Source organism: Novosphingobium sp. PP1Y (genome assembly GCF_000253255.1).
GTDB lineage: Bacteria > Pseudomonadota > Alphaproteobacteria > Sphingomonadales > Sphingomonadaceae > Novosphingobium.
In genome coordinates this window covers 490,898-602,425 of the sequence record NC_015580.1, presented here as the reverse complement: position 1 = coordinate 602,425, position 111,528 = coordinate 490,898, and the positions used below count along the sequence as shown (strand labels likewise).

The 111,528-nt window shown below is 65.8% G+C and carries 119 protein-coding genes (2 of these 119 only partly in view); 51 read left to right on the top strand and 68 right to left on the bottom strand.

Translation table 11 applies throughout. From position 1 onward, the window contains the following. From PP1Y_RS09085 to adh, 3 genes are all read right to left on the bottom strand, one after another. Positions 1-287 carry the start of an FIST N-terminal domain-containing protein gene (locus PP1Y_RS09085; RefSeq protein WP_013831969.1) on the bottom strand. It extends 859 nt beyond the left edge of the window, so the window shows 287 of its 1,146 coding nt (coding positions 1-287); it begins with the start codon at positions 285-287; its stop codon lies off the left edge, out of view. Positions 288-405: 118 nt separating this feature from the next. After that, positions 406-825: a DUF779 domain-containing protein gene (locus tag PP1Y_RS09080; RefSeq protein ID WP_013831968.1), complete on the bottom strand. Its 420-nt coding sequence runs from the start codon at positions 823-825 to the stop codon at positions 406-408. Between the two features lie 124 nt (positions 826-949). Beyond that, entirely contained in the window at positions 950-2,470 is a 1,521-nt protein-coding gene (gene adh / locus PP1Y_RS09075) for an aldehyde dehydrogenase (RefSeq protein WP_013831967.1), read from the bottom strand. A 198-nt stretch (positions 2,471-2,668) separates the two neighbouring features. On the opposite strand from adh, the gene PP1Y_RS09070 reads away from it, so the two are divergent. From PP1Y_RS09070 to PP1Y_RS09035, 8 genes are all read left to right on the top strand, one after another. Then, positions 2,669-4,138 (top strand): ATP-binding protein, encoded by a 1,470-nt coding sequence (locus PP1Y_RS09070; protein ID WP_041559215.1) that lies wholly within the window; start codon positions 2,669-2,671, stop codon positions 4,136-4,138. Positions 4,139-4,150: 12 nt separating this feature from the next. Then, positions 4,151-4,354, top strand: a complete 204-nt coding sequence (locus PP1Y_RS09065; protein WP_041558709.1) for a DUF4169 family protein — start codon at positions 4,151-4,153, stop codon at positions 4,352-4,354. Beyond that, positions 4,354-4,557, top strand: coding sequence for a hypothetical protein (locus PP1Y_RS09060; protein WP_007013133.1), 204 nt, complete (start codon positions 4,354-4,356; stop codon positions 4,555-4,557). Before PP1Y_RS09065 ends, PP1Y_RS09060 begins: the two co-directional genes overlap by 1 nt. Positions 4,558-4,821: 264 nt before the next feature. After that, positions 4,822-5,985, top strand: coding sequence for an 8-amino-7-oxononanoate synthase (locus PP1Y_RS09055; protein ID WP_013831965.1), 1,164 nt, complete (start codon positions 4,822-4,824; stop codon positions 5,983-5,985). Further along, on the top strand, positions 5,982-6,602 hold the full coding sequence (locus PP1Y_RS09050) for an alpha/beta fold hydrolase (protein ID WP_041558708.1): 621 nt from the start codon (positions 5,982-5,984) through the stop codon (positions 6,600-6,602). Before PP1Y_RS09055 ends, PP1Y_RS09050 begins: the two co-directional genes overlap by 4 nt. Continuing rightward, positions 6,599-7,354: a methyltransferase domain-containing protein gene (locus PP1Y_RS09045; protein WP_041558707.1), complete on the top strand. Its 756-nt coding sequence runs from the start codon at positions 6,599-6,601 to the stop codon at positions 7,352-7,354. Before PP1Y_RS09050 ends, PP1Y_RS09045 begins: the two co-directional genes overlap by 4 nt. A gap of 7 nt (positions 7,355-7,361) precedes the next feature. Continuing rightward, positions 7,362-7,997, top strand: a complete 636-nt coding sequence (gene bioD, locus PP1Y_RS09040; protein WP_041558706.1) for a dethiobiotin synthase — start codon at positions 7,362-7,364, stop codon at positions 7,995-7,997. Further along, positions 7,994-9,247: an adenosylmethionine--8-amino-7-oxononanoate transaminase gene (locus PP1Y_RS09035; RefSeq protein ID WP_041558705.1), complete on the top strand. Its 1,254-nt coding sequence runs from the start codon at positions 7,994-7,996 to the stop codon at positions 9,245-9,247. The genes bioD and PP1Y_RS09035 overlap by 4 nt, the downstream gene beginning before the upstream one ends. Before the next feature lie 9 nt (positions 9,248-9,256). Here PP1Y_RS09035 and PP1Y_RS09030 read toward each other — a convergent pair whose 3' ends face one another. The 3 genes from PP1Y_RS09030 to PP1Y_RS09020 form a co-directional block, all read right to left on the bottom strand. Continuing rightward, complete coding sequence (locus PP1Y_RS09030) at positions 9,257-10,105, bottom strand: glycosyl hydrolase (RefSeq protein WP_013831963.1); 849 nt, start codon at positions 10,103-10,105, stop codon at positions 9,257-9,259. Between the two features lie 70 nt (positions 10,106-10,175). Then, on the bottom strand, positions 10,176-11,006 hold the full coding sequence (gene map, locus PP1Y_RS09025) for a type I methionyl aminopeptidase (protein WP_007013125.1): 831 nt from the start codon (positions 11,004-11,006) through the stop codon (positions 10,176-10,178). A gap of 55 nt (positions 11,007-11,061) precedes the next feature. Beyond that, entirely contained in the window at positions 11,062-11,910 is an 849-nt protein-coding gene (locus tag PP1Y_RS09020; RefSeq protein ID WP_232512713.1) for a DUF4163 domain-containing protein, read from the bottom strand. Between the two features lie 66 nt (positions 11,911-11,976). On the opposite strand from PP1Y_RS09020, the gene PP1Y_RS09015 reads away from it, so the two are divergent. From PP1Y_RS09015 to PP1Y_RS08980, 8 genes are all read left to right on the top strand, one after another. After that, on the top strand, positions 11,977-13,362 hold the full coding sequence (locus tag PP1Y_RS09015) for a M17 family metallopeptidase (protein WP_013831961.1): 1,386 nt from the start codon (positions 11,977-11,979) through the stop codon (positions 13,360-13,362). A gap of 64 nt (positions 13,363-13,426) precedes the next feature. After that, positions 13,427-13,792, top strand: coding sequence for an SH3 domain-containing protein (locus PP1Y_RS09010; RefSeq protein WP_007013122.1), 366 nt, complete (start codon positions 13,427-13,429; stop codon positions 13,790-13,792). Then, on the top strand, positions 13,789-14,712 hold the full coding sequence (gene argC / locus PP1Y_RS09005) for an N-acetyl-gamma-glutamyl-phosphate reductase (RefSeq protein WP_013831959.1): 924 nt from the start codon (positions 13,789-13,791) through the stop codon (positions 14,710-14,712). The genes PP1Y_RS09010 and argC overlap by 4 nt, the downstream gene beginning before the upstream one ends. Before the next feature lie 415 nt (positions 14,713-15,127). After that, entirely contained in the window at positions 15,128-15,466 is a 339-nt protein-coding gene (locus tag PP1Y_RS09000; RefSeq protein WP_007013120.1) for a P-II family nitrogen regulator, read from the top strand. Between the two features lie 139 nt (positions 15,467-15,605). Next, positions 15,606-17,015 (top strand): type I glutamate--ammonia ligase, encoded by a 1,410-nt coding sequence (glnA, locus tag PP1Y_RS08995; protein WP_007013119.1) that lies wholly within the window; start codon positions 15,606-15,608, stop codon positions 17,013-17,015. A 238-nt stretch (positions 17,016-17,253) separates the two neighbouring features. Next, on the top strand, positions 17,254-18,405 hold the full coding sequence (locus PP1Y_RS08990; protein ID WP_232512586.1) for a hypothetical protein: 1,152 nt from the start codon (positions 17,254-17,256) through the stop codon (positions 18,403-18,405). 17 nt (positions 18,406-18,422) lie between these two features. Continuing rightward, positions 18,423-18,989, top strand: a complete 567-nt coding sequence (locus tag PP1Y_RS08985; protein ID WP_013831957.1) for a fasciclin domain-containing protein — start codon at positions 18,423-18,425, stop codon at positions 18,987-18,989. 144 nt (positions 18,990-19,133) lie between these two features. After that, positions 19,134-19,718 carry a lysozyme gene (locus tag PP1Y_RS08980; protein ID WP_013831956.1) on the top strand — a complete coding sequence of 195 codons (585 nt, stop codon included), beginning with the start codon at positions 19,134-19,136 and terminating at the stop codon, positions 19,716-19,718. A gap of 24 nt (positions 19,719-19,742) precedes the next feature. Here the strand turns inward: PP1Y_RS08980 and PP1Y_RS08975 are convergent, their stop codons facing one another. The 3 genes from PP1Y_RS08975 to PP1Y_RS08965 form a co-directional block, all read right to left on the bottom strand. After that, positions 19,743-20,582, bottom strand: coding sequence for an arginyltransferase (locus PP1Y_RS08975; protein ID WP_013831955.1), 840 nt, complete (start codon positions 20,580-20,582; stop codon positions 19,743-19,745). Positions 20,583-20,797: 215 nt separating this feature from the next. Further along, the gene (locus tag PP1Y_RS08970; protein WP_013831954.1) at positions 20,798-21,583 is read right to left on the bottom strand and encodes an SDR family NAD(P)-dependent oxidoreductase; all 786 of its coding nucleotides are present in this window, start codon (positions 21,581-21,583) and stop codon (positions 20,798-20,800) included. A 96-nt stretch (positions 21,584-21,679) separates the two neighbouring features. After that, complete coding sequence (locus PP1Y_RS08965; protein WP_007013113.1) at positions 21,680-22,933, bottom strand: threonine ammonia-lyase; 1,254 nt, start codon at positions 22,931-22,933, stop codon at positions 21,680-21,682. Positions 22,934-23,032: 99 nt separating this feature from the next. Between PP1Y_RS08965 and PP1Y_RS08960 the strand changes: the two genes are divergently transcribed. Both PP1Y_RS08960 and PP1Y_RS08955 read left to right on the top strand, forming a co-directional pair. Next, a complete protein-coding gene (locus PP1Y_RS08960) occupies positions 23,033-23,929 on the top strand; it encodes an NAD(P)-dependent oxidoreductase (protein WP_007013112.1) in 897 nt (298 codons plus the stop codon). After that, a complete protein-coding gene (locus PP1Y_RS08955; protein WP_013831953.1) occupies positions 23,926-25,632 on the top strand; it encodes an amidohydrolase in 1,707 nt (568 codons plus the stop codon). Before PP1Y_RS08960 ends, PP1Y_RS08955 begins: the two co-directional genes overlap by 4 nt. A 93-nt stretch (positions 25,633-25,725) precedes the next feature. On the opposite strand, the gene tatC is transcribed toward PP1Y_RS08955, so the two are convergent. From tatC to argS, 8 genes are all read right to left on the bottom strand, one after another. Then, positions 25,726-26,547 carry a twin-arginine translocase subunit TatC gene (tatC, locus tag PP1Y_RS08950; RefSeq protein WP_013831952.1) on the bottom strand — a complete coding sequence of 274 codons (822 nt, stop codon included), beginning with the start codon at positions 26,545-26,547 and terminating at the stop codon, positions 25,726-25,728. Positions 26,548-26,558: 11 nt separating this feature from the next. Then, positions 26,559-27,008, bottom strand: coding sequence for a Sec-independent protein translocase protein TatB (tatB, locus tag PP1Y_RS08945; RefSeq protein WP_013831951.1), 450 nt, complete (start codon positions 27,006-27,008; stop codon positions 26,559-26,561). A gap of 25 nt (positions 27,009-27,033) precedes the next feature. Next, on the bottom strand, positions 27,034-27,273 hold the full coding sequence (locus PP1Y_RS08940; RefSeq protein ID WP_013831950.1) for a twin-arginine translocase TatA/TatE family subunit: 240 nt from the start codon (positions 27,271-27,273) through the stop codon (positions 27,034-27,036). A gap of 97 nt (positions 27,274-27,370) precedes the next feature. Beyond that, complete coding sequence (scpB, locus tag PP1Y_RS08935) at positions 27,371-28,048, bottom strand: SMC-Scp complex subunit ScpB (RefSeq protein WP_013831949.1); 678 nt, start codon at positions 28,046-28,048, stop codon at positions 27,371-27,373. An 11-nt stretch (positions 28,049-28,059) separates the two neighbouring features. Then, on the bottom strand, positions 28,060-28,875 hold the full coding sequence (locus PP1Y_RS08930) for a ScpA family protein (protein ID WP_007013106.1): 816 nt from the start codon (positions 28,873-28,875) through the stop codon (positions 28,060-28,062). Positions 28,876-28,878: 3 nt separating this feature from the next. Further along, complete coding sequence (gene nagZ, locus PP1Y_RS08925) at positions 28,879-29,892, bottom strand: beta-N-acetylhexosaminidase (RefSeq protein WP_013831948.1); 1,014 nt, start codon at positions 29,890-29,892, stop codon at positions 28,879-28,881. Between the two features lie 96 nt (positions 29,893-29,988). After that, a complete protein-coding gene (locus PP1Y_RS08920) occupies positions 29,989-30,795 on the bottom strand; it encodes an SPOR domain-containing protein (RefSeq protein WP_013831947.1) in 807 nt (268 codons plus the stop codon). 2 nt (positions 30,796-30,797) lie between these two features. After that, positions 30,798-32,555, bottom strand: a complete 1,758-nt coding sequence (gene argS, locus PP1Y_RS08915) for an arginine--tRNA ligase (protein ID WP_013831946.1) — start codon at positions 32,553-32,555, stop codon at positions 30,798-30,800. 657 nt (positions 32,556-33,212) lie between these two features. On the opposite strand from argS, the gene PP1Y_RS08910 reads away from it, so the two are divergent. Both PP1Y_RS08910 and PP1Y_RS08905 read left to right on the top strand, forming a co-directional pair. Further along, positions 33,213-36,032 (top strand): TonB-dependent receptor, encoded by a 2,820-nt coding sequence (locus PP1Y_RS08910; RefSeq protein ID WP_013831945.1) that lies wholly within the window; start codon positions 33,213-33,215, stop codon positions 36,030-36,032. Between the two features lie 55 nt (positions 36,033-36,087). Beyond that, the gene (locus PP1Y_RS08905; protein ID WP_013831944.1) at positions 36,088-37,032 is read left to right on the top strand and encodes an isocitrate lyase/phosphoenolpyruvate mutase family protein; all 945 of its coding nucleotides are present in this window, start codon (positions 36,088-36,090) and stop codon (positions 37,030-37,032) included. A 350-nt stretch (positions 37,033-37,382) separates the two neighbouring features. Here PP1Y_RS08905 and PP1Y_RS08900 read toward each other — a convergent pair whose 3' ends face one another. The 6 genes from PP1Y_RS08900 to PP1Y_RS08875 all read right to left on the bottom strand — a co-directional run bounded on the left by PP1Y_RS08900 (position 37,383) and on the right by PP1Y_RS08875 (position 42,796). Beyond that, positions 37,383-38,756 carry an MFS transporter gene (locus tag PP1Y_RS08900; RefSeq protein ID WP_013831943.1) on the bottom strand — a complete coding sequence of 458 codons (1,374 nt, stop codon included), beginning with the start codon at positions 38,754-38,756 and terminating at the stop codon, positions 37,383-37,385. Positions 38,757-38,857: 101 nt separating this feature from the next. Beyond that, complete coding sequence (locus PP1Y_RS08895) at positions 38,858-39,379, bottom strand: gluconokinase (RefSeq protein WP_013831942.1); 522 nt, start codon at positions 39,377-39,379, stop codon at positions 38,858-38,860. After that, positions 39,376-40,257: an NAD(P)-dependent oxidoreductase gene (locus PP1Y_RS08890; RefSeq protein WP_013831941.1), complete on the bottom strand. Its 882-nt coding sequence runs from the start codon at positions 40,255-40,257 to the stop codon at positions 39,376-39,378. The genes PP1Y_RS08895 and PP1Y_RS08890 overlap by 4 nt, the downstream gene beginning before the upstream one ends. Before the next feature lies 1 nt (position 40,258). Then, a complete protein-coding gene (locus PP1Y_RS08885; RefSeq protein ID WP_013831940.1) occupies positions 40,259-41,365 on the bottom strand; it encodes a LacI family DNA-binding transcriptional regulator in 1,107 nt (368 codons plus the stop codon). 37 nt (positions 41,366-41,402) lie between these two features. Then, positions 41,403-41,753, bottom strand: a complete 351-nt coding sequence (locus PP1Y_RS08880; protein WP_013831939.1) for a hypothetical protein — start codon at positions 41,751-41,753, stop codon at positions 41,403-41,405. Then, positions 41,750-42,796, bottom strand: a complete 1,047-nt coding sequence (locus PP1Y_RS08875) for an L-idonate 5-dehydrogenase (protein WP_013831938.1) — start codon at positions 42,794-42,796, stop codon at positions 41,750-41,752. The genes PP1Y_RS08880 and PP1Y_RS08875 overlap by 4 nt, the downstream gene beginning before the upstream one ends. A gap of 189 nt (positions 42,797-42,985) precedes the next feature. Between PP1Y_RS08875 and PP1Y_RS08870 the strand changes: the two genes are divergently transcribed. Genes PP1Y_RS08870 through PP1Y_RS08855 form a run of 4 tightly spaced genes read left to right on the top strand, consistent with a single transcriptional unit; the run spans position 42,986 to position 46,617 of the window. Next, positions 42,986-43,747 (top strand): SDR family oxidoreductase, encoded by a 762-nt coding sequence (locus PP1Y_RS08870; protein ID WP_013831937.1) that lies wholly within the window; start codon positions 42,986-42,988, stop codon positions 43,745-43,747. Between the two features lie 17 nt (positions 43,748-43,764). Then, positions 43,765-44,721, top strand: coding sequence for a 2-hydroxyacid dehydrogenase (locus tag PP1Y_RS08865; RefSeq protein WP_013831936.1), 957 nt, complete (start codon positions 43,765-43,767; stop codon positions 44,719-44,721). Continuing rightward, entirely contained in the window at positions 44,718-45,458 is a 741-nt protein-coding gene (locus tag PP1Y_RS08860; RefSeq protein ID WP_013831935.1) for an SDR family oxidoreductase, read from the top strand. Before PP1Y_RS08865 ends, PP1Y_RS08860 begins: the two co-directional genes overlap by 4 nt. 43 nt (positions 45,459-45,501) lie before the next feature. Further along, positions 45,502-46,617, top strand: a complete 1,116-nt coding sequence (locus tag PP1Y_RS08855) for an NAD(P)-dependent alcohol dehydrogenase (protein ID WP_013831934.1) — start codon at positions 45,502-45,504, stop codon at positions 46,615-46,617. Between the two features lie 185 nt (positions 46,618-46,802). Here PP1Y_RS08855 and PP1Y_RS08850 read toward each other — a convergent pair whose 3' ends face one another. Then, a complete protein-coding gene (locus tag PP1Y_RS08850; RefSeq protein ID WP_013831933.1) occupies positions 46,803-47,255 on the bottom strand; it encodes a tRNA (cytidine(34)-2'-O)-methyltransferase in 453 nt (150 codons plus the stop codon). 190 nt (positions 47,256-47,445) lie between these two features. Here PP1Y_RS08850 and miaB point away from each other — a divergent pair, with 190 nt between their 5' ends. Further along, positions 47,446-48,780, top strand: coding sequence for a tRNA (N6-isopentenyl adenosine(37)-C2)-methylthiotransferase MiaB (gene miaB, locus PP1Y_RS08845; RefSeq protein ID WP_013831932.1), 1,335 nt, complete (start codon positions 47,446-47,448; stop codon positions 48,778-48,780). Beyond that, on the top strand, positions 48,777-49,490 hold the full coding sequence (locus PP1Y_RS08840; protein ID WP_041558703.1) for an alpha/beta fold hydrolase: 714 nt from the start codon (positions 48,777-48,779) through the stop codon (positions 49,488-49,490). The genes miaB and PP1Y_RS08840 overlap by 4 nt, the downstream gene beginning before the upstream one ends. Before the next feature lie 36 nt (positions 49,491-49,526). On the opposite strand, the gene PP1Y_RS08835 is transcribed toward PP1Y_RS08840, so the two are convergent. Next, on the bottom strand, positions 49,527-50,108 hold the full coding sequence (locus tag PP1Y_RS08835) for a hypothetical protein (RefSeq protein WP_013831930.1): 582 nt from the start codon (positions 50,106-50,108) through the stop codon (positions 49,527-49,529). Between the two features lie 206 nt (positions 50,109-50,314). Here PP1Y_RS08835 and PP1Y_RS08830 point away from each other — a divergent pair, with 206 nt between their 5' ends. The 4 genes from PP1Y_RS08830 (at position 50,315) to PP1Y_RS08815 (ending at position 53,951) form a co-directional block, all read left to right on the top strand. Next, positions 50,315-51,352 (top strand): PhoH family protein, encoded by a 1,038-nt coding sequence (locus PP1Y_RS08830; RefSeq protein WP_007013097.1) that lies wholly within the window; start codon positions 50,315-50,317, stop codon positions 51,350-51,352. Between the two features lie 225 nt (positions 51,353-51,577). Beyond that, positions 51,578-52,063 carry an rRNA maturation RNase YbeY gene (gene ybeY / locus PP1Y_RS08825; RefSeq protein WP_013831929.1) on the top strand — a complete coding sequence of 162 codons (486 nt, stop codon included), beginning with the start codon at positions 51,578-51,580 and terminating at the stop codon, positions 52,061-52,063. A gap of 28 nt (positions 52,064-52,091) precedes the next feature. Further along, positions 52,092-53,015, top strand: a complete 924-nt coding sequence (locus PP1Y_RS08820) for a hemolysin family protein (RefSeq protein WP_007013095.1) — start codon at positions 52,092-52,094, stop codon at positions 53,013-53,015. 51 nt (positions 53,016-53,066) lie between these two features. Then, positions 53,067-53,951, top strand: a complete 885-nt coding sequence (locus PP1Y_RS08815) for a LysR substrate-binding domain-containing protein (RefSeq protein ID WP_013831928.1) — start codon at positions 53,067-53,069, stop codon at positions 53,949-53,951. A gap of 129 nt (positions 53,952-54,080) precedes the next feature. Here the strand turns inward: PP1Y_RS08815 and PP1Y_RS08810 are convergent, their stop codons facing one another. Next, positions 54,081-54,548, bottom strand: a complete 468-nt coding sequence (locus PP1Y_RS08810; protein WP_007013093.1) for a peptidylprolyl isomerase — start codon at positions 54,546-54,548, stop codon at positions 54,081-54,083. A 169-nt stretch (positions 54,549-54,717) separates the two neighbouring features. Here PP1Y_RS08810 and mgtE point away from each other — a divergent pair, with 169 nt between their 5' ends. Both mgtE and PP1Y_RS08800 read left to right on the top strand, forming a co-directional pair. Further along, entirely contained in the window at positions 54,718-56,163 is a 1,446-nt protein-coding gene (gene mgtE / locus PP1Y_RS08805; RefSeq protein ID WP_013831927.1) for a magnesium transporter, read from the top strand. 28 nt (positions 56,164-56,191) lie between these two features. Continuing rightward, on the top strand, positions 56,192-56,593 hold the full coding sequence (locus PP1Y_RS08800) for a DUF1489 family protein (protein ID WP_007013091.1): 402 nt from the start codon (positions 56,192-56,194) through the stop codon (positions 56,591-56,593). Positions 56,594-56,644: 51 nt separating this feature from the next. Here the strand turns inward: PP1Y_RS08800 and nudC are convergent, their stop codons facing one another. Genes nudC through PP1Y_RS08785 form a run of 3 tightly spaced genes read right to left on the bottom strand, consistent with a single transcriptional unit; the run spans position 56,645 to position 59,917 of the window. Further along, positions 56,645-57,580, bottom strand: coding sequence for an NAD(+) diphosphatase (gene nudC, locus PP1Y_RS08795; RefSeq protein ID WP_013831926.1), 936 nt, complete (start codon positions 57,578-57,580; stop codon positions 56,645-56,647). Next, the gene (locus tag PP1Y_RS08790) at positions 57,552-58,862 is read right to left on the bottom strand and encodes a serine hydrolase (protein ID WP_041558701.1); all 1,311 of its coding nucleotides are present in this window, start codon (positions 58,860-58,862) and stop codon (positions 57,552-57,554) included. Before PP1Y_RS08790 ends, nudC begins: the two co-directional genes overlap by 29 nt. Further along, positions 58,859-59,917, bottom strand: coding sequence for an A/G-specific adenine glycosylase (locus PP1Y_RS08785; RefSeq protein ID WP_013831924.1), 1,059 nt, complete (start codon positions 59,915-59,917; stop codon positions 58,859-58,861). Before PP1Y_RS08785 ends, PP1Y_RS08790 begins: the two co-directional genes overlap by 4 nt. A gap of 29 nt (positions 59,918-59,946) precedes the next feature. On the opposite strand from PP1Y_RS08785, the gene PP1Y_RS08780 reads away from it, so the two are divergent. The 4 genes from PP1Y_RS08780 (at position 59,947) to smc (ending at position 65,639) form a co-directional block, all read left to right on the top strand. Further along, positions 59,947-60,501, top strand: a complete 555-nt coding sequence (locus PP1Y_RS08780) for a DUF721 domain-containing protein (protein ID WP_013831923.1) — start codon at positions 59,947-59,949, stop codon at positions 60,499-60,501. Then, positions 60,501-61,283, top strand: a complete 783-nt coding sequence (locus PP1Y_RS08775) for a thioredoxin domain-containing protein (protein ID WP_013831922.1) — start codon at positions 60,501-60,503, stop codon at positions 61,281-61,283. The genes PP1Y_RS08780 and PP1Y_RS08775 overlap by 1 nt, the downstream gene beginning before the upstream one ends. Positions 61,284-61,412: 129 nt before the next feature. Further along, on the top strand, positions 61,413-62,171 hold the full coding sequence (locus PP1Y_RS08770) for a thioredoxin domain-containing protein (protein ID WP_013831921.1): 759 nt from the start codon (positions 61,413-61,415) through the stop codon (positions 62,169-62,171). Positions 62,172-62,204: 33 nt separating this feature from the next. Continuing rightward, the gene (gene smc / locus PP1Y_RS08765; protein WP_013831920.1) at positions 62,205-65,639 is read left to right on the top strand and encodes a chromosome segregation protein SMC; all 3,435 of its coding nucleotides are present in this window, start codon (positions 62,205-62,207) and stop codon (positions 65,637-65,639) included. Here the strand turns inward: smc and soxR are convergent, their stop codons facing one another. Next, complete coding sequence (soxR, locus tag PP1Y_RS08760) at positions 65,640-66,092, bottom strand: redox-sensitive transcriptional activator SoxR (RefSeq protein WP_013831919.1); 453 nt, start codon at positions 66,090-66,092, stop codon at positions 65,640-65,642. 110 nt (positions 66,093-66,202) lie between these two features. Between soxR and PP1Y_RS08755 the strand changes: the two genes are divergently transcribed. Next, positions 66,203-66,574 carry a VOC family protein gene (locus tag PP1Y_RS08755; protein WP_013831918.1) on the top strand — a complete coding sequence of 124 codons (372 nt, stop codon included), beginning with the start codon at positions 66,203-66,205 and terminating at the stop codon, positions 66,572-66,574. Positions 66,575-66,582: 8 nt separating this feature from the next. On the opposite strand, the gene PP1Y_RS08750 is transcribed toward PP1Y_RS08755, so the two are convergent. Together PP1Y_RS08750 and ubiA are read right to left on the bottom strand one after the other, a co-directional pair. After that, positions 66,583-67,227: an SOS response-associated peptidase gene (locus PP1Y_RS08750; protein WP_013831917.1), complete on the bottom strand. Its 645-nt coding sequence runs from the start codon at positions 67,225-67,227 to the stop codon at positions 66,583-66,585. 11 nt (positions 67,228-67,238) lie between these two features. Beyond that, complete coding sequence (gene ubiA / locus PP1Y_RS08745; protein WP_013831916.1) at positions 67,239-68,189, bottom strand: 4-hydroxybenzoate octaprenyltransferase; 951 nt, start codon at positions 68,187-68,189, stop codon at positions 67,239-67,241. A 109-nt stretch (positions 68,190-68,298) separates the two neighbouring features. Here ubiA and PP1Y_RS08740 point away from each other — a divergent pair, with 109 nt between their 5' ends. Both PP1Y_RS08740 and PP1Y_RS08735 read left to right on the top strand, forming a co-directional pair. Beyond that, complete coding sequence (locus tag PP1Y_RS08740; RefSeq protein ID WP_013831915.1) at positions 68,299-69,057, top strand: 16S rRNA (uracil(1498)-N(3))-methyltransferase; 759 nt, start codon at positions 68,299-68,301, stop codon at positions 69,055-69,057. A gap of 58 nt (positions 69,058-69,115) precedes the next feature. Beyond that, complete coding sequence (locus tag PP1Y_RS08735; RefSeq protein ID WP_013831914.1) at positions 69,116-70,504, top strand: glutamate--cysteine ligase; 1,389 nt, start codon at positions 69,116-69,118, stop codon at positions 70,502-70,504. A gap of 118 nt (positions 70,505-70,622) precedes the next feature. On the opposite strand, the gene PP1Y_RS08730 is transcribed toward PP1Y_RS08735, so the two are convergent. The 5 genes from PP1Y_RS08730 to PP1Y_RS08710 form a co-directional block, all read right to left on the bottom strand. Continuing rightward, entirely contained in the window at positions 70,623-71,975 is a 1,353-nt protein-coding gene (locus PP1Y_RS08730; protein ID WP_013831913.1) for an isoprenylcysteine carboxylmethyltransferase family protein, read from the bottom strand. Positions 71,976-72,057: 82 nt separating this feature from the next. Continuing rightward, entirely contained in the window at positions 72,058-73,419 is a 1,362-nt protein-coding gene (locus tag PP1Y_RS08725; protein WP_013831912.1) for a PQQ-binding-like beta-propeller repeat protein, read from the bottom strand. 23 nt (positions 73,420-73,442) lie between these two features. Continuing rightward, a complete protein-coding gene (locus PP1Y_RS08720; protein WP_013831911.1) occupies positions 73,443-74,267 on the bottom strand; it encodes a tetratricopeptide repeat protein in 825 nt (274 codons plus the stop codon). Between the two features lie 122 nt (positions 74,268-74,389). Beyond that, entirely contained in the window at positions 74,390-75,535 is a 1,146-nt protein-coding gene (locus PP1Y_RS08715) for a glycosyltransferase family 4 protein (protein ID WP_013831910.1), read from the bottom strand. Between the two features lie 14 nt (positions 75,536-75,549). Further along, positions 75,550-76,422 (bottom strand): alpha/beta fold hydrolase, encoded by an 873-nt coding sequence (locus PP1Y_RS08710; protein WP_013831909.1) that lies wholly within the window; start codon positions 76,420-76,422, stop codon positions 75,550-75,552. Between the two features lie 66 nt (positions 76,423-76,488). Here PP1Y_RS08710 and PP1Y_RS08705 point away from each other — a divergent pair, with 66 nt between their 5' ends. Continuing rightward, complete coding sequence (locus tag PP1Y_RS08705) at positions 76,489-77,895, top strand: protein adenylyltransferase SelO family protein (RefSeq protein ID WP_013831908.1); 1,407 nt, start codon at positions 76,489-76,491, stop codon at positions 77,893-77,895. 87 nt (positions 77,896-77,982) lie between these two features. Then, positions 77,983-79,452, top strand: coding sequence for a succinylglutamate-semialdehyde dehydrogenase (locus PP1Y_RS08700; protein WP_007013071.1), 1,470 nt, complete (start codon positions 77,983-77,985; stop codon positions 79,450-79,452). Between the two features lie 24 nt (positions 79,453-79,476). Here PP1Y_RS08700 and PP1Y_RS08695 read toward each other — a convergent pair whose 3' ends face one another. Next, positions 79,477-80,190: a hypothetical protein gene (locus PP1Y_RS08695; RefSeq protein ID WP_038575875.1), complete on the bottom strand. Its 714-nt coding sequence runs from the start codon at positions 80,188-80,190 to the stop codon at positions 79,477-79,479. A 306-nt stretch (positions 80,191-80,496) separates the two neighbouring features. Next, positions 80,497-80,934, bottom strand: a complete 438-nt coding sequence (locus PP1Y_RS08690; RefSeq protein ID WP_007013069.1) for a glycine zipper 2TM domain-containing protein — start codon at positions 80,932-80,934, stop codon at positions 80,497-80,499. A gap of 209 nt (positions 80,935-81,143) precedes the next feature. Here PP1Y_RS08690 and rarD point away from each other — a divergent pair, with 209 nt between their 5' ends. Further along, complete coding sequence (rarD, locus tag PP1Y_RS08685; RefSeq protein WP_013831905.1) at positions 81,144-82,043, top strand: EamA family transporter RarD; 900 nt, start codon at positions 81,144-81,146, stop codon at positions 82,041-82,043. A 27-nt stretch (positions 82,044-82,070) separates the two neighbouring features. Here the strand turns inward: rarD and PP1Y_RS08680 are convergent, their stop codons facing one another. The 4 genes from PP1Y_RS08680 to PP1Y_RS08665 form a co-directional block, all read right to left on the bottom strand. Then, on the bottom strand, positions 82,071-83,396 hold the full coding sequence (locus PP1Y_RS08680; protein ID WP_007013067.1) for a dihydroorotase: 1,326 nt from the start codon (positions 83,394-83,396) through the stop codon (positions 82,071-82,073). Positions 83,397-83,521: 125 nt separating this feature from the next. Next, entirely contained in the window at positions 83,522-84,202 is a 681-nt protein-coding gene (locus PP1Y_RS08675; RefSeq protein ID WP_041558699.1) for an HPP family protein, read from the bottom strand. Positions 84,203-84,420: 218 nt separating this feature from the next. Beyond that, entirely contained in the window at positions 84,421-84,999 is a 579-nt protein-coding gene (locus PP1Y_RS08670) for a nitroreductase family protein (RefSeq protein WP_013831902.1), read from the bottom strand. Positions 85,000-85,042: 43 nt separating this feature from the next. After that, complete coding sequence (locus PP1Y_RS08665; protein ID WP_013831901.1) at positions 85,043-85,741, bottom strand: pirin family protein; 699 nt, start codon at positions 85,739-85,741, stop codon at positions 85,043-85,045. Positions 85,742-85,890: 149 nt separating this feature from the next. Here PP1Y_RS08665 and PP1Y_RS08660 point away from each other — a divergent pair, with 149 nt between their 5' ends. Further along, positions 85,891-86,796, top strand: a complete 906-nt coding sequence (locus PP1Y_RS08660) for a LysR family transcriptional regulator (protein ID WP_013831900.1) — start codon at positions 85,891-85,893, stop codon at positions 86,794-86,796. Between the two features lie 51 nt (positions 86,797-86,847). Then, on the top strand, positions 86,848-87,594 hold the full coding sequence (locus PP1Y_RS08655; RefSeq protein WP_013831899.1) for a folate-binding protein YgfZ: 747 nt from the start codon (positions 86,848-86,850) through the stop codon (positions 87,592-87,594). Positions 87,595-87,635: 41 nt separating this feature from the next. Here PP1Y_RS08655 and PP1Y_RS08650 read toward each other — a convergent pair whose 3' ends face one another. The 4 genes from PP1Y_RS08650 to rplU all read right to left on the bottom strand — a co-directional run bounded on the left by PP1Y_RS08650 (position 87,636) and on the right by rplU (position 89,851). Continuing rightward, complete coding sequence (locus PP1Y_RS08650; RefSeq protein WP_013831898.1) at positions 87,636-88,187, bottom strand: GNAT family N-acetyltransferase; 552 nt, start codon at positions 88,185-88,187, stop codon at positions 87,636-87,638. Positions 88,188-88,424: 237 nt separating this feature from the next. After that, positions 88,425-89,000 (bottom strand): GNAT family N-acetyltransferase, encoded by a 576-nt coding sequence (locus tag PP1Y_RS08645; RefSeq protein ID WP_013831897.1) that lies wholly within the window; start codon positions 88,998-89,000, stop codon positions 88,425-88,427. Positions 89,001-89,258: 258 nt separating this feature from the next. Further along, a complete protein-coding gene (gene rpmA, locus PP1Y_RS08640; RefSeq protein ID WP_013831895.1) occupies positions 89,259-89,528 on the bottom strand; it encodes a 50S ribosomal protein L27 in 270 nt (89 codons plus the stop codon). Between the two features lie 26 nt (positions 89,529-89,554). Further along, the gene (rplU, locus tag PP1Y_RS08635) at positions 89,555-89,851 is read right to left on the bottom strand and encodes a 50S ribosomal protein L21 (protein WP_007013058.1); all 297 of its coding nucleotides are present in this window, start codon (positions 89,849-89,851) and stop codon (positions 89,555-89,557) included. Positions 89,852-90,113: 262 nt separating this feature from the next. On the opposite strand from rplU, the gene PP1Y_RS08630 reads away from it, so the two are divergent. Further along, positions 90,114-90,650 carry a hypothetical protein gene (locus PP1Y_RS08630; RefSeq protein WP_013831894.1) on the top strand — a complete coding sequence of 179 codons (537 nt, stop codon included), beginning with the start codon at positions 90,114-90,116 and terminating at the stop codon, positions 90,648-90,650. Positions 90,651-90,741: 91 nt separating this feature from the next. Here the strand turns inward: PP1Y_RS08630 and PP1Y_RS08625 are convergent, their stop codons facing one another. The 16 genes from PP1Y_RS08625 to coxB form a co-directional block, all read right to left on the bottom strand. Then, positions 90,742-91,161 (bottom strand): hypothetical protein, encoded by a 420-nt coding sequence (locus tag PP1Y_RS08625; protein WP_013831893.1) that lies wholly within the window; start codon positions 91,159-91,161, stop codon positions 90,742-90,744. 125 nt (positions 91,162-91,286) lie between these two features. Continuing rightward, positions 91,287-91,745, bottom strand: a complete 459-nt coding sequence (locus PP1Y_RS08620) for a molybdenum cofactor biosynthesis protein MoaE (protein ID WP_041558698.1) — start codon at positions 91,743-91,745, stop codon at positions 91,287-91,289. A gap of 4 nt (positions 91,746-91,749) precedes the next feature. Beyond that, complete coding sequence (locus tag PP1Y_RS08615; protein ID WP_041558697.1) at positions 91,750-91,992, bottom strand: MoaD/ThiS family protein; 243 nt, start codon at positions 91,990-91,992, stop codon at positions 91,750-91,752. A gap of 5 nt (positions 91,993-91,997) precedes the next feature. Then, positions 91,998-93,002 carry a GTP 3',8-cyclase MoaA gene (gene moaA, locus PP1Y_RS08610; RefSeq protein ID WP_013831891.1) on the bottom strand — a complete coding sequence of 335 codons (1,005 nt, stop codon included), beginning with the start codon at positions 93,000-93,002 and terminating at the stop codon, positions 91,998-92,000. 9 nt (positions 93,003-93,011) lie between these two features. After that, positions 93,012-93,347 carry a Rossmann fold domain-containing protein gene (locus tag PP1Y_RS08605; protein WP_013831890.1) on the bottom strand — a complete coding sequence of 112 codons (336 nt, stop codon included), beginning with the start codon at positions 93,345-93,347 and terminating at the stop codon, positions 93,012-93,014. A gap of 1 nt (position 93,348) precedes the next feature. Then, positions 93,349-93,720, bottom strand: a complete 372-nt coding sequence (locus PP1Y_RS08600; RefSeq protein WP_013831889.1) for a dihydroneopterin aldolase — start codon at positions 93,718-93,720, stop codon at positions 93,349-93,351. A gap of 8 nt (positions 93,721-93,728) precedes the next feature. After that, positions 93,729-94,619: a class I SAM-dependent methyltransferase gene (locus PP1Y_RS08595; RefSeq protein ID WP_013831888.1), complete on the bottom strand. Its 891-nt coding sequence runs from the start codon at positions 94,617-94,619 to the stop codon at positions 93,729-93,731. Then, the gene (thrC, locus tag PP1Y_RS08590; protein WP_013831887.1) at positions 94,619-96,022 is read right to left on the bottom strand and encodes a threonine synthase; all 1,404 of its coding nucleotides are present in this window, start codon (positions 96,020-96,022) and stop codon (positions 94,619-94,621) included. Before thrC ends, PP1Y_RS08595 begins: the two co-directional genes overlap by 1 nt. A 111-nt stretch (positions 96,023-96,133) precedes the next feature. Continuing rightward, the gene (locus PP1Y_RS08585; RefSeq protein ID WP_013831886.1) at positions 96,134-96,700 is read right to left on the bottom strand and encodes an SURF1 family protein; all 567 of its coding nucleotides are present in this window, start codon (positions 96,698-96,700) and stop codon (positions 96,134-96,136) included. Positions 96,701-96,711: 11 nt separating this feature from the next. Beyond that, on the bottom strand, positions 96,712-97,101 hold the full coding sequence (locus tag PP1Y_RS08580; protein ID WP_013831885.1) for a DUF983 domain-containing protein: 390 nt from the start codon (positions 97,099-97,101) through the stop codon (positions 96,712-96,714). Between the two features lie 2 nt (positions 97,102-97,103). Beyond that, a complete protein-coding gene (locus tag PP1Y_RS08575) occupies positions 97,104-97,925 on the bottom strand; it encodes a cytochrome c oxidase subunit 3 (protein ID WP_013831884.1) in 822 nt (273 codons plus the stop codon). Between the two features lie 79 nt (positions 97,926-98,004). Next, complete coding sequence (locus PP1Y_RS08570) at positions 98,005-98,595, bottom strand: cytochrome c oxidase assembly protein (RefSeq protein ID WP_013831883.1); 591 nt, start codon at positions 98,593-98,595, stop codon at positions 98,005-98,007. Between the two features lie 5 nt (positions 98,596-98,600). Next, positions 98,601-98,729, bottom strand: coding sequence for a hypothetical protein (locus tag PP1Y_RS26490; protein ID WP_255327360.1), 129 nt, complete (start codon positions 98,727-98,729; stop codon positions 98,601-98,603). A gap of 12 nt (positions 98,730-98,741) precedes the next feature. Further along, complete coding sequence (locus tag PP1Y_RS08565; RefSeq protein WP_013831882.1) at positions 98,742-99,656, bottom strand: heme o synthase; 915 nt, start codon at positions 99,654-99,656, stop codon at positions 98,742-98,744. 129 nt (positions 99,657-99,785) lie between these two features. Further along, on the bottom strand, positions 99,786-101,471 hold the full coding sequence (gene ctaD / locus PP1Y_RS08560) for a cytochrome c oxidase subunit I (protein WP_013831881.1): 1,686 nt from the start codon (positions 101,469-101,471) through the stop codon (positions 99,786-99,788). 30 nt (positions 101,472-101,501) lie between these two features. Further along, complete coding sequence (gene coxB, locus PP1Y_RS08555; RefSeq protein WP_041558696.1) at positions 101,502-102,566, bottom strand: cytochrome c oxidase subunit II; 1,065 nt, start codon at positions 102,564-102,566, stop codon at positions 101,502-101,504. A gap of 206 nt (positions 102,567-102,772) precedes the next feature. On the opposite strand from coxB, the gene pyrE reads away from it, so the two are divergent. The 6 genes from pyrE (at position 102,773) to ruvX (ending at position 107,245) form a co-directional block, all read left to right on the top strand. Continuing rightward, the gene (gene pyrE / locus PP1Y_RS08550; protein WP_013831879.1) at positions 102,773-103,357 is read left to right on the top strand and encodes an orotate phosphoribosyltransferase; all 585 of its coding nucleotides are present in this window, start codon (positions 102,773-102,775) and stop codon (positions 103,355-103,357) included. A 35-nt stretch (positions 103,358-103,392) separates the two neighbouring features. Further along, a complete protein-coding gene (locus PP1Y_RS08545) occupies positions 103,393-104,133 on the top strand; it encodes a pyridoxine 5'-phosphate synthase (protein ID WP_013831878.1) in 741 nt (246 codons plus the stop codon). Positions 104,134-104,205: 72 nt separating this feature from the next. Then, positions 104,206-104,634, top strand: a complete 429-nt coding sequence (acpS, locus tag PP1Y_RS08540; protein ID WP_007013037.1) for a holo-ACP synthase — start codon at positions 104,206-104,208, stop codon at positions 104,632-104,634. Between the two features lie 24 nt (positions 104,635-104,658). Next, a complete protein-coding gene (gene lepB / locus PP1Y_RS08535; protein WP_013831877.1) occupies positions 104,659-105,627 on the top strand; it encodes a signal peptidase I in 969 nt (322 codons plus the stop codon). Beyond that, positions 105,627-106,784, top strand: a complete 1,158-nt coding sequence (locus PP1Y_RS08530) for a DUF3089 domain-containing protein (protein ID WP_013831876.1) — start codon at positions 105,627-105,629, stop codon at positions 106,782-106,784. The genes lepB and PP1Y_RS08530 overlap by 1 nt, the downstream gene beginning before the upstream one ends. Beyond that, the gene (gene ruvX / locus PP1Y_RS08525) at positions 106,763-107,245 is read left to right on the top strand and encodes a Holliday junction resolvase RuvX (protein ID WP_007013034.1); all 483 of its coding nucleotides are present in this window, start codon (positions 106,763-106,765) and stop codon (positions 107,243-107,245) included. Before PP1Y_RS08530 ends, ruvX begins: the two co-directional genes overlap by 22 nt. Before the next feature lie 57 nt (positions 107,246-107,302). On the opposite strand, the gene PP1Y_RS08520 is transcribed toward ruvX, so the two are convergent. From PP1Y_RS08520 to lysA, 5 genes are all read right to left on the bottom strand, one after another. Next, a complete protein-coding gene (locus PP1Y_RS08520; protein WP_065762407.1) occupies positions 107,303-108,214 on the bottom strand; it encodes a transposase in 912 nt (303 codons plus the stop codon). Then, positions 108,202-109,179, bottom strand: coding sequence for a hypothetical protein (locus PP1Y_RS08515; RefSeq protein WP_013831874.1), 978 nt, complete (start codon positions 109,177-109,179; stop codon positions 108,202-108,204). The genes PP1Y_RS08520 and PP1Y_RS08515 overlap by 13 nt, the downstream gene beginning before the upstream one ends. Before the next feature lie 11 nt (positions 109,180-109,190). Then, entirely contained in the window at positions 109,191-109,364 is a 174-nt protein-coding gene (locus tag PP1Y_RS25980) for a hypothetical protein (RefSeq protein WP_158511841.1), read from the bottom strand. Positions 109,365-109,574: 210 nt separating this feature from the next. Continuing rightward, positions 109,575-110,372 (bottom strand): bifunctional precorrin-2 dehydrogenase/sirohydrochlorin ferrochelatase, encoded by a 798-nt coding sequence (locus PP1Y_RS08510; protein ID WP_013831873.1) that lies wholly within the window; start codon positions 110,370-110,372, stop codon positions 109,575-109,577. A 20-nt stretch (positions 110,373-110,392) separates the two neighbouring features. After that, positions 110,393-111,528, bottom strand: partial view of a diaminopimelate decarboxylase gene (gene lysA / locus PP1Y_RS08505; RefSeq protein WP_013831872.1) — the 3' portion only. It continues 130 nt past the right edge of the window; the window shows 1,136 of its 1,266 coding nt (coding positions 131-1,266); its start codon lies beyond the right edge, outside the window; its stop codon occupies positions 110,393-110,395.

Sequence of the window (111,528 nt, the reverse complement as noted above, 5' to 3'; positions counted from 1 at the left end):
ATCGAAAAGCTGGAGGCCGGAAAGCCGATCAGCAGAAGGCTGTCGGTATCGTAACCGCGATCGGTCAGTTCCCCGGCGCTGGTGCAGCCGACCAGTGGCACCCCCGGCAAAGAGCGGCCCAGTTCGCGGGCCAGGTCGTCACGCGGATAGCGGTGCGAACAGAACAGCAGGCCGCCGGCCAACTCGCAGCCGTCCAGCCCTTCGACAAGTTCGGCCACGGCAGCCACCGGGTCCTGCGCGCGCGAGGTGCTGGCCACCAGCCGGTCCTTGCCATGCTGCACTTCCATGTCCATTCGCCTGTCTCCCGCCGGCCTCGCTTCTGTCTTGCGAGCGAGTGCCGGTCTCCCGGATTCCTAGGGCCATGCCAGCCGGCCGCCAAGGAAATTCGGGCCAATTCTTTCGGTCCTATCGGCTCTCGTTTCCCGGGGGCGCATCCCCGCGTCGAGGCTCTCCGGCCGCCGCCAGCGCCTCGGCCTCGGCATCGCTGAACACGCGCGACCGGATGATGAAACGCACGCCCTCGGGAGCCTCGAGGCTCATGCCCGATCCGCGGCCCGGCACGACGTCTATGGTGACCTGGGTGTGGCGCCAGTATTCGAATTGCGCCGCGCCAATCCAGACCTGCGTATCGCCCGTTAGTGTGCCCAGCAGTACATCCTGACCGCCGACGCGAAACTCGCCCGCGCAAAAGCACATCGGCGCAGATCCGTCGCAGCAACCGCCGGACTGGTGAAACATGAGATCGCCGTGCTTCGCCCGCAAGCGCTCGATCCACGCCTCGGCCTCGGGCGTGGCAAGGATGCGGGCGGGCACGGCAAGGCTCATGGCGCGAAAGGGCGACGCGTGGCCCGGGGGCCACCCGTCGGCGCAAGGGTTCCGGTGCCGGTCATGGGCTGGTGGAGAGAAGGGACCGACACCGGTAAGCCTGCAAAGGCCCGAACCGAGGACATCAGAAGAAACCGAGTGCCTTCGGACTGTAGCTGACCAGCAGGTTCTTGGTCTGCTGGTAATGGTCGAGCATCATCTTGTGGGTTTCGCGCCCGATGCCCGACTGCTTGTAGCCGCCGAAGGCCGCATGGGCCGGGTAGGCATGGTAGCAGTTGGTCCACACGCGGCCCGCCTGGATACCGCGACCGAAGCGGTAGGCACGGGTGCCGTCGCGGCTCCAGACGCCGGCGCCCAGACCGTAGAGCGTGTCGTTGGCGATCTCGAGCGCCTCTTCATCGCTGGAAAACTTCGTCACGGAAAGAACCGGACCGAAGATCTCCTCCTGGAAGATGCGCATCTTGTTGTGCCCTTCGAAGACGGTCGGGCGCATGTAGTATCCCTGGGCCAGCTCGCCTTCCTGCACGAAGCGTTCGCCGCCGGTGAGGACCCTGGCGCCCTCGCCCTTGCCGATGTCGATGTAGGACAGGATCTTCTCGAGCTGGTCGTTCGATGCCTGCGCGCCGATCATCGTCGAAGGATCGAGCGGGCTGCCCAGCTTGATCGCCTCGACCCGGGCAATCGCCTTTTCCATGAAGCGGTCGTAGATCGATTCGTGGACGAGCGCCCGGCTCGGGCAGGTGCAGACCTCGCCCTGGTTGAGCGCGAACATGGCGAAGCCTTCGAGCGCCTTGTCGAGAAAGTCGTCGTCCTCGGCCATCACGTCGGCGAAGAAGATGTTGGGGCTCTTGCCACCCAGTTCCAGCGTGCACGGGATCAGGTTTTCCGACGCATACTGCATGATCAGGCGGCCGGTCGTCGTCTCGCCGGTGAAGGCGATCTTGGCGATGCGCTTGTTGGTGGCAAGCGGCTTGCCGGCCTCGATGCCGAAGCCGTTGACGATGTTGAGCACCCCGGCAGGCAGGATGTCGGCGATCATCTCGGCCAGCACCATGATCGCCATCGGCGTCTGCTCGGCAGGCTTGAGCACCACGCAGTTACCCGCGGCGAGAGCCGGGGCGAGCTTCCAGGCCGCCATCAGGATCGGGAAGTTCCACGGGATGATCTGGCCAACCACGCCGAGCGGTTCGTGGAAGTGATAGGCCACGGTGTCGTGATCGATCTCTGCCAGCGAACCTTCCTGCGCGCGAACGCAGGCGGCGAAGTAACGGAAGTGATCGATCGCAAGCGGGATGTCGGCAGCCGTCGTCTCGCGGATCGGCTTGCCGTTGTCGATCGTCTCGACAAGCGCGAGCTTGTCGAGATTGGCTTCCATTCGGTCGGCAATCTTCAGCAGGGTGTTGGAACGCTCGATGGTCGAGGCGCGGCCCCATGCCTCGCGGGCGGCATGGGCAGCATCGAGCGCAAGTTCGATGTCCTCCGCCGTGCCGCGCGCGACCTGGCAGACGACCTGGCCGGTGACGGGCGAGATATTGTCGAAATACTCGCCCCGGACCGGGGCCACCCACTTGCCGCCGATGAAGTTGTCGAAGCGTTCGCGGATCAGCGAATCGCCGGTGAATTTGCTCATGGCCTGTTCCAGCATCCCAATCTCCATTCATGTTCTGGCATGAAGTTTCGATGGGCATTGTGCGCCTGTCGGGATGGCCCGCCAATTGTACCTTGGACCGATAGAGCCCCGCCGGCGGCGAACCGCGCCGCAGGCCGCTGGGTGGCCCCAAGCTATGGATAAAAGCGCCTCGCACCTTTGATTCCCCTGGTCCGCCTGCTTAATGCAGGACCGGTGAGTGCAGAAATCGTCATCGGCCAGACCCCCAGCGGGGAGGCGATCAGGATAGACATCAAGGAGCTTCTCGCGACCCGCCTGCTGGTGCAGGGCAATTCCGGGTCCGGCAAGTCGCACCTGCTGCGCCGCCTGCTCGAAGAGAGTGCCTCCATCGTCCAGCAGGTAGTGATCGACCCCGAAGGCGATTTCGTCAGCCTCGCCGAGGAATTCGGCCATGTCGTGATCGACGGAGCGGCCTATGGCGAGGCCGAGATCGTCCGGCTCGGCGCGCGCATCCGCCAGCACCGCGCCTCGGTTGTCCTTGCGCTCGACGAGCTGGAAATCGACCAGCAGATGAAGTGCGCCGCGCAGTTCCTCAATGCCATGTTCGATGCCCCGCGCGAACAGTGGTACCCGGCGCTGGTTGTGGTCGACGAGGCGCAGATGTTCGCGCCTGCCGCCGCCGGCGAAGTTTCCGAGGAAGCCCGCCGCATATCGCTGGGCGCGATGACCAACCTGATGTGCCGCGGGCGCAAGCGCGGCCTCGCCGGGGTGATCGCCACCCAGCGCCTTGCCAAGCTGGCCAAGAACGTCGCGGCCGAAGCATCCAACTTCCTGATGGGCCGCACCTTCCTCGACATCGACATGGTGCGCGCGGCCGACCTGCTGGGCATGGAACGCCGCCAGGCCGAACAGATCCGCGATCTTGCGCGCGGCCAGTTCCTCGGTCTCGGCCCGGCCATCGCGCGCCGCCCGGTCGCGGTGAACATCGGTTCGGTCCGGACCGGCGCGAAGTCGGTGACGCCCGGCCTCGCCCCGCTGCCGACCGCCAGCACCGAGGACATGCGCGAACTGCTCCACGCCGACCTGCACGTCGAGCCCGAGCGCCCCGAATTCCCGCGCCCGGCGCCGCGACCGCGCCTCGATGTCGAGGAGCTGTCGGCCAGCATCGCGACGTCCGACAGCGTCGCCGATCCCGCCCCGCGCCCCGAACGGCCCGAGCCCGAGCCGGAAGAAAACCGCGCGGCGATGGTCGAGATCCTCAACGCCATGGCGCAGGAGGAGGACTGCACGTTCCAGTCCTCGACCACGCTGTTCCAGGATTTCACGATCCGCTGCCGGATGAAGGGCATTTCGATCCGCGGCCTCGACGCCACGATGTTCCGCCGCGGATTTGCCGCCGCCCTTGCGGGGATCGAGGATCCGGAGGACGAACGCTGGCTCGACCTGCTCAACCTAGCCAAGCACGTGCCCGACGACGCGCTGGCGACGTTCTACGTCATCGCCCGCGCAGCTATGGACGGAAAACCGTGCCCGGACGACATGGAACTGGCGCGCATCTACGGCACCAGCAGCCCGCGCCGGGTCCAGCGCCTGCTCGATTATCTGGAAAAGGACGGCCTGATCGTCGTGCGCACCGACTTTTCGGGCAAGCGATCGGTCGGCCTGCCCGATCTGGGCGTGACGACAACCCCCGTCGAGGCGTAAGACAGGCCGGACATGGCCGAAATCATCAACCTTCGCCTGGCCCGCAAGGCCAAGGCCCGCGCCGCCGACAAGGCGCAGGCGGACAGCAATCGCGCCCGGCACGGACGCACCGCGGCAGAGCGCAAGGCAACCGAGGCCGAAGCGGAGCGGCTTGCCCGTACGGTCGACGGTGCACGACGCGAAAAGGACTCCGACAGCAACGGGGGCCCGGACTGATGCGCACGACTTACGAGAGCGCGACAGTGCGCCTCTATCACCTCGATGCCGGTCCCGAAGGCGGCGCGGCACATACCCTGTTCTACGGCCCCCTGTCCGAAGCCATGCGAATCGCGGCGCAGCAACCCGAAGACGTGCAGGACGGGCTGTTCATCGCCACCGACAACGACGTGGTGGCCTACCTCGACCTGTTCGAAAGCTGATCCCTCGCATTGCACCTGTGCGGCCAGGGGAAAAATGCCCGGTGCAGGATCGCGGAGAGAGAATGGAAGAGAAGCGATCCGGCACCGGGCCAATCAACGCCCGCGTCCGACTTCGGGCGTCAGGGAAGCAACTATGCTATCGATTGTATAGCCCGTAAACTCTTAAAAAATCCAACACGCCCTATCGTTGAAAGACCGTGCCCCTGGCGCCGATTTCCCTAGCGCCATTGTACAAAGGCTCCGCTTGCCATACCGGCACCTGCGATGAGCAGGCTCGATTCCCTTCTCAAGTCCGCGCTGGCGCGGATCGAGAGCGCCGGACAGCGCCGCACCTTGCGCGCGGCTGCCCTTGCCGGCGGCGGCCGCGTGATCCGCGAGGGCCGCGAACTCGTCGACTTTTCCAGCAACGACTATCTCGGACTTGCCCGTCATCCCCTGCTGATCGAGCGTTCGCGCGAATGGACCGCACGATTAGGCACCGGCTCCGGCGCATCGCGGCTGGTCACGGGCACGAGCGATGCGCATCTCGCGCTCGAAGCGCGCATCGCGCAGTTCAAGGGGACCCAAGCCGCATTGATCTTTGCCAGCGGCTGGCAGGCCAATGCCGCGGTCATCCCCGCCCTGCTCGCAGCCGTACCGGGCGCCGCCATTTTCACCGACCGGTTGATCCACGCCAGCATGCACGCAGGCATCGCCATGGCCGGCGTGCGCCAGCACCGCTTCAGGCACAACGACCTCGACCACCTCGAGACGTTGCTTGCCGACAAGGGACGCGATGCCCCGGCCCGGGTGATCCTGACCGAAAGCGTGTTCAGCATGGACGGCGACCGCGCCGACATGGCACGCCTTGCCGCCATCGCCGAAGCGCACGATGCCGTGCTCTTCATCGACGAGGCCCATGCCACCGGCGTCCTCGGCCCCGGCGGCGCGGGTCTTTCGGCCGAAATTCCGGGCCGGGTCGACCTGATCATGGGCACCTTCAGCAAGGCGCTCGGCGGATTCGGGGCCTATGTCGCGGGCTCGCAGGCGCTGATCGACTACCTCGTCAACACCGCCAGCGGCTTCATCTTCACGACCGCGCCGCCCCCTGCGGTGCTGGGCGCTATCGACGCCGCGCTCGACCTCGTGCCCGGCATGGACGCCGAGCGCGCCCACCTCGCGGCGCTGGGCGACCGCCTGCGCGCGGGCCTGTCGCGGCTCGGCCTCGACCATGGCGCCTCGAGCACCCAGATCGTGCCTGCCGTGATTGGCGCAGAAGCCGATGCCATGGCGCTTTCAGCCCGGCTGGAAACGGCAGGCTTGCTTGCCTCCGCGATCCGCCCGCCCACGGTTCCGCCCGGCACCAGCCGCCTGCGCATCGCCCTGCGCGCCAGCCAGAGCGAGGCCGACGTCGATGCCCTGCTGACAGCCATAGAGGCGCACCGTTGAAGCTGCTGTTCTGTCACGGCTGGGGATTCGACCGGCACTTCTGGGACACGCTGGCCCCGCTCCTGCCCGAATGGGAGCAGCTGCGCGACGACCGTGGCTATTTCGGCGACGCGCTGGCCCCGGCAGTCGAAGGTCCCTGCCTGGCGGTAACCCATTCCTTCGGCACCATGCGGCTCCTCGCCGATCCGCCGCCGGGACTGGCCGGTCTCGTCGCCATCAACGGGTTCGAGCGCTTCACTGCCACGCCCGACTGTCCGGGCGTGCCGACCCGCGTCGTCGAGCTGATGCTGCGCCAGTTCGGCCGCGATCCGCGAACGGTCCTTGAAGACTTCCGCCGGCGCGTCGGATGCGACGCGGCTTTCGCGCGGATCGATCCCGCTCCCCTGCGCGATGACCTGCTGAGCCTGCGCGATGCGCATCCCCCCCTGCCGGAAGTTCCCGTTCTGGTCGTGCAGGGCGCCAGGGATCCGCTGCTTCCGCAAGCCATGCGCCAAGGCTGCTTTGCCGGTATCGCGGCACGGCACCTGAGCCACGAAGGCGGCGGCCATCTGCTCCCCCTCGAAGACCCGGCGTTTTGCGCGCAGGCGGTCCGCGACATGGCTGGGTCCCTCGCATGAGCGGGCAACGCGAACGCATCATCCGGGCCTTCGCCAAGGCGCCGGACTACGAGGACCATGCCCGCGTCCAGCGCAGCGTCGCCGAAGCCCTTGCCGCGCGCATTGCCGCACTTGCGCTGCCGCAAAGCCCGCGCGTGCTGGAAATCGGCTGCGGCACCGGCTTCCTGACGCGTGCGCTGCTCGCGGCCGATGTCGGCGGAGACTGGACGATTACCGACATCGCACCCGAAATGGTCGAGCGTTGCCGCGCCAGCCTCGGCGATGCGCCCTCGCGCCGATTCGCTGCGATGGACGGGGAATTCGGCACCCCGGAAGGCGGCCCTTTCGATCTCATCTGCTCCAGCCTGGCCCTGCAGTGGTTCACCGACGCCCCGGCCGCGCTGGCCCGCATGGCCGACTGGCTCGCGCCGGGCGGTCACTGCCTCGTGACCACTCTCGGCCCCGGCAGTTTCGCCGAATGGCGCGAAGCCCACGCGGCCGAGGGGCTGGTCGCCGGAACCCCGGAATTCCAGCCCATCGAAGACTTCGCCCGACTCGCCCCGGCCGCGCTCGACGTCGAGGCGCACGTGGAATGCCATGCCGATGCCCGCGCGTTCCTGCGCTCGCTCAAGGCCATCGGCGCCGGCACGTCTTCGCCCCGCCATCGCCCGCTGCCGCCCGCCGCCCTGCGCAGGGTCATGGCGCGTTTCGAGGCTTCCGGAAGCGCTGTCACGTACGAGGTCGTGACCTGCCACCTTCATCGCGCTAGGTGAGCCCGCGATGCCAAACACCCCCATCATCGTCACCGGCACCGACACCGAAATCGGCAAGACCGTCTTTGCCGCCGCCCTGACCGGCGCGCTCGGCGCTTGCTACTGGAAGCCCGTGCAGGCCGGACTGGAGGCCGACGGCGGCGACCGCGACCGTGTGGCCCGTCTCGCCGGGATCGCGCCCGAGCGTGTGCTGCCCGACGCCTATCGGCTCTCGACACCCTGCTCACCCCACCTCGCTGCCGAGATCGACGGGGTCGTCATCGACCCGGATCGGCTCGCCCTTCCGCAAGTGGACGGCCCGCTGGTGATCGAAGGAGCCGGCGGCGCTCTGGTGCCCCTGACCCGCCAGATGACTTACGCCGACCAGTTCGCGCACTGGCGATGCCCGGTCGTCCTCGTCGCGCGCACCGTGCTGGGCACGATCAACCATTCGCTGCTGTCGATCGAGGCGCTGCGCGCGCGCGGCATCGACATTCTCGGCGTCGCCTTCGTCGGCGATGCAGTGGAAGACAGCGAGGCGACGATCTGCGAGATGGGCAAGGTCCGCCGTCTGGGCCGCCTGCCGCGGCTCGATCCGCTGACGCCCGAAACCCTGCGCACGGCCTTTGCCGAACATTTTCGACTGGAGGATTTCACCCGGTGACGTCATCTGTCTGGCACCCCTTCACGCAGCACGGCCTGCGCGAACCGATCCCGCTGGTCGAACGCGCCGAGGGCGCCGTGCTCCACACCGCGGACGGCAAATCCTACATCGATGCGATCTCCTCGTGGTGGGTAACGACGCACGGGCACTGCAATCCGAAGATCATGGCCGCCATCGCCGAACAGGCTGGCAAGCTCGACCAGATGATCTTCGCGGGCTGGACCCACGAACCCGCAGAAGCCGTCGCCGCGGGCCTGCGCGAAATCATGCCGCAGAACCTGACTCGGGTGTTCTTCTCCGATTCGGGATCGACCGCCGTCGAAGTCGCGCTGAAGATGGCGCTGGGCTACTGGCATGCGCGCGGCGAGGCGCGGCACCGCATCGTCGTGATGGAGCACAGCTACCACGGCGATACGATCGGCGCGATGTCGGTCGGTGCGCGCGGCGTGTTCAACCAGGCCTATGAGCCGCTGCTGTTCGACGTCGCAACCGTGCCCTTCCCCGCCGCGGGGGCGGAACAGGCCGCGCTCGATGCGCTGGAGGCGATCTGCCGCAAGGGCGATGCGGCGGCATTCATCGTCGAGCCGCTGGTGCTCGGCGCAGGCGGGATGCTGTTCTACGCGCCGGAAACGCTGGCGCGGATGCAGGAGATCTGCACGCAGCACGACGTCCTGTTCATTGCCGACGAAGTGATGACCGGCTGGGGCCGCACCGGCACCCTGCTCGCGTGCGAGCAGGCCGGCGTTTCGCCCGACATCCTGTGCCTCTCCAAGGGACTGACCGGCGGCGCGGTGCCGCTTGCGGTCACGATGGCGAACGAGGCGATCTTCGAGGCGCACTGGTCGACCGACCGCGCGAAGATGTTCTTCCACTCGTCCAGCTACACCGCCAACCCGCTCGCCTGCGCGGCAGCCCGCGCGAACCTCGAGATCTGGCGCGAGGAGCCGGTGCGCGAGCGTATCGCCGCTCTCGCCAAGCGACAGGCGCAGTGGCTCGATAAGCTCGGCAGTTTCTGCCACTTCGACAATGCCCGCCAATGCGGAACGATTGCTGCGCTCGACCTCAAGACGTCGGGAGAAGGCGGCTATCTCGACACTTTGGCGCCCGACCTCATGGCCTTCTTCCGCGAGCGCGGCATCCTGCTGCGTCCCCTGGGCAACACGGTCTATGTCATGCCGCCCTACTGCATCGGCGAGGATCAGCTGGCCGATGTGTGGAATGCCATCGGCGAAGCCGTGATCAGCTTCTGAGCGGCAGGGCTATTCCGGCTCGACCGGCGCCTGGTCACATGTGGCAAGATCGACGAAGGCCTTGCCCACTTCGGTAAGCCTGCCCCCTGCGACCAGCCCGGAATGCAGCTTCCAGCCGTCGAGCCCTTCGTAGAGACCGAACCATGCGTGCCGCTCGACATAGGGCAAGTCATCGAGCATCGCCGAGGCGCGGCGGAAGAACGCTGCCTGCTCGGCAAAGGAAAAGCGGTCTGGCCGCGACCAGTCCGCCAGCGCCCATTCGGTGACCCAGACGGGACGGCCGTAAGCCTCGTGGACCCGCTCGAGGTAGCCGCGGAAAGCGTCGATGTCCGGCGACTGCGTGTAATAATGGACGGCGATGAAATCGACGCGGTAGCCGCGCTCCGCTGCCCCTGCCATGAAGCGCCCAAGCCAAGTGCTTGGGCCCACTTCGTTGCCCGTACGCGTCGCCGGTGAACCGAGGCGTTTTCCGGTCGCCATCAGCGTCGGCCAGTAGGCCAGCGCCAGTTCGACGCTCATGTTCGCCTGCTTCGCTTCGTCCGGTTCATTGAAAGTCAGCAGGACCGGCGAAGGCGCGGCGAAGACTTGCGGCAGATCGCTGCCAGACCGCATCATCGGCACGAAGCCGGGATCGCGAAGATCCGTCCGGGCCTGCCAGGTATGGAACCACCCCCCGTGGAGCCGCTCCAGATCTGCTTCCAGTGTGCTATCGCCCTCGAGGGGCCAAGCGCCGATCCCGAGTTTCCCGGCATGGTCGACCGGGCATCGCCCCGCATGGGCCGCGCCCGGAACAGACAGGCTGAGGGCCACCGCGAGTAAGGGCAACAGGCGAATTGCGGGGATAGCGGCGCGGGCCATGGCAAGGGCTTCAACGCGCGGGGGAGGTGCGCGGTTGCGGCGGGGCCTTGCGTCCCCGCCATCGCTGCGATCAGGCGTAAGGCGGCTTGTGCTGGCCTGCCGGGCTGAGCGTGAAGATCTCGCAGCCGTCCTCGGTAATGCCGATCGAGTGTTCGAACTGGGCCGAAAGCGACTTGTCACGCGTGACCGCGGTCCAGCCGTCGTTGAGAAGCTTCACCGGCGGCTTGCCGAGGTTGATCATCGGCTCGATGGTCATGAACATGCCCGGCTTCAGCATCGGCCCCGTGCCGGCGCGACCGGCGTGGACCACTTCGGGCGCATCGTGGAACAGGCGGCCGAGGCCATGGCCGCAGAATTCGCGCACGACGCCGTAGCGATGCGCTTCGGCATGGGCCTGGATGGCCGCGCCGATGTCACCCACGCGGTTGCCCGGCTTGGCCTGCTCGATGCCGATCATCAGGCACTCGTAAGTCACCTCCACCAGCTTGCGCGCCTTCAGCGAGGGCTCGCCCGCGAAATACATGCGGCTGGAATCGCCATGCCAGCCGTCGAGCAGCGGGGTCACGTCGATGTTGAGGATATCGCCTTCCTTCAGCGTCTTTTCAGAAGGAATGCCGTGGCACACGACATGGTTGATCGAGATGCAGCACGAATGCGCATAGCCGCGATAGCCCAGCGTTGCCGGAACGGCGCCGCCATCGAGCGTCAGTTCGCGAACCTTGTCGTCGATTTCAGCCGTGGTGACGCCCGGCTCCACCATCGAGGCCACTTCATCGAGGATCGCTGCGGCAAGGCGTCCGGCCTTGCGCATGCCCTCGAAAGCCTCGGGTCCGTGCAGCTTGATGGTGCCGTCGCGCAGGACGGTTTCACTTCCGGGTTCGACAATCTGGTATTCGCTCATGGCCCCCACATAGCGATCTTGCTCGCCAAATGCGAGATGCTCGCAAGCGCGAAGATCAGCCGCCGCTCGAGAAGCTGTCCTTGTAGGCGGGCTTCACCGTGTCGAGCACGGCCGGAGTGACCGGCAGGGTGATCTCGTATGTGCCTTCGGCATAGGGCCCGGCCGCGTAGGGACCGACGAGGATTCCGAGGCGATCGAAAGTCTTGCCGTTCGACGAGCCGAGAATGACCGTACTTTCGAGCGGATCGATACAATCGCTGAACATGTCGTCGCTGCCGCGGCGTACCGGCACCCCACGCCGCTTCTCACGCTCCTTGTCGAGCGCATTGCAGAAAGGCCTGCGGATTGCCGAGCGCAGCGCCGATTCGCTGGTGAACAGGGCCTCGGGCTTGCGGGCCGCGTCAGCCTGCTTGTCCCACAGCAGCGAATCGAAACCGCTCATGCCATGGGCACCGCCGGAAAAGACGTAGAACTCGGAGGACAGCGACAGCCAGCCCGGCAAGTCGGTCACCACCTTCCACGAGGTCTGGCTGCTATGCGCGTGATAGGGAAAGTCGTTCTTCTTCGCCTCGCGCCGGTCATCGCGCGATTCGGAGATGAGCGCCTTGCGGGTTTCGTCCAGCTTGGCATCGAGCCTTGCGCGCAGCCCGGGGATTGCGCCGGCCTGGTCCGGGTACTCGTAGGCGAATTCGTAAAGATCGTTCGAGGCTTCTTCCTTGCGGCCCATGGGCGCGGCAGCTTGCGCAACCTGCGAAGCCCCGTCGCTGGCCGCCCCTTGCGAGGCCATGCCCGCTCCCGCAGGACCGGCACTGGCCTCGCTCGAGGCTGAAAGCGAAGGCTGATCCTCGGGGGCATCGGCCTGCTTGCCCGAACAGCCGCCTGCCAGGAGAACGCTTGCCAACACCAATCCGCCAATTCGCATAATTTTCCTCTCGCACTCAGGCCTGAGCCAACGCTAGAGAAACTCTATATGAGCGACAAGAACCCATTGATTCAGCCGGACCGGGGCCAGAAGGCCGTGGCGATCCACCTCGTCGACAAGGACGGACTGGACGCCTTCCTCAAGGAACGCACCGCTGCCCAGCGCGCTGCGCTCGAAGCGCACAAGTTCTCCGCCGATGCAGGCGAACACGCGATCGTCCCCGATGGCGACGGCTGGATCGTGGTGGCAGGCGTTGCCCGGACCGGGGAACTGTCGAGCTGGTGCCTGGCCAAGCTCGCCGATGCCCTGCCCGCCGGCACCTATCGCTGCCATGGCGCCGAACCGGGGCGCGCCATGTTCGGCTGGATCACCGGGCAGTACAGCTTCGACCGTTATCGCTCCGATCCTTCCGAAGAAGGCCCCCGCGTACTGCTGACCGCCGAGGCGGGCAAGATCGACGCGATCACCGCCGAGGCCGAGGCCGTCGAACTGGTCCGCGACCTCGTCAATACCCCGGCCGAGGACATGGGCCCCGGCCAGCTCGAGGCAGAGGCCGAGAGCCTTGCCAAGGCCTATCGCGCCGAGATCCACGTGACCCGCACCGACATGCTCGAGCGCGAGTTCCCGATGGTCCATGCCGTGGGCCGCGCCGCCGGGCGCAGCCACGCCCCGCGCATGATCGAGCTGGAATGGGGCGATCCCAGGCATCCGAGGATCGCCATCGTCGGCAAGGGCGTCTGCTTCGATTCGGGCGGGCTCGACATCAAGCCGTCCTCGGGCATGCTGCTGATGAAGAAGGACATGGGCGGCGCGGCACATGCCCTGGCACTGGCGCGGCTGATCATGGACGCGAAGCTGCCGGTGCGCCTGCACCTGCTGGTCCCCGCCGTCGAAAACGCGGTTTCAGCCAACTCCTTCCGCCCGGGCGACGTCCTGCGCAGCCGCGCAGGCATCTCGGTGGAGATCGGCAATACCGATGCCGAAGGCCGCCTGATCCTCGGCGATGCCCTTGCCCGGGCCGGCGAGAAGGAGCCGGAGCTGATCATCGACTTCGCAACTCTCACCGGCGCGGCGCGGGTCGCGCTCGGCCCCGACCTGCCCGCACTCTTTGCGCGCGAGGATGCAACCGCGCAGGCCCTGCTCGACGGCGGCCTTGCCAGCGACGATCCGTGCTGGCGCCTGCCGCTGCACGAAGGCTACCGCGAAATGCTCAAGTCCGACGTGGCCGACATCAACAATGCAGGCACCGGCGGCTTTGCCGGCGCCTGCACCGCGGCGCTGTTCCTCGACCGTTTCGTGCCCAAGGGCGTCGACTGGGCCCACTTGGACACTTTCGCCTGGCGCCCCTCGGCCAAGCCGGGTCGTCCGAAAGGGGGAGACGCTTTGGGTCTGCGGGCGAGCTGGAATATGCTAAGACAGCGCTACGGCAAATGACTCGCCGAAACCTTGCTTCTTGGCCATGCCCCAGCTAAGCGCGCCCATCTTTGACTTTGGAGACATGACCGCGTTGGCCATCCAGGATTCCCATACCCGTCCCCCCCGGATCGACGGCATTCTTGCCATGACCGGGCCGAGCGTGACCGCGGATCCCGGCTGTCTTCCGGTTCGCGGAGACCTGGCGCACATCAAGCTCGCCGGTCTCTACTTCGTGCCGCACTACTCGGTGCCGATGCCGCACAAGGTGCTTCCGGGCGCCGTCCTGCGCAGCGCCGGGCGCGAGGACGCGGACGCGATCCGCGAACTGCCCGCGGGCGAAACCTTCAACGTGCTGGATATCGCCGGCAACTGGGCCTGGGGCCAGCTCGGCGAGGAAGGCCAGGTCGGCTACGTCGCGCTTTCCGGGATTGAGGTGATCGGGCAGTGAGCGCGACGGTCTTCATCGACGGCGCCGCCGGCACCACCGGGCTTGAAATTGCAGAGCGGCTCGGCAGCCGCAGCGAGTTCGACCTCATCGTTCTCGACGACGAACGCCGCAAGGACGCCTCGGCGCGCGCCGAAGCGCTGAACGACGCGGATTTCGTCGTGCTGTGCCTGCCCGACGACGCCGCCCGCGAAGCCGTGGGAATGATCCGCAACGACCGGACCCGGGTGATCGACGCATCGACCGCCTACCGCACCGCCGATGGCTGGACTTACGGCTTCCCCGAGCTGGTCGGCCGCGATGCGATTGCATCGGCCATGCGCGTCAGCAATCCGGGCTGCTATCCCACCGGCTTCCTCGCCCTCGTCGCGCCGCTCGTGGCCGCGGGACTGCTGCCGGTCGACTGGCCCTATGTGTGCCACGCCGTTTCCGGTTACTCGGGCGGCGGCAAGGCGCTGATCGGCCGATTCGAGGAAGACCGCGACATCGCATTTCGCGCCTATGGCCTGACCATGGGCCACAAGCACGTGCCCGAAATGACAGTTCATGCTGGCCTTTCGATCCCGCCGATCTTCGCGCCCGCCGTCATCGCTGCGCATCGCGGCATGGTCGTCGAAGTGCCGCTGCACCTCGGCGCCATGAAGAACGCCGGCTCGCCCGAGGCCCTGCGCGGAAAGTTAAGCGAGACTTATACAGGCAGCCCGATCGTCTCGGTCGTCGACGACGAACCGGGTGAACTGCTGCTGCGCGCCTCGATGCAGCCGGTCGACACGCTGACCCTGCGCGTCTTCGGCTCTGCCGACGGCAGCCAGGCCCGCCTCGTCGCCATGCTCGACAATCTGGGCAAGGGCGCCAGCGGCGCCGCGGTCCAGAACCTCAACATCATGGCCGGCCTGCCGGAAACAGCAGGACTGCGTCTCTGACGAGCCGGCCTTGCGCACCGGTGCCGTTGCAGCGCCGATTGCCCCGCCAAACAGTGCTCCCGGGGTGGGAACGACCGGCAAGCCCTACCGGCTGCCCGTTGCCTTACCCGGTTTCCGAATCCAACCCACCGCGCCTCGTGTCGACGCCTTCTTGGGCGCACTGCACAATTTTGAGGCAGGGCTTGCCTGAATATTGAACAGATGTTGTGCACTGCGCCTGTCGAACATTGCCGAAACACCCTATTCGATAGGGTAAATCGAGCGATTCCGGTCTTTTCGCGACTGCACACATGCCCTACCTAGTGGGCAACCGTATTGGCACGATTCTTGATGGGAGTCGCGCGCGAGGCATCTGGTTCCCGGACCGGAAAACCTCTTCGGAAATCCGGGATCAAGTGCAGGGGTCTAGACAGGCGTGAAAAAGATCGAAGCCATCATCAAGCCGTTCAAGCTCGATGAAGTGAAGGAAGCGCTTCACGAAGTGGGCGTTTCGGGCATCACCGTCACCGAAGCAAAGGGCTTCGGGCGTCAGAAGGGGCATACCGAGCTTTATCGTGGTGCCGAGTATGTCGTGGACTTTCTGCCCAAGGTGAAACTCGAGGTCGTTGTTGCCGACGCCCTGGCGGACCGCGTGGTCGAGGCGATTGCCGAAGCCGCACAGACCGGGCGCATCGGCGACGGCAAGATCTTCGTCATCCCGGTCGAGACTGCTGTGCGCATCCGTACCGGCGAGCGGGACGACGACGCCCTCTGATCCGAGGGCCATCTCAAAATTCCGGCTTGAGCCGGACTGGGGAACAATCCGGCACGGGGGGCCGGTAAAATTCCTGGAGTGCCAATAACCCCTGATCCCCTGCCGCGCGGCGGCAGGGCAAGACTGGAGAACAACGCAAATGGCAAGTGCAAAGGACGTCCTCAAGCAAATCAAGGACGAGGAAATCGAGTGGGTTGACCTCCGCTTCACCGACCCCAAGGGCAAGTGGCAGCACCTGACGATGGTGTCCTCGGTTCTTGGTGAGGACGAACTGGAAGACGGCCTCATGTTCGACGGTTCGTCGATCGAGGGCTGGAAGGCCATCAACGAGTCGGACATGATCCTCAAGCCCGACCTCGACGCCGTCTATGTCGATCCGTTCTCGGCCACCCCGATGCTGATCCTGTTCTGCGACATCGTCGAGCCTTCGACCGGCGACCTCTACGGACGTGACCCGCGCTCGACCGCCAAGCGCGCCGAAGCCTTCGTCAAGGCTGCCGGTTTCGGCGACACCGTCTACGTCGGCCCCGAAGCCGAATTCTTCATGTTCGACGACGTGAAGTTCTATGACGGCTACGACGGCAACGGCTTCAAGCTCGACGACATCGAACTGCCCGGCAACTCGGACAAGTCGTACGACACCGGCAACCTTGCCCACCGTCCGCGCGCCAAGGGTGGCTACTTCCCGGTCGCTCCGGTCGACTCGGCTGTCGACATCCGCGCCGAGATGGTCTCGACCATGATCGAAATGGGCCTGCCCTGCGACAAGCACCACCACGAAGTGGCCGCCGCGCAGCACGAACTCGGCCTGACCTTCGGCACGCTGGTCACCACCGCCGACCGCATGCAGATCTACAAGTACGTCGTGCACATGGTCGCCCAGGCCTATGGCAAGACCGCCACGTTCATGCCCAAGCCGATCATGAAGGACAACGGATCGGGCATGCACACGCACATCTCGGTCTGGAACGAAGGCAAGAACACCTTCGCCGGCAACGGCTATGCCGGCCTGTCGGATACCTGCCTGTACTTCATCGGCGGCGTCATCAAGCACGCCAAGGCCCTCAACGCCTTCACCAACCCGACCACCAACAGCTACAAGCGCCTGGTGCCGGGCTACGAAGCCCCGGTCCTGCTCGCCTACTCGGCGCGCAACCGCTCGGCCTCGTGCCGCATCCCCTACGGTGCGGGCGACAAGGCGAAGCGCGTGGAATTCCGTTTCCCCGACGCGATGGCCAACCCCTACCTGTGCTACGCCGCGCTGCTCATGGCCGGCCTCGATGGCATCAAGAACAAGATCCATCCGGGCGACGCCATGGACAAGAACCTCTACGATCTGCCGCCGGCCGAACTCGCCGAAGTGCCGACCGTCTGCGGTTCGCTGCGTGAAGCTCTCGAGGCCCTGGCCGCTGACCACGAGTTCCTCATCGAGGGCGGCGTGTTCACTGCCGACCAGATCGAAGCTTACCTCGAACTGAAGTGGCCGGAAGTTCTGCGCTGGGAAACCACGCCGTCGGCCGTCGAGTTCGACATGTACTACAGCGCCTGATTTCGCTCCCTTCTCCGGAAGGGACAATCGGTTCGCCGAGTGGGGCGCCTGGAGCAATCCAGGCGCCCTTTTCCGTTTGCGCGCTCCTGCTCCCCCCTTGTGGTGACAAATGCACACCGCAGTCAGCGCCGATTAATCGCAGCCGGTCCACCCCGTCGCTCGCCCGAGGCGGCGAAGAGTCCCCAAGGAACGAACTGTCGCCGATCCGCGTTGCAACTGCCAACCCAAGGAGATGCAAATGATGCAAAGGATCTTCATCGGCAGCGTGGCAAGCCTGGCCCTGATCGCCGGGGCCGCTTCCGCCGCGCCCGGCGGCAACGACCATGGCAGCGATCACGGTAGCGGCCACGGCAAGGCCCAGGGCGGCGGCAGGGAAACCGTGCAGGGCAATGCCAAGGGGCCGCAGAATGACCACAAGGGCCCGCCCGCATCAAGGCCCGACAACAAGCCCGACAAGCCGCAATCTGGCGGTAATGCCCATATCCAGGCAAAGCAGGACAGAGCGGCAATGCAGGCTTCGCATCCGACCATGCGCTCGCCGGTCCGCGACGCCCCGGCCAAGGCGGAAAAGCACCAGCAGGCCGGGAACGGGGCCCAGCACATGGCCGAGCGCAAAGTCGACAGGAAGGCCGACGACGACCATCCCGGCAACAAGGGCGCCAAGGCCGTTGCTGCCGGCCCGCGTCCGCCACAGCGCAAGGACGTCAAACGCGTCAGCTACAAGGGTCATGGCGGCAAGAAATTCATCGTTCCCACCAACGACCGGGTCCACGTGATCACCGATCGCCGCATTTTCGACTGGGCCTCGCTCGAGCGTCGCCATGCCTACGACGGTTGCCCGCCGGGCCTCGCCAAGAAATACAACGGTTGCACCCCTCCCGGCCTCGCCAGACCGCGCGACGTCAGCTGGGTCGATCCGGCCTGGTACTTCAGCGACTACGACCGGTCCTATCGCTACCGCTATGCCGACGGCTACATGCTGCGCCTGGGCGCTGGCGACAGCATCCTGAGCTACATTCCGCTGCTGGGCGGCGCGCTGGGTATCGGCCAGACCTGGCCCTCCGCCTATCAGCCGGTGACGCTGCCGTCATACTACGACAGCTACTACGATCTCGGCCCCGACAGCGGCTATCGCTACTACGACGACACGATCTACCGCGTCGATCCGGATACGTCCTCGATCCGCTCGGTTGCGGCGCTGCTGACCGGCAACGACATCCGGATCGGCCAGCCGATGCCGATGGGCTACGATGTCTACAACGTGCCTTACGACTATCGCGACCAGTACTACGACGGACCGGAGGCAATGTATCGCTATAGCGACGGCTACGTCTATCAGATCGATCCCACTACGCGGCTTGTGCAGGCCGCCATCGAACTGCTTGTCTGATCGGGAGGGAAACCAGGATGCGGATCAAACACCTCGCCATTGCGCTGCTTGGCGGCGCCAGCCTTGCCACCGCCGCCTGCTCGGGCGGAACGCCGGAGGACACCGGCACCGGAGCCGCCGAGCTTGCCACGCCCGAAACCGAATCGCTGCCTGCCCTGCTCGACGATGCGGATGGCCTGCAGACTGTGGCGGAAGCCATCAAGGAAACCGGCATCAGCGGCATTTTTGAAGGAAAGGGCAGCTATACGCTGCTTGCGCCCGAGGATGCCGCCTTTGCGGCCCTGGGCGATTCGGCCAAGGAGCTGACGGGCAGCGAAGACCATGCAGCGCTTGCGGCCTTGCTCAAGGATCACCTGATCCCCGGCTACCTGACCCCGCAGGACATTTCCGCGGCGATCGACGCCAGCAAGGATGGCGAAGTCTCGATGCCCACGGTGAGCGGGGAAGAGCTGATCTTCACCCGCAAGGGCGATTCGATCTCGGTCTCCGCGCCGGACGGATCGGAAGCGACGTTCGACGGCGAAGCGCTCGCCGGCGGCTCCAGCATCGCCATACCGCTGACCGGGATCCTCAAGAAGATCTGATCCTCTGCACCTGTCACGAAGGCCCGCTTCACTTCGCTGCGGCGGGCCTTTGCCTGCCGGGGTTCCAAAAACCATTTTCCTACAGACCCGCTTGCGGTTTACTTGGATCGCCTTTCCGCACCGAACCGGGGAGGTCCCTTCCAGATGAATCGCAAACCGATTTTCGATGCCGTGCGCCAATTGCTCGGCCGCGGCTTCCGGCCATCCGACATTGCGTTGCTCGACGCAGCCATCGACCGCGCCGACAACGACAGCCCCGTCCCTGCCGATCTTGCCCTCGGCGAGGCAGGTCGCGCCCTGATCCGCAAGTGGGAAGGCTGTGCCAGGCGCCGGTCGGACGGCCGCTTCGAAGCCTATCCCGATCCCGGCAGTGCCACGGGTGAGCCCTGGACGATCGGTTGGGGTTCAACCGGAGCGGACATAGGCAAGGGTCTGATCTGGACGCAGGCGCAATGCGACGCCCGCTTCGACAGGGACATCGCGCGCTACGTCAACGAGGTCCGCGATGCGGTAGGCGATGTGGCGACGACGCAGCGGCAGTTCGATGCCCTCGTCTCGTTCCACTACAACACGGGCGCCATCCGCAAGGCCACGCTCACCCGCCTGCACCGCGAGAGGCGCTTTGCCGAGGCGGCTCTGGAATTCGCGAAGTGGATCTACAACGACGGCAAGCCGCTATCCGGCCTCAAGAATCGACGCGCGGAAGAAGCAGCGCTCTACCGCGCCTGACCGAATGCGCGTCGCGCCGGATCGTCAGTTGGCGATGGAGGGTACGCCGTCCTTGCGCCCACCGGCACCGGCCTTGCCATGTCCATCCGGGTTCTTGACGACGGCAGCGATCAGCTTGTCCTGCTCTTCGGGCGAAAACCGTTCCCAGCCCGAACGGCCAAGGCGTTCCATCGGCCGGTAACGCACCTTGTACTGCATGCGCGGCGAGCCTTCGACCCAGTAGCCGAGGTAGACGTAGGGCAGGCCCATTTCCTGCGCCTTATGGATATGGTCGAGGATGATGTAGTTGCCCAGCCCTGCCCGCGATTCGTGCTCGGGGTCGTAGAAGCTGTAGATCATCGACAAGCCGTCGCACTGACGATCTGTAAGGCATGCGCCGACAAGGCGACCCGGAGTCACGCCATCGGCCGAGGGTTCGCGATATTCGATGACGAAGCTGGTGACTGGCGTGTGCTCGACCATGTCGGCGAAATCGACCTCGTCCATCGAGGTCATCCCGCCTTCGGGATGGCGCGCGCTAAGGTACTTCTGCAGGAGCTGGAACTGCTCACCGGTCGACCAGGGACGACATACGGTGGCGATCAGGTCTCCGTTGCGCTTCATCATGCGCTTCTGGGTTCCCGATGGCGTGAACTCGCTCGCGACGACACGCACCGAGACGCAGGCATTGCAGTCAAGGCAGGACGGGCGATAGGCGACGGTCTGGCTGCGGCGGAAGCCGATGCGGCTGAGCGCATCGTTCAGGGAGTCCGCGTGTGGCCCCTTGAGTTCCGTGAACACCTTGCGTTCGCTGCGCCCAGGCAGATAGGGGCACGGCGCAGGGCTCGTTACAAAGAACCTCGGAAATCGAACGGGAGCCGTCACGGAGGCGCCTCTTCCTTTACTTGTTTGCGACCATAGGCCTTTCAGTTGCAGAGCGAATATGCATGCGCGGGCAGTTAGTTGAAAGTCTTTTAACTACAAAACTGCCCTCGAACCGGAGGTTTCGCCCCGGAGTACCCCTGGCCATTTCAACTTGTCCCGGTTCGGGGCGTAAGTGAATCAAAACCTTAGCACTTCCAAGACTAGTCCATTCCCGATCAGGCATCTTGCGCCACCTTGAGCGAAAGTCCCCCGTCAATCCTGACCGTAGCCCCGGTAATATAATCGGCTCGGTCGGAAAGCAGGTAGCCGACAAGCTCGGCGACTTCCTCCGGACGACCCGCCCGGCCCCAGGGAATCGCGTCGGCCTTGCGCGCCCGCACCTGCGGATCGTCCAGCGCGGCCTGGTTCATCGGCGTCAGGATCATGCCCGGCGCCACGCCGTTGACCGCGATTGCGCGCGGCGCCAGCTCCAGCGCGAGCGTCGCAGTCAACTGGGCCAGCCCGCCCTTGGCGCTGTCGTAGTCGACGGCCCCGGCCCGCGGCGCCGATTCGTGAATGGATGAGACATTGACGATCCGGCCCCCGCCCTGCCCCTCGAGGCCGCGGACGAAACGGCGACAGCTCAGGAACGGACCGTAGAGGTCGGCACGCATGACGGCATCGAAATGCTCCAGCGTCATGTCCTGCACCGCCGTCCCGCTCATGTTGCGGCCTGCACTGTTCACCAGCAGGCGGACCGGACCGAAGGCGGATTCGGCAGCTGCGAAAAGTGCCTCGACGTCTTGCTCGTTACCGACATCGGTATCGCAGGCGATAGCCCGCCCGCCGTTGGCGTGGATCCGGCCGATGACTTCGTCAGCCTCCTCCGGTGCATGAAAGTGCGTGATCGCGACCGCCAGCCCGCGTCCGGCCAGCGCCATCGCGCAGGACTTGCCGATCCCCGAACTGCCGCCGGTCACGACCACGCAATCGCCGGTGAAGTCGAGATAATCGAGTGCCATGCCCCAGCAACGCGCGGCAACGCGTCCGGGTTTCAAGGGCCGGCCAGTTTCAGCCTCGTGCAGCCTATCCGGACGAAGCCGGACCAGGGCAGTTCGTCAGTCGGTCTCGACCTGGCGCACTTCGTACCCCGCCGAACGCAGGGCGGAGACGAGCGTCTCGAGCTGCTCGCGGTCGCGCGCCTCGCACTCGATCTCGGTCAGCAGTCCCTTGGCGGGCAGGTTGGTGAAAATGCGGTGATGCAGCACCTCGACGATGTTCACATTGTGCTCGTGGAACACCTTGGCGACCTTGTAGAGCGCACCGGCACGGTCCTGCAGGCCGATCTTCAGGCGCGCGAGCCGGCCCGAGCGGGCAAGGTCGCGCAGCAGCACGTTGGCAAGCAGGCGCGTGTCGATATTGCCGCCCGACAGCACGATGCCGACCTTCTTGCCGGCAAACAGCTCGCGGTTGGCCATGACTGCGCCCAGGCCGGTCGCTCCCGCGCCCTCCACCAGGGTCTTTTCGATCTGCAGCAGGAGCGCCAGCGAGCTTTCGATGCGCGATTCGCTGACCAGCAGGAACTCGTCGAGCAGGCCGCGCAGCACCTTGGAAGTGAACTTGCCCGGCTCGAACACCGCGATGCCCTCGGCCAGCGTATCGCCGCCGACCGGCAGGTTGGTGCCCTTGAGCAGGTTGTACATCGAGGGGTAGAGCTGCGCCTCGACGCCGATCAGGCCGATGCCCGGCTTGATGGCGCGCGCCACCGTGCCCATGCCCGATGCCAGGCCGCCGCCGCCGATCGGCAGCACCAGCGTATCGATCTCGGGCACGTCCTCGAGCATTTCGAGCGCGACGGTGCCCTGCCCGGCCGCGACGTGCGGATCGTCGAAGGGATGGATGAAGGTAAGGCCGAGTTCGGCCTCCATCTTGCGCGCATGGGCATAGGCTTCGTCGAAACTTTCGCCTTCGAGCACGACCTTGCCGCCCACGCTTTCGGTCTGCATCACCTTCACCAGCGGAGTGGTGTTGGGCATGACGATCGTTACCGGCACGCCCAGCCGGGTGCCGTGGTAGGAAAGCCCCTGCGCGTGATTGCCCGCCGAAGCGGCGATGACGCCGCGCTGTTTCTGTTCTTCCGAAAGCAGCAGCAGGGCATTGAGCGCTCCGCGCTCCTTGTAGGCGGCGGTGAACTGCAGGTTTTCGAACTTGAGCCAGACGTCGGCACCGGTGATCGCACTCAGCGTATTGGAGTGCTGCGTCGGCGTGCGCACGACCTTGCCCGAAATTCGCGCCGCCGCCGCACGAACGTCGTCGGCAGTCAGCAGGGCACCATCGGTCCCCGGGGCGGTCTTGAGCGTTTGCTGGTCCATAGGGTGGCGCGGGTAAAGGAAACCGGGGCAAATTGAAAGCGTGGGCTTAGGCCCGGCTTAGATTGATAGCGTCACAGACCCTCGCTAGAAGACATCCCCATGACCGAACGACGCAAGGTTTCCTTCCTCGGCCTCGGCGTGATGGGCGGCGCTATCGCGCGGCACATCGCCAAGGCGGGCCATGAGCTCACCATCTACAACCGTTCGCCCGAACGCGCGCAGAAATGGGTGGAGGACAATCCCGGACTCGCCCATCGCATCGCCGCGAACCCGGCGCACGCGGCGCAGGACGCCGACGTGGTGATCACATGCGTGGGCAACGACGACGACCTCGCCGAAGTCGTGCTCGGCCCCAACGGCGTCTTCAAGATGCTCAAGAAGGGCGGCGTCTTCATCGACCACACGACGGTATCGGCGCGCATCGCCCGCCAGATCTCGGTGGAGGCGCGCGACCTGCAGGTCCATTGCATCGACGCGCCGATGACCGGTTCGCAGATCGGCGCGGAAAAAGGCACGCTCACATTGATGTGCGGCGGACGCAACGAAGCGGTGGAAGCCGCGCGTCCGGTGATGGAAGCCTATTCGCAGCGCATCGTCCACGTCGGCAAGGCCGGCTCGGGCCAGATCGCCAAGATGGCCAACCAGATCTGCATCGCGGGCAATGTCGCCGCGCTGGCCGAGGCGGTGCGCTTCGCGCAGGCCTCGCACCTCGACATGGACAAGGTCTACGAGGCGATTTCCGGCGGCGCCGCGCAGTCGTGGCAGATGGACAACCGCTGGCAGTCGATGGACGAGGACCGCTTCGACTTCGGCTTCGCGATCGACTGGATGCGCAAGGATCTCGGCCTCAGCCTCGACGAAGGGCGTGGCCTTGGCGTCTCGCTGCCGGTGGCCGCGCTCATCGACCAGTTCTTCGCCGAGATCCAGGCCATGGGCGGCGGCCGCCTCGACACCAGCGCGATCATCAAGCGACTGCCGAGGAAAGGCCGCAAGTGAAGCATCTCGCCGCGGCAGCGCTCGCGCTGCTGATCGTCACGCCCGCCCATGCGGACGTGCTTGTCGACAATGTCGAGGGCCTGACGCCGGACGGCAAGGGCGGGATAGAACGCTTCGAGGGCTTCCTGATCGGCGAAGACGGCCGCGTGATCGAGGTCTACCGCCACGGCGACAAGCGCCCCAGGAAAGTCCAGTATCAGGTCGACGGCAAGCACCGCGTGGTCGTGCCCGGCATGATCGATGCCCATGGCCACGTCATGGAGACCGGCTTTGCGAAGATGACGCTCGACCTCTCCGCGACGAAATCGCTGGACGAGGCGCTGTCCCGGATCGCGGCATGGGCCGCCGCCCATCCCGAAACGCCCTGGATCCTCGGCAGTGGCTGGAACCAGGCCAACTGGGGCATCGACCGGATGCCGACCGCGGCCGAGCTCGACAGCGTGACCGGCGGTAAGCCCGCGTGGCTTACCCGCGTCGACGGCCATGCCGGCTGGGCCAACAGCGCCGCGCTGGCTTCTGCCGGTATCACCGGCGCCACCACCGATCCGGCTGGCGGCCAGATCCTGCGCAAGGTGGGCAGCAAGGCCCCTGCCGGCGTGCTGGTCGATGCCGCCACCGCACTGGTTGAGGCCAGGGTACCGCGTCCCCGCCCCGAAGACCGCGATACCGCGTTGGGTGAAGCGCAACTGGCGCTGCTCGCCTCGGGCGTGACCGCAATTGCCGACATGGGCACGACGATCGAGGACTGGCAGGCCTATCGCCGCGCCGCCGACCTCGGCCACTTGCGCATCCGCATCGTCGCCTATGCCGCAGGCATCGACAACATGACGCTGATCGGCGGCCCCCGCCCGACACCGTGGCTCTATGGCGACCGGCTGAAGATGAACGGGGTGAAGCTCTACCTCGACGGCGCGCTCGGATCGCGCGGGGCGTGGCTAAAGGCGCCTTATGCCGACGCGCCCGAAACGAAGGGCCTGCCCCAGATCAGCGAAACCCAGCTGGGCAACCTCATGAGCCGGGCGGCGATAGACAACTTCCAGGTTGCCGTCCACGCCATCGGCGATGCCGCCAATGCGGCGGTCCTCAATTCCATCGACGAATTGTCACAGACCTACAAGGGCGACCGCCGCTGGCGCATCGAACATGCCCAGATCGTCGATCCCGCGGATATCGCGCGCTTCGGCGAACACGGCATCGTCGCCTCGATGCAGCCGCAGCACGAAGCCTCGGACCGGACAATGGCCGAAGCGCGACTGGGCCCGAGCCGGCTGTCCGGCGCCTATGCGTGGAAGTCGATCGCCGCCACCGGCGCGCCGCTGGCCTTCGGATCGGACACCCCTGTCGAACCGGCCCACCCCTTCGAAGGGATCGCCGTCGCCGTGACGCGCCAGGGCGCGGACGGTCAGCCGACAGGTGGCTGGCAGCCGCAGGAGATCCTCTCGCGCGAGGCGGCCATCAACGCCTATACGACCGGCGCGGCCTACGCGATGTTCGCCGAGGACCGCCTTGGCCGCATCGCCAAGGGTTATGACGCGGACTTCCTCTTCGTCGATACCGATCCGATGGAAGCGACTCCCGAGCAACTGCGCCAGATCAGGGTTCTCGAGACGTGGATCGGCGGCAAGCTCGCCTGGTCCAATGCCAAGGATCGGGTGCTGCCGACTAAGGCCGAAGGCGACGTCTCTCCGATCGAGGGCCGCTGAACCGAGGATCGGGCGGCACTCACGCGGCGCTTTCGTGCGCCCGCCTCGCGACAGGCCCGGGGTAAGCGGACATAGCCAAGGCCCGAGTGAAGCTCAGTTGCTGGCAGGAGCCTCGGGCTCACCCGCGGGTTCCGCTGTGTCGGTCTTGGCCTTTTCGCGCGCATCGCGCTTTTCGGTGAACCACATCACGATCAGCGTGCCTTCGAACAGAAGCAGCAGCGGTATGGCCAGCAGGAGCTGCGAGATAACGTCGGGCGGCGTGGCCACGGCGGCGACGATGAAGATGCCGACGATGGCGTAGCGGCGCGCGGCGGCGGTCTGGGCGCGGGTGATGATACCGGCGCGGTTGAGCAGCATCAGCAGTACCGGCATCAGGAAGCTGATCCCGAAAGCGAGGATGAACTGCATGACGAGCGCAAGATAGTCTCCCGTGCCCGGCAGCGCCTCCAGCTTGAGGCCGCCCTTGTCCCCCTGGAAACCCAGGAAGAAGTGGAAGGCGGTGGGCATGACGACGTAATACGCCATCGCCGCGCCCATCGTGAACAGCACCGGGGTCGCGATCAGGAACGGCAGGAAAGCCTTCTTTTCCTTGGCGTAGAGGCCCGGTGCGACGAAGGCCCAGAGCTGGTTGGCAATTACCGGGAAGCTCACGAAAAAGGCCGCGAAGATCGCGATCTTCACTTCGACAAAGAAGGCTTCGTAGAGCTTGGTGTAGATCAGCCTGCCCTGCCCTGCCGGGAAGGCCTCGGTCAGCGGACGAACGAGGAAGCTGAAGATGTCGTTCGAGAAATAGAAGCACACGCCGAAGGCGACCGCGAAGGCGGCGAAGGCGCGCATCAGTCGGCTGCGCAGTTCGATCAGGTGATCGAGCAGCGGCGCCTGCGTGTCGTCGATATCGGAAATCTTGAAAGCCATGGAGCGTTCGATCAGGGCGGCGGCGGCGGGAGATTCAGTTCGGCCTGCCGGCTTTGCTGTTCTTTCGCATCTCGCGGGGCTTCATCTTGAGCAGCGGACTGTTCGCCGCTCAGCGGCGCAGGGGTATCGGTTGCAGCAGCTTCAGGCGACTTCGCTTCGCCAGCGGAACCCGCATCACCCTGACGCGAGGCGATCGGGGCCTGCATCTCTTCGGCACTGGGCAGCTGCGGCGTCGACTTCATGATCGCCTCGTTCTGCGCGCGCCACTGCTTTTCCATTTCCTCCAGCTCGGCCTCGCGCACCATGGCGTCGATCCCGGCGCGGAAGTGGCCGGAGATCTTCCGCATCTTGCCGATCCAGCGGCCAGCCGTGCGCATCGCCATCGGCATGTCCTTGGGGCCGATGACGACGACCGCCACGATGATTACCATCAGCAGTTCTGATGCGCCGATGTCGAACATCGCTTAAGTCGCTTTCTGCGCTGGCTTACGACTGCTCGGTCTTGTTCTCGCTGGCGCTCGGCGTGGCCGAGGGATCAGCGGGCTTCGACGAAATCTGAGCCGGCGGGGTGGAGGAATCTTCCGACTTCTCGTCGTTCATGCCTTCCTTGAAGCTCTTGATGCCCTTGCCGAAGTCTCCCATGATTTCGGAAACCCGACCGCGGCCAAACAGAACCAGTACGATCACGAGCACGACAAGCCAGTGCCAGATCGAAAAGCTACCCATAACTTCAACTCCAAACCGTGCGACCGATTCCGGTCGCCACGAGGCTCATCTAGGGATTTTCGGGGGAACTTGCCACCCTGTCATGAATTTGACCCGGTCAGGTCACGTCGTCGTCATCATCGCCATGTCCGTCCCGGTCATCCGCCTCTTCCAGCGCATCGCGCTCCTGTGAAACGGGACCGGAAAGCGCCGCCTCGATCATGTCGTCATCCACAGGATCGAGCAGCCCTGCGGCGCGCAGCTCGTCAATCCCCGGCAGCTCCTTGAGCGAACGCAACCCGAAATGCGCGAGGAACTCGGGCGTGGTGGCGTAGATCACCGGCCGGCCCGGCACTTCGCGGCGCCCGGCCACGCGTACCCAGCCCGCCTCCATCAGCACGTCCAATGTGCCCTTGGCCGTCTGCACCCCGCGAATCGATTCGATTTCGGCGCGGCTGACCGGCTCGTGGTATGCGACGATCGCCAGCACCTCGGTCGCCGCGCGCGACAAGCGCCGCAGTTCTTCCTTTTCGCGGCGCAGGAGATGAGCGAGGTCAGGCGCGGTTTCGAAATGCCAGCGCTTGCCGCGCTCCACCAGATGAATGCCGCGCCCCTCGTAATGGCTCTGCAGTTCGGCCAGCGCCGGACGGATGTCGGCCTGCCCCAGGTGCGCGGAAAGCGCTTCGACGGTCATCGGCTCTTCGGAAGCGAACAGCGCTGCCTCGACCGCGCGGACCAGATCGTCGGGTCCCGTCGCCCCGTCCGCCCCGGCCTCTGCAAAGCTCTCTTCGGTCATTGCGTCTTCATTCATGGCTTCACCGCCTTCAGCCTTAGCGGCCCGAATGTTTCGTCCTGCGCGATCTCCGCCTTGCCGGTGCGCGCCAGTTCCAGTGCAGCGACGAAGCTGGATGCCAGCGCCGACTTGCGCAGCTGCGGATTGGCCCACGAATCGTGCGCAGGCGGCAGGAATTCACGCAGTTCCATCCAGTCGAGCGAAACGCCCAGCATCGAGGAGACGCGGGTAATCGCACTTTCGAGGGTCATCACCATGCGCTCGCGCACCATGTGGACCACCGGCTCGCTGCGGATCTTGATGTCGCCATAGGCGCGCACGAGGTCGAACCAGGTGCATTGCCAGGCATTGCGACGGGCCACCCGCAAGCCTTCGGGTGCGCCGCGCGGGAAGACGTCGCGGCCCAGCCTGTCGCGGCCCATGAGGCGCGCTGCCGCCTCGCGCATCGCGCCCAGCCGCTGCAGGCGCAGCTGCAGGCGCAGTGCCAGTTCCTCCGGGCTGGGATCGGCCTGTTCGTCCTTGGGCAGCAGCAGCGCCGACTTGAGGTAGGCGAGCCAGGCCGCCATCACCAGATAGTCCGCCGCCAGTTCCAGCCGCAGCGCTTCGGCCTGCTCGATATAGGTCAGGTACTGGTCGACCAGTTCGAGGATCGAGATGCGCCGCAGGTCGACCTTCTGCCGACGGGCAAGGTCAAGCAGGAGGTCGAGCGGGCCTTCCCAGCCTTCGATCTCGAGGTAGAGCGCTTCCTTGTGCGCCTCGGCCGCTGCCACGCCGTCCCATTCCTGGTCCGCCGCTTCGAAGGAAAGACCGGATTCCGGCGGCAGGTCCATGGCTCAGGCCGCCACCTGCGCCAGCAGCGCATCGCGCCGGGCGATCAGCTCCGCGTGGTCTCCCGCGGTTCCGCTGTCACCGACGGCGGTCAGCGCCCGCTTCAGGCGGAGCGCGGTCTCCTCGCTCATGCTTGGCAGACGCTCGGCGATGCCGACCATGTCGTCCATCTTCGCCCAGCAATTGAGCGCGATATCGCAGCCCGCGGCGATAGCGCGCTCGGCGCGTTCCGGCACTGTGCCGGAAAGCGCCTGCATGTCGAGGTCGTCGGTCAGCAGCAGCCCTGCAAAGCCGACGTTCTTGCGGATCACCTCCCGCACCACGACCGGCGAAAGCGTGCCCGGATTCTCCTTGTCCCACGCGGTGTAAAGGACATGGGCGGTCATCCCGATCGGCGAATCAGACAGCGCGCGAAAAGGCTGCAGGTCCGTTTCGAGGTCTTCTGCGCTCGCCTCGACCCTCGGCAGCTCCTTGTGGCTGTCGGCCATCGCCCGGCCGTGCCCGGGAATGTGCTTGATGCACCCGGCGACACCGGCCCGTGCCAGCCCGGCAAGGATCGCCCGGCCCAGTGCGGCAACGCGCATCGGATCGGTGCCGAGTGCGCGATCGCCGATAACGTCGTGCGCGCCGGTCTGGCGCACGTCGAGCGAGGGATGGCAATCGACCGTGATGCCGACTTCGGCAAGGTCCAGCCCGAGCGCCTCGGCGTTGGCCCGCGCCGCCTCGATCGCGGTGGCCGGGGCGATGTCATAGAGCCGGTCGAAGGCTTCCCCGGGCGGATAGACCGGCCAGACCGGCGGCTTCATCCGAGCAACGCGGCCGCCTTCCTGGTCGATGCAGATGAACAGGTTGTCGCGGCCATGGATCGCGCGCAGTTCGTCGGTAAGGGCGCGCATCTGCTCGCGGCTTTCGACGTTGCGCCCGAACAGGATGTACCCGGCGGGATCGGCATCCTTGAAGAACGCGCGCTCGTCCTGACCGAGAGTGAGTCCGGAAAGGCCGAAAATTGCAGGAACCATGGCGAATTCGTCGCAGAAATCCGCGCTCTTCGCAAGGAAGCGGCGTCCTTCAGGTGTGGAAATGCGCCAGGGCGGGCCGAGCCCGCCCGGCCGCGTTCAGTTCTTGACCTGGCAGCTCAGCCCGGCGTCCTTCATGCCATTGCACAGCGCCTTTGCGGCAGCGAGATCGCCCGGCACCGCCTGGAGGCGATAGACAGTACCGATGTCCGCCTGCCCTTCGAGCACGCGATGGTTCACGCCCGAAAGCTCGGGATACTGGGTCTTGAGCGTATTCCAGCCGGTTTCGGCCGCCTGCTTCGAAGTATAGGCGCCGACCTGCACGCCGACGCCGGAAACCGGTGCAGGCGCCTTGGCCGGAGCCGAAGCCTTCTCGGCGGGCTTGTCGGCAGGCTTGTCGACCGATTCGAAACCGGGCCCGGGCACTTCCTCCTGCTCGCCGATCTGCGGCTGGCGGGATTGGCCCTCGGCTACCGCGAAGCTGGTGTCGCCGGTCCCCGCCACGACTTCGCCGCCCGGGTTTTCGGGCTTGGTCTTGTAGGGCTCCTTGGGCGCGGCGATGACCCCGCCATCGGCGACGAGCGGCTTGTCGGAAGATCCCTTCATCGCCCAGAAGACGATCCCGACGATCACCGCGATGGCAAGCAGGCCGAAGATGCCCAGCAACAGGCCCTGGCTCATGCCCGAGCCGCGCTCGTCCTCGAATTCGTCGTCATCGCCCTCGAGCCAGGGCAGGCGCACGTCCTCGTCACCCAGCTCGAGCTGCGGCGGCTCCTCGAACGAAGGCTGGCCTTCCGGCGCGACGCCTGCGAAACCGGCGCCATCGAATTCGCCGTCGTCACCGTCGACCTTCGGACCCTGCGGATCTCCGCTCCGGTCCCCCTGACCCGTGTCCGAGAATGCCATCCTTACATTTCCTCTACAGCCTCTACGCCGAGCAATGCCAGGCCGTTACGGACAAGTTGCCCGATCTGCACAGCCAGGAAAAGCCTCGCAGCAGTAAGGTTAACATCGAGTAAGTTAATAAACCGCTTCTCGACGCGATCATTGCCGAGATTCCAGTATCCGTGGAACGCGGCGGCAAGGTCGCCAAGGAAGAAGGCGATACGGTGCGGCTCGCGCGCGGCTGCCGCCGCCTCGACGATGCGCGGGAACTGCGCGGCCAGCTTGACCAGCTCCAGTTCCTCCTCACCCAGCAGCTCGAGGTGGTCGGCCGCAGGCGTCAGCCCTTCGGCCGCGGCCTTGCGCAACGTCGAATGGACGCGGGCATGGGCGTACTGGACGTAGAATACCGGGTTGTCCTTCGAGGCTTCGACGACCTTGGCGAAATCGAAGTCCATCTGCGCTTCGGGCTTGCGGGTCAGCATGGTGAAACGCACCACGTCCTTGCCCACTTCGCGCACGACGTCGGCCAGCGTGACGAACGTGCCTGCGCGCTTGGACATCTTCACCGGCTCGCCGTCGCGCAGCAGCTGGACCATCTGCACCAGCTTGATCTCGAATGGGGTCGGCTCCCCGTCCGCGCCGGTCATCGCGGCAACCGCGGCCTTGATCCGCTTGACCGTGCCGGCATGGTCGGCACCCCAGATATCGACGAGCGCGTCGGCTTCCTGGGCCTTCTGGTAGTGATAGGCGAGGTCGGCGCCGAAATAGGTCCAGGTGCCGTCCGACTTCCTGATCGGGCGATCCTGATCGTCGCCGAACCGGGTCGACTTGAACAGCGGCAGCTCGACCGGCTCCCAGTCCTCGGGCGTCTTGCCCTTGGGCGCTTCGAGCACGCCGTCGTAGACGAGCCCCTTGGAACGCAGCCAAGCTTCCGCCTCGTCGGGCTTGCCCGAGGCCTGCAGCTCTGCTTCGGACGAGAACACCTCGTGCTCGATGCCGAGCAGTGCGAGGTCGTCCTTGATCATCACCAGCATCGCGGCGACCGCCTTTTCGCGGAACAGCGTGAGCCATTCCGATTCGGGCGCATGAGCGTATTTGTCGCCGAATTCCTCGGCGAGCGCCTTGCCGACCGGGACGAGATAGTCGCCCGGGTAGAGGCCTTCGGGGATCGCGCCCACGTCCTCGCCCAGCGCTTCGCGGTAGCGGATGTGGACCGAGCGGGCGAGTACCTGCACCTGCGCGCCGGCGTCGTTGACGTAGTATTCCTTGACCACCTTGTGCCCGGCAAACTCGAGCAGGGTCGCCAGCGCATCGCCGACGACCGCGCCGCGGCAGTGGCCCATGTGCATCGGCCCGGTGGGGTTGGCCGAAACGTACTCGACGTTGACGGTCGACCCGCCGCCCATGGCCGAACGGCCGTAATCCGCGCCCAGATCGGCAATCGCGCGCAGCTCCGCAATCCAGGTCGCAGGCGCGAGGCGCAGGTTGATGAAGCCCGGCCCGGCGATTTCCGCCGAAGTCACGGCATCGAGCTTCGCCAGCTCGGAGACCAGCGCCTCGGCCAGGTCGCGCGGCTTCATGCCAGCGGGCTTGGCCAGCACCATCGCCGCATTGGTCGCAAGATCGCCGTGCGAGGGATCGCGCGGCGGCTCGACCGTGATCGCACCTCGCTTCAGCCCGCCCGGCAGCGTCCCCGCCGCTTCCAGCGCATCCAGCGCAGCATTGAGGTGGCCCGCGAAAGCGGCGTACAGGGTCTGGTTCTCACGAGTTGCAGTGTTCATGGGCGCGCGGATAGCCGATGTGCGCGCAAAGGGGAACAGGCTGGCTCGCGCATGACCGGCAAGGCAAGTTTACACGGTTTACACTGTCCTGGACAAAAACGGCGCCGCCCCCACCGGGCCTTGCCCGCCACCGTGGGAATGGCCGCGTTTGCGAGACAGGTCCTATCGAGCCGGGGCATGACAGCGAAACTAGCGCAGACGCATGCCTGTAGGAAAACGGATTGCGAGGGCCGTCAGTGCAAAGGCGGCCTGTGCCAGACCCGCCCCTGATCGACTCGATTCACCCCCCTCCTCGTCAACCGGCTCCCGCGACGATGGACCAGCGGTGAGCCGAGGTTGACAGACACCCGAACCTCCTTCTCGGGAGCGCCTGCGATCCTCGGCATCTCGCCCGGCCGGCACCGGTATCGCGACAACCTCGACTCAATGTGACCGATCCCAAGATATAACTGTATCGGGACAAAGTTCGCTCAAAACTTCCGAAAAAACCATAAAAATACGTGCTTTTCTGGTTTTTCGATTGCACACCGCCAGCACTCTCATTAATGGGACCGATATCACAGGGATGATTGGCCAGAGCCGATCACGCAACGAGAGGAGGTTTGGATGTGCAAGTTCGATAAAGTGCGTTGGTCGCTCGGAGGCAGCTGCGCCCTAATGGCACTGATGGCCGCAACCAACGTTCAGGCTCAGGATAGTGCTGCAGGGGCAACCGATTCTCGCGCTCCTGCCGGAGCGGTTGCCCAGACTGCGCCGACCGCAGAACCGGAGATGCAGCAGATCATCGTCACGGGTTCGCGCATTGCTCAGAACGGCATGTCCGCACCTACGCCCGTCACCGTTGTCGGCGATGACCGGCTTCAGGCCCGCGCAGAAACCAATGTGGGCGATGCTCTCAACGAGCTGCCCTCGTTCAGGGCCCTCACCACGCCCAACACCCAGCAGGCCGTTGGTGGCAACATCGGCGCGCGCGTACTCGACCTGCGCGGCCTGGGCGCCACCCGTACGCTGGTTCTGGTCGATGGGAAGCGCTTCGTACCCTCGACCACGCAAGGTACGATCGACGTGAATCTCATCCCCAGCCTGCTGGTCAAGCGCGTGGAAATCGTGACCGGCGGCGCTTCGGCTGCCTACGGCTCCGATGCCGTTGCAGGGGTCGTCAACTTCATCCTCGACAAGAACCTGGACGGCTTCAAGGGCACGGTCCAGGCCGGCATCTCCGGCGAGGGCGACGGCGCAGAGCGCTCTGCCCAGGCCGCGTGGGGCACGAGCTTCGGCGATGGCCGGGGCCACTTCCAGATTGCCGGCGAATACACCAAGTCCGAAGGCCTTGGCGATTGCTACACGCGCGACTGGTGCCCCAACGAACAACTGATCGGCAATTCGCCGGCAGGCTTTGACGGACTTCCCGCCAGCATTCGCGGCGGGCCGGCCGGAACCGGCACCCTGTCCTCGGGCGGCCTGATCGTTGCGAATTCAGGCCCCCTGCGCGGCCTCGCCTTCAATCCTGACGGCAGCACCTACAACTACGACTACGGTACGATCTACGGCAGCAACCCGTCTCCACTCTTCACGCTGGGTGGATCGGAATCGGGTCGCAACGGATTTCTCGACGGTATCCTGCTGGCCCCGCCGGTTGAACGCATTGTCGCCTATGCACACGGCGACTACCAATTGACCGACAGCATCAAGGCCGGGCTCGACCTGTCCTATGGCAGGGTCAAGGGCATGGTGATCGGCTCTGACGCAAGGTCCACCCTGACGGTCCAGCGCGACAACTACTACCTGCCCGACAGCGTTGGCACGATCATGGATGACAACGGGATCGACAGCTTCACCTTGGGCCGCGCATTTACCGACCTGGGCGGTTCGGTAGATTACTCCAAGAACGAAACGTACCGAGCCGTCTTCTCGCTGGAAGGCGAGCTGTCGGACACCTGGAAGTGGGACGCTTACTACGAGTACGGCCGCAACAAGTTCCGACAGGACTATTCCGGCAACTTCGTCGCTTCGCGTGTAGCCAAGGCCGCCCAGGCAGTGGAAGCGAACGGCTCGGTCGTGTGCCGGGTGAATGCCGATGCCGATCCCGGCAACGATGACCCGGGCTGCGTTCCGATCAACGTCTTTGGTTCAGGCAATATCTCGCAGGCCGGGGCAGCCTACATCGCACCCTCGGGCTACCAGACGACCGACCTGACCGAGCACGCCATTGCCGCCAACATCAACGGCTCCCTCTTCGCCTTGCCGGGCGGCGACTTTGCGCTGGCCGCGGGCGCAGAATTCCGCAGCGATCACGCCTCCGGTTCGGCCGATGCCCTGTCCAATGCAAACGCCTTCTGGTCCTTCAACGGCAAAGCGCTTACCGGCACCATCAAGGTCGTCGAAGGCTATCTCGAAGCGAACGCACCGATCCTTGCGGACGTCCCATTTGCCCGCACGCTCGAACTCAACGGCGCGGTGCGCCAGACCCACTACACCCGCAACAGCCCGGGCGTCGATTCGAGCACGGTCGACGCCACCACATGGAAAGCGGGCCTCGTCTATGCACCGGCGAATTTCCTGCGCTTTCGCGTCACCCGCTCGCGCGATATCCGCGCGCCGAATCTGACCGAGCTGTTTGGCCCCGTATCCCTTGGCCGCACGACAGTTGTCGATCCGGCCAACAACGGTTCGCAGATCCAGGTCAATGCCTATTCAGGCGCAAACGGCCAACTCAATCCCGAGAAGGCCGACACCTGGACCCTGGGCGCGGTCCTGACGCCGGGCGGCGCGCTCCATCGCCTGCGCTTCTCAGTCGACTACTATGACATCAACCTGAAGGGTGCCATTTCGACGCTCGGTGCACAGGTTCTTGTCGACCGGTGCTATGCCGGGGTCTCTGCGCTTTGCGACTATGTTTCGCGCGATACGACGGGGACGATTACGAGCGTATCCGACGTGCTTCAGAACGTGAGCCAGATCCGCAACCGCGGCCTCGATTTCGAACTGAACTACGGGTTCGACGTTGGCAGCATGGGCAATGTCGACATGCGCGTCCTCGCTACCAAGTACCTCAAGTACTCGATCGCGGGTGTCGATCGCCTCGGCCAGACCGGCTATCGTCCCGGCACCACCACGGGCGTTCCCGACTATCTGATCGACGCCTCGGTGACCTGGAACATGGACCGCGTCTCGCTTAACGCCCACGGTCGCTACATCCCCGAAGGCATCTTCGACACGACGATGATCGGACCGCAAGATTCAGGCTACGATCCCAACCTGCCCAACAGTGTCAACGACAACCGCGTGGACAGCTACTTCACGCTGGATCTGGGCCTGACCTTCCGCGCGACGGACCGCTTCGAATTCTTCGGGCTGGTCAACAATGTCTTCAATACCGACCCGTCCGCCGCGGCGAGTGCACAGGGCGGCACCAACCAGGTCTATTTCAATCCCTACGGTCGCTACTTCAAGATCGGCGCCCGTGTGACGATGTAAATTCAAAATCCGCGCCGGCAATGCCGGCGCGGGCCTGCAAATAGAAGGAATGCGCATGGCAAAAAAGTCGCTCCAAGAGCTGCTCCAGACGACCGAGAAATGCATTGTCGCCCCATGTGTCTACGACTGCGCATCCGCGCGTGCGGTGGAGCTGGTTGGCTTCGAGGCCATGATGCTCTCGGGCGGGGAAGTCTCGATCGCCATGAACGGGGTGATCGACTACGGCTTTTCGAACCTGACCGACATTGAGTGGATAACGAGCCGGATTTCGCAGACTTCCGGAATCCCGCTTGCCGCCGACATCGAGGACGGCTTCGGCGGTCCGCTTGCCGTCTATCGTTCGGCAAAGCGGATGGCGATGGCCGGCGCCAAGGCGCTCCAGCTCGAGGACGCCTCGGACATGGAGGAATCGACCGGACTGATTTCACGCGACAAGTACATGGAGAAGGTCAAGGCCGCGCTGGCGGCGCTGGAAGGGACCGACTGCTTCCTGATCGCACGCACCAATGCAGACCCCGAAACCGAAATGGAAGAAGGCTGCATCCGAATGGCGATGGCCCATGAACTGGGCGCCAAGATGACGACCGTCGTCAAGATCGGCACTTACGCACATGCCCAGCATGTGGCCGAAAAGGTCCCGGGCTGGAAGATGTTTCCGGACGTACGCGACATCGACGGCAAACCGGCAGTCACCGCCGACCAGATCTACCCGCTGGGCTTCAACTTCATGACCATGCACTATACGCTCAAGGCGGCAATGGACGGCATGCTCGAACATGGCCTCAGGAACGTCGAGCAGCAGGGCTGCCACTATACCTGCCAGAAGCAGGACGCGACCGGCGTGATGGGCATGAGCGCTACACCGCTTTTCGACCCGCAGAGCTACATGGAACTGGAAAACCGTTTCACGGGCGGCGGCAAGGAATACACGATCGTGGGCAATGCGGTGGAAGACTTCCCCGAAGGCTTCAAGCGGGTGCCGATCGAAGACCGCCTCTGATCCCGAAGAAATACTGACCCTCCCTCGGGGCCCGGCAACGCAGATCTCCTCTGCGTTGCCGGGCCCCTTTTTTATGGCTCTCGCCCCCAGGCAAAGACACCGCCACCTCCGGCCGAACAGCGGCGGGCGGGATGAAAGATCTGCTTGCCTGCCCGGCCCTCGTGGCCTTCCGGAACGCGCTTAGTGTACCGCAGGCACCGCACGTCTCCGGGCAAGCGGAGGTCGGGATCGGTGGGATTGCGTACAGGGCACCGGCCCATCACCGGTGGGCAAGGCACCAAAAAAGGGGCAGTCAATGCGACTGCCCCCCTCAAGATTACCCTCGCCTCAAGCAGAAGCTGGCGAAGAGCCTACAGGTCCATCGCTTCGCGCAAGCTGCGATAGGGCTTCAGCGCGAAGAGGAGCAGGACCCACATCAGCGGGCTGGCAATCCCGACGACGATGGCCATCGAATAGCGAATGTCGGTGGGGCCGGTGAACACATGATCGTTCATGAAGCCGATGATCATCGGGCCGATGCCGATGCCGACAAGCGAGATGATCATGATGTAGAGGGCGGTGACCTGCGCGCGCGCGCGGTTCGGGACGATCAGCTGCAGCGCGGTTCCAGCACAGGGCACCGGCATGCAGGACAGGAACATGGTCGGTCCGATAAGGGCAAGCGATGCCCAGGCATTGGGCATGAGCGGCGCGACACATCCGAAGATACCGCAAAGCAGGAAGCTCCACGCAGCGACCCGGAGCGGCGCATCGACCTTGCCGCTTGCCGCAACCTTGTCTGCCAGCACGCCTGCAAAGAACGTGCCGCTGGTACCGAAGATGATCATGATCAGGCCGAAGCCGAGCCCGACCTGCGCCGGGTCCCACCCGTAAACACGACCGAAGAGCGCGGGCATCCACACGTTGTAGGCAAAGTTCACGACCGTAACCATGGAGAAACCCGAGAACATGAGCGTCAGCGCAAGGCGGCGATCCTTGACCACCTTGATCACTTCGGCGATCGTCATCGGCCTGTCATGACCGGTGCCACGCCGTGCGGGCTCTCGAAGCAGCCAGAACACGGGCGCCAGCAGCAGGCCGGGAAGGCTCACGAGCAGAAAGCACGCCTGCCAGGGCAGCAGGCCCAGGGGAAGCCCTCCGCTGGTATCATGAGCGGCCGAAAGCCCGTCCAGCAACTGACCACCCACGAGATAGGCGAGGCCGATACCGAAGGGGGCGCTGAGGAAGAACACACCCACCGCGCGGCCGAGGCGCTGTGGCGGGAAAAGATCTGCAAGCAGAGACAGCCCCGTCGGCGTCACGCTTGCCTCACCCACCGCCACCCCGACACGCGAGGCAAAGAGCTGGGAGAAATTGCGGGCGAGGCCCGAGGCCATCGAGAAGACGGAAAACAGCAGCAGGGAAATTCCCAGCAGACCGGTCCTGCGGTGCCGGTCGGCAAGGCGGCCGATCGGAACGCTGCAGATCGTGTAGAATATTCCGAAGGCGACGCCCTGCAGCATGGCGAAGCGCGTGTCATCCATGCCGAAATGCGCCTTGACGGGCTCGACCGTGAGATTGAGCACGACCCGGTCGAACTGCGAAGCGATCGAGGCCAGCGCGAGAAGCGTGGCAATCATCCAACTGCGCCGAGCCGCGGGCCACGCGGCCTTGCGCTCGGGAAGAGGATCCGGCGGCAAGGCATCGGTTTGAAAGTCGTGCTGAGCGGGCACAGGATTTGCCATTTGCATCCTCTTCGTTTTTGTCATTGCGGGCCCGCCCTTGCGTGAGCTGCCGCCAAGACTGCCGGGAGCGAATTGCCATTCCCGGTCAGGCAAACTTCGTTTCAGGAATTCTTCGCCTTGCAGGCAGCCAACTCTTGCAGGACTTGCGAGACCTGCTGGGCACCGGACAAATGTCCATCGAGGAGACAGGCATTCTCTTCGCCAGTCGGCGCTTCGAGCGTGGCCAACTGGCTTTCCAACAGCGACACCGGCATGAAATGGCCCGGGCGCGAGGTCATGCGCTGCTCAAGGCCGGATCGATCAAGCATGGGCAGCACGAAAAGCACATTTCCGACCCGCGCGCGCAGCCGGTCGCGGTAGCTGCGCTTGAGTGCGGAACAGGATGCCACCGCGCCGCGCGGACTGGCCACCAGCGCATCGCCCACTGCGTCGAGGAACGGCTCCCGGTCGTGATCGCTCAGCGCGATGCCGGCAGCCATCCTGGCGCGGTTCGCGGGCGGATGAAGCTCGTCTCCCTCGATGAAGGTCCAACCCAGAGCATTCGCGAGCGCATGGGCCAATGTCGTCTTGCCGCAACCGCTGGGCCCCATGACCACGATGGCGCGCGGCACAGCCCCACTCATGCCCCCTTGTCCCTGGCCATGTCGAAGAGGCGGACATATTCGGCACTGTCCGAAGAACCGAGGCCCGCGGCCACCAACATGCGGTGAAGGTCGGCAGCCAGCGACGTAAGCGGCATGGCCAGGCGCTTGTCCATGGCGGCGGACTGCACGGTCTCCAGGTCCTTGAGCATGTTGTCGATGCGTCCCGTGGGCGTGAAGTCGCGCACTGCCATCTTGCCCATGAACTCTTGCAGTATCCGCGAATCCGCCCGTCCGCCGGCCAGGGCCGCCGGGATGCGCGCGGCATCCACACCCTGTGCCTCGGCAAAGCGCACCGCTTCGGCGACGGCCAGAAAGGTATTGGCACACAGTAACTGGTTGACGAGTTTGACCGTCTGTCCAGCGCCGGGACCTCCCAAATGGGTGGCATTTCGGGCCAGCGCATCGATCAGGGGCCGGACCCGTTCGACGGCACCATCGTGACCGCCGATCATCAGGGTCAGAGTCCCCTTTGCCGCAGCCGGCGCGCCGCCGGAAAGCGGTGCATCAACCCATTCCATGCCTGTTTCGCGCAGAAGGCGCGCGGCCATCCGGGTGGTGAGACCGGCATCGATGCTCGACATGTCGAACAATACCTTGTCCGGGCCCGCAGCCCCGGCGATGCCGTCCTCGCCGAAAACCGCCGCTTCGACGATCGCGGCCGAATTGAGGCTGGTGATGACGAATTGCGCGGCTTCAGTGGCCCCACGCGCATTTCCGGCAAGTACGGCCCCGCGGGCCACCAGTTCCGCGCATTTCGATTCATCGCGGTCATACACCGTAAGCGCCGCGCCTGTTTCGAGCAGGCGACCGGCTATGGCCGAGCCCATGACTCCGACACCGATGACCGCGATCTTCATGCTATTGGGTTCCCTTGACTGAGGCGCGCTCGATCAGGCTCAGCCCGACATCGATGCGCTGGGCAGGACGTTCCTGCGCATCCGCGGACAGGATACCCAGCAGGGCATGTCCCGTTCGTTGGCCAAGCGCATGAAAGTCCACATGGATGGTGGTGAGCGGAGGATTGATTTCCCTGCCGATCTCGAAATCGCCGAAGCCCATGATCGAGACCCGCCCCGGGACGTCGATACCACGGCGTTGGCACTCCATGACCGCACCGACAGCCGACATGTCGGACACGGCGAAAACCGCTTCGACGTCCGGATGCGCCTCGAGCAATGCGCCCATGGCATGTGAGCCGTGCGAGAAGCTGACCGGTGCCTGGCCATGCCGCAGCACGAAATCCCTGGACAGACCGGAGGCAGACAATTCCTCTTCGAAACCGCGCACGCGCTCCTCACCGCGGTGATCGGTCACCGTTTCGCCCGCAGTCGCCGCGAGCGCGCCGATCCGGGTAAAGCCCTTCGCGATGAGATAGCGTGCTGCGGTACGTCCAACTTCGTAGTTGGAAAAGCCGATGGCATGCTCGATCGGCTGGCTGGGAAGGTTTGCAACCTCGATGACCGGGATGTCCGCCGCCAGCAGCATGCGGTTGGCGTTGCGCCGGTGCATGGCGCCGGTGATCACGATAGCCTCGGGCCGGCGCGCGAGGAGCGCACGCATCTGGCGCTCCTCCTCGGCCGTATCGTAGTCGGTATAAGCCACCAGGAGATGATAGTCGCGTTCCCGAAGGACTTCGGTAAGACCATGCGCAACCGCCGCGAAGTTGGCGTTGTTCAGCGTGGGCAGCATGAGCGCAATAAAGCCGGTCTTGCGGCTCGACAGACTTCCCGCCGCGCGGTCCGGAACATAACCCAGGCTGTCGATCGCACGCAGAACCTTGTCCCGGGTCGCCGGAAGCACGAGGTCGGGCGTACTGATCACACGCGAAACGGTCATGCGAGAAACGCCGGCAAGGCGCGAAACGTCGCGAATTGTCGGTCGGCCGGTGGACTGCTGGGACTTCCCACCTGCGACCGGGGCTTCGCGATTGCCGGCATCGGCGGAAGAGTTGGATGAACTGGACATCGCGACTGGATCCTTCAGGCAACAAAACTCCGGCATATCACCGGGTTTGCGCCGCCTCCACCGCCTCGACCGCGTTGCCCTCGCTCACATAGTGATAGAAGCGCCCTTCGAACATCTCGAGGACTTCCAGCGTCGCTGCGCGCGCGGCATCGCGGGCGGGTGAGGCCAGCGCTTCAGCCAGGGCCTCGCGGCTTGGATAGTCGATCTGCTGCATCATGACGATCGGAGGCGCGCCCTCGTCCGCGTCTTCAATGTAGAACAGGCGGACATCAAGCGCGTGCGGAAAGGCCTTCCAGGCTGGACCCAGCCGCGTGACCACGGCATGTTTGAATGCCTCTTCACGGCCCGGCTTGATCATGCCCTCGAAGACGGCGGTGCGGGTAATCATGCGAATTGCTCCGGGTTCATGGCTATATGCAGCTTGACGACCTGCGAACGATCGCCTGCCCGTTCAAAGGCAGTGACGGAATCGGCGAGCGGAAAGGTACCCGAAAGGATCGGGGTGACGTCGATCGCGCCCGACACGATCAGATCGACCGCAAGCCGGAATTCGCCATTGGCACGAAACGCTCCCACGAACTCGATCTCGCGCGCCTGAAGCCTGTTGACGGGGACCGGAGCATCGCCGGGCGGAAGCATGCCGACCTGGACGATACGACCGCCGCGCCGCACGAGGTCGAACAACGAGCCAAGCGCCGCTGCCGCGCCCGATGCCTCGAAGGCGACATCGAAATGATCCTTCATCGCCAAGAGCGCGTCCGGCGCGCTGGCCACGTTGACGGTGCGATCCACCCCCATGCGACGCGCCACTTGCAGAGCGGCATCCTCGATGTCGGTAGAGACGACTTCCAGCGCGCCTGCCCATTTCGCACAACGCGCGGTCAGCAATCCAATCGGCCCGGACCCGGTGACCAGGACCCTCTTCCCCATCAGCGCGCCTGCCCGGGCAACGGCGTGCAAACCGACCGAGAGCGGCTCCGCAACCGAGAGCCGGAGCAGATCGGCATCGTCGGGAACCGGGATGATCTGATCGGCCCGAAGCACGAGATGCTGGGCGAACCCGCCCTGGACATGCGGGAAGCGGCCTGCACTGCCGAGGAAGTACATATCCTCGCACAAGTTCATCCGGCCGGCACGACACTGCGCGCAGGTCAGGCACGGCCGGCTCGGATCCAGGGCAGCGCGCATGCCCGGACGCAGCCCTTCGACGCCGGCACCGCATTCGGCGATTACGCCGGAAATCTCGTGCCCCAGCACCATCGGCTCCCGGACAACGTTGTCCCCCACCGACCCTCGGTGGAAGTAGTGCATATCGGAACCGCATATACCACCGTAAGCGACCGCCACGCGCACTTCGCCGTCAGCCAGCCCGCGGTCCTCCCGCTCCTCGACGCGCAAATCCTTCTTTCCGTGGCAAATCGCTGCAAGCATAACGCCCTCTCCTATTACGGTGGGACCGATACCATCGGTGACCATGCGTGGCAACACGTCAATCGGAAAAAGATAATTCCATCGTAAAAATGAGCGCTTACCGCATATCACCTCAATCTCGGGCAACTCGTTAAGACTTGTCATGTGACCGATCCCATACTAGGGCAAGGCCATGAAGGAGAGCATGTCGTGAACCTATTCAACCTTGAGGGCCGCAGAGCCCTCATCACCGGCTCCTCGCGCGGAATCGGCTATTCGATCGCGCAAGCCCTTGGGCAGGCCGGCGCCTCGCTGGTACTGAACGCGCGATCGCAAGATGCGCTCGGCTCGGCTGCCGATGCACTGCGCGGCCAGGGTTTCCGCGTAGCCACAAGCTGCTTCGACGTAACCGACCCGGATTCGGTGAACCGCGCCATCGAAGAGATCGAGAGCGAGGACGGCCCGCTGGATATCCTCGTCAACAACGCGGGAATCCAGCGCCGCGCGCCACTCGAGCAGTTCGATGACGACGATTGGCGCGCGCTGATGGCGACGAACCTGGACAGCGTCTATTTCGTGTCCAAGGCCGTTGCGCGTTCGATGATCGCGCGCGGTCGCGGCAAGATCGTCAACATCGGCTCGGTTCAGTGCGAACTCGCCCGCCCAGGAATTGCGCCCTATACCGCGAGCAAGGGGGCGGTAAGGAATCTGACCCGCGGCATGTGCGCCGACTGGGCGCGCCATGGGCTCCAGATCAATGCGATCGGACCGGGCTATTTCGCAACCCCGCTCAACAAGGCGCTGGTCGAGGATCCCGAATTCGATGCCTGGCTGCGTAAGCGCACGCCAGCGGGCCGCTGGGGAAATCTGGAGGACCTGCACGGCGCAGCCGTCTTCCTCTGCTCGGGCGCATCCGATTTCGTCAACGGCCAGACGCTTTACGTCGACGGCGGCATACTCTCGGTAATTTGAGCAGGAGACAGATTTTCATGGGGGATTCTTCCGCAGCCGTCGCACTGCAGCTGTGCCCGTTTTCACCGAATCTGGAAGCTGCGGTCGCGGCCCGCTTCCAGGTTCAGCGCTGGTTCGAGAAGGACGTTGCCGAACAGAAGGCCTGGCTTGCGCAAAATGCCGCGCAGGTTCGCGCAGTCGTGACAGGCGGACACATCGGCTGTCCGCCCGAGCTCATGGCCGCACTGCCTTCGCTGGGCATCGTCGCGATCAACGGAGTAGGCTTCGACAAGGTCGATCTCGCCGCAGCCCAATCCCGGGGCATTGCCGTCACGACGACACCCGGGACCTTGACGGATGACGTCGCGGATCTCGCCGTCGGGCTTGTCATCGCCATGCTCCGGGGACTGCCCTCGGCCGATGCCTACGTACGCCAGGGCCGCTGGCTGCAGGGTGACATGCCCCTGGCTCGCAAGGTCAGCGGACGCCGCTTCGGCATTCTGGGGCTGGGCCAGATCGGACTTGCGGTGGCGCAGCGCCTCGCCGCATTCGGTCCGATTGCCTATTGCGACGCCGGCCCCAAGCCGGTCGATTACGCTTACCATGCAAGCGCGGCCGAACTGGCCGAAGCCTGCGATGTCCTTATCGTGGCCTGCGCGGCTACGCCCGAGACTCGCGGAATCGTCAACGCCGAGATTCTCGCCGCGCTCGGCCGCGATGGATATCTGGTCAATGTCTCGCGCGGCGCGGTAATCGACGAGCCCGCCCTGACCCGGGCGGTGACAGAGGGCGTAATTGCGGGCGCGGCGCTCGATGTCTTCGCCGACGAGCCGAACATTCCCCAGCCGCTTGTCGATAGCGAAAGGACCGTTCTCACCCCCCACATCGCCAGTGCGACCGTCGAAACCCGGCAGGCCATGGCGGATCTCGTGGTGGCCAATCTGGACGATTTCCTGGCGGGAAGAGCTCCGCGCGCGGCACTTGCCCCACGATGAGCAGAACCGCCCTCATCACCGGTGCCGGTAGCGGGATCGGCCAGGCAGTCGCAGTGACCTTGGCGAAGCGAGGCTATCGTCTCGCTCTGGCGGGGCGCAGGATCGCGGCGCTGGAAGAAACGCGTGCGCTGCTTGGCGGGAGCGATCATCTTGCCATCGGCGCCGACGTAACCGATCCAGCCAGCGTGGATGCCCTGTTCGCTCGCACTGTTGACGGCCTGGGACGTCTCGACCTGCTTTTCAACAACGCCGGAGTGAGCCTTGGCGGTGCGATTGAAAGTTATGCGTACGAGGACTGGAAGCGCACCGTGGACACCAACCTGACCGGCGCCTTCCTGTGCCTTCAGGCCGCATTCCGCGTGATGAAGGCGCAGACTCCGAAGGGCGGTCGCATCATCAACAACGGATCGATATCGGCCCACGCCCCGCGGCCTGACTCGATCGCCTATACCGCGACGAAGCATGCCGTTACCGGCCTTACCAAGTCGTGCGCACTCGACGGCCGCGCACACGACATTGCCTGCGGCCAGATCGATATCGGCAATGCTGCCAGCGAAATGGCCTCGGCCATGGCCGAAGGAGTGCCTCAGGCCGACGGCAGCATCCGGACCGAGCCTCTCATGGATGCTGCCCGGGTCGGCGAGGCTGTCGCCTACATGGACAGCCTGCCGCTTGAGGCCAACGTTGCTTTCATGACCGTAATGGCTACCAAAATGCCGTTCATCGGCCGCGGATAATCCAGACGCGGCAACCACTTGGCGGCAGGACGAGGAGAAAGACATGAAAACGCCAGCACGGGCCGCGATCTGCAGTGGCCAGACCGAACCTTTCGCCATCGCCGATGTCGAGCTGGATGCGCTGCGCCCTGACGAGCTTCGGGTGCGTATCGTTGCCTGCGGCATCTGTCACACCGACCTTGCCGTGCGCGACGCGCAATTGCCGGTACCTCTGCCGATCGTCCTTGGCCATGAAGGTGCCGGCATCGTCGAGGAAGTGGGAAGCGCGGTGACCTCGGTCAGCCCCGGGGACCGGGTCGTCATGAGCTTCAACTCCTGCGGCGATTGCCCCAATTGCAGTGCCGACGCGCCGACATATTGCTACGAGTTCTTCCCCAACAACTGGTCGGGCGCGCGCCCCGACGGATCGCCCACGCTCTATCGCGACGGCTCCCCGCTCAATGGCAACTTCTTCGGCCAGTCAGCCTTCGCCACCCATGCTATCGCGCACGAGCGCAACGTCGTGCGCGTTCCCGCCAGCCTCGACGACACGCCGCTGGAAGTGCTCGCCCCGATCGGCTGCGGCCTGATGACCGGAGCCGGCGCGGTGTTGAATGCGATGGAAGTCCGCAAGGACATGCCGATTGCGATCTGGGGAGCAGGAACCGTGGGCATGGCCGCGATCATGGCGGCAAAGATCGCAGGTGCGCATCCCATCATTGCCATAGACGTGCACGATTCGCGCCTCGCCATGGCCCTTGAACTGGGAGCGACGCATGCCTTCAACGGCCGGAGCGACAACGTCGAGGAGTCTATTCGCGGGCTGTGTCCAAGCGGCCTTGGCTACGCCTTCGATACCACGGGCGTGAACAAGCTGATCGAGCTGGCCTTTTCCCTGCTGGCGCCGAAAGGCATACTGGGCATGGTCGGCGCCTCTGCGCCGGAAGACATGCTCGCCTTCAACGAAGCGACGTTCATGGGCCACGGCCGCCGCGTCATGGGCATCCTGGGGGGCGACAGCGATCTCCAGACATTCCTGCCCACATTGATGGATTACTATCGCCAGGGCCGCTTTCCGTTCGACCGGCTGATCGGCTTCTTCCCCTTCGAGCGGATCAACGAGGCGATTGCGGCCAGTGAAAGCGGCGATGTGATCAAGCCCGTCCTGCGGATGTCCTGACGCACCTTACGCAATTTCGTGGCGGAGCCGGGCAGCTGCGATGGCTTGCCATCGGTTGCAGAGATAGTGACCGGCTCCACCGCGTATCATACGTCCGCTCATGGCAGCGGCGACCACGGCGATTTCTTTGACGATGAACCGGTTCGCGCCCGCCTACCTGCTCTGGCCGAGGGTGGCGCAGCCTGTCAGCCGGGCAGTGTCGCGGTCTGGCGCAGGGCCTCGCCCAGCGCCAGCGCGGCTGCGGTCGCAAGGTTCAGGGAGCGGACTTCCGGGCGCAGGGGGATGCGCACGCGCGCGTCGCTGGCTTCGACCACGGACGGCGGGACGCCCGCGCTCTCCTTGCCGAACAGCAGGACATCGTCGGCGCGATAGGCGAAGTCATAGGACGATTGCGTCGTCTTGGTCGTGAACAGGACCAGCCTGCCCGAACCGATGGTGGCCCTGAAAGCCTCGAAGCCCGAGTGCCGGGTGATGCTGACGTGGTCGATGTAGTCCATCGCGGCACGGCGGACGCGGCGGTCGTTCCACGCGAACCCCATCGGTTCGATCAGGTCCACCGCGGTACCCATGCAGGCGCCCAGCCGCAGGATGGCGCCGACGTTTCCGGCAATCTCGGGTTCGAAAAGAGCAATGCGCATCGGCGCTGATTGGCGTCGCAATCGGGACCATGCAAGCCCGTTGCGCCACTGCCGGACCGCGACTTCCCCATGAATCGGGCCCAATCGGGTATGCGGTGCTTCATCCGGCGGCGCCTCTCCGGGCGAGCCCCGCTGCACGCCGGGCGCAGCGCCCCTTCAAAAGCCGTGCAAACGCGTGTATCGGGCCGCCATGCATCCTACCCAGACTCCCAAGACCTACCGGGTCAAGAGCTTCGGCTGCCAGATGAACGTCTATGACGGCGACCGCATGGCCGAACTGCTGGCCGAACAGGGCATCGCCCCCGCGCCCGAAGGCGAGGATGCCGACCTGGTCGTGCTCAACACCTGCCACATCCGCGAAAAGGCGGCCGAGAAGGTCTATTCCGACATCGGCCGCCTGAAGCGCGAGGACGGCTCTTCGCCGCTGATCGCGGTGGCCGGCTGCGTCGCGCAGGCCGAGGGCGAGGAGATCATGGCACGCGCGCCCAGCGTGAAGATGGTCGTGGGCCCGCAGGCCTACCACCGCCTGCCCGACATGATCCGCGAGGCCAGCGAGGGCCGCCGCGTCACCGATACCGACATGCCCGCAGAGACGAAGTTCGACGCGCTGCCGCGCCGTCGCCGCTCCGGGCCCACCGCCTTCCTCACCGTGCAGGAAGGCTGCGACAAGTTCTGCACCTACTGCGTGGTGCCCTATACCCGCGGCGCCGAAGTCTCGCGCCCGCATGGCGACCTGATCGAGGAGGCCAGGCGCCTCGTCGAAGCCGGCGCGCGCGAGATCACGCTGCTCGGCCAGAACGTCAATGCCTGGACCGGCGAGAACGCGAAGGGCCAGACGGTCGGCCTCGACGGCCTGATCCGGGAACTGGCGCAGATCGCCGACCTCGCCCGCATCCGCTATACCACCAGCCATCCCAACGACATGACGCCCGGCCTGATCGCGGCGCATGGCGAGATCGAAAAGCTGATGCCCTTCCTTCACCTGCCGGTGCAGGCGGGCAACGACCGCGTGCTCAAGGCGATGAACCGCAGCCACTCGGCGGAAAGCTACCTGAAAATCCTCGAGCAGGTGCGCACGGCGCGGCCCGACATTGCGCTTTCGGGCGATTTCATCGTCGGCTTCCCCGGCGAGACCGATGCCGAATTCGAGGACACGCTCAAGCTGGTCGACGCGGTCGGCTATGCCCAGTGCTTCAGCTTCAAGTACTCGCCGCGCCCGGGCACGCCCGCCGCGACGATGGACGGGCAGGTCCCGCTGGCGGTTATGGATGAGCGCCTGCAGCGCCTTCAGGCCGCGCTCAACCGCGACCAGTACGCCTTCAATACCGCGACCGTGGGCAAGACCTGCTCCGTGCTGGTCGAGCGCAAGGGCAAGCACCCCGGCCAGTGGCTGGGCAAGTCGCCCTGGCTGCAGTCGGTCCACTTCGAGGCGGACGTACAGGTGGGAGACCTCGTCGAAGTCGAGATCACCAGCGCCGGGCCCAACAGCCTGGGCGCCGCCGCGCGGATGGTCGCCGCGGCGTGAGCGACGGCGTGGAGGGCCGCCAACCGCTCGTCCTGATCCCCGGCCTCGCCTGCGACGCCGCCTTGTGGGAAGCGCAGGTCTCCGGCTTGTGGGACATTGCCGAGTTCACCATCGGCGACACCTTGCGCGACGATTCGATCGCGGTCATGGCCAGCCGCATCCTCGCGAACGCGCCGGAGCGGTTTGCCGTCGCCGGCCTGTCGATGGGCGGCTACGTCGCGCTGGAGATCTGGCGGCAGGCCCCGGGCCGCGTCACTCGCCTTGCCCTGCTCGACACCAATGCCCGCGCCGACAATCGCCACACCTCCGCCATGCGCCGGGGCACGATCGCGGCGGCCGAGCAGCGCGGCTACGAAGCCGTTGCCCGCGAGGGGCTGGCGCGGCTGGTGCATCCCGAGGCGCCGGAAGACCTGCGCGAACAGGTCGTCGCCATGGCGCTGCGGACCGGCTTCGAGGTCTATGCCCGCCAGCAGAACGCGATCATCACCCGCCCCGATTCGCGCGACGACCTGCCGGCGATCAAGGTCCCCACCCTGGTCCTCGTCGGCGAGCAGGATGCGCTGACGCCGCCCGCGCTTTCGGAAGAGATCGCCGCCGCCATTCCCGGCGCCGTGCTGGAGCGAATAGCCGACAGCGGCCACCTTTCCGCCATGGAGCAGCCCGCAGCCGTGACCGCGGCGATGCGCCGCTGGCTCGAACGTCCCGCCTGAGCTCAAACGTCCCGCCTGAGAACGTACGTGCGGTGCTTACGCGCCGGGCTTGAGCGGTTTGAGCGGTTTGTCCGCGATCAGTTCCTTGCCGATCGAATCGACCGGCTCCGCCGGGCTGACCGTCGGGTTGCGGGCATAGGCCTTGCCATCGAAGGGGACGCGCATGATGCCGCCCGGCCTGCCGCCGCCCGAAACCGAGACGGCAAGGTCCTTCCAGCCGTTCGTCTTGCTGGACAGCACGCCTACCGGAAGCTGGACCACCGAGAGGTCGCCGACCTGCCTGTAGCCTTCTCCATCGCGCTTGAGCACGACGAGATTGCAGCCGCCCGTCCCGCACATCATCGGGCCGCCGACATAGGCGAGCACTTCATCGACGCCGTCGCCGTCCAGATCGGCCTCGGCGCGGGCGTACTGCAGCGAATCGGTCTGACCGCCCAGATCCTTCGCGGCGCTTTCTTCAAGCCAGCTTTCGACCGTAACCGGCGTGACCGCGGCTTCGGAGGCCTCGCCGGTCGCGGTTGCGCTGGTCTCGGGAGCGGGTTCCTCGCCCTTGCACGAGGCGAGCAGCAGGGCCGGGACGGCCAAGAGGGCGAGCGGAAAAATGTGCTGGCGGTTCATGGGACATGGATAGCCTTGGTCCTTCGCCCCGGCAATGCGCCTTGCCTCGATCCGGCTTGCGGCCGGCCCATCCCGCAGGATCCGGGGAGGTTTATGGGTTATCCACCAGGAATCGATCTGCGCCGGGTGCGCGAGAGCTTGCAAGCTGCCCGGAGCGGGACCATCTTCGCTTACAGAACAGCACACGTTTTGCCCGAAAGGAGCGCATGGCCCGCAAAGCAGCCCGTGCCGATGACCCGGCGCAGTTCAGGCCCGAAACCCACCGCCGGGCCCGTGTCGAAATACAATTCGACGAACCCACGCTGCTAGGCGCCCTGTTCGGCCAGTTCGACGCCAATCTCGTACAGGTTGAGAACCGGCTCGGCGTTTACATCGCGGCGCGCGGCAATCGCATCCAGATCGAAGGTCCGGAAGATGCCGTGGCCAGGGCCCGCGAAACTCTCACCGGCATGTACCACCGCCTCGAACAAGGACAGGATCTCGATGCAGGCGCAGTCGAATCATTGATCACGATGTCGGCCGAACCCACGCTCGAAGGCATCATCTCCGGCGACCAGGGCGCGCCGCCGATCATGATCCGCACCCGCAGGAAAACGATCGTGCCGCGCTCGGCGACGCAGATCGACTACATGCGCGCGCTGGCCCGTTCGGACGTCATCTTCGCGCTCGGCCCGGCCGGCACCGGCAAGACCTACCTTGCCGTCGCACAGGCGGTCAGCCAGCTCATGACCGGTTCGGTGCAACGCCTGATCCTCTCGCGCCCGGCAGTCGAAGCCGGTGAGAAGCTGGGCTTCCTGCCCGGCGACATGAAGGACAAGGTCGATCCCTACCTGCGGCCCCTGTACGACGCGCTCTACGACTGCATGCCGCCCGAACAGGTGGAACGACGCCTCGCCTCGGGAGAGATCGAGATCGCGCCGATCGCCTTCATGCGCGGCCGCACGCTGGCCGATGCCTTCGTCATCCTCGACGAAGCGCAGAACACCACGCGCGAGCAGATGAAGATGTTCCTCACCCGCTTCGGCCAGAACAGCCGCATGGTCGTCTGCGGCGACCCCAGGCAGGTCGACATCCCCGGCGGCGACCGCATGAGCGGCCTGGCCGACGGCGTCCAGAAGCTGGAAGGGATCGACGGCATCAACGTCACCCGCTTCACCGCCGCCGACGTTGTGCGCCACCCGATCGTCGGGCGGATCGTCGAGGCTTACGAGGGACCTCTGTCGCAGTACGACGAGAGCAAGTAGGGCAGTTTCGGTTCGGCCCTGTCTGTGTAGTCGCTGGATCCCCGCCTTCGCGGGGATAGCGGCTGACGGCTGTCGTTCGCGTCCTGCCCCAGCCAGTTGACCTCTCGTCATCCCCGCGTACTCCAGTCTTCCCCCCGCCCCCCGTCATCCCCGCGCGCCCGTCATCCCCGCAAAGGCGGGGATCCAGCTTCCTTGCACCGCCGCAAACCGCTAGAGGCAGTAGCGATGAATCTCGAAATCGATATCGAAGAGCCCTGGCCGGAAAGCACCGATTGGGCGGAGCTGACCGAGCGCGCCTGCGCGGCTCTGGCACAGGTGGCGCCCGAGCTCGCGAATCCGCGGCTCGTGACGAGCGTGCTGTTCACCTGCGACGCCGAAGTCCACGTCCTGAACCGCGAATGGCGCGAAAAGGACAAGCCGACCAATGTCCTTTCCTTTCCGATGCTTGAGCGCGATCAGGTACTCGAACTGGAAGCCGATGGCCCGCCCGAGATGCTCGGCGACATCGCTCTCGCCTTCGAGACCTGCGCCCGCGAAGCCGCGGAAAAGGGCATATCGGTCGAGGATCACGCCAGTCACCTCGTCGTTCACGGACTGCTCCACCTGGCCGGCCACGACCACGAGATTTCCGATGCCGATGCCGAAGCAATGGAAGCACTGGAGACGAAAGCACTTGCCCAATTGGGGATCGCCGACCCATATGACGACTGAATCAGGTTTGAAGGGGTAACCAGTCACGATGGCCGACAATGGCCGCCACACCGAGCCCGGCTCGGGAGATCCGGACAGTAGCGGCACGCTTTGGCGTGTCTTCCGGAGACTTTTTCACGCAGACGCAGATCAGTCGCTCAGGGCGCAGATCGAAGACGTCATCAACGAACACGAGGGCGACGCCGAACATGGGGCGCAGCCCAACGGCGACCTGTCGCAGCTCGAGCGGCAGATGCTGCGCAACCTCCTGCACTTCAGCGAGCACGATGCCGACGACGTCGCGGTGCCGCGCGGCGACATCATTGCCATCCCGGCCTCGGCATCGTGGGAAGAAGTGGTCGAGGCCTTTGCGGAACACGGTCACAGCCGCATGCCGGTTTACGGGGAATCGCTCGACGAGATCCGCGGGATGATCCACATCAAGGATATCTTCCCGATCCTCGCGCGTGGACTGCCGGCGCCGGCCGACTGGACCAGCCTGATGCGCCAGCCGCTCTACGTGCCGCAGGCGCGCGGGGCGCTGGACGTACTGGCCGACATGCGCGCACGCCGCACGCACCTGGCCGTCGTGATCGACGAGTACTCGGGGACCGACGGCATCATCACCATCGAGGATCTCGTCGAAGAAATCGTCGGCAGTATCGAAGACGAACACGACGATGCGCCCGAAGAACTTCTGCTGCCGCTGGAAGACGGCATGTGGGATGCCGACGCCCGCGTGGAACTCGATGAAGTTGCGGAACGAATCGATCCACGACTTGCCGAAGTTGAAGAAGCAGTAGATACACTGGGCGGCCTCGCATTCGTACTGGCTGAGCAGGTTCCACAGGTCGGAGCGATCCTGGAACACGACAGCGGCTGGCGAATCGAGGTAACCGAAGGAAATGAGCGACACGTCACCCGATTACGGTTGCATCCGCCGGTAGAGGAGCTCGAGAGCGCAACAGACTGAAGCCGTCATCTGCCCAGCAGTTGACTCGTGACCGGATGAAAAGACGAAACATTGCCCGTACGCCGCCTCCCCCCTCTGCGCGCACTTGAAGCCTTCGTGCGCGTCGTCCGCCTTGGTTCGGCCAAGGCGGCAGCCAGTGAACTTGCCCTGTCGCCCTCCGCCCTCTCCCGCCGCGTCGCCGCGCTGGAAGATTTCACAGGCAAGCGCCTGTTCACCCGCCAGCACCAGGCGATGAAGCTGACCGACGAAGGACAGGCTTTCTACAACGTCGTCGGCCCCAAGCTGGAAGAACTGGCCGAAGCCGTCGAATCGCAGATCGACCGCGGCCAGGTCCTGCGCCTGCACCTTGGCGTGCCGACCCTGTTCGGCGGCCAGCGCCTGTTCCCGCGCCTGCCCGAACTGCGCAAGCTGCATCCGCGCCTGCATATCGACATCGATACCGGCGCCCACCTCGAGGATCGCGTCGGCGACACCCTCGACGCGGCGATCATCCTGGCTAAGGAGCCCGATCCCAATTTCTACCGGATCCAGCTCGACCACAACAAGGTCTATGGAATCGTGTCCAGAGGACTTGCCGAGGAAATCGGTTCAGCACCCGATGTCGAGACGCTCTCGAAGCAGACCATCCTGATCCACAACGACCTGTTCGACAGTTTCGAGGCCTGGAAGACCGCAATCGGCATGCCGCAGCTCGAACCGGCATCGATCGACCGCTTCGACTCCGGCCAGCTCGTCCTCGAGGCAGCTGCGCAAGGGCTGGGCATCGCGATCATGCACGACGACCACTTCCGCCGCTCGCACGACAATCGCCTCGCCCGCCTGTTCGACATCGATGTCGAGAGCCCGTACCGCTACTGGTTCGTCTGCCGTCCCAAGGCGCTGGAAACCCGCCCGGTGCGCATCTTCCACGAGTGGCTGCTGCAGGCGGGGCTCTGAGCCGGGTAGCGCCGCAGGCCTTGACAGGCTCAGCTTGAACCTGCCGAAGGACGGGATTGCTGGCACCGAGCCAACGAAAAAGGGGCGCCCCGGCCGGGGCGCCCCTTCCTGCATTCGAACCGGTAGGGCTCAGCCTTCCGATACCGTCGCCTTGACGATCTTGCCCGGCTCGCGCGGCGGCTCGCCCTTGGGCAGCGCATCCACGTGTTCCATGCCTTCGACCACCTGACCCCAGACAGTGTACTGCTTGTCGAGGAAGGTGGCGTCGTCGAAGCAGATGAAGAACTGGCTGTTGGCCGAGTGCGGGTAGCTGGTGCGAGCCATCGAGCAGACGCCGCGCACATGGGGCTCTGCGTTGAATTCGGCCTGCAAGTCCGGCTTGTCCGAACCGCCCATGCCGGTGCCCTGCGGGCAGCCGCCCTGTGCCATGAAACCGGGGATCACGCGGTGGAACTTCACGCCGTCGTAGAAGCCCTCGCCGGTCAGCTCCTTGATGCGCTCGACGTGGCCGGGGGCCAGGTCGGGGCGAAGCTTGATCTTGACGTCGCCACCGCCGCTGCCGGTGTCGAGAGTGAGCGTCAGGTATTCGTCGGCCATCTGTAATCTCCTGTTGTCCGCGTCGATGCGGATCCGGGCACCGGCCCGATATAGGCTGCGTCTCGCCAATGTCACGCGCGCCTGTCCGGAACAAGTATCCGAACAGCTATCTTCCGCGGCCCTTCCTTCGCCTGTTGCAATTGCGAAATTGGCGCTTAGACCGGCGCTTATGAGCGGCGCGGACCTCGACGACGAACTGAAGCAGGACGATGCCGTCGCTGCAGAGGCAGAAGCGGAATCGCCTGCGCCCGAGAGCGAGAGCCTCGACGAGGAGAACCGCCTCAAGCCCGAATTCGTGCGCAACGTCATGGATGCGCTCGACGAGGAGGACTCCGACCGCGTCTACGAACTGGTCGAACCGCTCCACCCGGCCGACATCGCCGACCTTTTAGAGCTGGTCGACGAGGATGAGCGCCTCCAGCTCGCCCGCTCGATTCGCGACCTCATGGGCGTCGAGGTCATCGCCGAACTCAACGACTGGGTCCGCGAACTCCTGATCGAGGCGCTGCCGGCCGACGTCGTCGCCGAAATTGCCGAGCAGCTCGACACCGACGACGCCGTCGCGATGATCGAGGATCTCGACCGCGAGGACCAGCAGGCGGTCCTTGCCGAACTCGATCCCGAAGACCGCGCCGCGATCGAGGCCGCGCTTTCCTATCCCGAGGAATCCGCCGGCCGTTTGATGAGCCGCGAGTTCGTCGCGGTGCCCGAGACGATGACGGTGGGCGATCTCATCGATTTCCTGCGCGAACACCGCGAACTGCCGACCGAGTTCTGGGAAGTCTTCATTGTCGACGCGATGCACCGCCCGGTCGGCACTTGCGCGCTGTCCTGGATTCTGCGCTGCCCGCGCAACATTCCGCTCTACGACGTGATGTCGCGCGACCAGACGCTGATCCCGGTCGACATGGACCAGGAAGAAGTGGCTCTGCGCTTCCAGAAGTACGCGCTGATCTCCGCTGCGGTGACCGATTCCGCCGGGCGCCTGATCGGCCAGATCACCGTCGACGACATCGTCCACATTATCCAGGAAGAGGCGAGCGAGGACATCCTGCGCCTGTCCGGTGCCGGTGATGGCGACATCAACGAGCCGATCCTGATCACCGTGCGCGCGCGCCTGACCTGGCTGTGCGTCAACCTTGCCACCGCGATTCTGGCATCGTCCGTGGTCGGACTGTTCCAGGGCGCGATCACCCGGTTCGCGCTGCTTGCGGTGCTCATGCCGATCGTATCGGGGATGGGCGGCAATGCCGGGACGCAGACGCTGGCCGTGGTGGTGCGCGCCATCGCCACCAACCAGCTGACCGATTCCAATACCGTGCGCATGATCCTGCGCGAACTGCGCATCGCCACGGCCAACGGCGCTGCGCTCGGCCTGCTGATCGGCGGGGGCACCACGCTGTTGTTCTCCAACCCGCTGCTGGGCGCCGTCATCGGGGCGGCCATGGTGATCAACAACCTCGTCGCCGGTCTTGCCGGCATCCTCGTGCCGGTCACGCTCGACCGCTTCCGCATCGACCCGGCCGTATCGTCCGCGGTTTTCGTCACGACGGCCACCGACACCATGGGATTTTTCTCGTTCCTCGGCCTTGCCGTGCTGACCGGACTCGCCTGACCCACCGCGAATACCTATCTTCGTTCCCATGCCGCTGCACATGACCAAGATCGCCTATTCCGCCGAGAGCCCGGCGGACCTGCGCGCATGGCTGGAAAGCCACGCAGACATCGGCGAAGCGCGCCTGACGACGCGCTACCTGCCCAAGCGGCACGAGGAAATGGCGGGCGGTTCGCTTTACTGGATCTACGAACACGCCCTCATCGGCCGCTCCCCGATCCTCGGCTTCGAACAGCGCGAGGACGGCCGCTGGTGGATCCGCCTCGCCCCCAAGCTGATCCCGGTCGTGACCAAGCCCAAGCGCGCCCACCAGGGCTGGCGCTATCTCAAGGAAGAGGACGCCCCGCGCGACCTGGGCGACGGCGAAAGCTCGGGCGATATCATGCCGCCCAAGCTGGCGCGGGAACTGGCAAGGCTCGGCCTCGTCTGAAGGTTGGGCGCCAAGGGCCGGCTTCCTCCTTGCCGCGCCCTGAGCGGAGCCTCAGCCCCGGTCGATCCACCAGCGCATGAGGACATGGGCAATCGCCGTCTTCGGCGGCGCACCGAAGGCCCGGCCCAGTTCGCCGCGGCCGATCGCCTCGAGGGCATCGACCACGTCCTCGCGGCTGAACCAGCGGGCATCGTCCAGTTCGGTTTCGTCGATGGTTATCTCGGTCGTCTCGGCATAGGCGTGGCAGCCGATCATCAGCGAGGACGGGAACGGCCAGGGCTGGCTGGCGATGTAGGTCACGTCGCGGACCCGGATCCCGGCTTCCTCCAGCACTTCGCGGGCAACCGCCTCCTCTATCGTCTCGCCCGGCTCGACGAAACCGGCAAGCGTCGAATAGCGTCGCTCGGGAAAACGCGGCTGGCGCCCCAGAAGCACCTTGTCCTCATGCTCGACCAGCATGATCGTGACCGGATCGACGCGCGGAAAGTGCTCCGCACCGCATGTTTCGGAGGTGCAGGTGCGCTGCCAGCCGCCCTTGGCGAGCCGCGTGGGCTGCCCGCATACGGCGCAGAAGCGGTGACGCGCATGCCAGCCGACCAGCGAGCGGGCGCCGCCATAGGTCGCCAGTTCGCCCGCGCCCAGAACCGACATTGCATTCCAGCTAGCCGGTCCGGCATGGGGACTGCCCGAGGGATAGGACGATCGCACTTCGGCAAAACAGCCGCGTTCGCCATCGAGGCCGAGGAACACCAGGTCGCTGTCGGGCGCGGCATCGGCAAGGCTGCCCCATTCCAGCGCGCCATCGGGCGTCAGCACCGGGTCGAGCCCATCCATGCGCAGCAGCCGCGCCTTCCACGTCATCAGGGCATCGAGCGCGGCAGGATCGCTGCGGACATGATCGGCGCGGTCGAGGTGCGATCCGGAGAAGGCAATCGGGGTAGAATCGAGGGCAATCACGTCAGCGTTTCTCCAGCATGGCCATGACATCGGCTTTGAGTGCGGCCTGGAACTCGGGAAGCAGTCCCACCGCGTTGGGCGGCATGAACTGCACGAATATCTGCGAGCGCAGGGCATGGACCATATCGACCATGCCGACCGTGCCCGCCGCGCCCGACCAACCGTAGATCCCGGCCTCGCCGCCGCGCCCGACGCGCCCCCCGGCGCCGAAACCTGCCGCCCCGCCGAACGCGGCCGGGATCGTCACGCCAGCGGGCAGGAGATCGCTGGTGCCGGTGCGCACGGCCTGTGCAGCGAGCACGCGCTGCCCGTCGATCGTACCCGACTGGGCAAGCATGCGCAGGAACCGGTCGTAGTCGCGCGGCGAACTGACAAGGCCCGCCCCGCCGAAGGGGAACGGCGGCTTATCGAGAAAGATCGAATCCATCCCGCTATCGATTGGCACCAGCAACTTGCCGAGCGCGCCATAGTTGGTGGTCAGGCGGGCGGCATCGGACTGCGGCACCTGGAAGAAGGTGCTCGACATCCCGGCGGGTTCGAAGATCGTTTCGCGCAGGTAATCGGCAAAGCTGCGCCCGCTGGCCACTTCGATCACCCGGCCCATCAGGTCGAGCCCCATGGAATAGCTCCAGCGCGTGCCGGGGTCGGCCACCAGCGGCACTTCGGCAAGCCGGTCGGCAAAGCGATCGAGGCCGTGGACCGACTCGCCTTCGAACACGCCGGGAATCTTCATGCGGCTGATCTGGCCCGCGACAAGGCCCTTGCGCTCCATCAGGTCCTTGATCGGCCCTTTCTGGATGATCGTGTAGCCGATGCCCGAGGTGTGGGTGAGCAGGTGCCGGATCGTGATCGGCGAGCGGGCCGGGTGCAGCGCGGCAACCGATCCGTCGTATGTGTCCTGCACCTGCATGTGCCGATACTGCGGCAGGATGTCGTAAAGCGGCTGGTCGAGACCGAGCCTGCCTTCGCTGACAAGCTGCATGGCGGCCATGCCGGTAATCGGCTTGGTCATCGAATAGATGCGGAACAGGCTGTCCGCCGTCACCGCATCGCCATCGGTGAAGCCTTCCGAACCGCGCGCGACATATTGCGGTTCGCGCCCCGGGATACCGAGCGAAGCGACCATGCCGGGAAACTTGCCCGGCCCCACCCAGCGCTCCACCACCGCGCGCACTTGCGGCAGCAGGTCCGGATCGGCAGCGGCGAGCGCAAGGCGCGGCATCAGCGCAGCGCCGATCCCGGCACAGGCGCCCATGCGCAGCAGCGCGCGCCGGTCCATCGCGGCCTCGAGCTGGGCAAGGGTGCGAATCATACCCTCTCTCCCGTTCCGGCGAGCGCCAGATGCGCCGCCTTGGCGAAAAGCGTCGGCAGGCCGGCCTCCCCGATCCGGTCCAGCGGCCACCACTCGCCATCTTCGGCGGGAAGACTATCGCATTGATTGCCGAGATAAACCGCAAGGTTCAGCTCTAGCGAGAAGTGCGTGAAGACGTGGCCGACCTTGCCGGCGCTTTCCCACGGTCCGTCCAGCGGCCCTTCACCGGTGCCGTCGCCGCGCGAATGCCAGCCGTCGTCGGGCAGCGCCCGCATCCCGCCAAGCATCCCCTTGCCGGGACGGCGCACCAGCCAGACGCGTTCGTCGCGCTCGATCCAGAAGGCCCTGCCCCGGCGCGCCGGCTTGGCCTTTTTGGGCGCCTTGACCGGGAAGCGCTCCGGCTCGCCAAGTGCCCGCCCCTCGCACTCGACCGAAAGCGGGCAGAGCAGGCAGCGCGGCGCCCGGCTGGTGCACACGGTCGCGCCCAGATCCATCATCGCCTGTGCGAAGTCTCCGCTGCGCCGCTCCGGCGTGATCGCATCGGCCTTCTCGCGGATTGCGGTCCGTCCACCCGGCAGCGGCGTATCGAGGGCGAAGAGCCGGGCGACGACGCGCTCGACATTGGCGTCGACCACCACCGCGCGGCGGCCGAAGGCGATGGCGGCAACCGCGGCGGCAGTATAGGCGCCCAGCCCCGGCAGCGCGCGCAGTTCCTCCTCGCTATCGGGAAAGCGCCCGCCGCGCGCCGCGACCTCGCGCGCGCAGGCCAGCAGGTTGCGGGCACGGGCGTAGTAGCCAAGTCCCGCCCAGGCGGCCATGACCTCCTCGTCCGGCGCGGCGGCCAGCGCGCTCACGTCGGGCCAGCGCCTCGTGAATTCGGCAAAGTAGTCCTTCACCGCGGCAACGGTGGTCTGCTGCAGCATGACCTCCGAGAGCCAGACGCGGTAGGGATCGGGAGACGGCGCACCCGGGCGCGCACGCCACGGCAGGTCCCGCGCATGGGCGTCATACCAGTTGAGAAGCTTGCGCGAGATCGTATCGGAACTGGCTTCCATGGGCCCGCTATGGCATTGCAGCGCCGGTAATGGAACGGGATCGCGGCAAACAATCGAGCAAACCGGGCAAGACCTCGCCCGCCCTCAAGCGCTACGAGCGTCCGCGCGGCGGGCAGGCGCGCGCGATATCGGACCTGATGCCCGAAGTCGGGCGCACCGCCTTTCGCCGTTTCGGCTTTGTCCAGTCCAGCGTGGTGACCCGCTGGCCCGAGATCGTCGGTGCCCGCCATGCCCGGGTCTGCTCTCCCGAATCGATCCGCTTCCCGCCCGGCGAAAAAAGCGACGGCATTCTCCAGCTCGTCGTGCTGCCCGCCCATGCCCCGATGATCCAGCACGTCATTCCCGAGATCATCGACCGGGTGAACCGCTTCTTCGGCTACAATGCGGTGGCCAGGGCCAAGATCCGGCAAGGCGAGGTTAAGGCGCCGCCTGCTTCAGACCGCAGGTCTGCTCCGCCTTCGCTAAAACCGGTGCCGATGGAACTGGGAGAATCGCTGCGCGACATCGGCGACCCGGAACTTCGGGCCGTGCTGGAATCGCTGGCGCGGAGCATGGCTGCCAAGGAAGACCAGAAGGACAAGTGATGAAGCCGTCATTCGTGAAGTCCATTGCCCGTAACGCCGCCCGTACGATCGCCCTTGCCTCCTGCGCCGCGCTGAGCCTCGCCGCCAGCCCGCCCCAACCTGCACCTAAGCCCACGCCCACCGCAAAAGCGAGGCAGCAGCTTGCCGCGAAGGGCAACTGGAACGGCACGATGGGCGTGACGGCGGACGGCAGCCATACGCTGGGCAATCCCGACGCACCGATCAAGATGACAGAGTTCGTCAGCTACACCTGCCCGCACTGCGCCGTGTTCCACCGCGAAGCGGACCCGGTGCTGCGCACGACGCTGATCCCCAAGGGTCAGATCCAGGTCACCGTCACCAACCTGCTGCGCAACCCGATCGACCTGACGATCGCGATGCTGACCTCTTGCGGCGATCCGAACCGCTTCTGGGTGCGCCACAATGCGTTCTTCGCCTCGCAGGACCAGTGGCTCGCCACCGCGCAGAAGATGACGCCGGAACAGCTTGCGCGCTGGGGACAGGGTGAAATCCCGGCCCGCATGCGCGCCATCGCCGGCGACCTTGGCTTCTACGCCAAGATGCAGCAATGGGGCATCGACCGCGCCCGGGCGGACCGCTGCCTCAACGACGCCTCGATGCTCGACAAACTGCGCGCGCAGCAGTCGGCCGCCGGATCGCTGGGGCTGACCGGCACGCCCAGCTTCGTCATCAATGGCGAAGTGCAGCAGGTTCACGATTGGGAGCATCTCTCGAAACTGCTCAGCGACCGCGCCGCGGCGCTGCAGGCCGGCAGGATCTAGACCGCGAAATCGGTGCTTTCGCCGAATTGCGGGGGTTAGCTGTGGAGATGTCCCCTCCCGGCCCCCGCACGCCCTTGATCTGTCCGGACCATGGGTTAGCCATTTTCAATTCGCAAAGGATTCGCTTCGATGACCCGTTTTCGCTTCCGTAACGTCGCGCTGGGCCTGATCGCCGCTCCGCTCGCCCTCGGCCTGGCCGCCTGCGGCGACAAGAAGGACGAGACCGCGCCGGTTTCGAACGAGCCGATCGCCCCGATCGCCGCTCCCGCCGGCAAGAGCTGGTCGGACATGGTCGCCAAGACGGACGAAGGCGGCTATCGCCTCGGCAATCCCGGGGCACCGATCAAGCTCGTCGAATATGGCGCGCTGAGCTGCTCGCACTGCGCCGAATTCGCCAAGGAAAGCTTCGCCAAGCTGCGCGACGACTATGTCGCCAGCGGCCGCGTCAGCTACGAACTGCGCTACTTCATGCTCAACCCCTACGACGTGCCGGCCTCGCTGCTGGCCACTTGCGGGGCGACCGAGGCGGTGATCCCGCTCAGCGAACAGTTCTGGGCCTGGCAGCCCAACATGTTCCAGAACGTGCAGGCGCTGGGCGAGGACAAGCTCAAGGCCATCGGCGCAATGTCGCCGCCGCAGCAGATCCCGGCCATCGCGCAGGCATCGGGCATGACCGAATTCTTCGCCTCGCGCGGGATCGCGCTCGACCAGGCCAAGTCCTGCCTTGCCGACACCGCCAAGGCCAAGGCCCTTGCCGACCAGACCGAGAAGGCGACGAAGGAATTCAACGTCACCGGCACGCCCACGTTCATCATCAACGGCTCTTCGGTCGGTTCGATGGGCTGGGACGAGCTGGAAACCAAGCTGCAGCAGGCCGGCGCGCGCTGATGCGCCGGTTCTGGCTTCGATAAGGGCGACGCGATGCGCATAAGGCGGCTCAAGCTCAGTGGATTCAAGAGCTTCGTAGAGCCTTCCGAACTGCGCATCGAGCCGGGGCTGACCGGCGTCGTCGGCCCCAACGGCTGCGGCAAGTCCAACCTTCTCGAAGCGATCCGCTGGGTCATGGGCGAAAGCTCGCCCAAGTCGATGCGCGGCGGCGGCATGGAAGACGTGATCTTCGCCGGCACCTCCAGCCGCCCCCCGCGCAGCTTCGCCGAAGTCGTCCTGACCGGCGAGACCACCCCCATCGACGGCAAGCGCGAAGAGCTTGAAGTCGTGCGCCGGATCGAGCGCGGGGCGGGCAGCGCCTATCGCGTCAACGGCCGCGACGTGCGCGCCAAGGACGTGGCGCTGATCTTCGCCGACGCCGCGACCGGCGCGCATTCGCCCGCGCTGGTCAGTCAGGGCAAGATCGCCGCGGTCATCGCCGCCAAACCGACCGAACGCCGCGCGATGCTGGAAGAAGCAGCGGGCATCGCCGGCCTCCACGTGCGCCGCAAGGACGCCGAGCAGAAGCTGCGCGCGACCGAAACCAACCTTGCCCGCCTCGAAGACATCATGGCCGGGCTCGACAAGCAGGTCGCCACGCTGCGCCGCCAGGCCCGGGCGGCCGAGAAGTACAAGGCCCTGACCGACGAGATCCGGCTGGCCGAGGCGCGCCTCGTCTATGCCCGCTGGCGCGATGCCGCCGCTGCCGCAGAGGCCGCGCGCAAGGAAGCCCAGGCCGCGGAGGCCCGCGTCAACGAGGCGCAGGAGGCCGCGAAGCTGGCGCAGAACGCACAGGCCGCCGCTGCCGAAGCGCTGGTCGAGGCGCGCGACGAACTGGCCGACCGCCGCGACGATGCCAATGCGCAAGGCCACCGCATGGCAACGCTCACCAGCCAGCTCGAAGCGGCAGAACAGCGCTTGGCCGATCTCGAGAGGCAGAAGGCCCGGCTCGAGGAAGACCGCGGCGATGCCGACCGCGTGACCCGCGATGCGGCGCAGGCGCTTTCCCGCCTCGAACGCGAACTGGCCGAGAGCGAAAAGCAGCTTGCAGCCGACGAGGCGCACCGCCCCCGTCTGGCCAATGCCCTGGAAGGCGCCGAACGCGCCGCCCGCACCGCCGAACTCGAACTGGCGCAGGCGACCGCCCAGCAGGCCGGCGTCGAGGCCGAATGGCGCATTGCCGAGGCCGAACTGGCGCAGGCAAGGAACCGGCTTGCCCGCCTCGATTCCGAGGCAGAGCGCCTGCAGTCGCAGATCGGCGCGCTCGAGGCGGCGGGTGACCTCGACGCCGTCGTCGCCGCTGCACGAGCGAAAGCCGAAGCTTCCGGAAAGGCCCTTGCCGAGGCCCGCGAGGGACTTGAGGCACAGCAGGCCCGCAAGGCAGAGCTGCAGGCCCAGCGCGATGCCGCAGCCTCGGAACTCGCCGGCGCGCGTGCCGACCTCACCGGCATCGAACGCGAACACGGCGCCCTCGTTCGCGACCGCGAGGCCCGGGCCAAGGGCGCCAAGGCCGCACATGGCCTGCCCGTCGCAATCGACGCGGTGCGTGCCGCGCCGGGCTACGAACGCGCGCTGGCCGCCGTGCTGGGCCGCGACGCCAAGGCGCCGCTGGGCAAGGTCGAGGGCGCCGATGGCCGCTTCTGGACCGGCGCCGAGGCGCCCGCGCCAGTGGCCCAGAGCCTTGCCGCGCACGTCACGCAGTGCCCGCCCGAACTCGCGGCGCGCCTCGCGCTCGTCCATGTCGTGGACGAGGATGACGGCCGCGCCCTCAAGGCCGGCGAGTGGCTGGTCACGCGTTCGGGCGTGCTGCGCCGCTGGGACGGTTTCGTTGCGCGCGGCGAAGGCGCCGCCGAAGCCGCCCGGCTCGAGGCCGAAAACCGCTTTGCCGAACTCGACGCCCAGCTGCCGCCGCTGCGCGAAGCCGTGGCGGTTGCCGAAGCGCGCCAGACCGGGGTGCAGCAGGAACTCTCCGCGCTGCAGGCCGCGGTCATTGCCGCCGAACGCGCCATCGCGCAGGCCACCGATGCCGAACGCAGCGCCCTGCGCGCCGCCGACCAGGCCGAAGACCAGCGCCAGCGCCAGCGGGCCCGCCGCGCCGAACTCGATACGCAGGTCGGCGAGCTGGCCGAGCAGCGCAAGACCGCCGCGCAGGACCTGTCCGCCGCCGAAGACAAGCGCAAGACACTGCCCGATCCCGAAACCGGTCGCGCCGCGCTGCAGGCCGCAAGGGAGAGGAACGAAACCGCCAAGAGCGGGCTGCAATCGGCGACGGCCGCACTTGCCGCGCACGACCAGGCGCTGGCGGTGGGGCGCGAACGCACCGCGTCGCAGCGCAGCGACATCCGCAACTGGCAGGGCCGTGCCGGCGACGCCACCAATCGCCTCGCCCAGATGGCCGGCCGGCTTGAGGAAATCGAGGCCGAGCGCGCCGTGTTCGCCGCCAAACCCGCCTCGATCATGGCCGAGATCGAAGCCGGGGAAGTCGTGCGCAATCGCCTCTCCGATGAACTGGGCAAGGCCGAAGTGGCCGTCACTGCCGCGACCGAGGCCGCGCGCAAGGCCGATGCCGAACTGGCCAATGCGCAGGAAAAGCTCGCCAGCACGCGCGAGAACCGCGCCGGTGCCGTCGCCCGCGCCGAAAACGAGGACGAGCGCCGGGTCGAGATGACGCGGCTTTCGGGCGAGCGCTTCCAGTGCCCGCCTCCCGTCCTGCCGGAACGCTTCGCTTTCGATTCCTCGCAAGTCTCCGGCGCGCAGGCCGAGACTGCGACGATGGACAGGCTCGTCGCCGACCGCGAGCGCATCGGCCCGGTCAACCTCGTCGCTGCCGACGAACTGGCCAAGGCGGAAGAAGAACTGGGCGTCAGCGTAACCGAGAAGGCCGAGCTGGCCGAAGCGGTCAACCGGCTGCGCGGTTCGATCGGCAACCTCAACCGCGAAGGGCGCGAACGCCTGCGCGCGGCTTTCGAGGCAGTCGATGCGCATTTCCGCCGCCTGTTCCAGCAGCTTTTCCAGGGCGGGCAGGCGCACCTGGCGCTGGTCGATTCCGACGATCCGCTCGAAGCCGGACTGGAAATCTTCGCCCAGCCGCCGGGCAAGCGCCTGCAATCGCTGACGCTGCTGTCGGGCGGCGAACAGGCGCTGACAGCCGTTGCCCTGATCTTCGCCCTGTTCCTCACCAACCCGGCCCCGATCTGCGTGCTGGACGAGGTCGACGCGCCGCTCGACGATGCCAATATCGAGCGGTTCTGCGACCTGCTCGAGGCGATGACCCGCGAGACCGACACGCGCTACCTGATCGTCACCCACAATGCCGTGACGATGAGCCGGATGCACCGCCTGTTCGGCGTGACCATGGTCGAAAAGGGCGTCTCGCGCCTCGTCAGCGTGGACCTCGGCGCGGCCGAGGAACTGCTGGCTGCCGAATAGCTATTTCAGCACGAAGCGCGGCCCGGGGCCTTCCGCCCCGGCTGCATCCTCGGCATTGTAGAGGCGGCATTTCGTCAGGCTCAGGCAGCCGCAGCCGATGCACTCGTCCAGCTTGCGCCGGGTAAGTTCGAGCAGCGCGATCTTCGCGTCGATCGCCTCGCGCATGGACAGGCTGATGCGCTCCCAGTCCTCGATCGTCGGCGTGCGCCCCTGCGGCAGCTGCGCCAGCTCGCGCTCGATCTCCGCGAGGCCCAGCCCCAGTTTCTGCGCGATCAGGATGAAGCTGACGCGGCGAATGTCCGAGCGCAGGAAACGCCGCTGGTTGCCCGAAGTGCGCAGCGAGACGAGCAGCCCCTTCTCTTCGTAGAAGCGGATCGCCGACACCGCGACGCCGGTCCGGCGCGAAAGATCGCCGATCGAGATGAAGCGGTCGGTCACGCCCTTGGCAGTCATCTCAATACCTCCAGTTTCCGTTTGACCTCAAGTTAACTTGAGGTTGCACCTTGGGCAAGCCGAGTGATTCGCCGCCGGGGCGGATCGCTGAAATCCAAGGAGAAATGCACATGCCCAAGGGAAGACTGGAACACGCCAACATCACCGTGAGCGACATCGAGCGCTCGTCCAGGCTGCTGCAGGACCTGCTCGGCTGGGAAGAACGCTGGCGCGGTCCGGCCCTTAACGGCGGCGAGACGATCCATGTCGGCGAGGAGTTCGGCTACATCGCCGTCTATACCGACGGCAAGGAACATGACCGCTTCGCCAAGGGGGCGCCGCTCAATCACCTGGGGATCGTCGTCGACGACCTCGACGCTGCCGAGAAGATCGTGGCCGATGCCGGTCTCGTCCCCTTCAACCATGCCGACTACGAACCGGGCCGCCGGTTCTATTTCCTGGACTGGGACGGCATCGAATTCGAACTGGTGAGTTATGAATGAGCCGCTGATCACAAGAGCCGGGGCGTGGTATTGCCACCGCCCCGAGCCGGCTGCCCGCCGCCGCTCCACAATTCGCCCGTCCGGTCCACCGTCAGGGGAAGGTCGGGCGTGCGACACAGGCGAAACGCCTCCTCCGGTGTGCCGCTGATCCATTGCCCCCACGCATCGCGGGGCAGGAGAACCGGCATGCGATCGTGCACATCGACCATCTGCGGGCAGGAATCGACCATCACCATGGTATAGGCCTGCCCCCATTCGCCGGTCGGCCGCCAGAGCCCGGCGACGGCGAAAGTCTCTTCCCCTTCCACGCCATACCAGGTGCGGGTCATCCGTCCCTTGCTGCCCTCGGCCTCGGCCCAGGCGGTGACGGGCACGAGGCAGCGGCGCTTTTCGAAGCTGTCGCGCCAGAACGCGGTGGAGAGCTTGTCGTCGCGGGCATTGGTGACGGGCTTGGGCTTGAGCGGCTGCCCTTGCTTGCCCTTGAGCACGAGCGGAAAGCCCCATGTCATCGCCTGTGCCCTGCCCTCGGCAACGACGAGGCCGGGATAGCCGGGATAGACTTCCTCGGCGAAATTGGCGCCGCGTTCGGGCAGGACTTCGAAGAGCCTGGCGACTTCTTCTACACCCTTGGTCATCCGGTAGAGGTTGCACATGGCAACCCGTCCTAGATCACGCCGGCGTTGCCCACCACCCAGCAGGCCAGTGCCATGACGAGGCCGGCATCGCGGTTGGAGCGGAAGCAAGCAAGCGCATTGTCGCCGTCATCGGTATCGAGGGTCACGACCTGGAAGCCGAGATGGGCAGCCACCGGGGCCAATGCGACGAGCGCAACCCAGTCGCCGCGCAGGGTCCAGAAGGCCAGCGCCCAGAATACCACCGCAAGCGCATAGAACGCGGCGACACCGGCGCGCACGTGACGGCCCAGGCGCAGCGCTGCGGAGCGGATACCGACAAGGACGTCGTCCTCGCGGTCCTGCAGGGCGTAGATCGTGTCATAGCCGATGCACCAGAAGATGCAGCCGCCGTAAAGCGCGACGAGGACGTCGATATGGTCGCTGCGGATCTCCATCCAGCCGACCAGCGAACCCCAGGTGAAAACGAGGCCGAGCCAGACCTGTGGCCACCAGGTGATGCGCTTCATGAAGGGATAGGCGGCAACCAGGGCCAGGCTGCTCAGGGCCATGACCTGCGCCTGCCAGCGCAGCTGGAACAGCACCACCAGACCTGCCGCGCAGAGCGTGAAGAGCCAGATCGTCGCGGCCTGCCGGCTGACCCGCCCGCTCGCGACCGGGCGGCTGGCCGTGCGCGCAACCCTGCGGTCCAGATCGGCATCGACGATGTCGTTCCACACGCAGCCCGCGCCGCGCATCGCCATCGAGCCGACGAGCATCCACAGCACGAGACCCCAGCGCGATTCGCCGCCCGCCAGCATCACGCCCCAGGCGCAGGGCCAGAACAGCAGCCACCAGCCGATGGGCCGGTCGAAACGCGCCAGCATGGCATAGTCGCGCAAGGACGGCGGCAGCATCGACACGAGGCTGCGGCTTTGCGTATCGGGCACAAATGCGGGTTCGGTCACGCGAAGGTACGTAGTCGATTGTAGCCCGTCTGTCATGGCCGATCGCAAGCCGGCACACATGTCGGCATGCCTGGCCAGGGCACGGAGCAGTGGCTTACGCTCCTGCGCACGATTGCGAAGTAAGCCCAGCACAGTAAGAGAAAGCATGGTTGCAACCCCTGCCTGGCCGCCGCGCTCCGCGCCGCGCCTGTTCGTCCCCGGTCCGATCGCGCTGGCCGCGCATGTCGCGATCGAGGGCGCGCAGGCGCATTACCTGTCCAAGGTCATGCGCGTCTCGGCAGGAGACGCGGTGATCCTGTGCGATGACGAGACGGGCGAATGGGCCTGCGCCGTCGTTTCGGCGGGCAAGCGTGACGTTGTTCTCGAGGCGCGCGAAAGGCTGCGCCCGCGCGAGCAGGTGCCCAACTTCACGCTGTGCGCCGCACTACTCAAGAAGCCGAACTTCGACCTCGTGCTGGAGAAGGCGACCGAACTGGGCGTGCGGTGCATCCAGCCGGTGGTGACGCGCCGCTGCGTGGCGGACAAGCTCAACCCCGAGCGGGCGCGCACCATGGTGACCGAGGCGGCCGAGCAATGCGCCCGCACCGCGCTGCCCGAACTGGCCGAACCGCTCAAGCTCGAGGCGCTGCTGCGCGACTGGCCCGAAGATCGCGCGCTGTTCTTCGCCGACGAGCTGGGCGGCGAACCCGCCGCCGCGCAATTCGCCGCGCACCGGGGCCCAGCCGCCCTGCTGGTCGGACCCGAAGGCGGCTTCGACGAAGGGGAACGTGCGCTCATCCGCGCCCTGCCGCAGGCGCGCCCGATCACACTGGGCCCGCGCATCCTGCGCGGCGAGACCGCCAGCATCGCCGCCACCGCGCTCTGGATGGCCGTGGCAGGAGATTGGTTGCCTGCCGGAAATTGACTATCACCGTAGCAAATAGTGCTGGCGTCCGTGCCTTGCCGCCACTACTTCCCGGCGCATGAGCACCCGCGAGATATCGGATCGCGCCGATCCGCTGATCGAGAGCCTGGACCAACTCGCCGAGCCGATGGCTGCGGGCGAAAAGCCGCGCGCCGCGTGGCGGATCGGGACCGAGCACGAGAAGTTCGTCTACGACAAGACCGACCTTCACGCGCCGTCTTATGACGAACCCGGCGGCATCCGTGACCTGCTCATGGCGCTGACCGAATTCGGCTGGGAGCCGATCGTCGAAGGCGGCAACGTCATTGCCATGAAGGGCAGCGACGGCACTGTCAGCCTTGAGCCGGCGGGGCAGCTCGAACTGTCCGGCGCGCCGCTGGAAAGCCTGCATGAAACCTGCGCCGAAACCGGCCGGCACCTGGCGCAGGTCAAGACCATCGGCGACCGCATCGGCAAGGGTTTCCTCGGGCTCGGCATGTGGCCGGACAAGACCCGCGAAGAACTGCCGATCATGCCCAAGGGCCGCTATGACATCATGCTGCGGCACATGCCGCGCGTGGGCTCGATGGGGCTCGACATGATGCTGCGCACCTGCACCATCCAGGTCAATCTCGACTATTCCAGCGAAGCGGACATGGTGCAGAAGTTCCGCACCTCGCTGGCGTTGCAGCCGCTGGCGACCGCGCTCTTCGCCAATTCGCCTTTCACCGAAGGCAAGCCCAACGGCTATCTTTCCTACCGCAGCCACATCTGGTCGGACACCGACCCGGCGCGCACGGGCATGCTGCCCTTCGTGTTCGAGCAGGGCTTCGGCTACCAGCGCTACGTCGACTACATGCTCGACGTGCCGATGTATTTCGTGTTCCGCGACGGCAAGTACATCGACGCCGCGGGCCAGTCTTTCCGCGACTTCCTCAAGGGCGAGCTGCCCGCGCTTCCCGGCGAACTGCCGCGCATGAGCGACTGGCAGGATCACCTGTCCACCGCCTTTCCCGAAGTGCGCCTGAAGTCCTTCCTGGAGATGCGCGGCGCCGACGGCGGACCGTGGAACCGCATCTGCGCCCTGCCCGCCCTGTGGGTCGGCCTGCTCTACGACCAGACCGCGCTCGACGCGGCCTGGGACCTGGTGAAGGACTGGGACATGGAAGGGCGCGAAGTGCTGCGCAGCTCCGTCCCCAGGCTCGGCCTCGACGCTCCGCTTCCCCAATCGGCGAAAGGGACTGGCGGCACCTTGCGCGACATTGCCGGCGAAGTGCTCGACATCGCCCGGTCCGGCCTTGCCGCGCGCGGCAAGCTTAATGCCGGGGGCGACAACGAGACCGGCTATCTCGAACCGCTTGCCGAGATCGTGTCTTCGGGCAAGGTTCCGGCCCAGCGCCTGCTCGAACGCTTCCACGGCGAATGGGGCGGCAACCTGTGCGAGGTCTACAAGCAGAAGAGCTTCTGAATGGGAGCTCGCCTCGTTTCTCTCATCCGATAATTCCCGTAGTCATCTCCGCGCGGGCGGGGGTCCCGGATCAAGCCCGGAATGACAAAAGCTGGCGAGCCGAACCTGGCCCGCCCGCTTACTCCGCTGCCTGCAGCACCGGCCGACGCGGGCGCAGCTTGCCGAGAAGCCAGCCAAGGCTGCGCGTGATCGGCGCGTTCCGGGCCATCCAGGCGTGGTATTCGCGGTACTTGGCATCCTCGGCCAGCAAGTGCGCTTCCTCGGTCCTGGCGCGCCAGAAGTAGATCGCGCTGACCACGCCGAGCAGCACGGTGTTGCGCACCACGTCGCTCATCGCATGGCTGGTGACGAGAAACGGCAGGGTCGAGCACCACCAGAACAGGTTCTTCGACAGGTAGGCAGGATGGCGCGTGAAGCGGTAAGGCCCGCCCGTCAGAACCCCGCGATAGGTCAGGTTGGAAAAGCGCAGGCCGAAGGCAAAGGTCGCCCAGGCATAGATTGCGGTGAGGCTCACCAGCAGCGCGGCCCAGCACCACAGCAGCAGGTCGTGGCCCTGCAGCCAGTAGGCCCAGCCGCCGGTATTGACCTCATAGCCCAGCACGTCGGCCCGGCCCATCGTGCCCCACACGAACGGCGGATAGCAGATCAGCGCGGCGACCCAGCCGGCCAGCAGCGGATTGCCGCTGCGGATATGCGCATCGAGCGGGCGGAAGGTGAACAGATAGCCGACCGTGCCGATCTGCACGTCGACAAGGAACAGCCCTTCGATCAGCATGGTGCCGAGCGCCACCGGATCGTGGGCGATGGCGCCGAAATCAGCCTCGACGATGCGGGCAAAGCCGCCGGGCAGGATCGAGATCATGAAGGCCCCGAAGAAGGCCTTGATCGCCCACGCGCGGCCATGCTTCCTGACTTCCTCAGCCGACCATGCCTCGCGCCCGATCAGCATGGCGCCGAAGTGCCAGGAATGGTCGCGCGGTTCGATCATGTAGCGGTCGAGCCAGAGCACGTAGGGAACCGATAGCGCGAAAAGCGGCACCGCCGCCGTGCCGATCACTTCCATCGCGAAAAGGTACTGCCCGTCCCAGTACCAGCGGCCGATGCAGTAGAACATGCCGATCGCCGCCCAGGTCGCCCAGAGCCCGGCCAGCTTGGTAATCGAGACGTCGAGCGATTGCGCCAGCGGGCGGGGACTGCGCCAGTCCATCCCGGTGCTGGGGCGCAGATGGACCTTGTCGACCAGCACCGACCACAAGGTCATCGTCAGGCCAGTGACGAACAGCGTCAGGACTGCCGCGTAAGGCCCGCTGAGCGGTTCGCGGGGGCCGCCCAGTTCGAAGGCATCGGCGATGCCCGCCCAGTTGCGGCAGACCAGCAGCCAGGCGATCAGCGCGGCCAGCCCGGCGAGGCCGACACCTGCCGAAACATCGCTGACCGGCCGGCGGGCGGTGAACGTGGGGGCATTGCTCATGCCCGCTTGCCTAAAGGCAAATGGTTAAGGCGTCCGAAACGGCATTCGCAGCGAATGCCGGCCGGGGCGCCCGCGTGCCGCATCAGCGATAGGCGGTGATGCGGCCGGAATCGTCGAGGATGTAGAGCGTCTGGTTGGCCACGACCGGAGCCAGCGAGACCGCATCGCCCAGCTTGGTGAAGGGCGTCCACTCTCCGCTGGCGGGATCGACCGAGCCGACTTCACCTTCGGAATTTGCGACCCACAGCTTGTTGCCGGCCAGAACCGGGCCGACCCAGAAGATCGGTCCCTTCTTCTTCTTCGCCTTGCGGTAGCGCTTCAGGTCGGTGAGCCACTTCACCTTGCCGGTATTGCGCTGGATGGCGAGGATTTCCGCGTGATCGTCCAGCGTGAAGATCCAGTCGCCAGCCACGGCCGGGGTCGAGATACCCGCCAGGTTGAGTTCCCAGATGCGCTGGCCGGTCACCAGTTCGTAGGCGGCCATGCGTCCGCCCTCACCCAGCGCGTAGACGCTGCCGCGATCGATGATCGGATCGGCATCTACGTCGGTCAGGCTGCCCACTTCGGTCGAGATCGAGGTGCGTGCAAGCGCGTCCGACCAGAGCTGGCGGCCGTTCTCGTAGCGATAGGCGACCAGTTCGCCCGAGGAGTAACCGGCGATGACGGTACCCTGGCCTGCAGCAGGAGCAGCGACGCCGAAGACGCCGGCCTGCGAAAGCGAGCCGGATTCGTTCCACGCCAGTTCGCCATCGGCCGCATTGAGCGCGATGATCTGGTTGTCCTGGGTCATCACGTAGACCGAGTTGAAGCCGACGGTAGGCGAACCGCGCAGCGGGCCTGCGGGCTTCTTGGTCCACAGCTGCTCGCCGGTAGCCGCGGTGAGTGCGGCCACTTCGCCAAGGCCCGTGGTGATGTAGACCTTGCCGCTGTCATAGCTGACGCCGCCGCCGAAGATCGCCTTGGAGCCGTCGCCCGAGACGGCGAAGCTCTTGGTCCAGACTTGCGCGCCGCTCTGCGCGTCGAAGGCGTGGACGACGCCCCTGGTGTCCATCACATAGAGGCGTCCGTCGCCGATCACCGGCGAGGCCGCGAGACGCTGGCGCTGGGAAGACCCTTCGACATTGGCGGTCCACACGCGCGAAGGCGTCGCCGAAAGCGAAAGGTGGCCGTAAGCCTTGCTGGCCGTGCCGCCGGCCTGCGCCCATTCGGCATTCACCGTTTCGGGGGGCAGGATCACCGAGACAGCGCCAAGCGTCGGGTCGACCTTTGCACCGCTCTCGATCCGCGAGAGGATCGGCACGCGTTCGCCGACGGTCGGGGTCTTCGGGCCTTCCTTGCTTCCGAACAACTTGCAGCCCGAAAGGCCCATGACCAGGGCCAGGGCCATCATCGGCACGACCTTGCGGGCGTTGGACCGTCGGATATTCGGGGCAGTTGCCTTCATGCGCAGATCCTCAAGAAAATGGGTCATTCGCCGGCCCCCTGGGCGGCATCCTCGTCATTCGCCCCGGCATCCGCGGCGGTCTTTGCGCCGTCCTTGCCGATGGGCTCTCCCTTGTCATCAACAACCTCGTCCAGCGCGTCGACGCCCAGCACCGCCGCCAGTTGGCGGGCGCGGCTGCGCAGCGCTGCGCTGACGCCCTCGTCCTTGGCGATCGCACCGAACAGCGGACCGGCCTGGTCCTTCTTGTCCATCTTCAGGTAGGCCATCCCGACAAGTTCGCCAGCCACGCCGAACCACGGGTTGCCCGGGGCGGCATAGGGCTTGAGGCGATCGACCACGTCCTGCGGCTTCATCGCATCGAAGTTCGCGCCGACTTCGCGGATCGTGGCGAGGTCGCGCATCGGCTGCGGCGCCTTTTCGTCCCTGGCGACTTCGGCGTAGAGCTTGAGCGCGTCGTCCTTCTTGCCCTGATCGAGGGCGATCCCCGCCAGCATCAGCTTGGCTGCGGAGGCGCTGCCGTCGGAACCTTCTCCGGCAAGCGTCTTGAGCTTGGCATCGGCATCGTCGAGCTTGCCCGCCTTCAGGCTGTCCAGCGCCTGCACGAAGGCCTCGGCGTTCCCTTCACGCTGCTGGGTCTGCTTGTGATCCCAGTAGAGGTAACCACCGAAGGCCGCGAGAGCGATGACGATCAGCGCAATCAGCGGCTTGCCATAGCGGGCAAAGAAGCTTTCGAGCTGATCCTGGCGCACGGCATCGTCAACCTCGCGCAGGAATACATCCTGCTGCGCGGCGAGTCGCTGTTCGGCCTTGTCGTTGGACGGAGTGTTTTGAGAAGGAGGCAGAGCCAATTTTCGGGCGCTTTCTGCGGAAATCAGGATGGTTGCGGGCTGTTTAGCGAATGGCTGGGGCTTTTCAACGGGGATGATCGCTGCACGTCCCGTGGTGAAGCACCGCTGAATGAGCGCGGGACCTAGATCGCGGACATCCGGCCCACCGCCTGTCCATAGACCGTGCGATACAGGGAAATCATTGTATTTTCGTCATAATGTGCATTGGCATGGGCGCGGTTGGCAATGCCGATGCGGGTCCGCAACTGCGCGTCGCAGGCCAGTTCGACCAGCGCCCTGGCCAGTTCCGCCTCGTCGCCGGGCCTGGTGATATGTCCCCGGTTTTCCTCGGAAACCATGGATGCGACATCTCCCACCGCCGGCGAAGCCACCGCAAGGCCCGCCGCCATCGCCTCGACGACAGATATCGGGAACTGCTCGCTATCGGAGGACAGCGCGAAGAGATCGAACAGCCCCACCGCGTGCGAGGGATCGGCGACGAAGCCGGGCAGATGCACCCGATTCCCCACGCCGCTCGCCTCGGCCTGCGCGGCGATGGCACCGCGCTCGGGCCCTTCGCCGAGGATGACCAGCCGCCAGTCCTGCGGCATCTGCGCAAAGGCGCGCACCAGACGGGGCAGGTTCTTGACCGGGCGCAGCCCGGCCAGCGTGCCGACCCATTTCTCGCCGGGCTGCTTGACGAGGCCCGGCAGGATGTCCGGACGCGGCTTGTCGACATAGGCCGCGCAGTTGATGCCGTTGACGATCAGCCTGACCTTGCCGCGCGGCTGCTTCCACGCGTCCAGCGCGATCGCCTCCAGCCGCTGCGAAGGCACGATCACCGCCGAAGCCCCGGTCAGGGCCACCCGGCGGAACCAGTTGCGCGCGGGCTTGAGCCGATTCGCCTCGTCCTCGTTGAAGCCGTCCTCGTGGTGGACCAGCGGCGGCAGGCCGAGAGATCGCCTGAACAGGGCATGGGCCAGCACCGCGTCCATCGCCCCCCAGTTGTAGGTCAGGACGAGGTCGTGATCCCTGAGCGCCCGGGCAATGCCCAGGAGCCGACGCGGCAGGGGCCTGCCCTGAAGACTGGGGAAGTCTTCCGGATAAGTCACCGAAAGCGAGGGATCGACGGCAATGGCCGCGCCATAGGCACCCGGCTGGGCCGAGACGACCGTGTGCAGGACCTTCGGCCCGAAGGCGTTCATCAGGCGCGCCGCGCGCAGTTCCTTGCCGCCGGCGGAAAAGCTCGAATGGAGATGAAGCACCCGCAAGGGCCGCGAATCCTGCATGTCCCCCCGCGCCCTCAGTCGGCCCTGTCGAGCAGGCGATCGATCGCGGCCACCGCTTCGGGTTCGTCCAGCGTCGGCGCATGGCCGACATCTGAGAGCGTGACCGCCTCCGCTTCGGGCACCCGCACCAGCATTTCCTTCAGCGTCCGCGCGCTGAACAGGTCCGACAGGGCGCCGCGCACGACCAGCAGCGGTCTTCCCGCCAGCGCTTCCCAGGCGGGCCACAGCTCCGGCTGGTTGTCGACGTCGAGTCCGGCGAGCGGTTCGGCGATCTTCATGTCGTAGTCGAAGACGATGCGTCCGTTGCTGCCCAGCGCCATCAGCCGCTTGGCCCGCCCGATCCAGAAATCGAGCGGCTGGCCCGGATGGGCATCGCCCTGCGTACCCTCGATCGCGCGGGCGGCATGGACCCAGGTGGCGAAATTGCGCCCCTGCCCGACATAATCGAGAATGCGCCGCAGTCCTTCGGGCTCCAGCACCGGTCCGATGTCGTTCAGAACGGCACCGGCGATGCGATCCGGGATCATGAGCGCAAGGCCCATGGTCATCATGCCACCCAGCGATGTGCCCACGGCCACGAACCGGTCGATACCTTCCTGTTTCAGCAGCACGAGCAGGTCCTCGCCGTACTGGACCGGATTGTAGCTGGCCGAATCCTTTGCATATTCGCTATCGCCGCGCCCGCGCATGTCCGGGCACAGCACACGCCGGGAGCGCGCCATGTGCGGCGCCAGCAACTCGAAATCGCGCGCATTGCGGGTCAGGCCGGGCAGGCACACGACCGGCAGCCGCGATGGACCTTCCGGTGCATCCGGCCCCGCGTAATCCCGAAAATGCAACTTGACCCCGTCGCGGCTCGTCCAGAACCGATCCTCGTAATCCGACATGCCTTAGTGGGGTCCTCCAAGCCTGCGCGCCTTGAACGACGCGCGTCATGCGCCCACTATCGCCTGATGCAGACAGAACCGCAAGCAAGTGCCTATAAACCCGAGCCCCGGATCGGTAAGATATCCTCATGGCTGGGCGACGAAGTGGACGCCGCCTCCTTCCCGCGGCACGAGCTGCGCTTCCGCAACGACCGCTGGGCCGCCGCCATCGGCCTTGCCGATCTCGACGATGCACAGTGGATCGAACATTTCGGACGCTTCGCGCCGCTGGCCGACAACCTCCCCCGGCCGCTGGCGCTGCGCTATCACGGCCACCAGTTTCGCCATTACAACCCCGACATCGGTGACGGACGCGGATTCCTATTCGCCCAGATGCGCGACGGCGAGGGGCGACTGCTCGACCTCGGCACCAAGGGCTCGGGCCAGACCCCGTACAGCCGCGACGGCGATGGACGCCTGACGCTGAAAGGAGCGATGCGCGAGATCCTTGCCACCGAAATGCTCGAGGCGCTGGGCGTCTATACCTCCAAGACCTTCTCGGTGATCGAGACCGGCGAATCGCTGTGGCGCGGCGACGAGCCCTCGCCCACCCGCTCGGCCGTGCTGCTACGCCTCAGCCACGGCCATATCCGCATCGGCACCTTCCAGCGCCTGCTCGCCTTCGAGGAGCGCGAGCACATGGAAGCGCTGGTCGCCTATTGCCTCGAGACATACCCCGGCAGCACTCCGCCCGAAGATGCGCCCGGGCGCGACGAGCCCGCGGTTATCCTGATGCACCAGGTGGTCGAACGGCTGGCCGACACCGCCGCTGCATGGATGGTCGCAGGCTTCGTCCACGGCGTGCTCAACACCGACAACATGAACATTTCGGGCGAGAGCTTCGACTACGGCCCTTGGCGCTGGCTGCCGCAGTGGAACCCGCGCTTTACCGCCGCCTACTTCGACCAGGGCGGGCTCTACGCCTTCGGCCGCCAGCCCGAGGCGGTGCTGTGGAACTGCGGCCAGCTGGCCGTGGCGCTGCGGATGCTGGCGGAAACCGAACCGCTGGTTGCCGCGCTCAATCGCTTCGCGCCGCTCTACCAGGAAGCGATGGCCCGCCGTTTCGCCTGGCGTCTGGGCGTCGAGCCGCAAGGGCTGGAAGCGGATACCCGGCTGATCCAGGCCGCCGAGAACCGCATGGTCGAAACCGGCCTGCCGCCCGAACAGCTGTTCTACGACCATCGCGGCGGCCGCGCCGCGGACGACAGCGACTTCGGCCGGATCCTCTCGGGATATACGCCGGCTGCGGGCACCGACGATCCGTTCTGGGCCCGCGGGACGCCGCCCAGCACACTGATCGACGAAGTCGAGCGGATCTGGTTGCACATCGACAGGGACGACGACTGGGGCCCGCTTCACGCCAGAATAGAGGAAATCCGGGAGTTGGGCCGCCAGCTCGGCACGCCTCCGATTCCCGCCGGACACGATGATTAACAACCCCTCGTTAGCACCCCGGTAGGAAAGCGAGTGTAAGGTGCAGCGGAACTTCGATTTATCTTGGATAACGGATCTATTGCCGTAATGACCGCGCAAGCGACACAAGAAGCTGCACTTTCAAGTGAGCGGAGACCGGGTACCGACGTGAGCAAGGCGGACATCATCTCCTTCGAGCCGGCTACCGGGGCCGAAATCTGGCGCGGCAAGCCCTGCGAGATCGACGAAGTCGTGACCCGCGCCCGGCAGGCATGGCCCGGCTGGGCCGCGCAGCCGCTGGCCAACCGCATGGAACTGGTCCGCCGCTTCGCCAACGAGGTCCGCAAGGAAGCCGATACGCTGGCGCGCACCATCGCCCGCGAAGTCGGCAAGCCCCTGTGGGAAGCCAACGCCGAAGTCGAGAGCGTGATCAACAAGGTCGAAGTCTCGATCCGCTCTTATGCCGAACGCACTTCGCAGCGCAAACTGGACAGTGCGTTGCAGGGCACGATGGCGGTACGCCACAAGCCGCATGGCGTGCTTGTCGTGCTCGGCCCCTACAACTACCCGGCCCACCTGCCGGGCGCCCACATCGTCCCGGCGCTGATCGCGGGCAACGTCGTCATCTTCAAGCCGAGCGAGAAGGCCCCGGCCTCGGGCGAGATCCTGATCCGCTGCTTCCACCGCGCCGGCATGTCCTCTTCGGTCGTGCAGCTTGCCGTGGGCGGCCCGGAAGAAGGCCAGGCCTTCGTTGCGCATGAAGGGGTCGACGGCATCCTGTTCACCGGCTCGGCCAACACCGGCCTTGCCATCAACCGCAGGCTCGCCACCCGGCCCGACAAGGTCGTGGCGCTGGAAATGGGCGGCAACAACCCGATCGTGGTCTGGGATACGCCCAAGCTGACCGACGCCGCCGCGATCGTCGTGCAATCCGCCTTCGCCACCGCCGGACAGCGCTGCACCGCGGCGCGGCGCCTTATCGTGCGCGATACGATCTACGATGCGCTGATGGCCGAAGTGAAGGCCCTCGCCGACCGCCTGATCGTCGGTGCACCGTTCGACGATCCGGCCCCCTTCATGGGCCCGGTGATCGACAATGCCGCCGCCGACGGCCTGACCGAAAGTTTCCTCTACCTGCTGAGCAACGGCGGACGGGCGATCAAGCACCTCGTGCGCCCGGACGAAACCCTGCCGTTCCTGAGCCCGGCGATCATCGACACGACGGCGATGGCCGACCGCCCCGACGTCGAGCTGTTCGGCCCGATCCTCCAGGTCATCAAGGTGAGCGATTTCGACGGCGCGATTGCCGAGGCGAACAGGACCCGCTTCGGCCTTGCCGCATCGTTGGTGGGCGGCACGCCGCAGGAATACAACCGCTTCTGGGCCAACGTGCGCGCCGGTATCGTCAACTGGAACCGCCCGACCACGGGCCCGTCCCACGCCGCGCCGATGGGCGGCATCGGCCTGTCCGGCAACCATCGCCCGAGCGGCTACTACGCGGCCGACTACTGCGCCTATCCGGTCGCCTCGGGCGAAATGGAACAACCGCGTGCGATGATCGGCGTCGGACTGAAGTAAAGGCGGAGCCCTCGCCCCTGGCGCTTACTTCCCGCTGGTAACGAGATCCACTTCGGTCACGCCCGAGCCCAACTTGCGGGCATAGACGACATAGGCCTTGCCGCCCTTGCGCCCGCCGACGACGTGATCGTCGCCGTCGAGACGGTATTGCGCGCCGTAGCCGGCCTTGTTGGCCATCGTGTAGTAGAAGCTCACCACATCCTCGGGCGATACCGGCGTCGCGTAGTTGACCACGCGCAAGGCGCAGCCGTCGCTGTCGGTGCCGGCCGCTTCCTGCACCGCTCCGCGCGGATAGACCGGGATCTCGGCCGGGAGGCGGGCCGCCCAGGTGTTCGAATACTGCACCTTGGCCGCGCAATCGGTGTGCGCGGTCCTGGCAGCGGCGGCCACTTGAGCCGCGGTTGCCGCGGTTTCGGTGAGCGCTGCGGCGCTGCCCTTGGTCGGCTGCGGAATGTCGGTCAGCTTGCCGCCGGCGACGTCCGCCGCATCGGCCTTGGCTGCCGCGATCGCTTCGGGCGAGCGTTCTGCAGGCGGAAGCGTGATCTGGCCGCCGTTCGCGCCCAGCGCCGCGCCATCCTGCCCGGTCATCTCCGGATCGACCATGATCTGGTCGCCCAGCGCGCCGCTCATGGCCGGATCGGTTTCGGCGCCCTCGGGCTGCTTCTTGTCCGAATTGCAACCGGCAAGCAGCAGCGAACCTGCAAGGCCCAACACCATGAAACGGGCGGAGTTCTTCATCTTCTTGTTCCTTCCTTGCCGCAAGCGGACAGGATGCCAGCGCCCGGGCATCGCGCCAAGTCGCCGTCTTTGGCCGTTCAATACGGTGAAAAGGAAGGAAAAACGAGGCTTGGGACCCGCCAATCGCGGCGGCGTCCCATTCCGGGAAGGGTCGCTGGCCAAGTGTTTAGGACGCAAACTTCGAGGGCGCCCGCGGACAAGCCGCAGGCGCCCTCCCGCCCGGCAGAACGTGAAGCACAAGACCGGACGGTTCCCCCGCGCGTCGCCGTCCGCGCGGGGTGTCTCAATCGGTAGGGGACGGCGCTATCAGCGGCAGCGGTTGCCGCCACGGTCGACTTCGCGGCCGATCAGGGCGCCCACGACGCCGCCGATCAGGGTACCGGCGGTGCGGTCGTAACCGCCGTCGACTTCCCGGCCGAGCAGCGCGCCTGCCGCGCCGCCGATCAGCAGGCCGGTGGTGCCGTTCTGCTTGCGGCAGTAGTAGCGGCCATTGTCGCCGCGCCACACGCGGGTGTTGCGATAGACCGGCTCGCCGTAGTTGCGATAGCTGCGGTAGTCGCCGCGGTAGCCGCGACGATAATCTTCGCGCGAGTAGCGGCGGCTGTGCTCGTAAGTCTGCTCACCGGGCGCGCGGAAGTCCGAGGCCGAACTCGGCGCATAGCTTGGCGCGGCCATGGCCGGGACAGCGGTGGCGAGGCTGGCGGTCGCGGCAGCGAGGGCGGTTGCCTTGATGAATGCGTTCATGTCGTTTCTCCTGCGATGGCGGAGGGGCCGTGTTGGGAGGCGCGATCCGCGGTACGCATTCATCTTTAGAGCATTGAACCTGAACGGGCTGCAACGCGGCTGTCAGATTTGGTAATATCGACGAGCCGAGGTCCTGGCCGCGACGAACCGCTTGCTGCGCGCATTTCCGGCATTTATGCAGCGCTGCCCCCCAACCGAGTTCCCCCGCGATGACCGTTTCCACCGTTCCGCCCGCGCCCCGTACCGGCGGCTTGCCTCAGGCGTTCGCCGCTTATGGCATCTGGTGCCTCTTCCCGCTGTACTTCGCGCTGCTCAAGGCGGTGTCCCCCTTCGAGGTGGTCGCCTGGCGCCTGCTGTTCACCCTGCCCTTCTGCGTGGTGGTGACGGTGCTGCTGCGCCAGGGCAAGCAGCTTCGCGATGCACTGAGGCAACCCCGGATCCTCGGCGCGCTGACCGTGAGCGGGCTGCTGATCGGGACCAACTGGCTGGTTTACGTCATATCCGTACTCCACGGCCATGTGCTCGCCGCCAGCCTTGGATACTATATCAACCCGCTGCTCAACGTGCTGGCCGGAACGCTGTTCCTGCGCGAGAAGCTGTCACGCCTGCAGTGGGTGGCGGTGATCCTGGCTACCTGCGGCGTCGCCATCCTCTCGCTGGGGGCGCTGGATACCTTGTGGATCAGCCTCGTGCTGGCCATGAGCTTCTGCGGCTATGGCCTGACCCGCAAGCTGGCCCCGGTGGACGCCCTGCCCGGCCTGACCATCGAGACGCTGGTGCTGCTGCCGCCCGCGCTCGGCCTGTTGGCATGGCAGGCGTTGACGCCCGAGGGGCTGGCCATGGGCACGTCGCTCAAGCTCAACCTGCTGCTGCCACTGGCGGGAATCCTGACCGGCACACCGCTGCTGCTGTTCGCCTCGGCGGCGCGGCGGCTGGATTTCTCGACGCTCGGCTTCATCCAGTTCGTGACGCCGACCGGCCTGTTCCTGATCGGCCTGTTCGTTTTCCACGAACCGCTCAAGCCCGTGCAGATGGCCTGCTTCGTGCTGATCTGGGCCGCCATCGCGGCGTTCTGCTGGGACCTGCTGTCGAAGCGCGCGCCGGCCTGACCGCCGCCGCGCGCTTTCACCGATCGGTCAGAGCGCGCCGGCGAAGCGCAGCGCTTCGCCGCGGGCGGCATTGGCAAGCTGGCCTTCCCACATTGCCGAATGGCCGCGGATGATCGTGCCGACGACGCGGCCCTGCAGTTCCATCCCGGTGAAGGGCGACCAGCCGCAGCGGCTTTCCACCCAGTCCTCGCTGATCGTGAAAGTGCCCTTGCGGTCGACCACGGTGAAGTCGGCGTCATAGCCGGTGGCGATACGGCCCTTGCCGACGAGCCCGAAGACCCGCTGCACCCCGCTGGAAGTCATGTCGATCAGGCGCTCCAGCGTCATGTTGCCCTTGGCGACATGGTCCAGCATCAGCGGCAGCAGGGTCTGGACGCCGGGCATCCCCGAAGGGCTGTTCGGATAGGTCTTCGCCTTTTCTTCCTTGGTGTGCGGCGCGTGATCCGAACCGATGACGTCGGGCACGCCCTGGCGCAACCAGTGCCACAGGCCCGCAACATGTTCGGAAGAGCGGATCGGCGGGTTCATCTGGGCATAGGAGCCCAGGCGCGGGTAGGCGTCCTCGGCCGCCAGCGTGAGGTGCTGCGGCGTCACTTCGCAGGTCGCCACATCGCGGTGCTGGGCGATCAGCTCCAGTTCGGCCGGGGTGGTGACGTGCAGGATGTGAATCGGACGCTTCGCTTCGCGCGCCAGGCGCAGGATGCGCTTCGTCGCCAGCATCGCGCTCTCGTCGTCGCGCCACACCGGGTGGCTGGAGGGATCGCCCTCGACGCGCAAGTGCTTGCGTGCGTTCATGCGCTCCTCGTCCTCGGCATGGATGGCGACGCGGCGGCGGCCATGGGCCAGTACGCGCGCAAGCTGCTCATCCTCGGCGACGAGCAGGCTGCCGGTCGAGGCGCCCATGAAGATCTTGACGCCGGCCGTGCCCGGTATGCGCTCCAGCTCGCCCAGTTCCTCGGCATTTTCCGCCGTTGCGCCGACGTAGAAGGCGTGGTCGCAGTACATGCGGTGACGGGCGCGATCGAGCTTGTCGTGCACGCGCATCACGCTGTCGGTGTTGGGCGAGGTGTTGGGCATCTCGAAGACGGCGGTAATGCCGCCCATCACCGCGGCGCGGCTGCCGCTCTCGAGGTCTTCCTTGTGTTCGAGGCCCGGCTCGCGGAAGTGGACCTGGCTGTCGATCACGCCGGGCAGCACATCGAGCCCGGTGCAGTCGATCCGCCGCTCGGCATCGGGATAGCTGCCCACGCCGACGATCTTGCCGTCGCGCACCGCGACGTCGGCGACGCCGGAGCCGTTGGGCGTGTGGACCGTGCCGCCTGAAAGGACGAGTTCGGGTGCGCTGGCGGTCATGGGGGGCCTCTTTACTGGTGACATGGACGGGCTCGGGTCGATTCCGGCGCAAGCACCGGTTCGGCCCACAGCCGGGAACTAGGCGTCCCGGGCCACGTGCGCAAGGATGAGCAGGCGATTGACGCCTAGCCGCCCCGCCCCTTGCGCAGGAGCGCCTGGCAGAACGCATCGAGATCGTCGATGTCGACGTCGAGCACCTCGTTCCAGTCGGCCAGCACCGTTTCGATGTCGTCGCGGGTATAGGCGGGCGCAAGCGGCGGCGGAACGCGCACCGGAACGTGCGGCCAGGGATGCCCGGTCATGTTGTTGTAGAGCCATCCGGTCGCCGCCAGCGCCGCGACATTGGCGGCGATGGAGCCGATCCAGGCCCATTGCCAATGCTCTGCGCCTGCCGCGCCCAGCGCATAAAGAAGTGCGCAGGCACCGCCCGGCGGATGCAGGCAGCGCAGCAGCGACATCAGCGCGATCGCGATGCCCAGGGCGATGCTCGCGGCCAGCCATGGTACGCCGACCGCATGACCAACGGCCAGTCCTACCGCAGCGGAAACCAGGTCGCCGCCGATCACCGGCCACGGCTGTGCCAGCGGGCTGGCCGGAACGCAGAAGACAAGCACTGCCGACGCCCCTAGCGGCGCGACGAGCAGCGGCAGCGGCAGGGGAAGTGCGCTGACACCCAGCAGCATGGCGGTCAGCCCGGCAGCCAGCGCAATCGCCAGCGCCGCGCCGAGCGCGCCGCGCAGCCAGCCGAGGTGACCGACCGCCGCCTGCGGTACAGGGGCTGCAAGGTTTCGGATCCAGTCAAGCATGGCGCGCCCTGTGCCCGCTGGGCCCAAAGGAGGCCAGCGAGATCTTCTTTGGTATGCCCAGCCGAGACTTTGACCCTTCGTCAAGACGCCGCCGTCCGTCGCCATCCCACGAAAAAGACCCGGCCTGCCGCGAGGCAGACCGGGTCGGTCGAAGCGTTCCGATGTGGGGGAGGGGAAGGGTCGGAACGCCTCTGAGGGGTAGGGTCAGCGCCTGAGGATCAGGCGAACTTGCCGGCGCGGGCGATCTCGGATACCGGCTTGCGGCCGACCGCGACTTCGCGCTCCTGCAGGAATTCGGGCAGTGCTTCCTTCGGCCCCTGGCGGCCGATGACGAAGGCGGCTTCGAGGCGGTGATCTTCGGGGATGCCCAGCGCGGCTTCAGCCTCGCCGAACTTGATGCCGGTCATGCCATGGGTGTGGTAGCCCATGGCCTGTGCCTGGATGGCGGCCAGGGCCCAGGCAGCGCCTGCGTCGAAGCTGTGGCTGTGGTTGTCGGAGTTGCCCTTGTCCGAGCGCATGTACTTGTCGGAAACGATGAAGACGAGCGCCGAGGCGTCCTTCGCCCAGCCCTGGTTGAATTCGACGAGCTGCGAGAGCAGCAGGTCCCAGTTGGCGTCGCCCTTGCGGGCATAGAGGAAGGTCCAGGGCTGAACGTTGTAGGCCGAGGGGGCCCAGCCGGCGGCTTCGAGGATTACCTCGAGGTCTTCCTGCGGCATCTCGCTGCCATCGAACGCGCGGGGGGACCAGCGCTCGACAATGAGCTTTTCGATCTTCGGATGGGCAATGCGTCCGGTCATGTCTTGATCCTTCAAATGGAAGTTGTTGGGAGAGTGGGAGGCTTCAGGCTGCATCGACGAGGACCAGTTCGGCATCCTCGAGTGCAGTTACGGTAATGGTGTCGAGTCCGGTCACGGCAACCCCGTCGCGGGCATTCGCCTCGACCTCGCCGATTCGGATGCGGCCGGTAGCGGGCACGAGATAGGCATGGCGGCCTGCGGACGTCGCGTAAGTCACGGTGTCGCCCGCCTTGACCGACGCGCCCAGCACGCGGGCATCGGCGCGGATCGGCAGCGCGTCGTCGTCGCCGGCGATGCCGCTGGCAAGCGTGACAAAGCAGCCGGCGCGGTCGTCCCTGGGAAAGGGACGTGCGCCCCAGCCCGGTTCTCCGCCGCGCTCGTCGGGCAGTATCCAGATCTGGAATACGGTTGTATCCTCGTCCTCGAGATTGAACTCGGAATGGACGATGCCCGAACCCGCGCTCATCACCTGGACATCGCCGGCGCCGGTGCGGCCCTTGTTTCCGAGGCTGTCCTGGTGGGTGATCGCTCCGGTGCGGACATAAGTGACGATTTCCATGTCGCGGTGCGGATGCGGCGGAAAGCCGGACCGGGGAGCGATGGTATCGTCGTTCCAGACCCTGAGGCGGCCCCAGTTGGTCCGCGCCGGATCGTGATAGTCGGCGAAGGAGAAGTGATGATGCGCATCGAGCCAGCCGTGGTTGGCGGCCCCGATCGTGTCGAAGGGACGGAGTTCAATCATGGCTTGCACTCCTTTCTCTAAAGGCGTTGGAGGCCGCTGCAATTACAGGTTCGGCCAGTGTTCGCACATCAGATAGGCCTTGCAGGCATCTCGGATAATTGTGATAAAATCGACTGAAATGTTCGACAAAGTCGAATAGAAGAGGTTCCATGCCCGACATAGCCCCTCCCAGTCTCGATCACTTGCGCTGCTTCCTTGCCGTGGTCGACGAAGGCAGCTTCAACCGTGCCGCAAAGAAGCTGGGCCGGGCGATTTCGGTGGTCAGCTACGCCATCTCACAGCTCGAAAGCCAGCTCGACGTGTCGCTGTTCGATCGTGAGGGATCGCGCAAGCCGCAGCTGACCGAGGCAGGCAAGGCGCTCTTGACCGAGGCAATCGCCATTTCCGACGACGTCGATGCCCTCCTCGCCAAAGTGCGCAGCCTACGACAGGGACTGGAAGCAGAGCTTTCGCTGGCGGTCGACGTCATGGTCCCCGGTCCCGTCCTCGCCTCGCTGCTCGCTGCCTTCCAGGTGATGTTCCCCAGCGTCGCCCTGCGCCTGCATGTCGAGGCGCTGGGCGCGGTCGCGAGCCTCATTCTCGATGGCAAGGCGACGCTTGCCATCGCCGGGCCGGACATACAGGACCTGCCGGAACTGCAACGCGAAACGGTCGGCTCGGTGGAAATGGTCCCGGTTGCTGCGCCTTCCCATCCCCTGGCCCGTGCCGAGGCGATCGCACCGGGCGAATCGCGCAAGCACCTGCAACTCGTCCTCACCGACCGCTCGCCGCTGACCGCGGGGCGCGACTTTTCCGTGTTCAGCCCCCGCACCTGGCGACTCGCCGATCTCGGCGCCAAGCACGTACTGCTCAAGGAAGGGATCGGCTGGGGCTCGATGCCGCGCCATGCCATCGCGGCCGACCTCGAAAGCGGCGCGCTCGTCGAACTGCACCTGCCAGAGCGTCCTCCTCTCGACTATTCGCTCGTCGCGCTCTGGCGCAAGGACGGTCCGCCCGGTCCCGCCGCGCTCTGGGTCCTCGACGAGGTCCGCGAAAGGCTTGCCCGCGGCGTGTAAAAATACCGGCGCGCCCTTGCCGACTTCGCAGAAATGCTCATCTAGGGGGGCATGTCAGCGACACGTCTATTCGAGCGCGCCGTGCTGCGGCTCTCCCCCCGCGAAAATTCAGGCGAAGATGTCGCCGATTTCCTCCAGGGCCTCGTCACTTCCGATATCAAGGGCAAGCTCCCGGTGTGGACGGGCCTGCTCTCTCCGCAGGGCAAGGTCCTGTTCGATTTCATCGTCTGGCCTTCGGGCACGGACCTGCTGATCGATTGCGAGGCTGAATTCGCCGATGCCCTGGCGAAACGCCTTTCGATGTACCGGCTGCGCCGCGCCATCGACATCGCGCGCGACGAGAAGCTGGCCGTACACTGGCGCCCCCACGTGGGCGACGGCGCCGCGCCCGACCCGCGCCTTGCGGCATTGGGCGAGCGCTGGATTTCCTCCATCGACACGACCGACGAGCATGAGCTGGAGAGCGCCGATGAAGCGTGGCGCGCCCACCGCCTGCGGTTCGGGGTGACGGAAGGCCAGGCGGAACTGGGAGACGGAACGACGCTCTGGCTGGAATGCAACGCCGCCGAGCTGCACGGCGTGAGTTTCGCGAAGGGCTGTTACGTCGGCCAGGAAAACACGGCGCGCATGAATTGGCGCCAGAAGGTCAATCGCCGCCTGATCGTGCTGCCGCTGGCCGAATCGGACGAGAAGCGGCAGCGGATCGCCTATCCCGACCTCGGCCTTGCCGTGGACCATGCAAGGACGGACAGCATTGCCGCCGCCCGCTTGCCGGGCTGGCTCAAGCTCGAGGCATGACCCTTCGCCCGGCGACTGTCAGGCGCCGCGTCCCCCGTCCCTCAGAGTGAGGCCAGGGTCGGTTCGATGCGCGGGCTCGTGCGGCGTTCTAGTTCGGCGACGTAGATCCGCGCGGTGGTTTCCATGCCCAGCCCGGCGCTATAGCGCGAATGGACCCGGCCGGTATCGTGGAAGCCGGCCGATTCGAGCGCCTTTGCCGGAGCACTGCTGTCCACGAAGTGATTCGCGTAGACCTTGCGGTAGCCCAGCGTGCGGGCCTGGTTCAGAACCGCGCGAACGGCTTCGGCCGCATAGCCGCGGCCGCGGAAGCGCGGGACGATCCAATAGCCCATCTCTATACGGTCACCTTCGCGGGCAAAGCCGATCCCGCCCACCAGCTCCGCACCCCTGGCGGAACGCAGGTACATGACGAAATGAGGCAGGCGCGGATCGCGCGGGCGCTCGAGAAACTCGCGCACTTCTCCGGCCGTACGCGGCAAAGGCGCGACGAATGCGTCCGGCTGGACGTCGTCGTCCTCGAAGACTTCGAGCAGATCCTCGAGGTCCTCGGGCCAACCGGGTCTTAAAAACAGTCTCTCCGTGCGGACGAACATTTCACGGTTCTCCGTTATTATCTGTTCCGCGATTCCAGCTTTTCCCGATCGGCACGCAAACACGCGCCCAATCAGGTTCAGGCCGAACTCTCTCCCTTTTTAACCCTGACTCTGCCGCATTAAAAAATTATTGCGATCTTCCTCAGGGCAACCCCTTATCCAACATTCCGGTCGGAATTTCAGCAAAAATCTTGCCCGACCGCATCCGAGGCGCGGGATGCGGTCGGGCAGCAACGCTCAAGCCGCACGCTTCTGGTCGCCGCCTGCCGCCAAGCCATTCATTTCATCGTCAAAGCCGCCCGATCCGGCAGGGGTCAAGACATATTCCCGCGCCGGGAAAACCCGCTTGCGCGCGACGCTGTAACGCTCGGCAACGCGTCCGGTTCGCCGGAAACCCGCATCATGCAGAACCCGCCCCGAGGCCGGACTGTCGACGAAGTGATTGGCGACGATTCGTGCGTGTCCCAGCGACCATGCCAGTTCGACGACAGCCTTCACGGCCTCGCGGGCATAGCCCCGACCTCGGTGGTCCGGCGCGATCCAGTAGCACAGCTCAACCTCGTCGCCGCACCGGTCGAGGCCGATGCAGCCGACGATACGGGCGCCGTCGGCACCGGGCACAGTCATGAGGAACTGCGGCAGCGCGTGGGCCTGCTCGTGCGCGACGAAGCGCAGGGCATCTTCGTGGGCGCAAGGCCAGCACGCGCTCGCAAGATTGCAGGCGGCGCTGTCGTGCGCAATCAATGTTTCCAGCTCCTGCAGGTCCTCCGGCCACGCCGGGCGCAGGAACAGCCTATCGCTGCGAATGAACACTTCGGTCTCCACTCATCAGTCCCGGGCCCACATAGCGCAGGCACGTGACATTGACGTTACGCCCGGGTCCTCAAGCACGTGGATGCTGCCGCGGATTGGATAATTGCGGCAAATGCATCCGCATCGGCTCGATACGGGCAACGGAAGAGGGAGATACGAAAAGAGGGAGACGGGCGGGGCCCTCTCCCTCATTCTGCCGGACTTGTGCAGTCCAGCGGGGGCCATCCCGTCAGGATGGCCCTTTGCAAGACCATCCGATTATTCGGCGGCTTCAGCCATGACGTCTACGGAGACGTACTTGCGGCCTTGCTTGCCATCGTGGAAGCGCACGCGACCTTCGGCAGTGGCGAACAGGGTGTGATCCTTGCCGATGCCCACGTTCACGCCCGGGTACACCTTGGTGCCGCGCTGACGCACGATGATGTTGCCGCCGATCACTTCCTGACCGCCGAACTTCTTCACGCCGAGGCGGCGACCCGCTGAGTCGCGACCGTTGCGCGACGAGCCGCCTGCTTTCTTATGTGCCATTGCTCAGTTCCTTCCGAAGTCTGGGCTCAGCCGACCGACACGATGCGCAGCAGGGTCATCTGCTGGCGGTGGCCGTTCTTGCGACGGTAGTTGTGACGACGGCGCTTCTTGAACACCATGACCTTCTCGCTCTTGGCCTGAGCGATGATCTCGGCCGAAACCTTGATCTTCGAGGCGTCAGCAACTTCGCCGTCCTTGCCTGCGAGCAGAACGTCGCCCAGGGTGATGGTCTCACCGGCTTCACCAGCCAGCTTTTCGACCGCGATCTTGTCTCCGGCGGCAACCCGGTATTGCTTGCCGCCCGTGCGCACAACTGCGAACATGGTGCCCTTACCTAATCTCAAATTGCCCGAAAACGAGCCGAAACAACCTTGCCCCGGCCGCTCTGGTCCAGGAAGAACCGTGGAGCCTTGCGGGCGACGCGCCGGACACCCCACCTGATGCGGGGGCCGGAAAGAGTGCGTGCCGTTAGTCCAAGGCCTGAGTCGTGTCAACCAGAGTCTGGCGATTGAAGGCAATTGCCCTGCGCCGACGACCTCGCGTTTCCCCCCTCGCGCAAGGCCCGCGCCGTGCTATGGCGGGGCCATGATCCGCGCAACTGCACGCCTGTTCCTGTCCGCCGCCCTGCCCGCCGTGCTGGCGGCCTGTTCCGCCACCAGCGGCTATCCCTCGCTCGCCCAGCGCGAGGTAGAGCGAATCGGCGGCTCCGCCACGCCGGTCGCCGGTGAGCAGACGCCCGAGGAACCCGCCCTGCCCCCGGCCAGCGCCGACCTCGTCACCCGGCTAGACGGGCTGGTCGCCGCCGCGCAGCAAACCGACGCACAGTTCAGGGAGCAGCAGGGCCCTGCCGAGCGCGCCGTAGCAGGCGCCGCCGGAGCCGCCGTCACCAGTGACAGCTGGGCCACGGCGCAGATCGCCCTCGCCGCTCTCGAATCGCGCCGCGGGGCGACCGTGGCCCCGCTCGCCGAACTTGACACGCTCTATGCCGAGGCGCGCGATGCCGCCCCGCTCGAACTCTCGCCCAGCGCCCAGGCCATCGAGAAGGCGCGCGCGCAGGTCAGCGACATCGTCGCGCGTCAGGACGGCGTGATCGAAAGCCTCGCCGCGCGCCTGCGCAGCTGAAGCAACCTCCAGACATGCGAAAACCCCTCCCTCTCGCGAGGGAGGGGTCTCCGAACGTCCATCCGAAGATGGAACCTGAAAGCCCCCCGGCTCAGGTGAAGGCCACGATCACCGCGACGGCCAGACCCCAGCCCAGGATCAGCACGGGCAGCATGAGGACCTGTATCGCCGCCTCGCTTGCGGTCAGCCTTCCGCTCAGAGTATCGATACCGCGACTGCCGAACTGCCCCCATGTCAGCGGCGCGGTATCGTTGTCGGGCTTCATCTTCGCCCAGTAACCGGCAAGGCCGAAGGCGAAGACCACGAAGCCGGCAAAAACGACCATCGGAATGGCCAGTTCCGGGTTCATGAACAGGCTGGCCATGACCCCGATAAAGCCGAGATAGAGCGCCACTGTCGCAACATAGAGCCCCGTCGGCAGTCCGAAATTGCGCTCCACCCGGGTGCGCACTGGCGCATCGGTGATTCTGGCAAGTTGCTGGAGCTGTTCATGGGACAAACGCTGCGACATGGTGCTGATCTCCTTCTTGAAGGGAATCATGCTTCGCCATGCAGACGATTTGTTTGACGGCGGTCAATTCGCGAGAACGAGTTGAAAATTTTTCGCGAAGGATCTTGTCCGGCCCCGCGAGCGTGTCAGCCCCAGCGGGCGATATCGTCGAAGTCCTGCTCGCGCGGCTCGATCCAGTGCCATTCGCCGCCGCGCTTCTCCCGCTTCCAGAACCAGGATTCGCTCTTGAGGTGGTCCATCGCGTAGTCGGCCGCGGCGAAGGCGTCGCGCCGGTGTCGGGCGGCGGCTCCGACCAGCACGATCGGCTCGCCCGGTACCATCACGCCGCTGCGGTGAACGATAAGCACCCCGTCGAGATCCCAGCGACGATGCACGCTCACGGCCAGCTTCTCCATCGCCGGCAGGGTGAGCGGTTCGTAGTGCTGCAGTTCGAGCGCCTCGACGCCGTCGCCTTCGCGCACCTGTCCGATGAAGCTGACGACGCCGCCCGATTCGGGATGGCTCCCCGCGAAAGCGGCGATCTCCTTCGCCGGAGCGAAGGGCGAGGTCAGCAGGCGGACGTCCGAATGCTTCTCGCAGCCCACCGTTTCAGCCGCCCGAAACCGGCGGCAGGAAGGCGATCTCGTCGCCGTCCTTGAGCACCGGCGCATCGGTATCCTGCACCAGGATCCCGTTGACGGCGAGCTTCACCCTGGGCGCCTTGAGCGCATGACCGAGCGACGGCTCGAGCGACGCGATCACGGCATCGATACACGGCAACACCGGAACCGTGAGCTTTCCCCTACCGGCCACATCCTCGAGCCGACCGAGGAAAACGAGATTGAGCGACATCGAAGTCAGCCTCCTGTCATGGACATATGACGGGAAAGTGCCGGAGCCGCGCCTGGTTCCTCGATGGCGAAATGGTGGCGCGCGGGCTTGATCCGCATCGCCACGTCGAGCGCTTCGGAAAGCGCCGCCTCAGGGTCCTCGCTGCGCAGTGCCGCGCGCAGGTCGACCCGCTCGTTGCCGCCGAGACAGGCATAGAGCTGGCCGGTCGCGGTAACGCGGATCCGGTTGCACCCGTCGCAGAAATTGTTGGTGAGCGGCGTGATCAGGCCCAGCCTTCCGCCGGTCTCGGCCACGTCGAAATAGCGCGCCGGGCCGCCGCTGCGGTGGTCGCTGGGATTGAGCGTCCAGCGCTTCTCCAGCGATTCGCGCACGGCAACGAGCGGCAGGTAGTGGTCGAAGCGGTCTTCCTCAACCTCGCCCAGCGGCATCACCTCGATCAGCGTGGCATCGAAGCCCTCGCCGTGTGCCCATGCGACGAGATCGGCGATGTGGTCCTCGTTCACGCCCTTGAGCGCAACGGTGTTGAGCTTGACCCTCAGGCCTGCGGCCTTGGCCGCTGCCAGCCCTTCGAGCACCTGCGGCAGCGAATCGCGGCGCGCGAGCCTGGTGAAAGTCTCGCGGTCGAGCGTGTCGAGCGAGACGTTGATGCGCCGCACACCGAATGCGAAAAGATCGTCGGCAAACTCGGAGAGACGGGTTCCATTGGTGGTGAGGGTCAATTCCTCGAGCCCGTCCCCGATCTTGCGGCCGAGCGCTTGCACAAGTTCCATCATGTCGCGCCGCACGAGCGGTTCGCCCCCGGTCAGACGCAACTTGGTTATGCCCCGGTCAATGAAGCCGAGCGCAAGATCGTGCAGTTCCTCGAGGCTGAGGACATCCTTGCGCGGCAGGAAGGTCATGCGCTCGGGCATGCAATAGGCGCAGCGCAAGTCGCAGCGGTCGGTCACCGACATGCGAAGGTAGGTTATCCGCCTTTGGAACTGGTCAACGAGTGGCGCGCGCTTCGTCATTGCAAGGGGTTATAGCACCGGACCCGCGCCAGTACCATCCAGCGCCATGACCTGCCCGGTGACACCGGCCGCGCCCGCGAGCCAGTCCAGCGCGGCGGCGATCGCCGCTTCGTTGTCGCTTTCCAACCCATTGATTCGCGAGGGTGAGAATGCGCGGGCGAGCGACTGGATCGCAGCAAGACGCCAATTGCGATGTTCATGGCTGGCAGGCGGGAAAATGACCGTCAGCGGGTCGGACCCGCCGCGCAGGGCCGCTTCGATCCCGGGCAGCAGCCGGGCATGGAAATCGGCTGCAGCGGCGAGCGGCTCCTCGGGGAGCGGTCCGACACGCAGCACGTCCTGCACCTCAGCGCCGTTCCCGGTGCAGGGTCATGCCGATCTTCTCGCCGGCCTCGCTGATCGCGAGCTTGACGATCTTGACCGTCACCGCCTCGACGCGCGCATCCTGCAGGAACAGGGTTTCGCAGACGTGATCGGCAACCGCCTCGATGAGCTTGAAGTGAACCCCCGGCGGCAGCGCTTCGGACGCCGCGAACTTGAGGTCCATGTAGTTCTTGCTTTCACTGAGCGGCGTGTCCGGCGTGTAGCGATCGGCCGGCTTCATCTGCACCATGATCGAGAAACGCAACGGCTGCGGCTTGCCGGTCTCCTCCGAATAGATGCCGGTGAGAACATCGACCTCGAAGTCATCGATCTGAAGTGTAAGCGAATCAGCCATGGCGTCCCTTAGCCGGGATTGGACCAGCGTGCGAATATGGCAGTGGGCAGCAATCGCCCGTCCCGGCCGTCCTCGCGAACGGCCAGGTCGCCATGCTCGATCGTACCGGGCAGGTCGGCGAAGAGTTCGCCCATCAGCCCGGCAAGGGCGAGGGAGGACATGCGCACCGCATAGACGGTGAGAAAGAGAAACCGGCTGTCGCTGTCGAGCAGCTTGCGACAATCGCCGAGCAGGCCCGGCAGGCCTTCCTCCAGGCGCCAGGTCTCGCCGCCAGGTCCGCGCCCGAACTTGGGCGGATCGAGGATGATCCCGTCGTAGCGCTTATCGCGGCGCACCTCGCGCGCGGCGAACTTGGCGGCATCGTCGACCAGCCAGCGCACCGGACGCTCCTCCAGCCCGGCGAGCGCGGCATTCTCGCGCGCCTGGGCTACCGACTTCTTTGAGGCATCGACGTGCGTAACCTGCCCGTGCGCGGAGAGCGCCAGCGTACCCACCCCGGTATAACCGAAGAGGTTGAGCGTGCTGGCATCCTCGCGTCCGGCCAGCATGGTGCGCATCCACTCCCACACCGGGGCCATGTCGGGGAAAAACCCGAGATGGCGGAACGGCGTGCACTGCGCGGTGAACGAGACCTCGTTCCAGGCGAGCGGCCACCCATCGCGCGGGACGGGCTGGTCGAATTGCCACCTGCCGCCGCCGTCCTCGTCAGAGCCGGGCACGAATTCGCCGTGCGCGTCCCAGTTCGCGAGGCGCGGCGTCCACATCGCCTGCGGCTCGGGCCGGATGAAGCGGTAGTCGCCGTAGCGCTCGAGCTTGCGGCCCTGTCCCGAATCGACAAGGCCGTAGTCCCCCCAGCCTTCTCCCGAAAGGATCAGGGGTTGGGTGGCGATGTCTGCCATCAGACCTTGGGCGCGGCGTGCTGGGCGACGAATTCGGCAACCGCCTCGAACGAGCCGGGCAGCGACGTGGAGCGCTCCTCGCGCTCGAACAGGTCGCCCACACGCTCGGGCAGGCCCGGGCGGTGCCCGGTGGCGCGCTCGACCGCTTCGGGGAACTTGGCCGGGTGCGCGGTTGCCAGCGTAACGACCGGGATCGAGCCGTCGATACCCGAGTTGCGTGCGGCGAAAAGGCCGCAGGCGGTGTGCGGATCGATCAGCTCGCCGCAATTCTCCCAGGCCCAGCGGATCGTCGAGGCCATCTCGTCGGCATCGGCACGCGCGGACTGGAACAGCGCCGCGGCCCCTTCGCGCTGCGCATTGGTCAGCTGCATCGCCTTGGTCGATTCGAAGCCGGCCATCTGCTCGGCCAGCGCCTTGCCGTCGCGTCCGCCCAGGTCGAACAGCAGGCGTTCGAAGTTCGAAGAGACCTGAATGTCCATCGAAGGCGCCGCGGTGGGCGTCACCGTGCCCTGCGAATAATCGCCATTGGCAAGCGCGCGGTGGAGAATGTCGTTCACGTTGGTGGCCACGATCAGCTTCTCGATCGGCAGGCCCATCTGCGCCGCGACATAGCCGGCGAAGACATCGCCGAAATTGCCGGTCGGGACCGAGAAGGCGACCTTGCGGTGCGGTGCGCCAAGCTGCAGCCCGGCCGCGAAGTAATACACCACCTGCGCCATCAGGCGTGCCCAGTTGATCGAGTTGACCGCGCCGATGGCGAATCGGTCGGTCATGCCCTTGTCGTTGAACATGCGCTTCACGATCGCCTGGGCATCGTCGAAGCTGGCATCTTCAAGCGCGAGGTTGTGGACGTTGGGCGCCAGCACCGTCGTCATCTGGCGGCGCTGCACGTCGGACACGCGGCCCTTGGGGTGCAGCATGAAGATGTCGACCTTGGCGCGGCCAGCGACGGCATCGATGGCGGCCGAGCCGGTGTCGCCCGAAGTCGCGCCGACGATCGTCAGGTTGCGTTCGGAGCGCGAGAGGAACTCCTCGAAGAGCAGGCCGAGCAGTTGCAGCGCCACGTCCTTGAACGCGAGCGTGGGGCCGTGGAACAGTTCCAGCAGCCACTGCTGTTCGTCGAACTGCTTGAGCGGCGTCACCGCCTTGTGGGCGAAGCGGCCGTAAGCCTCGCTCGTCAGTTCGAGCAGGCGCTCATGGGTGAGGCTGCCTTCGACGAAGGGGAACATGATCTTCGCGGCCAGCTGCGCATAAGGAAGGCCCGCCATGGCGGCGATCTCGTCCTGCGAGAAGCGCGGCCATTCGCGCGGCACGTAGAGGCCGCCGTCCGAAGCGAGACCGGCGAGCGTTGCGCCTTCGAAATCGAGCGCCGGAGCGCTGCCGCGAGTGCTGATGTAGTCCATGGGAATGCGCGGTTAGCGGGGGAGCGCGCCTTACGCAATCCTCGCATGAGATTGTCGCCGCGTTGGCCGCCTCCCGATCGGTCAAATCGAAAAGGCGATCTGGGCCCTTGCCTAACCCCGCGCGCGCTTCATCACTGCCAGTACATAGATCACCAGAGCAGTCGCGGCGAAGAAGAACCACTGGATTGCGTAGGAGAAGTGGTTGTTCGGGATTTCCGAAGGATCGGGGATGGCATTGGCCTCCAGCCCGTCTAGCGGCGGATTGGCGACGAGGCGCGGCCCCGGTGCGATTACCCCGTGGACAATGCCGCCCTGCCAGTTGGCCGCGGCATTGGGCTGGCGCGACCAGCCCAGCACGACCAGTGCCTGGGCGCCGTCGGGCAGCATGCAACGCGCGGTTTGCGCCGCGCCCGATTCGCCCGAGGCATTGCGCCCGGCCATGCTGGAATGTTCGGTCACGCCCTCGCAGGTCAGCCGGGCATGGCGATAGAGCAGGTCGGTCTGCGCAGCCTCGTGGCGCGGCCAGAGGACTTCCTCGGCATTGCTGCGCGCCTGCGCGTAATGCGCCAGCAGCGCTTCCTTCTGGTGGAGGCGCTTGAGCTGCCACACGCCAAGGCCGATCATGATCGCAACGGCCACCAACACGATCAGCGTCGCGAGTATCGGAAATTTGCGCATGGTGGCTCCCGTCAGTCTTCCTTGAGCCGGCCTTCACCGGCGCGACGGCGATACTCGGCGCCGAGCAGCCATGCCTTGGCGATTCGCAGCCCGCCGATGACCAGCAACGTCGTCAGCGGAATCCACAGCAGGGCATGCACCCAGAACGGCGGATCGAACGAGAGCTGCAGCCAGATCGCAAGCATGGCGATCACCGCGCCCACGATCAGGGTGAGAAAGGCCGCTGGCCCATCGCCGACGTTGAACTGCGCGTAGTCCAGCCCGCAGGCGCGGCACCGCGGGGCGAACGAGGCCAACCCAGCGAACAGGGTTCGCGCGCCGCACTTGGGGCAAAGACCGAAAAGGGCAGCCGAAGCGATCTCCGGCTGCCCTTCAGTATTCGATTGGTGGCTGTCCGCCATGATCAGTGCGTCGGGTAGCCCCAGCCGCCCCAGATGTAGACTGCGACGAAGAGGAACAGCCACACGACGTCGACGAAGTGCCAGTACCATGCCGCCGCTTCGAAGCCGAAGTGCTGGCGCGGGGTGAAGTCACCCTTGTAGGCGCGGATCAGGCAGACGATCAGCATGATCGTGCCGACGATGACGTGGAAGCCGTGGAACCCGGTCGCCATGTAGAAGGCCGAGCCGTAGGTGTTCTGACCGAAGGGGAACGGCGCGTGGATGTACTCGTAGGCCTGGATCGAGGTGAACAGCAGGCCGAGCAGCACGGTCGCCCAGAGGCCCTTCTTCAGGCCCTCGCGGTCACCGTGGATCAGTGCGTGGTGCGCCCAGGTGACGGTCGTGCCCGAGCAGAGCAGGATCAGGGTGTTGAGCAGCGGCAGGTCGAAGGGATCCATGACCGCTTCGATCGCCTTGGGCGGCCATTGCCCCGCCACCACCTCGGAAATCGTCGAGGGGAAGAGCGAGAAGTCGAAGAAGGCCCAGAACCAGCCGACGAAGAACATCACTTCCGAAGCGATGAACAGGATCATGCCATAGCGCTGGTGGAGCTGCACGACGGGCGTGTGATCGCCGGCATGCGCTTCCTTCACAATCTTCGAGAACCAGGCGAACATCGAGGCCAGCAGCAGCGCCATGCCCAGCCACGGCACGAAGTGGCCGCCCGGCATGTCGTGCATGAACAGAACCATGCCCGAGGTGAAGGTGAAGGCGCCGATCGTAGTCGCCAGCGGAACGATGTCCGGCGGAAGAATATGGTAATCGTGGTGCTTGGTACCGGCCATGGTGCCTTCGTCCCCGTTTATCGAATATGTCACACGAGCGCATCCGGCCGGGCCGGTACGCAGGTTTCCCATGCGGCCCTTAACCGCCAGTTTGTTCGCGGTCCAGTGTCTTTGCATCCCCGATCGATGTGACGTGGAACGTATAGCTGAGCGTGATCAGCTCAACGTCCTTGTTGTCGGGATCGTCGAGAATCGCCGGATCTATGTAATAGAGCACCGGCATGCGCACTTCCTCGCCCGGTTTCAGGGTCTGTTCGGTGAAGCAGAAGCACTGGATCTTGTTGAAATATTTTGCAGCCTGCTCCGGCTCCACGTTAAAGCTGGCGGTGCCGGTCACGGTCTGGTCCGAATCGTTCTTCGCCCAGAAAAGCGCCATGTCGCGCGCACCGATAGAGACGGTGTCGGTGACCTGCAGCGGCTTGAATTCCCAGGGCATGTCGCGCGCGACATTGGCATCGAAGCGCACCGTGATGGTGCGACCGCTGTCCTTGACACTGGCGGCCCGCGTCTCGTCCACCCGCTTGGTGGTGCCGCCGTAGCCGGTGACCTGGCAGAAGATCCGGTAAAGCGGTACCGAAGCGTAACCCAGGCCGAGCATCCCCAGCGCGATCGCAAGCGCGATAAAGGCAGTCTTCCTGTTGCTGCGCTCCTGGCGGGTCACGGCCGTCATGCGCTTCAGCTCATCTTGGCAATCGAGATGAAGAACACGAGGATCACGAATGCCGCGAGGCTGAGTGCAAGCACCCGGTTACGGCTCTTGCGGATGTCCTGGGGCGTGCGCGGTGTAGGATCGTTATCGGCCATGGATTGAGGTCCTCAGATGACCACGAAGCGGTCGACTACGAGCGCTGCGAAGAGTGCGAAGAGATAGATCACCGAATAGGCGAAGAGCTGCTTTTCCGGCTTCATCGTGTCTTCCGGCCCGTCCTTCTCGCGCAGGCCGACACGGACTGACAGCGCCAGGAACAGGGTGGACAGGACGATGGCAGAAATGCCGTAGACCGCATGCGTTCCACCGATCCACCAGGGAACGACGCTGAGCGGCAAGAGCAGGATCGCATAGGCGAGGATCTGGCGGCGAGTCGACTTCTCACCGGCAACGACCGGCATCATCGGGATGCCCACCTTGGCGTAGTCGCTCTTCACGAACAGCGCGAGCGCCCAGAAATGCGGCGGCGTCCACATGAAGATGATGGCGAAGAGCACGACCGGCATCAATGTGATGTGCCCGGTGGCCGCAACCCAGCCGATCAATGGCGGGAAGGCCCCCGCCCCGCCGCCGATGACGATATTCTGGGGCGTGCGCGGCTTGAGCCACATCGTGTAGACGACGGCGTAGTAGACGATCGAGAGAGCAAGGATCGCGGCGGCCAGCCAGCTGATCGCGAAGCCCATCAGGAATACAGAGGCAGCGCATAGCACGCCGCCGAAATCACGCGCGGTGGTCCGGTCCAGCCGGCCTTGCGGCAGCGGACGGTTCGCGGTGCGCTTCATCCCCGCGTCGAGATCGGCTTCCCACCACTGGTTGAGCGCAGCGGCACCGCCGGCACCCATCGCGATGCACAGGATTGCGGTGAAGGCGAGGACCGGGTGGATGCGATCGGGCGCGGCGAGCAGACCGCACAGGCCGGTGAAGATCACCAGGCTCATCACGCGCGGCTTGGTCAGCGCGAAGAGATCGCGCCAATCCGCCGGAAGCTGCTGCGTTGAACTGGGACTCGTCACGGACATGGTCTTAGGATCTTACACTCACAAGGGCCAACATTGCGAGGCGCCAATGCGCCGAAGCAATCCAGAGCTGCTCGCGAAGGAGGCTCTGGATTGCTTCGTTCATACCCGCAATGGCGCGCGGTTGCGTTCTCAGTGGTGATGCACTTCCTCGATGACCGGAAGCGTCTCGAACTGGTGGAACGGCGGCGGGCTTGACAGCGTCCACTCGAGCGTGGTCGCACCTTCGCCCCAGTAGTTGTCTTCCGCCTTCTTGCCGGCGATGAACGCGTAGGCAATGTTGGCGAACCAGATCACCAGCGAAGCCGCCATGATCATGTAGCCGTCGGTCGCGACCTGGTTCCAGTGCGCATAGGCCTCGGCGTAGTCGGGGTAGCGACGCGGCATGCCCTGCAGCCCGAGGAAGTGCATCGGGAAGAAGATCAGGTTCACGCCGATGAAGAACACCCAGAAGTGGACATGCGCCAGGAACTCGGAGTGCATGCGGCCGCTCATCTTCGGGAACCAGTAGTAGAACCCGGCGAAGAGCGCGGTCACTGCACCCAGCGAGAGCACGTAGTGGAAGTGCGCCACGACGTAGTAGGTGTCGTGCAGGTTGTCGTCGATGCCGCCGTTGGCGAGAACGACGCCGGTCACGCCGCCGACGGTGAACAGGAAGATGAAGCCGATCGCCCAGACCATCGGCGACTTGAAGGTGATCGAGCCACCCCACATCGTCGCGATCCACGAGAAGATCTTGATGCCGGTCGGGACTGCGATGACCATGGTCGCCGCGGTGAAGTACATCTTCGTGTTAACCGAAAGGCCGGTGGTGTACATGTGGTGGGCCCACACGATGAAACCGACCACGCCGATCGCGACCATGGCGTAGGCCATGCCGAGGTAGCCGAACACCGGCTTCTTCGAGAAGGTCGAGACGATCTGCGAGATGATGCCGAAGCCCGGCAGGATCATGATGTACACTTCGGGGTGGCCGAAGAACCAGAACAGGTGCTGGTACAGGACCGGATCGCCACCGCCCGAAGGATCGAAGAAGGTGGTGCCGAAGTTGCGGTCGGTCAGCAGCATGGTGATCGCGGCGGCGAGAACCGGCAGCACGAGCAGCAGCAGGAAGGCCGTGACGAGCACCGACCACACGAACAGCGGCATCTTGTGCATGGTCATGCCAGGCGCACGCATGTTGAAGATGGTGGTGATGAAGTTGATAGCGCCCATGATCGAGCCGGCACCGGAAAGGTGCAGCGCGAAGATGCCGAAGTCGACGGCGGGTCCGGGCGAGCCGGTGGTCGACAGCGGAGCATAGACGGTCCAGCCGGTGCCGGCGCCCAGGCCCGTGCCGCCCGGCACGAAGGCGGAGCACAGCAGCGAGCAGAAGCCCGCAACGGTCAGCCAGAACGAGATGTTGTTCATGCGCGGGAAGGCCATGTCCGGCGCGCCGATCATGATCGGGACGAACCAGTTGCCGAAGCCGCCGATGATCGCGGGCATGACCATGAAGAAGACCATGATCAGGCCGTGCGCGGTGATCAGCACGTTCCAGACGTGCAGCGTCGAGTTGAAGTCCGGGTTAACCGCACCGAACCACTTTGCGAAAGTGTCCAGGTACTGGATGCCCGGCTGCGCCAGTTCGACGCGCATCATGCCGGAGAAGGCACCGCCCACGATCCCCGCGATGATCGCGAAGATCAGGTACATCGTGCCGATGTCCTTGTGGTTGGTGGACATGAACCAGCGGGCGAAGAAGCCCGGCTTGTGGTCATGGTCGTGCGCGTGATCGTCAGAGTGCGCCGGGAAATGTTCTGGGGCTGTGGTTGCCATGTTCTGGTGACCCTGTCCTTGAATGCGGGCTTATTCGGCGGCAGCAGTGGCTTCGGCGGCCGGAGCCTCCGACGCTTCGCCGGCGGGCTCTTCACCCGGCAGGTAATCGGTCTCGGATGCGGCGGTCGCCTGACCGTCGATCTTGCCGCCGGCATGCGTCAGCACCCAGGCGTCGTACTTGTCGCGCGGCAGAGCCTCGACCGCGATCGGCATGTAACCGTGCTTGGCACCGCAAAGCTCGGAGCACTGGCCGTAATAGACGCCGGGCTTCTCGACGAAGAGGACCTTCTCGTTGATCCGGCCCGGAACCGCGTCCAGCTTGAACCAGAGCGAAGGCACGGCGAACGAGTGAATCACGTCGGACGCAGTGATCTGCAGACGGATCGGTTCACCGACGGGGACGACCATGCGGTTGTCGACCTCGAGGTGCGAAGGACCGTCCCAGGGCTCGGAACCGACTTCGCGCACGCCGTTGTTGATGGTCGGCTGACCCGGGATGTTGAGCATGTTCGAGACGACCTCGAACTCACCATTGTCGGGATAGCCGTAGGTCCAGAACCACTGGTTGCCGGTGACCTTGATGGTCAGCGCGCCCTTCGGGGCAGGCTTGTACTGCTTGGCCAGCAGGTCGATCGAGGGAACCGCGATGCCGATGAGGACCAGCACGGGAACCAGCGTCCAGACCACTTCGAGCAGCGTGTTGTGGCTGGTCTTCGAAGGTACCGGGTTGGCGCGGCGGTTGAAGCGCACGACGATGACGACGAGCAGCAGCAGCACGAACACGGTGATCACGGCGATGATCGGCAGCAGCACCGAATTGTGGATCCACTCGCCATATTCGCCGAGCTTGGAGAACTGCTGCTGGAAGCCGATGCCGCTGTCGACGGGCATGCCGATCCCCGGGGTCGGGGCCATCGGCGTGTAGCTGCCGGCAGAAGCGGCGGCGTCCGCAGTCGCGGCGGTGGCAGGTTCGGATGCCGCGGCGGCAAAAGCCGCCTGGGGTGCCATGACTCCGGCAGCCATGATGCTTCCAAGGGACAGGCCCAGAGCCTTTGCGGTATGGCTCGCGGCGCGTGCGGTTTTGCCCAAATTCATATTTTTTTGCGCTTCCGTTTTCCAAATCCGCGCACGCGAGTCGCCCCCGCATACGCGCGCCCTGATGCGGAGCCGGAGGCCCCCCTTCCGCGGGGCCTATACGCGCGCTTGCCGCGTGTCTCAAGCGCCTCTAGGGGAATTTTTGGCAAACGGCGTGTCGAAGGTGCGCCAGATCCATGAAATATGCATCGAAGGAATAGGTCGTAATGCAGGAAGAAGAAGTCCTCGCAGAGTTCCGCGCCAGCAAGGCATTGCTTGAGGGGCACTTCCTGCTCTCCTCCGGCCGCCACAGTGCGCATTACCTTCAATGCGCGCGCGTCCTCATGAGCCCCGACCGTGCCGGACGACTCGCCGTCGCGCTCGCCAGCAAGCTGCCGCACGACGTGCGCAAGCAGATCGACAAGGTCGTCTCGCCGGCCATGGGCGGCGTGATCATCGGCCAGGAGATGGGCCGCGCGTTGCAGGTCGACGCGATGTTCGTCGAACGCCCGGAAGGTACTTTCGAGCTGCGCCGTGGCTTTGAACTGGATCCCGGCGACAGGGTGCTGATGGTCGAGGACGTGGTCACCACCGGCAAGTCCTCGCGCGAGGCGATAAAGGCGATCGAGGCGGCAGGCGGCCGGGTCATCGCGGCGGCCTCGCTGGTCGACCGTTCGGGCGGCGCCGTGGATCTGGGCGTACCTTACTTCCCGCTCGTCGAGATCAACTTCCCGACGTACGCCGACGACGAACTGCCCCCCGAGCTGGCGGCGACCCCCGCGATCAAGCCGGGCAGCCGCGTCCAGCCCTGACCCTTCGACCCGCCGGAAAACCCCAGGATTATCGGATGAACGCCCTTACCCCCTCGCGCCTGCGCCTAGGCGTCAACATCGATCACGTCGCCACGATCCGCAATGCGCGCGGCGGCGAGCATCCGGATCCGGCGCGCGCGGCGCAGATCGTCGCGCAGGCCGGGGGTGACGGCATCACCGTGCACTTGCGCGAAGATCGCCGACACATCCGCGATGAGGACCTGGTGCGCGTGCAGGCCGCCACCGGCCTGCCGCTCAACCTCGAAATGGCAGCGACCGACGAAATGCTGGAGATCGCGCTGCGCCACAAGCCGCACGCGGCCTGCATCGTCCCGGAAAAGCGCGAAGAACGCACGACCGAAGGCGGGCTCGACGCAGCCGGGCTGCACAACCAGCTCGCCCCGATCGTCTCGCGCCTGTCGGACGCAGGCGTGCGGGTGAGCCTGTTCATCGCCCCGGACCCACGGCAGATCGAAGCGGCAATGAAGCTGGGCGCGCCCATCGTCGAGTTCCATACCGGCGAATATGCCCATGCAGAGGGCGAGCAGGTCGCAGTCGAGCTCAAGCGCATCGTCGACATGGCCGCGCTGGCTGCCAAGAACGGCATAGAACCCCATGCCGGGCACGGCCTCACTTACGAGAACGTCCAGCCGATCGCAGCCATTCCGCAGCTCGCAGAACTGAACATCGGACACTATCTCATTGGAGAGGCCATATTTTGTGGGCTCGAGGCGAGCGTGACGAAAATGCGCGCGCTGATGGACGAAGTCCGGTGACTTGAAGCCCCCCATCCACCATCGGGGGAAGGAAGCCGGCTGCAATATCGGCCGCAGGACGGAGAGTGCGTCGTGATCATCGGAATGGGTTCCGACTTGTGCAACATCGAGCGTATCCAGGCTTCGCTGGACCGCTTCGGCGAGCGCTTCGAGAAGCGCGTCTTCACCGAAATCGAGCAGGCCAAGGCCAATCGCCGCCCGTTCACCAAGGCCGGGACCCTCGCCAAGCGATTCGCGGCCAAGGAAGCCTATTCGAAGGCGGTCGGCACCGGCTTCAAGGCCGGGGTGTTCATGAAGGACATCGGCGTCATCAATGCGAAATCGGGCGCCCCTACCCTTGCCCTCACCGGCGGCGCGAAGGCCCGGCTCGACCTGATGGTTCCCGCCGGTCACGAGGCCGTGGTTCACCTGACGCTCACCGACGATCATCCATGGGCCCAGGCATTCGTCGTGATCGAGGCCCGTCCGCTTGCGGCGGCTCCCGCTCCGTCCGGTTCCTAGACTTTTCCGAGCGCTCCACCGAGAATGACCGAACACACCGCCGATACCGCCTCCACCCTTTGCGCGCAGGAGAGCCCCGTTAGCAATCCGGACAAGCCCAAGGTCAACTGGCTGCACGAACTGCGCGGCCTGGCGCTGATGCTGCTGGGCGTGCTGGCGTTCCATTCGCTGATCGCCAAGCCCTTCTACATCCCGTCGATCTCGATGATGCCCAACCTGCTGGTGGGCGATCGGCTCGTGGTTTCCAAGTACGCCTACGGCTGGAACTGGTCCTCGGTGAGCTTTCACATGCTTCCGCGCGCCAATTGGCGGCTGTTCGGCTCGACGCCGGAGTACGGCGACATCGTGATCGTGGTGCCGGGCAACCGCAAGGCTGACCTGATCAAGCGCGTCGTCGCGCTTCCCGGCGACCGCATCGCCGTGGTCGACGGGCGCATCCGCCTCAATGGCAAATTCATCCCGCGCGAAGTCGAGCCGCCGGTCGAGATCGCCGCCGACGACGCCCTGCAATGCGAGGGCGATGCGCAGCCGGGGCACTGCTACAAGGGTTTCGAGCTCTACCGCCGCCGCCTGCCCAGCGGTCGCGAAGTCTATGACCTTCCCGCCTACCGCGAGACACTGCCCAACGGTGCGACCTACCAGGTGATCGACTATACGACGCAGGTCATGGACAATTATCCTGAGATCACCGTGCCTGAAGGCCATGTCTTCCTGATGGGCGACGACCGCGACCGTTCGGCCGACAGCCGCTTTCCCTTCGAGACGGACTACCAGGGCACGCCGGGCGGCGGCCTTGGCGGTCCGGTGCCGCTCTCCGACATCGGCGGGCGCGCCGAATTCATCACCTTCTCGCTCGACGGTACGCAGACCTGGAACCCGCTGAGCTGGTGGAGCGCCCTGCGCGAAGGGCGCGCCCTCACCAGCCTGCGCCCGCGAATCGAAAAGCACCCGTCCGACAGCAGCACCGGCCAGCCCGGCGGGAATGCCACCTGATGGTCCGCAAGTTCCTCTATGCCGTCGCCGCCATCATCGTCCTGATCACGGTCGGGCGCATTGCCCTGCTGTTCTGGGCCGAAGACCTTACGGAAATGGCCTTCGTGCCGGATGTCACGTTCCAGCCGCAGCCGGCGATGGCGATGAACGCCTGGGACAAGACGGACATGTGGATTGCGCGCCCTGGGATGCTGCCCAAGTCCGATCCCTCACGCTACCTGCCACAGGGTGCAAGCCAGCCGGCCGGAGATCCGCTCGCCGCCGCGGTCTTCTTCGTCCATCCCACCAGCTACGTCGAGAAGGACGCGTGGAACGCGAGCCTGAACGACAAGGCCTCGCGCGATCTGGCGGGTCTTTACGTCAAGGGCATGGCGACGCCTTTCAACGCAGCCGACCAGCTCTGGGCCCCGCGCTACCGCCAGGCCGCTGTCGGCGCGTTCCTGACCGACGACCCGCAGGCCGACAAGGCGATCGACCTGGCCTACGGCGACGTCCTTGCCGCCTTCGATGCCTTCATCAAGACGGTCCCGCAGGACCAGCCGATCGTGCTGGCAGGACACAGCCAGGGCGCATTCCTGCTACGCCGCCTGCTGCGCGACCGCGTGGCCGGCACCCCGCTGGCCGAGCGCATCGCCGCAGCCTACATCGTGGGCTGGCCGGTCTCGATCGACCACGACCTGCCGGAAATGGGCCTCGGCCCCTGCGACAGGCCCGACCAGGCCGGCTGCGTGATGAGCTGGCTCACCGTGGCAGACCCTGCCGAGACCGAGCAGCTGGTCAAGGCCTACGTGCGCCGCCGCGGTCTCGACGGACAGCCGCTCACGCAGACGACTGCCGAGGGCGTGGCAATCGACAGCCCGTTCCTGTGCAGCAATCCACTGACTGGTACGCGCAACGGCGTTGCGGACGCACAGGCCAACCTCGGCACACTGGTGCCCGATCCGGCAAGCTGGAACGGCGAACTGGTGAGGCAGGTCGTACCTGCGGCTTGCGAAAGCGACATGTTCCTGCACATCGGACCGCCGCCCAGGCTCGACCTCGGCCCCTACGTGCTGCCGGGCAACAATTACCACGTCTATGACTACACCCTGTTCTGGGCGAACATCAGGGCCGACTTCGAACGGCGGATAGCGGCATGGCAGAAGCAGCACTCATAACCACCAGCGCGCTCGACTATCGCGATGCCTTGCCCGACGCCGGGCCACTGCTGGCGCTCGACCTCGGCACGCAGACCATCGGCACGGCTTTCTGCGATGCAGGCTGGCACTTCGCCTCGCCCGGAAAGACGCTCAAGCGCGGCAAGTTCGGTGCCGACAAGGCGCTGCTCGAGGGCCTGATCCGCGAACGCTCGATCAAGGGCATCGTCATCGGCCTGCCGCTCAACATGGACGGATCGGAAGGCCCGCGCTCGCAATCGAGCCGCGCCTATGCCCGCAACCTTGCCGCGCTCGGCCTGCCGATCCTGCTGTGGGACGAACGCTGGTCGACGATGGGCGCCGAACGCGGCCTCATCGCCCAGGACATGAGCCGCGCCAAGCGCGCCGAACGCATCGATTCCGCCGCCGCCGCGGTAATCCTGCAAGGCGCAATCGATGCGCTGGCCGGGGGCGTACTCTAGGCGCGGCCCCCAAGGACCGCGCGCGTTTCGACTTGCCGGGCGACCTCGGCGGGCAGCCTATCCGCAAAGCATGCCGCGTCTGTGCTTCGCCACTTGCGCGACGAGGCGGCTACCGCTGGCTTCGGCCTGACGCCAGATCCCCTCGCGCGCGTGCTCGCTCTCGGCGCAGGCGGACAGCGCCTCCCACGCGTTTAGGCGCATTCTATCGCTGGCGTGACTACGCCCGAAATGCTGCGCAAGCTCCTTGGCCTCTTCGCTGCCCAGCGCCACCGCAAGGCGCAGAAAAGTCTCGCTCGGTCCGCTTCCCATGACGCGCGTGATGCGCGCTTCGACCGTGTCGAATTCGTAATGGCTGAGCCATCCCTGCACGGCCTGGGTGTGGACCAGCTTGAGCGAAACCGAGAGCGAAGCGGGCGGGTTGACCCGATGGATGTCGCGGTGCGCGCGGTAGTGGAGCACCCGGCCCTTGCGCAACCGGGTCCGGCCCAGCCGCTTGAGCGCGATCGCCTCTCCCGCACGGCCGATGACACAGTGCCCGTCGTACTCGAAGTCCTCGATCTCGCAGCCCGGGCCGAAATAGCCGAGCGTGAGGAAGTCGTAGTTGTGGTCGTGGGCAGTGCCATAGCCGAAGGCCCGCGCGCCACTGGCCCGCATCGCGTAGTCCGCGGCGGCCGGCCAGATATTGGCGCGGATGCAGAAATTGCCGCGCCCCGGCGTTGCCAGCACGATCGATTGCGGGCCACCGCTGCTGATCGCGTCCACCGCAGCCGGCGAAGGCGCGAAGCCCGCCAGCAGGTCAATCAGCAGATCGCCGAGGAAGACCCGGTCGTTGCCAAGCCGGCGCAGCCAGTGGGCTGCATGTGCGACGCTTTCCCGCTCGCGCGGATCGAAACCCCACGAGGACAGCGCATCGATGCACTCCGAAAGCGAAGCCCGCGTGGGATCGCGCATTTCGATCAGCTGCGCCACTGCGATACCCTTTCCAGCTCCGGCCAGGTGCGTAGCAGCGCGCGCTGCGTTTCCTGCGCCAATGCGGCGAGCGGATCGTCGTCCGAAGCGGCGATCTGGCCGAGCAGGATCATCCCGGCGCGGGTATCGAGGGCAAGCAGTTCGCGCATGGCCTGCCAGCGCAGGCCTTCGTGCCCGTTCCCCGTCACGATGCGCGAAATCACCGGCACTGCGTCTCGCCGTCCCATGCGCGAAAGTACCGAGATCGCGAGCTCGCAGCGGCTGTCGTGCAGGTTGGACGCAGCCTGATGCACAAGCCCTCCATCGGCGAGCGCGAATTCGCGGACCGGTTCGCTCGCGCCGAGGAAGCGCTGCAACCGCAATTTCACCAGGCGGCCTGACGCACCGCGCATCTGTATCGTCTCGCGCCGGCCGTCCCTGTGGATCACGGCACCCGGATGAATGGACAGCGCCTCAACCTGCAGTTCGGCCCGGCGGTCCTGCACATTCATGCAGCGCACGCGGCCGGCCGTGGCCGAACCGGCCAGTACGAAGGACCAGCTTTCAAGCGGGGTAAAGGCCACCGTCCGTGCCTCGGGCAAAGCGGAAAGCCGCTCACCTTCATACGTGACAAGAGCCAAGGTCGCGGTGCCCCAATGCGAAAGCAGCAGGGTCTGCCCGGCATGGCCTACCCCGTGGCGCAGCGGCAAGTGACCCAGCGGGTGCGAGCGCAAGCCCCACAAGCCCAATTCCAGGAAGTTCGCGACGAGTTCGTGCGCGGCTCCGCTTCCCTCTTCGAACAGCCCGGCAAGCGAAGGACAGGCCTCCAACGGATCTCCATCGCCGAAGCGTTCGAGATCGGCGAGAACCCGGCTTGCCTCGGGGCGCGCGCGCCACTTCCCCACAAGTGCCGCGAGATCGCGCTGCCCCTTCATCCAGCCTTCGTCGTTCTCGCGCAGGTCTGCCAGCGTCTTGTCATGAAACATATGCGTTCGGATCAGGTGCCAGGGTGGAGTTCGTAGAGATAGGCCTCCAGCGAAGCCTCTGCCGCGTCATGGACCTGACGGCCCGCAGCATCGGTGTAGCTACCGAACAGGCCGATCGGCTGCGCCGGATCCGGCAGCGACGCGGGATCGATTTCCGGCAAGTGCAGAAACCCGGGTTCGGTCATGTCGTGGTGTCCCTCATTGGGCCAGGCACTGCCTCGCCGTTAGCAAATTACGCTTAACGGTCGCCCTGCGAGCAATTAAAACATTGTAATAATAACGCAGAACCACGCGTCCCGAGTTTAACTGCCGGACACGATGTTTAGGATCGGGTTACTGACCGGGCGAAGACGCGGTTGGGGTCCGGGCGACTCGCGTTGTGCCCGAGGGGCAGCTCAGTCGGCTCCGGGGGCCATGCGCAGGAGGATTGTAAGTCCTTCGCCCGTACGCGGGCTCTCGCCCGTCGCGACCATGACCCGCGTGGCATCGGCGCGGGCACGGTCCAGCACCGCGCGGGGAACTTCGGTTTCGTAGGCGATCAGGTCGGCCGATCCCAAGAGGCGCGCCTGACGCAAAGTCAGGTCCTCCGGATCGTCACTGTGCAGGACGATCTCCACCACGCCCACCCGCTCCTGACCGGCTGCCGAGAGCCAGTCGTCGATCCTGCCGGCGCTGGCTTCGTCGAGCGGGTCCAGCGGTCCGCCCGAGCCGAGCGCGGCATCGAGCGCGCGGCGGCGATCTCCGGCATCGGGGAAGCGCCCACGCAAGGCAGCCCGGGCGGCGCCCAGCGCCTTTGCAAGCGCTCCGAGCGACTGCGGCAACAGCACTTCCAGGCGCAGCCGCAGCTGCTTGGCGAGGCCCGCTGAAGCGCCGCCCGTCCCGATGGCGACGAGAACCGGCGAGCGATCGAGGATCGAGGGGACGGTAAAGTCGCACAGCGCCGGACGATCGGTGGCATTCACCAGCAATCCCGCACAGCGCGCACGAACCGTGTCGCCTTGTGCCGCTGTCTCGTCCTCATGGGCGATGAAGGCGAGCCGCGCACCCTTGTCGATCCCTTCCTGCAGGTCGTCGACGACGATGCCGCCCGCCCGCTCGACCAGCCGCCGCTTTGCCTCGGCCGCATCCCCCACGCCCAGCACCACCACCGGCTGGCCGGCGATACGGTGGAACAGGGGAAGGGTTTCGATCATCTTCGGACCACTCCGCGCAATTACGCCTGCTTCAGCCAATCCGGCACGCGTTCGGCGGCCAGGATGGTCTCAGGCTCGATGCGGTTGGCGACAAGGCCCCACTTCTCGCCGTCGACCATCACCTCGGGCACCAGCGCACGGCTGTTGTAGGTATTGGCCATCGTCGCGCCGTAGGCACCGGCAGTGCGGAACACGCCGAAATCGCCTGCCTTCACTGCATCGATCTCGCGCCCCATGGCGAAAGTGTCGGAGCTTTCGCAGATCGGGCCAACGATGTTCGCAACCATCGTCGCGCCGGTCGGGTTGACCGCCGCGAAATCGTGCCAGGCATCGTACATCGCCGGACGGGCGAGGTCGTTCATCGCCGCATCGACCACCACGAAGGGGTTCGACGCGCCCTGCTTCACCCGGATCACCTCGGTCACGAGCACACCGGAATTGCCGGTGATGACGCGGCCCGGTTCGAACATCAGGGTGACGCCCCAGTCCTTCGCCACATCGTGGACCATGCGCCCGTAGTCATCGGGCGTGGGCAGGCTTTCGCCCACCTTGTAGGGCACGCCCAGGCCGCCGCCGAGGTCCATGTGCGTGACTTCGTGGCCTTCGGCCCGGATCGTCTCCATCAGCGCGCCCATCTTGATGAAGGCCTGGCGCGAGGGTTCGAGGTCGCTGATCTGGCTGCCGATGTGCACGGCAAGGCCGCGCATCTGCAGGCCGGGCAATCCGGCGAGGCGGGCGTAGATGCCGGCGGCCACGTCATAGGCGACGCCGAACTTGTTCTCGGCCTTGCCGGTCGAGATCTTGGCGTGGGTCCTGGCATCGACATTGGGATTCACGCGCAGCGCGCAGGAGGCCCGCTTGCCCAGCGCCGCGGCGATTTGCGCCAGCTCGACGCCTTCTTCCTCGCTCTCGAGGTTGAACTGCCCGATGCCCGCCTCGACCGCTGCCTTGAGCTCACGCTTCGACTTGCCGACGCCGGAAAAGACGATGTCACGGGCCGGGATGCCCGCGGCCAGGGCCCGGCGCATCTCGCCTTCCGACACTACGTCGGCACCGTAGCCTTCGCTGGCCAGCAGATGCAGTACGGCCAGGTTGGGGTTGGATTTGACGGCAAAGGCGATGTGCACGCTGGGCAGGGCCGAAAGCGCCTCGCGAA

Coding starts and splice junctions, on each gene's coding strand:
- PP1Y_RS26490 (WP_255327360.1), bottom strand. CDS start 98,729: ATGGCCGATAACGATCCTACACCGCGCACGCCCCAGGACATCCGCAAG.
- PP1Y_RS08515 (WP_013831874.1), bottom strand. CDS start 109,179: ATGTTTCATGACAAGACGCTGGCAGACCTGCGCGAGAACGACGAAGGC.
- tatB (WP_013831951.1), bottom strand. CDS start 27,008: ATGTTCGACATCGGCGCATCAGAACTGCTGATGGTAATCATCGTGGCG.
- PP1Y_RS08665 (WP_013831901.1), bottom strand. CDS start 85,741: ATGATTGAACTCCGTCCCTTCGACACGATCGGGGCCGCCAACCACGGC.
- nagZ (WP_013831948.1), bottom strand. CDS start 29,892: ATGGTTCCTGCAATTTTCGGCCTTTCCGGACTCACTCTCGGTCAGGAC.
- PP1Y_RS08710 (WP_013831909.1), bottom strand. CDS start 76,422: ATGTCGGATTACGAGGATCGGTTCTGGACGAGCCGCGACGGGGTCAAG.
- PP1Y_RS08735 (WP_013831914.1), top strand. CDS start 69,116: ATGAGCACCCGCGAGATATCGGATCGCGCCGATCCGCTGATCGAGAGC.
- PP1Y_RS09010 (WP_007013122.1), top strand. CDS start 13,427: ATGACCGCGTTGGCCATCCAGGATTCCCATACCCGTCCCCCCCGGATC.
- PP1Y_RS08650 (WP_013831898.1), bottom strand. CDS start 88,187: ATGTTCGTCCGCACGGAGAGACTGTTTTTAAGACCCGGTTGGCCCGAG.
- PP1Y_RS08855 (WP_013831934.1), top strand. CDS start 45,502: ATGAAAACGCCAGCACGGGCCGCGATCTGCAGTGGCCAGACCGAACCT.
- PP1Y_RS09030 (WP_013831963.1), bottom strand. CDS start 10,105: ATGGCCCGCGCCGCTATCCCCGCAATTCGCCTGTTGCCCTTACTCGCG.
- map (WP_007013125.1), bottom strand. CDS start 11,006: ATGAGCGAATACCAGATTGTCGAACCCGGAAGTGAAACCGTCCTGCGC.
- argS (WP_013831946.1), bottom strand. CDS start 32,555: ATGAACACTGCAACTCGTGAGAACCAGACCCTGTACGCCGCTTTCGCG.
- PP1Y_RS08660 (WP_013831900.1), top strand. CDS start 85,891: ATGCCCGACATAGCCCCTCCCAGTCTCGATCACTTGCGCTGCTTCCTT.
- PP1Y_RS08860 (WP_013831935.1), top strand. CDS start 44,718: ATGAGCAGAACCGCCCTCATCACCGGTGCCGGTAGCGGGATCGGCCAG.
- PP1Y_RS08615 (WP_041558697.1), bottom strand. CDS start 91,992: ATGTCGCTCAATCTCGTTTTCCTCGGTCGGCTCGAGGATGTGGCCGGT.
- adh (WP_013831967.1), bottom strand. CDS start 2,470: ATGCTGGAACAGGCCATGAGCAAATTCACCGGCGATTCGCTGATCCGC.
- rarD (WP_013831905.1), top strand. CDS start 81,144: ATGACCGTTTCCACCGTTCCGCCCGCGCCCCGTACCGGCGGCTTGCCT.
- miaB (WP_013831932.1), top strand. CDS start 47,446: ATGCATCCTACCCAGACTCCCAAGACCTACCGGGTCAAGAGCTTCGGC.
- ruvX (WP_007013034.1), top strand. CDS start 106,763: ATGGCAGAAGCAGCACTCATAACCACCAGCGCGCTCGACTATCGCGAT.
- PP1Y_RS08910 (WP_013831945.1), top strand. CDS start 33,213: ATGGCACTGATGGCCGCAACCAACGTTCAGGCTCAGGATAGTGCTGCA.
- PP1Y_RS08905 (WP_013831944.1), top strand. CDS start 36,088: ATGGCAAAAAAGTCGCTCCAAGAGCTGCTCCAGACGACCGAGAAATGC.
- PP1Y_RS08750 (WP_013831917.1), bottom strand. CDS start 67,227: ATGTGCAACCTCTACCGGATGACCAAGGGTGTAGAAGAAGTCGCCAGG.
- PP1Y_RS08960 (WP_007013112.1), top strand. CDS start 23,033: ATGACCGAACGACGCAAGGTTTCCTTCCTCGGCCTCGGCGTGATGGGC.
- moaA (WP_013831891.1), bottom strand. CDS start 93,002: ATGACGAAGCGCGCGCCACTCGTTGACCAGTTCCAAAGGCGGATAACC.
- PP1Y_RS08725 (WP_013831912.1), bottom strand. CDS start 73,419: ATGAAGGCAACTGCCCCGAATATCCGACGGTCCAACGCCCGCAAGGTC.
- PP1Y_RS08775 (WP_013831922.1), top strand. CDS start 60,501: ATGAAGCCGTCATTCGTGAAGTCCATTGCCCGTAACGCCGCCCGTACG.
- PP1Y_RS08980 (WP_013831956.1), top strand. CDS start 19,134: ATGAATCGCAAACCGATTTTCGATGCCGTGCGCCAATTGCTCGGCCGC.
- PP1Y_RS08600 (WP_013831889.1), bottom strand. CDS start 93,720: ATGGCTGATTCGCTTACACTTCAGATCGATGACTTCGAGGTCGATGTT.
- PP1Y_RS08595 (WP_013831888.1), bottom strand. CDS start 94,619: ATGGCAGACATCGCCACCCAACCCCTGATCCTTTCGGGAGAAGGCTGG.
- coxB (WP_041558696.1), bottom strand. CDS start 102,566: ATGAATTTGGGCAAAACCGCACGCGCCGCGAGCCATACCGCAAAGGCT.
- PP1Y_RS08930 (WP_007013106.1), bottom strand. CDS start 28,875: ATGGACCTGCCGCCGGAATCCGGTCTTTCCTTCGAAGCGGCGGACCAG.
- smc (WP_013831920.1), top strand. CDS start 62,205: ATGCGCATAAGGCGGCTCAAGCTCAGTGGATTCAAGAGCTTCGTAGAG.
- PP1Y_RS08510 (WP_013831873.1), bottom strand. CDS start 110,372: ATGATCGAAACCCTTCCCCTGTTCCACCGTATCGCCGGCCAGCCGGTG.
- ybeY (WP_013831929.1), top strand. CDS start 51,578: ATGAATCTCGAAATCGATATCGAAGAGCCCTGGCCGGAAAGCACCGAT.
- PP1Y_RS08800 (WP_007013091.1), top strand. CDS start 56,192: ATGCCGCTGCACATGACCAAGATCGCCTATTCCGCCGAGAGCCCGGCG.
- PP1Y_RS08880 (WP_013831939.1), bottom strand. CDS start 41,753: ATGATTACCCGCACCGCCGTCTTCGAGGGCATGATCAAGCCGGGCCGT.
- PP1Y_RS08865 (WP_013831936.1), top strand. CDS start 43,765: ATGGGGGATTCTTCCGCAGCCGTCGCACTGCAGCTGTGCCCGTTTTCA.
- PP1Y_RS09045 (WP_041558707.1), top strand. CDS start 6,599: ATGAGCGGGCAACGCGAACGCATCATCCGGGCCTTCGCCAAGGCGCCG.
- PP1Y_RS08695 (WP_038575875.1), bottom strand. CDS start 80,190: ATGAAGAACTCCGCCCGTTTCATGGTGTTGGGCCTTGCAGGTTCGCTG.
- rpmA (WP_013831895.1), bottom strand. CDS start 89,528: ATGGCACATAAGAAAGCAGGCGGCTCGTCGCGCAACGGTCGCGACTCA.
- PP1Y_RS09080 (WP_013831968.1), bottom strand. CDS start 825: ATGAGCCTTGCCGTGCCCGCCCGCATCCTTGCCACGCCCGAGGCCGAG.
- glnA (WP_007013119.1), top strand. CDS start 15,606: ATGGCAAGTGCAAAGGACGTCCTCAAGCAAATCAAGGACGAGGAAATC.
- thrC (WP_013831887.1), bottom strand. CDS start 96,022: ATGGACTACATCAGCACTCGCGGCAGCGCTCCGGCGCTCGATTTCGAA.
- PP1Y_RS08680 (WP_007013067.1), bottom strand. CDS start 83,396: ATGACCGCCAGCGCACCCGAACTCGTCCTTTCAGGCGGCACGGTCCAC.
- PP1Y_RS08965 (WP_007013113.1), bottom strand. CDS start 22,933: ATGGACCAGCAAACGCTCAAGACCGCCCCGGGGACCGATGGTGCCCTG.
- PP1Y_RS08630 (WP_013831894.1), top strand. CDS start 90,114: ATGATCCGCGCAACTGCACGCCTGTTCCTGTCCGCCGCCCTGCCCGCC.
- PP1Y_RS08875 (WP_013831938.1), bottom strand. CDS start 42,796: ATGCTTGCAGCGATTTGCCACGGAAAGAAGGATTTGCGCGTCGAGGAG.
- PP1Y_RS08850 (WP_013831933.1), bottom strand. CDS start 47,255: ATGCGCATTGCTCTTTTCGAACCCGAGATTGCCGGAAACGTCGGCGCC.
- PP1Y_RS08700 (WP_007013071.1), top strand. CDS start 77,983: ATGACCGCGCAAGCGACACAAGAAGCTGCACTTTCAAGTGAGCGGAGA.
- PP1Y_RS09065 (WP_041558709.1), top strand. CDS start 4,151: ATGGCCGAAATCATCAACCTTCGCCTGGCCCGCAAGGCCAAGGCCCGC.
- PP1Y_RS08675 (WP_041558699.1), bottom strand. CDS start 84,202: ATGCTTGACTGGATCCGAAACCTTGCAGCCCCTGTACCGCAGGCGGCG.
- PP1Y_RS08780 (WP_013831923.1), top strand. CDS start 59,947: ATGGAACGGGATCGCGGCAAACAATCGAGCAAACCGGGCAAGACCTCG.
- PP1Y_RS08785 (WP_013831924.1), bottom strand. CDS start 59,917: ATGGAAGCCAGTTCCGATACGATCTCGCGCAAGCTTCTCAACTGGTAT.
- PP1Y_RS08730 (WP_013831913.1), bottom strand. CDS start 71,975: ATGAGCAATGCCCCCACGTTCACCGCCCGCCGGCCGGTCAGCGATGTT.
- PP1Y_RS08530 (WP_013831876.1), top strand. CDS start 105,627: ATGGTCCGCAAGTTCCTCTATGCCGTCGCCGCCATCATCGTCCTGATC.
- PP1Y_RS08715 (WP_013831910.1), bottom strand. CDS start 75,535: ATGCAGGATTCGCGGCCCTTGCGGGTGCTTCATCTCCATTCGAGCTTT.
- ubiA (WP_013831916.1), bottom strand. CDS start 68,189: ATGACAGACGGGCTACAATCGACTACGTACCTTCGCGTGACCGAACCC.
- PP1Y_RS09060 (WP_007013133.1), top strand. CDS start 4,354: ATGCGCACGACTTACGAGAGCGCGACAGTGCGCCTCTATCACCTCGAT.
- ctaD (WP_013831881.1), bottom strand. CDS start 101,471: ATGGCAACCACAGCCCCAGAACATTTCCCGGCGCACTCTGACGATCAC.
- PP1Y_RS08890 (WP_013831941.1), bottom strand. CDS start 40,257: ATGAAGATCGCGGTCATCGGTGTCGGAGTCATGGGCTCGGCCATAGCC.
- pyrE (WP_013831879.1), top strand. CDS start 102,773: ATGCAGGAAGAAGAAGTCCTCGCAGAGTTCCGCGCCAGCAAGGCATTG.
- mgtE (WP_013831927.1), top strand. CDS start 54,718: ATGAGCGGCGCGGACCTCGACGACGAACTGAAGCAGGACGATGCCGTC.
- PP1Y_RS08920 (WP_013831947.1), bottom strand. CDS start 30,795: ATGGCATTCTCGGACACGGGTCAGGGGGACCGGAGCGGAGATCCGCAG.
- PP1Y_RS08810 (WP_007013093.1), bottom strand. CDS start 54,548: ATGGCCGACGAATACCTGACGCTCACTCTCGACACCGGCAGCGGCGGT.
- PP1Y_RS08835 (WP_013831930.1), bottom strand. CDS start 50,108: ATGAACCGCCAGCACATTTTTCCGCTCGCCCTCTTGGCCGTCCCGGCC.
- PP1Y_RS09055 (WP_013831965.1), top strand. CDS start 4,822: ATGAGCAGGCTCGATTCCCTTCTCAAGTCCGCGCTGGCGCGGATCGAG.
- PP1Y_RS08885 (WP_013831940.1), bottom strand. CDS start 41,365: ATGTCCAGTTCATCCAACTCTTCCGCCGATGCCGGCAATCGCGAAGCC.
- PP1Y_RS08545 (WP_013831878.1), top strand. CDS start 103,393: ATGAACGCCCTTACCCCCTCGCGCCTGCGCCTAGGCGTCAACATCGAT.
- PP1Y_RS25980 (WP_158511841.1), bottom strand. CDS start 109,364: ATGACCGAACCCGGGTTTCTGCACTTGCCGGAAATCGATCCCGCGTCG.
- PP1Y_RS08570 (WP_013831883.1), bottom strand. CDS start 98,595: ATGACGGCCGTGACCCGCCAGGAGCGCAGCAACAGGAAGACTGCCTTT.
- PP1Y_RS08970 (WP_013831954.1), bottom strand. CDS start 21,583: ATGGCACTCGATTATCTCGACTTCACCGGCGATTGCGTGGTCGTGACC.
- PP1Y_RS09015 (WP_013831961.1), top strand. CDS start 11,977: ATGAGCGACAAGAACCCATTGATTCAGCCGGACCGGGGCCAGAAGGCC.
- PP1Y_RS08895 (WP_013831942.1), bottom strand. CDS start 39,379: ATGAGTGGGGCTGTGCCGCGCGCCATCGTGGTCATGGGGCCCAGCGGT.
- PP1Y_RS08990 (WP_232512586.1), top strand. CDS start 17,254: ATGATGCAAAGGATCTTCATCGGCAGCGTGGCAAGCCTGGCCCTGATC.
- PP1Y_RS08820 (WP_007013095.1), top strand. CDS start 52,092: ATGGCCGACAATGGCCGCCACACCGAGCCCGGCTCGGGAGATCCGGAC.
- nudC (WP_013831926.1), bottom strand. CDS start 57,580: ATGTCATGGCCATGCTGGAGAAACGCTGACGTGATTGCCCTCGATTCT.
- PP1Y_RS08770 (WP_013831921.1), top strand. CDS start 61,413: ATGACCCGTTTTCGCTTCCGTAACGTCGCGCTGGGCCTGATCGCCGCT.
- tatC (WP_013831952.1), bottom strand. CDS start 26,547: ATGGCTTTCAAGATTTCCGATATCGACGACACGCAGGCGCCGCTGCTC.
- PP1Y_RS08755 (WP_013831918.1), top strand. CDS start 66,203: ATGCCCAAGGGAAGACTGGAACACGCCAACATCACCGTGAGCGACATC.
- PP1Y_RS08565 (WP_013831882.1), bottom strand. CDS start 99,656: ATGTCCGTGACGAGTCCCAGTTCAACGCAGCAGCTTCCGGCGGATTGG.
- rplU (WP_007013058.1), bottom strand. CDS start 89,851: ATGTTCGCAGTTGTGCGCACGGGCGGCAAGCAATACCGGGTTGCCGCC.
- PP1Y_RS08585 (WP_013831886.1), bottom strand. CDS start 96,700: ATGCGCAAATTTCCGATACTCGCGACGCTGATCGTGTTGGTGGCCGTT.
- scpB (WP_013831949.1), bottom strand. CDS start 28,048: ATGACCGAAGAGAGCTTTGCAGAGGCCGGGGCGGACGGGGCGACGGGA.
- PP1Y_RS08790 (WP_041558701.1), bottom strand. CDS start 58,862: ATGATTCGCACCCTTGCCCAGCTCGAGGCCGCGATGGACCGGCGCGCG.
- bioD (WP_041558706.1), top strand. CDS start 7,362: ATGCCAAACACCCCCATCATCGTCACCGGCACCGACACCGAAATCGGC.
- PP1Y_RS08830 (WP_007013097.1), top strand. CDS start 50,315: ATGGCCCGCAAAGCAGCCCGTGCCGATGACCCGGCGCAGTTCAGGCCC.
- PP1Y_RS08625 (WP_013831893.1), bottom strand. CDS start 91,161: ATGTCGCAGCGTTTGTCCCATGAACAGCTCCAGCAACTTGCCAGAATC.
- PP1Y_RS08575 (WP_013831884.1), bottom strand. CDS start 97,925: ATGGCCGGTACCAAGCACCACGATTACCATATTCTTCCGCCGGACATC.
- PP1Y_RS08580 (WP_013831885.1), bottom strand. CDS start 97,101: ATGGCGGACAGCCACCAATCGAATACTGAAGGGCAGCCGGAGATCGCT.
- PP1Y_RS08940 (WP_013831950.1), bottom strand. CDS start 27,273: ATGGGTAGCTTTTCGATCTGGCACTGGCTTGTCGTGCTCGTGATCGTA.
- soxR (WP_013831919.1), bottom strand. CDS start 66,092: ATGACTGCCAAGGGCGTGACCGACCGCTTCATCTCGATCGGCGATCTT.
- PP1Y_RS08670 (WP_013831902.1), bottom strand. CDS start 84,999: ATGACCGGACGCATTGCCCATCCGAAGATCGAAAAGCTCATTGTCGAG.
- PP1Y_RS08690 (WP_007013069.1), bottom strand. CDS start 80,934: ATGAACGCATTCATCAAGGCAACCGCCCTCGCTGCCGCGACCGCCAGC.
- PP1Y_RS08900 (WP_013831943.1), bottom strand. CDS start 38,756: ATGGCAAATCCTGTGCCCGCTCAGCACGACTTTCAAACCGATGCCTTG.
- PP1Y_RS08985 (WP_013831957.1), top strand. CDS start 18,423: ATGCGGATCAAACACCTCGCCATTGCGCTGCTTGGCGGCGCCAGCCTT.
- PP1Y_RS08655 (WP_013831899.1), top strand. CDS start 86,848: ATGTCAGCGACACGTCTATTCGAGCGCGCCGTGCTGCGGCTCTCCCCC.
- PP1Y_RS08740 (WP_013831915.1), top strand. CDS start 68,299: ATGGTTGCAACCCCTGCCTGGCCGCCGCGCTCCGCGCCGCGCCTGTTC.
- PP1Y_RS08705 (WP_013831908.1), top strand. CDS start 76,489: ATGCAGACAGAACCGCAAGCAAGTGCCTATAAACCCGAGCCCCGGATC.
- lepB (WP_013831877.1), top strand. CDS start 104,659: ATGACCGAACACACCGCCGATACCGCCTCCACCCTTTGCGCGCAGGAG.